This window comes from Ensifer sp. ENS11 (assembly GCF_014851895.1).
Lineage (GTDB): Bacteria > Pseudomonadota > Alphaproteobacteria > Rhizobiales > Rhizobiaceae > Ensifer > Ensifer canadensis.
The window spans coordinates 114,769-230,111 of sequence record NZ_JACVAN010000005.1 but is presented as its reverse complement, the minus strand read 5'-3'; the positions used below and the strand labels follow the sequence as shown (position 1 = coordinate 230,111).

General features: G+C 59.7%; 98 protein-coding genes, 1 tRNA gene and 2 pseudogenes (2 of these 101 only partly in view). 60 read left to right on the top strand and 41 right to left on the bottom strand.

Annotated elements, in window-relative coordinates; translation table 11 throughout:
- The 3 genes in view from IB264_RS12355 to IB264_RS12345 are tightly spaced (at most 46 nt apart) and all read left to right on the top strand, a layout consistent with a single transcriptional unit that may run on beyond the window.
- Window positions 1-1,069: the 3' portion of a hypothetical protein gene (locus IB264_RS12355; RefSeq protein ID WP_025430510.1), read on the top strand. It extends 116 nt beyond the left edge of the window; the window shows 1,069 of its 1,185 coding nt (coding positions 117-1,185); its start codon lies beyond the left edge, outside the window; the stop codon is at window positions 1,067-1,069.
- Between the two features lie 16 nt (window positions 1,070-1,085).
- Window positions 1,086-1,745 (top strand): hypothetical protein, encoded by a 660-nt coding sequence (locus IB264_RS12350; RefSeq protein WP_025430509.1) that lies wholly within the window; start codon window positions 1,086-1,088, stop codon window positions 1,743-1,745.
- A 46-nt stretch (window positions 1,746-1,791) separates the two neighbouring features.
- The gene (locus IB264_RS12345) at window positions 1,792-2,028 is read left to right on the top strand and encodes a hypothetical protein (protein WP_192433697.1); all 237 of its coding nucleotides are present in this window, start codon (window positions 1,792-1,794) and stop codon (window positions 2,026-2,028) included.
- A 27-nt stretch (window positions 2,029-2,055) separates the two neighbouring features.
- Here IB264_RS12345 and IB264_RS12340 read toward each other — a convergent pair whose 3' ends face one another.
- On the bottom strand, window positions 2,056-2,712 hold the full coding sequence (locus tag IB264_RS12340; RefSeq protein ID WP_192433676.1) for a TetR/AcrR family transcriptional regulator: 657 nt from the start codon (window positions 2,710-2,712) through the stop codon (window positions 2,056-2,058).
- A gap of 113 nt (window positions 2,713-2,825) precedes the next feature.
- On the opposite strand from IB264_RS12340, the gene IB264_RS12335 reads away from it, so the two are divergent.
- The 4 genes and pseudogenes from IB264_RS12335 to IB264_RS12320 all read left to right on the top strand — a co-directional run.
- The gene (locus IB264_RS12335; RefSeq protein WP_192433449.1) at window positions 2,826-4,025 is read left to right on the top strand and encodes an HlyD family secretion protein; all 1,200 of its coding nucleotides are present in this window, start codon (window positions 2,826-2,828) and stop codon (window positions 4,023-4,025) included.
- A gap of 25 nt (window positions 4,026-4,050) precedes the next feature.
- A complete protein-coding gene (locus IB264_RS12330; protein ID WP_192433447.1) occupies window positions 4,051-5,634 on the top strand; it encodes a DHA2 family efflux MFS transporter permease subunit in 1,584 nt (527 codons plus the stop codon).
- Between the two features lie 148 nt (window positions 5,635-5,782).
- Window positions 5,783-6,247 carry a hypothetical protein gene (locus IB264_RS12325; RefSeq protein ID WP_246811741.1) on the top strand — a complete coding sequence of 155 codons (465 nt, stop codon included), beginning with the start codon at window positions 5,783-5,785 and terminating at the stop codon, window positions 6,245-6,247.
- 82 nt (window positions 6,248-6,329) lie between these two features.
- Window positions 6,330-6,575 (top strand): annotated as a pseudogene (locus IB264_RS12320) (transposase domain-containing protein); the annotation flags it as partial.
- 25 nt (window positions 6,576-6,600) lie between these two features.
- Here the strand turns inward: IB264_RS12320 and IB264_RS12315 are convergent.
- The 4 genes from IB264_RS12315 to IB264_RS12300 all read right to left on the bottom strand — a co-directional run bounded on the left by IB264_RS12315 (window position 6,601) and on the right by IB264_RS12300 (window position 9,075).
- Window positions 6,601-7,026: a pyridoxamine 5'-phosphate oxidase family protein gene (locus tag IB264_RS12315; protein WP_192433445.1), complete on the bottom strand. Its 426-nt coding sequence runs from the start codon at window positions 7,024-7,026 to the stop codon at window positions 6,601-6,603.
- 92 nt (window positions 7,027-7,118) lie between these two features.
- On the bottom strand, window positions 7,119-7,268 hold the full coding sequence (locus tag IB264_RS12310; protein ID WP_158407878.1) for a hypothetical protein: 150 nt from the start codon (window positions 7,266-7,268) through the stop codon (window positions 7,119-7,121).
- A 39-nt stretch (window positions 7,269-7,307) separates the two neighbouring features.
- Window positions 7,308-8,627, bottom strand: a complete 1,320-nt coding sequence (locus IB264_RS12305) for an epoxide hydrolase family protein (RefSeq protein ID WP_192433443.1) — start codon at window positions 8,625-8,627, stop codon at window positions 7,308-7,310.
- A 46-nt stretch (window positions 8,628-8,673) separates the two neighbouring features.
- Entirely contained in the window at window positions 8,674-9,075 is a 402-nt protein-coding gene (locus tag IB264_RS12300; RefSeq protein ID WP_025430501.1) for a cupin domain-containing protein, read from the bottom strand.
- Between the two features lie 313 nt (window positions 9,076-9,388).
- Between IB264_RS12300 and IB264_RS12295 the strand changes: the two genes are divergently transcribed.
- Entirely contained in the window at window positions 9,389-9,814 is a 426-nt protein-coding gene (locus IB264_RS12295; RefSeq protein WP_057216629.1) for a VOC family protein, read from the top strand.
- A 345-nt stretch (window positions 9,815-10,159) separates the two neighbouring features.
- Here the strand turns inward: IB264_RS12295 and IB264_RS12290 are convergent, their stop codons facing one another.
- From IB264_RS12290 to IB264_RS12280, 3 genes are all read right to left on the bottom strand, one after another.
- The gene (locus IB264_RS12290; RefSeq protein WP_192433441.1) at window positions 10,160-10,351 is read right to left on the bottom strand and encodes a DUF6494 family protein; all 192 of its coding nucleotides are present in this window, start codon (window positions 10,349-10,351) and stop codon (window positions 10,160-10,162) included.
- Between the two features lie 87 nt (window positions 10,352-10,438).
- Window positions 10,439-11,998 carry a hypothetical protein gene (locus tag IB264_RS12285; protein ID WP_210335606.1) on the bottom strand — a complete coding sequence of 520 codons (1,560 nt, stop codon included), beginning with the start codon at window positions 11,996-11,998 and terminating at the stop codon, window positions 10,439-10,441.
- Window positions 11,999-12,248: 250 nt separating this feature from the next.
- Window positions 12,249-12,893: a TetR family transcriptional regulator C-terminal domain-containing protein gene (locus IB264_RS12280; RefSeq protein ID WP_025430497.1), complete on the bottom strand. Its 645-nt coding sequence runs from the start codon at window positions 12,891-12,893 to the stop codon at window positions 12,249-12,251.
- A gap of 260 nt (window positions 12,894-13,153) precedes the next feature.
- Here IB264_RS12280 and IB264_RS12275 point away from each other — a divergent pair, with 260 nt between their 5' ends.
- The 10 genes from IB264_RS12275 (at window position 13,154) to IB264_RS12230 (ending at window position 23,625) form a co-directional block, all read left to right on the top strand.
- Window positions 13,154-13,981 carry a uracil-DNA glycosylase gene (locus IB264_RS12275; protein WP_057216638.1) on the top strand — a complete coding sequence of 276 codons (828 nt, stop codon included), beginning with the start codon at window positions 13,154-13,156 and terminating at the stop codon, window positions 13,979-13,981.
- A 3-nt stretch (window positions 13,982-13,984) separates the two neighbouring features.
- Window positions 13,985-15,610 (top strand): GMC family oxidoreductase, encoded by a 1,626-nt coding sequence (locus IB264_RS12270; RefSeq protein ID WP_192433436.1) that lies wholly within the window; start codon window positions 13,985-13,987, stop codon window positions 15,608-15,610.
- Between the two features lie 12 nt (window positions 15,611-15,622).
- Window positions 15,623-15,943, top strand: coding sequence for an NIPSNAP family protein (locus tag IB264_RS12265; RefSeq protein WP_171519984.1), 321 nt, complete (start codon window positions 15,623-15,625; stop codon window positions 15,941-15,943).
- A gap of 108 nt (window positions 15,944-16,051) precedes the next feature.
- The gene (locus tag IB264_RS12260; protein ID WP_171520121.1) at window positions 16,052-17,077 is read left to right on the top strand and encodes a BMP family ABC transporter substrate-binding protein; all 1,026 of its coding nucleotides are present in this window, start codon (window positions 16,052-16,054) and stop codon (window positions 17,075-17,077) included.
- A gap of 150 nt (window positions 17,078-17,227) precedes the next feature.
- Window positions 17,228-18,808, top strand: a complete 1,581-nt coding sequence (locus IB264_RS12255; protein WP_192433434.1) for an ABC transporter ATP-binding protein — start codon at window positions 17,228-17,230, stop codon at window positions 18,806-18,808.
- On the top strand, window positions 18,805-19,842 hold the full coding sequence (locus tag IB264_RS12250; RefSeq protein ID WP_025430491.1) for an ABC transporter permease: 1,038 nt from the start codon (window positions 18,805-18,807) through the stop codon (window positions 19,840-19,842). Before IB264_RS12255 ends, IB264_RS12250 begins: the two co-directional genes overlap by 4 nt.
- Window positions 19,839-20,732, top strand: a complete 894-nt coding sequence (locus IB264_RS12245; RefSeq protein WP_025430490.1) for an ABC transporter permease — start codon at window positions 19,839-19,841, stop codon at window positions 20,730-20,732. The genes IB264_RS12250 and IB264_RS12245 overlap by 4 nt, the downstream gene beginning before the upstream one ends.
- Before the next feature lie 9 nt (window positions 20,733-20,741).
- Window positions 20,742-21,167: a VOC family protein gene (locus IB264_RS12240; RefSeq protein WP_192433432.1), complete on the top strand. Its 426-nt coding sequence runs from the start codon at window positions 20,742-20,744 to the stop codon at window positions 21,165-21,167.
- Window positions 21,164-22,102 (top strand): nucleoside hydrolase, encoded by a 939-nt coding sequence (locus IB264_RS12235; RefSeq protein ID WP_192433431.1) that lies wholly within the window; start codon window positions 21,164-21,166, stop codon window positions 22,100-22,102. The genes IB264_RS12240 and IB264_RS12235 overlap by 4 nt, the downstream gene beginning before the upstream one ends.
- Entirely contained in the window at window positions 22,099-23,625 is a 1,527-nt protein-coding gene (locus tag IB264_RS12230) for an amidohydrolase family protein (protein ID WP_192433429.1), read from the top strand. The genes IB264_RS12235 and IB264_RS12230 overlap by 4 nt, the downstream gene beginning before the upstream one ends.
- A gap of 176 nt (window positions 23,626-23,801) precedes the next feature.
- Here the strand turns inward: IB264_RS12230 and IB264_RS12225 are convergent, their stop codons facing one another.
- The 8 genes from IB264_RS12225 to IB264_RS12190 form a co-directional block, all read right to left on the bottom strand.
- Window positions 23,802-24,146: a RidA family protein gene (locus tag IB264_RS12225; protein WP_192433427.1), complete on the bottom strand. Its 345-nt coding sequence runs from the start codon at window positions 24,144-24,146 to the stop codon at window positions 23,802-23,804.
- Window positions 24,143-25,657 (bottom strand): NAD(P)/FAD-dependent oxidoreductase, encoded by a 1,515-nt coding sequence (locus IB264_RS12220; RefSeq protein WP_192433425.1) that lies wholly within the window; start codon window positions 25,655-25,657, stop codon window positions 24,143-24,145. The genes IB264_RS12225 and IB264_RS12220 overlap by 4 nt, the downstream gene beginning before the upstream one ends.
- On the bottom strand, window positions 25,654-25,959 hold the full coding sequence (locus IB264_RS12215; protein WP_192433423.1) for a (2Fe-2S)-binding protein: 306 nt from the start codon (window positions 25,957-25,959) through the stop codon (window positions 25,654-25,656). Before IB264_RS12215 ends, IB264_RS12220 begins: the two co-directional genes overlap by 4 nt.
- Entirely contained in the window at window positions 25,940-27,064 is a 1,125-nt protein-coding gene (locus IB264_RS12210; RefSeq protein WP_192433421.1) for an FAD-binding oxidoreductase, read from the bottom strand. The genes IB264_RS12215 and IB264_RS12210 overlap by 20 nt, the downstream gene beginning before the upstream one ends.
- Before the next feature lie 65 nt (window positions 27,065-27,129).
- Window positions 27,130-27,963: a lysine/arginine/ornithine ABC transporter substrate-binding protein gene (locus tag IB264_RS12205; protein ID WP_192433419.1), complete on the bottom strand. Its 834-nt coding sequence runs from the start codon at window positions 27,961-27,963 to the stop codon at window positions 27,130-27,132.
- 86 nt (window positions 27,964-28,049) lie between these two features.
- Entirely contained in the window at window positions 28,050-28,841 is a 792-nt protein-coding gene (locus IB264_RS12200; RefSeq protein ID WP_192433417.1) for an ABC transporter ATP-binding protein, read from the bottom strand.
- The gene (locus IB264_RS12195; protein ID WP_192433415.1) at window positions 28,834-29,571 is read right to left on the bottom strand and encodes an ABC transporter permease; all 738 of its coding nucleotides are present in this window, start codon (window positions 29,569-29,571) and stop codon (window positions 28,834-28,836) included. Before IB264_RS12195 ends, IB264_RS12200 begins: the two co-directional genes overlap by 8 nt.
- The gene (locus IB264_RS12190; RefSeq protein ID WP_192433672.1) at window positions 29,571-30,266 is read right to left on the bottom strand and encodes an ABC transporter permease; all 696 of its coding nucleotides are present in this window, start codon (window positions 30,264-30,266) and stop codon (window positions 29,571-29,573) included. Before IB264_RS12190 ends, IB264_RS12195 begins: the two co-directional genes overlap by 1 nt.
- A gap of 259 nt (window positions 30,267-30,525) precedes the next feature.
- Between IB264_RS12190 and IB264_RS12185 the strand changes: the two genes are divergently transcribed.
- The gene (locus IB264_RS12185; protein WP_025430477.1) at window positions 30,526-31,428 is read left to right on the top strand and encodes a LysR substrate-binding domain-containing protein; all 903 of its coding nucleotides are present in this window, start codon (window positions 30,526-30,528) and stop codon (window positions 31,426-31,428) included.
- A 74-nt stretch (window positions 31,429-31,502) separates the two neighbouring features.
- Here the strand turns inward: IB264_RS12185 and IB264_RS12180 are convergent, their stop codons facing one another.
- Entirely contained in the window at window positions 31,503-32,318 is an 816-nt protein-coding gene (locus IB264_RS12180; protein ID WP_057206949.1) for a nickel-binding protein, read from the bottom strand.
- Window positions 32,319-32,441: 123 nt separating this feature from the next.
- Between IB264_RS12180 and IB264_RS12175 the strand changes: the two genes are divergently transcribed.
- From IB264_RS12175 to IB264_RS12160, 4 genes are all read left to right on the top strand, one after another.
- Window positions 32,442-32,603: a hypothetical protein gene (locus IB264_RS12175; RefSeq protein ID WP_192433413.1), complete on the top strand. Its 162-nt coding sequence runs from the start codon at window positions 32,442-32,444 to the stop codon at window positions 32,601-32,603.
- A gap of 78 nt (window positions 32,604-32,681) precedes the next feature.
- Window positions 32,682-33,758, top strand: a complete 1,077-nt coding sequence (locus tag IB264_RS12170) for a LysR substrate-binding domain-containing protein (protein ID WP_210335605.1) — start codon at window positions 32,682-32,684, stop codon at window positions 33,756-33,758.
- Window positions 33,759-33,860: 102 nt separating this feature from the next.
- Window positions 33,861-34,331, top strand: coding sequence for a BA14K family protein (locus IB264_RS12165; RefSeq protein WP_082557384.1), 471 nt, complete (start codon window positions 33,861-33,863; stop codon window positions 34,329-34,331).
- 517 nt (window positions 34,332-34,848) lie between these two features.
- Window positions 34,849-34,922 (top strand) — tRNA-Met (locus tag IB264_RS12160).
- Between the two features lie 619 nt (window positions 34,923-35,541).
- On the opposite strand, the gene IB264_RS12155 is transcribed toward IB264_RS12160, so the two are convergent.
- The gene (locus IB264_RS12155; protein ID WP_210335604.1) at window positions 35,542-36,477 is read right to left on the bottom strand and encodes an AraC family transcriptional regulator; all 936 of its coding nucleotides are present in this window, start codon (window positions 36,475-36,477) and stop codon (window positions 35,542-35,544) included.
- A gap of 203 nt (window positions 36,478-36,680) precedes the next feature.
- On the opposite strand from IB264_RS12155, the gene IB264_RS12150 reads away from it, so the two are divergent.
- The 4 genes from IB264_RS12150 to IB264_RS12135 all read left to right on the top strand — a co-directional run bounded on the left by IB264_RS12150 (window position 36,681) and on the right by IB264_RS12135 (window position 40,768).
- Window positions 36,681-37,481: a DUF2092 domain-containing protein gene (locus tag IB264_RS12150; protein WP_082571888.1), complete on the top strand. Its 801-nt coding sequence runs from the start codon at window positions 36,681-36,683 to the stop codon at window positions 37,479-37,481.
- A gap of 11 nt (window positions 37,482-37,492) precedes the next feature.
- Window positions 37,493-37,804: a hypothetical protein gene (locus IB264_RS12145; protein WP_244496043.1), complete on the top strand. Its 312-nt coding sequence runs from the start codon at window positions 37,493-37,495 to the stop codon at window positions 37,802-37,804.
- Between the two features lie 365 nt (window positions 37,805-38,169).
- A complete protein-coding gene (locus IB264_RS35380) occupies window positions 38,170-40,203 on the top strand; it encodes a mechanosensitive ion channel family protein (RefSeq protein ID WP_192433409.1) in 2,034 nt (677 codons plus the stop codon).
- Between the two features lie 112 nt (window positions 40,204-40,315).
- Window positions 40,316-40,768: a DUF2721 domain-containing protein gene (locus IB264_RS12135; protein WP_025430469.1), complete on the top strand. Its 453-nt coding sequence runs from the start codon at window positions 40,316-40,318 to the stop codon at window positions 40,766-40,768.
- Between the two features lie 57 nt (window positions 40,769-40,825).
- Here IB264_RS12135 and IB264_RS12130 read toward each other — a convergent pair whose 3' ends face one another.
- Entirely contained in the window at window positions 40,826-41,836 is a 1,011-nt protein-coding gene (locus IB264_RS12130; protein ID WP_057226078.1) for an AraC family transcriptional regulator, read from the bottom strand.
- Window positions 41,837-41,976: 140 nt separating this feature from the next.
- Between IB264_RS12130 and IB264_RS12125 the strand changes: the two genes are divergently transcribed.
- From IB264_RS12125 to IB264_RS12110, 4 genes are all read left to right on the top strand, one after another.
- Complete coding sequence (locus tag IB264_RS12125; protein ID WP_063997102.1) at window positions 41,977-42,501, top strand: hypothetical protein; 525 nt, start codon at window positions 41,977-41,979, stop codon at window positions 42,499-42,501.
- Between the two features lie 165 nt (window positions 42,502-42,666).
- Window positions 42,667-44,100 carry a DUF1254 domain-containing protein gene (locus IB264_RS12120; protein WP_192433407.1) on the top strand — a complete coding sequence of 478 codons (1,434 nt, stop codon included), beginning with the start codon at window positions 42,667-42,669 and terminating at the stop codon, window positions 44,098-44,100.
- Window positions 44,101-44,411: 311 nt separating this feature from the next.
- A complete protein-coding gene (locus tag IB264_RS12115) occupies window positions 44,412-45,203 on the top strand; it encodes a hypothetical protein (protein WP_192433670.1) in 792 nt (263 codons plus the stop codon).
- A gap of 156 nt (window positions 45,204-45,359) precedes the next feature.
- Entirely contained in the window at window positions 45,360-46,163 is an 804-nt protein-coding gene (locus IB264_RS12110) for a transporter (RefSeq protein ID WP_192433405.1), read from the top strand.
- Between the two features lie 62 nt (window positions 46,164-46,225).
- On the opposite strand, the gene IB264_RS12105 is transcribed toward IB264_RS12110, so the two are convergent.
- Genes IB264_RS12105 through IB264_RS12095 form a run of 3 tightly spaced genes read right to left on the bottom strand, consistent with a single transcriptional unit; the run spans window position 46,226 to window position 49,153 of the window.
- Window positions 46,226-46,897, bottom strand: a complete 672-nt coding sequence (locus IB264_RS12105; RefSeq protein ID WP_025430463.1) for an ABC transporter ATP-binding protein — start codon at window positions 46,895-46,897, stop codon at window positions 46,226-46,228.
- Window positions 46,894-48,135 carry an ABC transporter permease gene (locus IB264_RS12100; RefSeq protein ID WP_025430462.1) on the bottom strand — a complete coding sequence of 414 codons (1,242 nt, stop codon included), beginning with the start codon at window positions 48,133-48,135 and terminating at the stop codon, window positions 46,894-46,896. The genes IB264_RS12105 and IB264_RS12100 overlap by 4 nt, the downstream gene beginning before the upstream one ends.
- Window positions 48,136-48,142: 7 nt before the next feature.
- Window positions 48,143-49,153, bottom strand: a complete 1,011-nt coding sequence (locus tag IB264_RS12095; RefSeq protein WP_192433403.1) for an efflux RND transporter periplasmic adaptor subunit — start codon at window positions 49,151-49,153, stop codon at window positions 48,143-48,145.
- 143 nt (window positions 49,154-49,296) lie between these two features.
- On the opposite strand from IB264_RS12095, the gene IB264_RS12090 reads away from it, so the two are divergent.
- Both IB264_RS12090 and IB264_RS12085 read left to right on the top strand, forming a co-directional pair.
- On the top strand, window positions 49,297-49,983 hold the full coding sequence (locus IB264_RS12090; RefSeq protein ID WP_057216709.1) for a TetR/AcrR family transcriptional regulator: 687 nt from the start codon (window positions 49,297-49,299) through the stop codon (window positions 49,981-49,983).
- A gap of 153 nt (window positions 49,984-50,136) precedes the next feature.
- Entirely contained in the window at window positions 50,137-50,775 is a 639-nt protein-coding gene (locus IB264_RS12085) for a dihydrofolate reductase family protein (protein ID WP_057216712.1), read from the top strand.
- A 53-nt stretch (window positions 50,776-50,828) separates the two neighbouring features.
- On the opposite strand, the gene IB264_RS12080 is transcribed toward IB264_RS12085, so the two are convergent.
- The 3 genes from IB264_RS12080 to IB264_RS12070 form a co-directional block, all read right to left on the bottom strand.
- Window positions 50,829-51,026 carry a hypothetical protein gene (locus tag IB264_RS12080; RefSeq protein WP_144239245.1) on the bottom strand — a complete coding sequence of 66 codons (198 nt, stop codon included), beginning with the start codon at window positions 51,024-51,026 and terminating at the stop codon, window positions 50,829-50,831.
- 6 nt (window positions 51,027-51,032) lie between these two features.
- Window positions 51,033-51,374, bottom strand: coding sequence for a helix-turn-helix domain-containing protein (locus tag IB264_RS12075; RefSeq protein WP_025430458.1), 342 nt, complete (start codon window positions 51,372-51,374; stop codon window positions 51,033-51,035).
- Window positions 51,375-51,693: 319 nt separating this feature from the next.
- The gene (locus tag IB264_RS12070; protein ID WP_025430457.1) at window positions 51,694-52,356 is read right to left on the bottom strand and encodes a response regulator transcription factor; all 663 of its coding nucleotides are present in this window, start codon (window positions 52,354-52,356) and stop codon (window positions 51,694-51,696) included.
- 425 nt (window positions 52,357-52,781) lie between these two features.
- Between IB264_RS12070 and IB264_RS12065 the strand changes: the two genes are divergently transcribed.
- The 5 genes from IB264_RS12065 (at window position 52,782) to ligD (ending at window position 68,861) form a co-directional block, all read left to right on the top strand.
- On the top strand, window positions 52,782-60,029 hold the full coding sequence (locus IB264_RS12065; protein WP_192433401.1) for a peroxidase family protein: 7,248 nt from the start codon (window positions 52,782-52,784) through the stop codon (window positions 60,027-60,029).
- Window positions 60,030-60,098: 69 nt separating this feature from the next.
- Window positions 60,099-61,853, top strand: coding sequence for a type I secretion system permease/ATPase (locus IB264_RS12060; protein ID WP_084814095.1), 1,755 nt, complete (start codon window positions 60,099-60,101; stop codon window positions 61,851-61,853).
- Window positions 61,850-64,348 (top strand): cadherin-like domain-containing protein, encoded by a 2,499-nt coding sequence (locus IB264_RS12055; protein WP_192433399.1) that lies wholly within the window; start codon window positions 61,850-61,852, stop codon window positions 64,346-64,348. The genes IB264_RS12060 and IB264_RS12055 overlap by 4 nt, the downstream gene beginning before the upstream one ends.
- Window positions 64,349-64,366: 18 nt before the next feature.
- On the top strand, window positions 64,367-65,698 hold the full coding sequence (locus IB264_RS12050) for an HlyD family type I secretion periplasmic adaptor subunit (RefSeq protein WP_025430453.1): 1,332 nt from the start codon (window positions 64,367-64,369) through the stop codon (window positions 65,696-65,698).
- 508 nt (window positions 65,699-66,206) lie between these two features.
- Window positions 66,207-68,861: a DNA ligase D gene (gene ligD, locus IB264_RS12045; RefSeq protein WP_192433397.1), complete on the top strand. Its 2,655-nt coding sequence runs from the start codon at window positions 66,207-66,209 to the stop codon at window positions 68,859-68,861.
- 91 nt (window positions 68,862-68,952) lie between these two features.
- On the opposite strand, the gene IB264_RS12040 is transcribed toward ligD, so the two are convergent.
- Window positions 68,953-69,759 (bottom strand): Ku protein, encoded by an 807-nt coding sequence (locus IB264_RS12040; RefSeq protein ID WP_057216722.1) that lies wholly within the window; start codon window positions 69,757-69,759, stop codon window positions 68,953-68,955.
- Between the two features lie 15 nt (window positions 69,760-69,774).
- Complete coding sequence (locus IB264_RS12035; RefSeq protein ID WP_192433669.1) at window positions 69,775-70,674, bottom strand: Ku protein; 900 nt, start codon at window positions 70,672-70,674, stop codon at window positions 69,775-69,777.
- Window positions 70,675-70,943: 269 nt separating this feature from the next.
- Between IB264_RS12035 and xth the strand changes: the two genes are divergently transcribed.
- Window positions 70,944-71,714 (top strand): exodeoxyribonuclease III, encoded by a 771-nt coding sequence (gene xth / locus IB264_RS12030; protein WP_057217201.1) that lies wholly within the window; start codon window positions 70,944-70,946, stop codon window positions 71,712-71,714.
- Between the two features lie 101 nt (window positions 71,715-71,815).
- Here xth and IB264_RS12025 read toward each other — a convergent pair whose 3' ends face one another.
- The gene (locus IB264_RS12025) at window positions 71,816-72,043 is read right to left on the bottom strand and encodes a hypothetical protein (protein WP_057217203.1); all 228 of its coding nucleotides are present in this window, start codon (window positions 72,041-72,043) and stop codon (window positions 71,816-71,818) included.
- Between the two features lie 422 nt (window positions 72,044-72,465).
- Here IB264_RS12025 and IB264_RS12020 point away from each other — a divergent pair, with 422 nt between their 5' ends.
- The 10 genes from IB264_RS12020 to fabI all read left to right on the top strand — a co-directional run bounded on the left by IB264_RS12020 (window position 72,466) and on the right by fabI (window position 86,915).
- On the top strand, window positions 72,466-72,966 hold the full coding sequence (locus IB264_RS12020) for a hypothetical protein (protein WP_025430447.1): 501 nt from the start codon (window positions 72,466-72,468) through the stop codon (window positions 72,964-72,966).
- 2 nt (window positions 72,967-72,968) lie between these two features.
- Window positions 72,969-73,562 (top strand): OmpA family protein, encoded by a 594-nt coding sequence (locus tag IB264_RS12015; protein WP_057216728.1) that lies wholly within the window; start codon window positions 72,969-72,971, stop codon window positions 73,560-73,562.
- A gap of 538 nt (window positions 73,563-74,100) precedes the next feature.
- Window positions 74,101-76,038, top strand: a complete 1,938-nt coding sequence (locus IB264_RS12010) for a translation factor GTPase family protein (protein ID WP_057216731.1) — start codon at window positions 74,101-74,103, stop codon at window positions 76,036-76,038.
- A 270-nt stretch (window positions 76,039-76,308) separates the two neighbouring features.
- Window positions 76,309-78,006, top strand: a complete 1,698-nt coding sequence (locus IB264_RS12005; protein WP_192433395.1) for a SulP family inorganic anion transporter — start codon at window positions 76,309-76,311, stop codon at window positions 78,004-78,006.
- Between the two features lie 965 nt (window positions 78,007-78,971).
- Window positions 78,972-80,357, top strand: coding sequence for a DUF3300 domain-containing protein (locus tag IB264_RS12000; protein WP_057216734.1), 1,386 nt, complete (start codon window positions 78,972-78,974; stop codon window positions 80,355-80,357).
- Between the two features lie 21 nt (window positions 80,358-80,378).
- A complete protein-coding gene (locus tag IB264_RS11995) occupies window positions 80,379-81,338 on the top strand; it encodes a DUF2950 domain-containing protein (RefSeq protein WP_025430439.1) in 960 nt (319 codons plus the stop codon).
- 255 nt (window positions 81,339-81,593) lie between these two features.
- On the top strand, window positions 81,594-83,837 hold the full coding sequence (locus IB264_RS11990) for a DUF3141 domain-containing protein (RefSeq protein ID WP_192433393.1): 2,244 nt from the start codon (window positions 81,594-81,596) through the stop codon (window positions 83,835-83,837).
- 16 nt (window positions 83,838-83,853) lie between these two features.
- Window positions 83,854-84,804: a phosphate acetyltransferase gene (locus tag IB264_RS11985; protein WP_309141649.1), complete on the top strand. Its 951-nt coding sequence runs from the start codon at window positions 83,854-83,856 to the stop codon at window positions 84,802-84,804.
- A gap of 3 nt (window positions 84,805-84,807) precedes the next feature.
- Window positions 84,808-85,986 (top strand): acetate/propionate family kinase, encoded by a 1,179-nt coding sequence (locus IB264_RS11980; RefSeq protein ID WP_057216742.1) that lies wholly within the window; start codon window positions 84,808-84,810, stop codon window positions 85,984-85,986.
- Between the two features lie 143 nt (window positions 85,987-86,129).
- On the top strand, window positions 86,130-86,915 hold the full coding sequence (fabI, locus tag IB264_RS11975; protein WP_057221141.1) for an enoyl-ACP reductase FabI: 786 nt from the start codon (window positions 86,130-86,132) through the stop codon (window positions 86,913-86,915).
- 153 nt (window positions 86,916-87,068) lie between these two features.
- On the opposite strand, the gene IB264_RS11970 is transcribed toward fabI, so the two are convergent.
- The 4 genes from IB264_RS11970 to IB264_RS11955 all read right to left on the bottom strand — a co-directional run bounded on the left by IB264_RS11970 (window position 87,069) and on the right by IB264_RS11955 (window position 91,776).
- Window positions 87,069-88,778: an arylsulfatase gene (locus tag IB264_RS11970; protein WP_225906215.1), complete on the bottom strand. Its 1,710-nt coding sequence runs from the start codon at window positions 88,776-88,778 to the stop codon at window positions 87,069-87,071.
- Window positions 88,779-89,183 carry a response regulator transcription factor gene (locus IB264_RS11965; protein WP_057216750.1) on the bottom strand — a complete coding sequence of 135 codons (405 nt, stop codon included), beginning with the start codon at window positions 89,181-89,183 and terminating at the stop codon, window positions 88,779-88,781.
- A 73-nt stretch (window positions 89,184-89,256) separates the two neighbouring features.
- The gene (locus IB264_RS11960) at window positions 89,257-89,889 is read right to left on the bottom strand and encodes a response regulator transcription factor (RefSeq protein ID WP_057216756.1); all 633 of its coding nucleotides are present in this window, start codon (window positions 89,887-89,889) and stop codon (window positions 89,257-89,259) included.
- Window positions 89,890-89,892: 3 nt separating this feature from the next.
- Window positions 89,893-91,776, bottom strand: coding sequence for a HAMP domain-containing sensor histidine kinase (locus IB264_RS11955; RefSeq protein ID WP_057216758.1), 1,884 nt, complete (start codon window positions 91,774-91,776; stop codon window positions 89,893-89,895).
- 336 nt (window positions 91,777-92,112) lie between these two features.
- On the opposite strand from IB264_RS11955, the gene IB264_RS11950 reads away from it, so the two are divergent.
- The 3 genes from IB264_RS11950 (at window position 92,113) to IB264_RS11940 (ending at window position 97,445) form a co-directional block, all read left to right on the top strand.
- Window positions 92,113-93,777 carry an arylsulfatase gene (locus IB264_RS11950; RefSeq protein ID WP_057207015.1) on the top strand — a complete coding sequence of 555 codons (1,665 nt, stop codon included), beginning with the start codon at window positions 92,113-92,115 and terminating at the stop codon, window positions 93,775-93,777.
- A gap of 85 nt (window positions 93,778-93,862) precedes the next feature.
- Window positions 93,863-94,876, top strand: coding sequence for an HAD family phosphatase (locus IB264_RS11945; protein ID WP_057216761.1), 1,014 nt, complete (start codon window positions 93,863-93,865; stop codon window positions 94,874-94,876).
- Window positions 94,877-95,243: 367 nt separating this feature from the next.
- Window positions 95,244-97,445 carry a tetratricopeptide repeat protein gene (locus tag IB264_RS11940; RefSeq protein WP_082557400.1) on the top strand — a complete coding sequence of 734 codons (2,202 nt, stop codon included), beginning with the start codon at window positions 95,244-95,246 and terminating at the stop codon, window positions 97,443-97,445.
- A gap of 104 nt (window positions 97,446-97,549) precedes the next feature.
- On the opposite strand, the gene IB264_RS11935 is transcribed toward IB264_RS11940, so the two are convergent.
- The gene (locus IB264_RS11935) at window positions 97,550-97,999 is read right to left on the bottom strand and encodes a group III truncated hemoglobin (RefSeq protein ID WP_225906216.1); all 450 of its coding nucleotides are present in this window, start codon (window positions 97,997-97,999) and stop codon (window positions 97,550-97,552) included.
- Window positions 98,000-98,295: 296 nt separating this feature from the next.
- On the opposite strand from IB264_RS11935, the gene IB264_RS11930 reads away from it, so the two are divergent.
- Together IB264_RS11930 and IB264_RS35590 are read left to right on the top strand one after the other, a co-directional pair.
- Entirely contained in the window at window positions 98,296-98,502 is a 207-nt protein-coding gene (locus tag IB264_RS11930; RefSeq protein ID WP_128090348.1) for a hypothetical protein, read from the top strand.
- Window positions 98,503-98,647: 145 nt separating this feature from the next.
- Complete coding sequence (locus IB264_RS35590; RefSeq protein WP_057207022.1) at window positions 98,648-98,977, top strand: DUF6522 family protein; 330 nt, start codon at window positions 98,648-98,650, stop codon at window positions 98,975-98,977.
- Window positions 98,978-99,018: 41 nt separating this feature from the next.
- Here IB264_RS35590 and IB264_RS11925 read toward each other — a convergent pair whose 3' ends face one another.
- Genes IB264_RS11925 through IB264_RS11895 form a run of 7 tightly spaced genes read right to left on the bottom strand, consistent with a single transcriptional unit; the run spans window position 99,019 to window position 107,825 of the window.
- Window positions 99,019-100,023, bottom strand: a complete 1,005-nt coding sequence (locus tag IB264_RS11925) for an FAD:protein FMN transferase (RefSeq protein WP_192433389.1) — start codon at window positions 100,021-100,023, stop codon at window positions 99,019-99,021.
- Complete coding sequence (locus IB264_RS11920) at window positions 100,016-100,570, bottom strand: nitrous oxide reductase accessory protein NosL (RefSeq protein WP_057216768.1); 555 nt, start codon at window positions 100,568-100,570, stop codon at window positions 100,016-100,018. The genes IB264_RS11925 and IB264_RS11920 overlap by 8 nt, the downstream gene beginning before the upstream one ends.
- Window positions 100,567-101,394 carry an ABC transporter permease gene (locus tag IB264_RS11915; RefSeq protein WP_057207023.1) on the bottom strand — a complete coding sequence of 276 codons (828 nt, stop codon included), beginning with the start codon at window positions 101,392-101,394 and terminating at the stop codon, window positions 100,567-100,569. The genes IB264_RS11920 and IB264_RS11915 overlap by 4 nt, the downstream gene beginning before the upstream one ends.
- A complete protein-coding gene (locus tag IB264_RS11910) occupies window positions 101,391-102,302 on the bottom strand; it encodes an ABC transporter ATP-binding protein (protein WP_192433387.1) in 912 nt (303 codons plus the stop codon). The genes IB264_RS11915 and IB264_RS11910 overlap by 4 nt, the downstream gene beginning before the upstream one ends.
- On the bottom strand, window positions 102,299-103,669 hold the full coding sequence (locus IB264_RS11905) for a nitrous oxide reductase family maturation protein NosD (RefSeq protein WP_025430421.1): 1,371 nt from the start codon (window positions 103,667-103,669) through the stop codon (window positions 102,299-102,301). The genes IB264_RS11910 and IB264_RS11905 overlap by 4 nt, the downstream gene beginning before the upstream one ends.
- Entirely contained in the window at window positions 103,669-105,588 is a 1,920-nt protein-coding gene (gene nosZ, locus IB264_RS11900) for a TAT-dependent nitrous-oxide reductase (protein WP_025430420.1), read from the bottom strand. Before nosZ ends, IB264_RS11905 begins: the two co-directional genes overlap by 1 nt.
- A gap of 23 nt (window positions 105,589-105,611) precedes the next feature.
- Window positions 105,612-107,825 (bottom strand): 4Fe-4S binding protein, encoded by a 2,214-nt coding sequence (locus IB264_RS11895; protein ID WP_375154965.1) that lies wholly within the window; start codon window positions 107,823-107,825, stop codon window positions 105,612-105,614.
- A gap of 215 nt (window positions 107,826-108,040) precedes the next feature.
- Between IB264_RS11895 and IB264_RS11890 the strand changes: the two genes are divergently transcribed.
- The 6 genes and pseudogenes from IB264_RS11890 (at window position 108,041) to IB264_RS11865 (ending at window position 114,620) form a co-directional block, all read left to right on the top strand.
- On the top strand, window positions 108,041-108,928 hold the full coding sequence (locus tag IB264_RS11890) for a ferritin family protein (RefSeq protein WP_025430418.1): 888 nt from the start codon (window positions 108,041-108,043) through the stop codon (window positions 108,926-108,928).
- A gap of 83 nt (window positions 108,929-109,011) precedes the next feature.
- The gene (locus tag IB264_RS11885) at window positions 109,012-109,698 is read left to right on the top strand and encodes a DUF542 domain-containing protein (protein WP_192433383.1); all 687 of its coding nucleotides are present in this window, start codon (window positions 109,012-109,014) and stop codon (window positions 109,696-109,698) included.
- Window positions 109,699-110,387: 689 nt separating this feature from the next.
- On the top strand, window positions 110,388-111,536 hold the full coding sequence (locus IB264_RS11880; RefSeq protein ID WP_057221126.1) for a mandelate racemase family protein: 1,149 nt from the start codon (window positions 110,388-110,390) through the stop codon (window positions 111,534-111,536).
- A gap of 18 nt (window positions 111,537-111,554) precedes the next feature.
- Window positions 111,555-112,184 (top strand): SGNH/GDSL hydrolase family protein, encoded by a 630-nt coding sequence (locus tag IB264_RS11875; protein ID WP_025430415.1) that lies wholly within the window; start codon window positions 111,555-111,557, stop codon window positions 112,182-112,184.
- Between the two features lie 88 nt (window positions 112,185-112,272).
- Entirely contained in the window at window positions 112,273-113,871 is a 1,599-nt protein-coding gene (locus tag IB264_RS11870) for an ABC transporter substrate-binding protein (protein WP_192433381.1), read from the top strand.
- A 383-nt stretch (window positions 113,872-114,254) separates the two neighbouring features.
- Window positions 114,255-114,620 (top strand): annotated as a pseudogene (locus tag IB264_RS11865) (VOC family protein).
- 306 nt (window positions 114,621-114,926) lie between these two features.
- Here IB264_RS11865 and IB264_RS11860 read toward each other — a convergent pair.
- Window positions 114,927-115,343, bottom strand: the 3' portion of a protein-coding gene (locus tag IB264_RS11860; RefSeq protein ID WP_057207032.1) for an ABC transporter ATP-binding protein. The gene runs 345 nt beyond the window's last position; 417 of the gene's 762 nt are visible here — the last part of the coding sequence; the start codon falls outside the window, past its right edge; it ends in the stop codon at window positions 114,927-114,929.

The following is a 115,343-nucleotide window of genomic DNA, read 5'->3' as shown; positions in this document are numbered from 1 at the left end:
GCTGTCGATACCGCGTGACGAAATCGGTGAGGGCCCCAGCGACCTTTCCATGTATGTCGCTGATCCGCTCTATGACAAGCGGCCCTACGGTCTAGCGGGTTTGCCGCCATTCGATGGGGCAAGGCGTGCGCCGGTGAGGCCAGGCCCGGATCGCCACTTCGACAACATCGATCCAACCTCCCGACCCTTTCTCGCCGTCCACGCCTACGCCTGCGTGCGTTTCGTTCTCGACATCTGGCAGAGTTATCTGGGGCGGCCGATCCATTGGTTCTTCGATCAAACTTTTCCGAGGCTTGAAATCATTCCTTTTGCCGATTGGGACAATGCGCAGGCGGGCTATGGCTATCTGGAACTCGGCTGGTCCGATGTCGACGGCATACTTCGACCCTATGCGTTGAATTTTGACACGATCGCGCACGAAGTCGGGCACCTCATATTGCTATCGGAGACAGACGTGCCAACCGCGATATCGCCCGACGGCGACTTCTTTTCGTTCTCCGAAGCCTTTTCCGACTGTGTTTCGCTGATCTCGTTCCTGCATTTCGATTCCGCGATTGACCGGCTTCTGCGGCGAACGAGAGGCAATCTGCTGCTCGACAACGAACTGAACCGCTTTGCGGAAACCAGCCCCGAGACGCAGATCCGCCTTGCCACCAATTTCCGCCAAATGTCCGCAGTGACACGCGAAGTGCACGACCGCGCGCTGCCGTTCGTCGGCGCCATCTTCGATAGCATCGTTGCGCTTTACCATCGGGATCTGGTTGCAAACGGCTGCGCCGACAGCCGGCTTCTGGATGTCGATATCCGGGAACTGGCGCGGGACGAATTCGATACGTTTCGTCAGGCGACGGCGGACGCGTTCAGCATCAAGCCGCTGTATTTCAAGCTGGCACTGACCGCTGCACGCGACGCGGTGGGCGCGGCGCTTGCTACCGCATTGAGAACGCTTGATCCGAACACACTGCGCCTTGACCAAGCGGCAAACGCCGTCATTGCCGCGGCGGGTGGAGCGGCGGCCGAACTGCTGGAAGAGAATTTTGCGTGGCGTGAAATCATCGGTTCAAGATGAGCCATAGGAGGGAAAGATGAGTGGTTGTTATGTTAATCCTGTTGTTGGAAATGCAAAAGATCTAGAAGGTCTAAAAGATGTAATTGAATACGAGGCTTATCGTCCAGGAGATATTAGACTGTATGGGCGGCCGGCGAAATTTTATGATAAACAAAATAAAGATGAAAATATTAATGAAATGATATCTGAGATTGATGGTAAGATCAGAAGTATTGGAGACGACAGCATAATTGATGATATTGGAAGGTTAATTGATTATATTTTGAAGAGTTCCGGAGTTGTCGGCAATGGAGTAACAATAGCGGTATTTGATGGAAAGTCTTATAGTTTCCTTCCTGTTAGTTTGGGTGGTAAAGTGGATTATATAAAAAGCATCGGTGTGATTTATGGTTATGCGTATGAGGGGCATTGCTACAAGTTGCCAAAACCGCAGATCATGTGCCTATCTAAAAGACCGTCGAAAATCGCCAAAGGCGATTGCGGCTGCGATTGTGGATTTGACTCGGCATTCGGTTACGCCGTTTGGTCGATCGATAAGCTCGATCGTGCCATATCTCTCGATGTTCGCGCCGGCGATCTCAAGACGCTGGTGCTGGACGAAAACATGCCGGGCAACCGCTCTCCGCTCGCCTATGCGCAGACGATGGCGTTGGCTCCACAACGGCAACGGGACTAATAATTGGCGACAGAGCCCCTACAAGGATGGAGATACGACTTTGTAGGTGAGCCGGATCGACGCCGCCGCAAGGCTCATTGGGTGCGACAAATTCAGCGTGATGGAATGCCTCGCGCAAAATAAGTTGCGCCCAATGGCAAGCCGTTGGTCAGGGAGCGTGTTATTGGCATGGGTGCGGTTGGCATTGGCTGCTCCCACGATGGATCAACTCGATGCTGGTTCGTGCACACTGGCCGACGCCATGTTGGAGTCCTGGGACAACGATTTCGGCTCGACCGAATAGTCAGGGCGCAACGCCGGTAACATACCGTCAAGATCGAGCAGTCGCAGTGCCCCTTAGAAACAAATCCGCGCACATCCGCGCGCGCGCGGCAATCTCTTCGATGCGGGGCGCCGGTTTCTGACGCAGCATGGCGGCCCGCTGGGGTTCCATGACCATCATCCCGCGAAGCATCCCGCAAGCGGCATGCGGATCTGCAAGCGCAAGGGCGCCGCGATCGGCCTGCTTACGCAACCAATCCTCCATCAAGTTGTTGGTCTTGACGATCGCCTGCTCATAAAAGGAGGCTGCGATCTCCGGGAAGCGGTCGGACTCGCCGATGACAAGGCGCGTGATGGTGATGGTATCGTCGGAGAGCGTCAGCATGCCATAGGCCGTCAGCATCCGCTCGAGACCCTGCCGCAGGTCCGTCGTCGCAAGCGTGCCCACATCCAGCGCCAACAGGAAGCGGGCGATACGATCGGAAATCAGGTCCGAAAAGACGTCGGCCTTCGTCGGGAAAAGCCTGTAGAGCGTTTTGGTCGAGACGCCCGCCTCTTGCGCGATCGCCGCAATGCTGGCTGCTGCGTATCCGTTCTCGTGGAACTGCCTGTTTGCGGCCTCGATGATGATATTCCTGGTGTCCTCGTCGCACCGCACCTGGGGCCGGCCTCGCGATCTCTTCTCGATTTTGTTATTTTGGACCATCATGAGTTTCCAAATTTCCGTTGACTTCGATTTTATAGCGCGTATTTTGGAAAATATCAAATTTCCAATTAACCAGAGGCCGTAGCCTTCGCGACCTGTTCCGGAGAATAACAATGCCTAGCAATAAGCTGCATGCCCTGAATAACAACGTCCCCTCCGCCGCTCATGCGGTTGCGGAAGCGGTGCCTGCAACGCTCGATGCCGGCAAGCCGCCACGCGTAGCAGAGCTGGCCGGGTCGGCCGAAGCAAGGACGGCCCGCAAACGCTCGGGCCGCTCTGTGCTCATCGGGGCAACTGCGCTCGCGTTGATTGCCGCCGCAGCCTATTTCGGCCATGACTATTGGACGGTTGGCCGCTTCCACGTGTCAACGGATGACGCCTATGTGAAGGCCGACTCCAGCACGATCGCTCCGAAGGTGTCCGGCCATATTATCGAAGTGCTTGTCAGCGACAACCAAACGGTCATCGCTGGTCAACCGCTTGCAAGAATCGACGATCGCGATTTCAGATCCGCGCTCGACCAGGCGAAGGCTGATGTCGCTGCCGCCGAGGCTACGCTTTCTGCCAAGGAAGCCGCCCTCGACATCCAGCAATCGACGATCGCCGCAGCACGCGCGACCGTCGACGTCGACAAGGCCAACGAGACCTTCGCGCAACAGAATGACAAGCGCTATTCGAATCTTGCGACCACAGGATATGGCCCGGTGCGGACCGCTGAACAGGCAGCCTCGCAGATCGGGGTAGCCAGGGCCGCCGTCGCGCGCGACAGCGCCGTTCTCGACGCCGCGATCAAACAGGTTGATCTTTTGAACGCCGAGGTTGCCCAGGCAAAGGCCGCTCTTGCCCGTGGCCTGGCCCTTCAACGCCAGGCCGAACTCGATCTTTCCTATGCGACCATCCTCGCGCCTGTTGACGGCTCGGTGGGCAACCGCACGCTAAGGGTCGGCCAATATGTTCAGGCCGGCACGCAGCTGATGTCGATCGTGCCAATCACGGCGGTCTATGTGATCGCCAATTACAAGGAAACACAGTTGACCGACGTGCATGCCGGTCAAACTGTCGATCTCGAAGTCGATATGTTCCCCGGCCGCACCTATCATGGCCGTGTCGACAGCATCGCGCAGGCAAGTGGCCAGGAGTTCGCCCTGCTTCCGCCTGATAACGCCACGGGCAACTTCACAAAGGTCGTCCAACGGATCCCGGTCAAAATCATTCTTGACGGTAAAAGCGCCGCTACCGGCGATCTTCGCCCCGGCATGTCGGTGCAGCCGAGTATCGATACCAAAGCTGCCGCTCAGGGCAACCGGGTCTGATGGCAAAGGTGAGGAGATTGCAGCCATGTCCTCCGAAATTTCAACCACCACAGTCGGCTCGCAGCCGCGGGCCAGCACCAGGGATTGGATCGCCGTACTCGCCGGCATGATCGGCGCGTTCATGGCCATTCTCAACATCCAGATTACCAATGCCTCATTGCTCGATATCGAGGGCGGCATTGGTACCGGCATCGACAATGGCGCCTGGATCTCCACCTCCTACCTGATCGGCGAAATCGTCGTCATTCCCTTGACGGCCTATTTCAGCAGCGTCTTCTCGTTCCGCCGATACATTCTGGTAAACTCCGTTCTCTTCCCGTTGTTTTCGATTGCCTGTGCCTTTGCTCACGACCTTGGAACGATGATCCTTCTGCGCGGGTTGCAGGGCTTTGCCGGTGGCGTTCTGATCCCCATGGCGTTTACCATGGTGCTGACCAAGCTTCCGAAGACGCAGCAGCCGCTCGGCCTGGCATTCTTTGCTCTGTCGGTCACGTTTGCCCCGGCGATCGGCCCGACGATCGGCGGCTATCTGACCGAAAACTACGGTTGGCAGTCTATCTTTTTCATCAACGCCGTACCGAGCGCCCTCATGGTCGTTGCCCTTGCCCTGACGCTCGACAAGCAGCCGATGCAGCTCCACCTCCTGAAGGAAGGTGACTGGGCAGGCATCATTGCGATGACCGTCGGGCTCGCCGCTTTTCAGACCGTGCTTGAGGAAGGCAACAAGGAGGATTGGTTCTCCTCTCCATTCATCGTCAAGCTCAGCATTGTTGCCTTCGTCTTTCTTGCCGCTTTCATCTGGATTGAACTCACCGTGAAGAAACCACTGGTGAAGCTGCGTCTGCTGGCACAGCGCAATTTCGGGATCGGCGTTGCCGTCAATATGCTCGTCGGTGTCGCGCTTTTCGGTAGCGTTTATATTCTGCCGCAATATTTGGGCCAGGTTCAGCGATACAACGCCGAGCAGATCGGCAACGTCCTGGCTTGGACGGGTTTGCCGCAGTTGCTGCTCATTCCGCTCGTCCCTGTCCTGATGAAACGGTTCGACGTCCGTTACATCGGTTTCCTCGGCATCTCGATCTTTGCGATCAGCTGCTTCATGAACATTACCCTTTCGGCGGACAGTGCCGGCGATCAGTTCTGGATCCCCAACATCGTGCGTGCGATCGGACAGGCGCTGGTGCTGACGCCGATCACCGCCATCACCACGGCTGGTATTGTGCCGTCCGACGCAGCTGCGGCCTCGGGGCTGTCCAACATGTTGCGCAACCTCGGCGGCGCCATCGGCACGGCAACGCTCGGCACGATCCTGACGAAGCGTGAGCAGTTTCATTCGAACATTATCGGCCAGTCGGTGACCCTTGCCCGGGAGGAGGTCCGCGACCGTCTCTCCCAGACTGCCAGTTACTTCATGGCGCACGGCGTTTCCGACCCGGTTCTTGCCAGTTACAAGGCGATCGCGGCTCTGGGCCAAGTCGTTCGACGCCAGGCGCTCATTCTGGGTTTCAGTGACACATTCGCTGTCATCGGAGTCGTACTGGCAATCGCTGCGGTTGCTTTGTTGCTGACCCAAAAGCCGGGCGCTGGAGGCGGCGCCGGTGCTCATTGAGCCCCCTCGCAAAAACCATCTTTCTGAAGATAGTGGTCATGTTGCCAGCGCCGAGCCCCAAGAGGCTTTGCGCTGCACACGGGGAAGGTACGCAACGGAGGGTTGATCGTGGTATGTTGCTCCAACGCGGAATTACACAGGGGAAATGATGCGTATTGCCACGACGATCGGGCTGTTGCTCGCCATGAGCACAGCGGCAAAGGCGGAGACGCTCTATTACGGCTCGCGTGCCGGCATGGAGGTGACGGTGGTGAAGAAGTCGAACATCGGGACGACTCACGCCAAAATATTCACGAAACACACGCGAGAGAATGCCACGGCCTTTTGCCGGGAGTACGTGCAGAAGGTAACGCCGAAGTGCATCGCGGACGAACTGAAGGTGGAACTGCTGACGGAAATCTCGGCCAACTGCAAAACCGGCACCTTCATCACGCTCAATGGACGAGGCTACCAGTTCAATGGGCCGAACCCGGACTATGATCCGACCGGGATGAGCACCGAATACCTACTGGTCGAGGCAGGCGGCGGGAAGCCGTTGGACGGCTCGAGCGCCTCCGGCTACGATGTAGCCTTGGACCAGTACAAGGCGTTATGCCCGAACTGGGTGCAATAATCCGGAAATCCGCCTGGCTGTGTGACAGCCAAAACCGGTGATCGCCGACATGGGCAGAATGAACGGACGATGGCGCTAGACCGCACTCTTCGCGGGGCACGACGCCGGGGCCGAAAGTTGAGCCACTATCGCCACGCTCATTGAGACCTGCAAGCTCAACATCGTCGATCCCTTGACCTACTTGACCAGCACGCTCACCGCTATCGTCAACGGCCACAAGCGGAGCAACATCAGCGAACTCCTGTGGTGGAATTATCCGATCAAGGTGCGATCGGGATACCGCGTACGCTACGTCTGGCACCGCGTACTGGATTTCTTCCGCAGATAGCTGATCAGCGCACGCTCGCGTGGCACTAAAAGCGGACCTCTAGACGTTCGACAGGGTCCTTGGTGAAATCGGAATATCGCATCCACCGAGGGACGACCTTGAACAAGACGGCACCATTCTCGACAAACTCTCTCTCAACTGGAACGCTTTCAAGATGCGCTTTCTGGTATTCCTGCATTTCGTAGGCGGAAACCTTCATGGCGTCGCCCTCATATTGAACCGTGATATTCTTGTCCCAGCCGACGACAAGTGCGACGCTTGTTCTATCTGACAGGTTCTCGAACTTGCGGGTCTGTTCGAAGGTATCGAACACGATTTCGAGGTTGTCACGCACCGAAAAGTCAATGGCCGCAGCTTCAGGCTTGCCGTCTGCATGAGATGTTGCGATCACCGCCAGGGTGTGCTGGCGCAAGAACTCCAAGATCATTTTCTTGGCTTGAGCGTTGTCCATGGCTGAAGTCCCCCGAGTAACGTAGAGGGTATCGAGAGGATGCGAATTCGAGGCATCCTCACATCTGAAGCCTGACATAGCGCCGGAGGGAGTCAAGGTGCGACATCGGCTCCCTCCTCAGCCTGGACAATCTCGATGGCCGTTTCCAAATCCTTCAGCGCGAGATCGAACTGACCGGGATCGGTCTCTGCGGATTTGCGCTCAAAGGCCGCCTGCGTGAAGGTGGCAGCGGAGTTCGCCAAATTCACCGGCTCGTGCGCTTCTTCGAAATCGATGCGTTACTAGAGCCGGCGCAATGGCCGGAATGCGGCGTGCAACTCGGCGCTGAAAAGCTCCGGTTCTTCCCAGGCTGCGAAGTGTCCACCCTTGTCCACTCGGTTGTAGTAGATCAGGTTGTGGTACGCTCGTGCCACCCAGTCCTTCGGCGGCCTGTAAACCTCTCCCGGGAATATCGTCACGGCCGCCGGGATCGCAATAGGAGCCAACTTGCTGTTGCCGGCGCTGCTTTCCCAGTAAATCCGGCCGCTCGAGGTCGCGGTGTTCGTCAGCCAATAAAGCGTGATGTTGTCAAGGATCTCGTCGCGGCCCAACGCGCGTTCCGGTTCACCGCGTGTGAACACCCAGTCGGCGAGCTTGTCATAGAACCATGCTGCCAGTCCAACCGGCGAGTCGGCAAGGCCATAGCCGACGGTTTGTGGACGCGTTCCCATGATTGCCGCATAGCCGAAGCCCTTGCTGAGGAACTCCCTGGCCTGGTCAAAAACTGCCCGTTCCTCGGCGGTCAAATTCGCCGGTGCAGGATCACCACTTCTCAACGCCCGTGCAACTTCCGGCGGGATGGTGGTCGAGCGCTCAATCCTGTTCACATGAATGCCGAGCAGACCCGCAGGAGCCTGGCGGCCCATCGCATCGGAAATGATGGCGCCCCAATCGCCGCCCTGTGACACGTAGTTTCCATATCCAAGGCGCTTCATCAGGATGTCCCAGGCGCGAGCGACGCGATCCGGGTTCCAGCCGGTACCTTTGGGCTTCTCCGAAAAGCCGAACCCTGGAATGGACGGAAGCACGACATGGAAGGCATCTTCCGCCGTCCCTCCATGCGCCGTCGGATCGGTCAGCGGGCCAATGACTTGCAACAATTCGAAAACGGAACCGGGCCAGCCGTGGGTCATGATGAGCGGCAATGCGTTCGCATGACGCGAGCGCACATGAATGAAGTGAATGTCGAGGCCGTCGATGTCAGTCAGAAACTGCGGCAAGGCATTAAGCTTCGCCTCTGCCTTGCGCCAATTGTAGTCCGTCTCCCAGTAGCGCACCAGCGCCTGCAGCTTCGCCAGTTGTACACCCTGGGAGCGGTCATCGACCGTTTCCGGGTCTGGCCAGCGTGTCGCGGCAAGGCGCTGTCTGAGATCGACGAGCTCTGCCGCCGGGACATCAACGCGGAAGGGGCGAACTTCGCCGGCCTCCAAAGGCGTCGTGGTGTTCGCTTGGGCGACGACGCTAGCAGGGCGAGACACCGCAAGGGCTGCCGCCACCGCTCCGTTTAAGAGCAGAGCCCGGCGCGACAGCGCAAAAGCGTTGGCGGTTTTCTCAGCGGTCATTTTCACACTTCCTTCTCTCTGCTTTCGAGGATCCATGTCGAAACGCTCACTTGACCGGGACGACAAGCGGGGTTCCTTTCTCGACGATGTAGGTCGCGAGCTCCGATGCCTTGCCGCTGCCGACATTCTTCGCGAGATGAGCCACCCCGGCCGGAATGAACAGGGCCTCTCCGGCATGAAGGGTGACCGGCGCTCTATCCTCGAGCTGGTATTCCAGCGAGCCTTCGAGGACATAGGCCACCTCTTCGCCCGGATGAGAGTGCTTGATGGAGATTGCGCCGGGCCCGAAGTCGACGCGTGCCTGAACGGTTTCGTGCGCGGGTATGCTGAGATCGTGCTGCACAAGGTCGGTGCGCTGAATTCCCGGTTGCTGTGCGTTGGCCGTGGGCAGCGCCAATCCACTTCCAACGATCAGCAGCGCACCCGCCATGACATGAGACATTTTCATCTGGTCTTCCTTTCCGCATTGTTCGAGCCTTCGTCATTGAGGCCAGCGGCACCATTTGAGTGCGTTCGTGTATTGACGATGTGTCCGCCCGACGGGCCGTTTGTAACGGCATGTATCGCCGCTCACGTCCCGGGTCCGTATCGCTCCAAAGGGCAGTTGTATGAGGATGTATCCGCCCGGCAGTTTGACACAGTTCGAAACACACCGGCTGCATTTGTGAAAAATGCGATACACAAGAAACGCGCAGATCTCCTCTGCGAGCTGAGGATGGTGTCACCACCCTGGCCGCGCGCAACATAAGAGGAAGATCGTAATGAACGATATCACAGCTCAGCCCGACAAGCCCCGCGGGCTGCCGGGTCACTCGACCGTAGGCACCAATGACCTGGATGCTGCAGCGGCTTTCTATGACAAGCTGCTCGGCGTATTCGGTATCGGCCGCGTTCTGGTGCAGCCCGGAAGGGCTGTCTATTACGGGCACCAGGCGCTCGAATTCGGCGTGATCAGCCCCTTCAACGGCGCACCGGCAAACGTCGGCAATGGCGGGATGGTCGCCTTCGAAGCTCGGTCCCGTGCTCAGGTTCACGAGGTCCATGCGGTTGCTTTGGCGGCTGGCGGCTTTGACGAAGGCGCTCCCGGACCGAGAGGGGAAAACTCCGACGGCCCGTACTGCGCATATTTTCGCGACCCTGAGGGCAACAAGTTCCTAGTGTACAGGAAGGGGCCTGACGAGGCTTGATCGTCGGGCATCACCGTTGACCGGCCACCGGATTTTCAGCGCGATGATCCAGTGGCCGCGGCCCGACACTTGAACCCAAACAGTGTCATGCCCGGCGTATCCGACGCCCGGCATCCGTTCAGGCGCCGCTCAATTGGGAGGCATCTTTTTGTTGCAAGGTCGGACATATCAACAAGACTGCCGGCCTGACCAGAAAAGGTCGCGCACACTCGCGCCCCCCCCCCCCCCCCCCCCCCCCCCCGCACATGCAAGGCCACTGCCATGCGGATGGGCAATGAGTGGAGACCATGATCCGAAATTGCATTAATGGGGTGCGACGTCGCACGGTAGAGAGCTTGATGCGTTTTACGGAAGCTCGATCTCGCCATTTACCACGTGGTTGAGGTCTGTGCCTTCCGCCGTCAGCGTCATGCGAACCTTCAGCGTCTTTTCGCCGGTCTGCCCTTCGCGCACCGTCTCCTCGATCTTGCGCTGCGAGGTGATGCCGACTTCCTTCAAGAACTTGCGGATCGATATGTTGAAGGCGTCTTCGCTCATTGCGGAACTCCTCTGTGTCCGGAAGGGATTGTAAGGGAAGGTGAACGGTCAAGGAAGCAGGATCGTGAGGCGCGCGGTGTGGACGACTCAGGCCAGTTCCAGGATGCCGCTATCGGCCGACAGATCGTCGAGCGCAATGACGGCGATGCATCCGTCGAACGTTCCGACAGCCAGCAAGGCGTCTGAAGCATCCATCGCATAGATGACCGTCGCAACCCCGTTGACGGCGGCACTCGCCTTCGCCACGACTGTGCCGGCTGCCGCGTCGAGCACGAGGATCGTGCCGTCGAGCAGCGCCGCAACAACAAGTCCTATTGGCGCAACATGAACCACGGCGCTGGCGGCGGCAGCGGTGGCGTGACGCCAGATCTCACGGCCCGGTCGCTCGATCGCCTTTCGGTAGATGAAGCCATGATGGCCGTGACGCGGATCTGGGTGATAGTGCCGGCCGGCCACGACGATACCACGACCGGCGTCGTCCTCGACGTAGCAGCCGATGCATTCCATGGCATGACTGGCGTGGCTGCCGTCGGCAGGCAGGAGCGGCCACAAGTCCTCGACGGTGCCGTCCGGTCGCACGCGGCAGAGACGTTTCTTCTTGTGTGAGGTCGGTGGCGTGCCTTGCAGCAAGTAGAGATCTGGCGCGCCATCGATGCCGATATGATGATTGAAACAGTCATAGTGGCCGAGGTCGGCAAACCGGGCCTGTCCGGTGCCGATATCGATCAGGACATCGGCTTGACCAACGCCCGCCGGATGCCTGTCGCGCCGCCCCAGAACCCGACCGTCGCGGGAGGAGACAAAGGAATAGACGCCCTCGAACGTACCAAATTCCGCAAGCCGCCCATCACGGAGCACCTGCAGTCGCGAGCGCGGTGCTTCGCCAAGCGCTGAGGCAGGCGGTCCGATCTGAACAATCGGCGGCGACGATCGCAGGATGCGCGCGCCATACCCCTCACCGGAGAAGCAGACGACGCTGCCGTTCTCCAGGTCATGAATTTCGAGCAGGCAGTGGTCATGGACGGCGGCGAGCCGGCCGCTGTCCAGCCAAGCGACGTCCCAGATTGCGCCTCGCTGCACCAGTCGATCGGTGCCGAACCAATCGGCCAGCTGCCGTTCCATCGCCGATTGCCGATCTTGATCGGACATCTGCCTGTCGATCATCTGACGCGCGATCCATGTCCCCGGATCGATCTCGACAGCGATACTGCCGATTGCCCCCTCGTAAGCAACGTTCACCGGGTAGAGCCGGTCGAACGGATCTTCCTCACTTTCTTCGCTGCCCCACTCCTCGTCCCAGGGCCTGACCAGCAGATCGAGCCGATCGCCAGCGACATTGAAGCTGCAGCGCTCAATCTCGGGGAGACTCCCGGCCAGCGGCCAAGACCGATCAGATGACCAGTTCCAAGCGACCAGCTCGCCTTCAAAAAACCAGCCGCCATCGTAGCTGCCTGCCGCAATCGCGATGACCGGTTCGTGCGGATGAAAGCTGATGTCGTTGATGGGGAGCCGCAGCATATCGAAGGCCGCAAAGGGCCGCCGCTCGCCGCGATGGTAGAGGGCCAGCCGATGGCGCAACCTTTGCCCGGTATAGGCGGCACGCCCTGGCGGATTTGTAAGCAGCGGAAACAAGCTCGCGACGGCCAAGATATGGCTATCCGGGCTAACGAACGCACCCGTTATTTTGCCGTTTCCGGGGAGCGTTGGAGAAAAAACAATCAAGCAATCGGCCCTCGTCGCTTTCAAAGCCTTGCCGGATAATTTGATATCTACGCCGCATGATCAACCGGCAAGAAGCTCGCAAACTACTAATGTCCGTAGCGTGACATGGCGGGTGTCGACGGTTTGAATTCTTTCGAGAGCAATCAAGTTTGAGGCCCGCTCATGTTATATTCATTCATGAACGTTGCGCCGGGTCCGGAAGAATGCCCTTGAGGATCGTCTCGGTAATCGTCGTCGCCGCCGTGTCATAATCCTCTGCCTTCAAACGCGCCTTCTTCAGTCCGTCGGCTGCGATGGGCTCGAAATCCGCGTAGAATTGGGTTGATGCCCAAAGCATGATGAACAGGTGGCGCGGATCGACCGGAAGCATCTTTCCTGCCGCAATCCATCCCTCGACGACTGCCACGTGCGCATCCGTGACCTGGCGCATGTGGTCGCGATCCTTCTTCTTCAGAAACCGGGCGCCCTGGATGATCTCGCTGGCAAAGAGCCGGGATTCCGCAGTGTTCTTACGCGTGTAATCGAGCTTGGCCTTGATGTAGAGGCGGAAGGCGTCAGCTGGCTCGCGCTCGGGCGAGATGTATTTCAGCGCGTCGTCCCAGCTGGCGATTAGGTGTGTAACGATGGCCTTGTAGATCTCCTCCTTGGAGGAGAAGTAGTAATAGACGTTGGCCTTGGGCAGGCCCGAGGCCTCGGCGATCTCGGCGATGCGTGTGCCGTCGAAGCCCTTACGCGCGAATATCTCGATCCCGGCCTTGATGATGAGGCGCATATTGCGTGCGCGTATACGCTCCTCCGGATCTCGTGCTGCCCTTGCCATGCGATCTCGCCTCCATCTCGCCGCCGCTCCCTACCAGACAATCATGCGTGGCGGCGAGACCGTTTCCGCAATTTCCGAGTTTTCCGGCAAAATGCAAGCGCATCGCCCTTTGCAAAAAAAGTTGACGATCTGGTCAAAAAAACCTGACGACATAGTCATTTTTTGCGTTCATGAAAGTTGACACTTTGGTCAGCTTTTGTCTAGTCTCTCGTTCAGCAGGTTGGAGGGGCGGTGTGATGTCGGGACGACTGAGGGAGGCGATGGCGGAAACGCTGGCCGGCTGGGAGGCCGATCTGCCTGATGTCTGGCAGGATGCGCTCGGACCCATCGGCGATGATTTCGATCGGGTCGATGCCGGTCTCGATTTCGAATCCTGGGAGCCGATTTTTCCCGCGCGTCGCGGCAAGACCTTTCCCGGGCAGCCGAAGGGTGCGCATGCTCTTGCGGCCTTCGATGGGATCGCTCCCGACGGCGTGCGCTGCATGATCCTCGGTCAGGATCCCTATCCGGAGCCAGGTTTCGCAACGGGCCGAGCCTTCGAGGCCGGCAATCTTGCCGCGTGGGTCGAGCTGGACAAGATGTTCTCGAAGAGCATCCGCGCCTATATGCAGCTCATCGCGGCCGCGCGGCTCGGTGACGAGAGCCTTAGCGAAGACTTCGGTCGCTGGCCCGATGTGCGGCGCCTGTTGTGCGACCCTGCCGGCGCGTTCGAGGCGCCAGACGCAATCGCCGACCGCTGGGTGGGCGAGGGCGTGCTGCTGCTCAACGCATCCCTGACGCTATCCCGATTTCGCGTCGATATCGATCCGCATCAGTCGCGCGGACATCTTCCGTTCTGGCGGCCCTTGATGCTGCGTGTGGTCGAAATGCTTCTAGCGCGGGGCGAGCCGATCGTCTTTCTCGGTTTCGGTGCGGCTGCGGCCGATATCTTCGCCCAAACCGGCATTCGCGAGGGCCGCACCGGCAATGTCGCCTGCATCGAGCGAGAGCATCCCGCTTTCGCCGACAAGGTGCTTGGCCGGGAGAATCCCTTCCTTCTCTGCAATCTCTATCTGGAGGCGATGGGCGGCCGTCCCATCGCATGGTGAACCATGGCGTCTACCCCGGAATATGACTTTATCATCGTTGGCGCGGGTTCGGCCGGTTGCGTTCTTGCGAACCGCCTGTCGAAGAACCCGGCCAACCGCGTGCTTTTGATCGAGGCTGGTGGCAAGGACCGCAATCCGCTTTTTCGGTTACCGATGCTGATGGGCAAGCTCTTCCATTCGGGCATCTACAACTGGCACTATCACACGGAACCGGAGCCCTATCTCAACGGCCGCTCCCTCTATTGGCCGCGCGGCAAGGTTCTCGGCGGGACCTCGACCATCAACGGCATGATCTACGTGCGCGGCAATCGCCACGACTATGATCGCTGGGCGCAGCTCGGCTCACCCGGCTGGTCCTATGAAGACGTGCTGCCGGCTTTCCGGCGCTCTGAGACGCACATCGAGCGCGATGACGCGTTTCACAGCACGGACGGCGAACTCACCGTCTGCCGTGCCCGTGGCCATAATCCGCTGATGGACGTGTTCTGCGAGGCGGGCCTGCAGGCCGGCTATCCAGAGAATGACGACTTCAACGGCGCCACCCAGGAAGGGTTCGGCCGCTACGATTTCACCATCCGCAAGGGCAAGCGCTGGTCCACATCCTGGGCATTCCTGCGCCCGGCGCTCGGACGAAAGAACCTGACCGTGCTGACGGGCGCCGAAACGACGCGTGTCCTCATCGAGGGGGGCCGGGCATGCGGCGTCGGATATTTGAAGGATGGCAGGCCCGGCCTCGCACGCGCCGGGCGCGAAGTCATCCTGTCTGCGGGCGTCGTCAATTCGCCCAAGGCGCTGCTGCTTTCCGGCATCGGACCGGCCGACGAGCTGCGCGCGCTCGGCATCAACCCGGTGCTCGATCTTCCCGGTGTCGGCAAGAACCTGCAGGACCACGTCGACTGCGTCATGAGCTGGGAATGCCGTGAGCCGGTGACGCTGTTCGGCGACCTGCGCGCCGACAAGCTCATTCCTGCCGTCGCGCAAGGGATGCTGTTCGGCGAGGGTATCACGACGACGTTTCCTTACGAGGCCGGTGCCTTCATTCGCTCGAACGACGGTCTGGTCTCGCCCGACATCCAGCTGCATTTCATGCCGGCGCTGGAAAAGACCGCCAATCTGCATTTCCCCAACCCCTTCGCCAAGAAGCGGGCGGTGGAGGCCGATCACGGCTTCACAATCCGCGTCGGGCCTGTCAATCCGGCGAGCCGCGGCGAAATTACGCTGCGGTCGGCGAACCCAACCGACAAGCCGAGGATCCAGGCGAACTACCTCCAGTCCGATTTCGACATCCGCACGATGATCGACGGCATCCGGCTGACGCGCGACATCGTCGGCCAGAAGGCATTCGACCGCTTTCGCGGCAAGGAACTGGCGCCCGGGCCGGAAGCGCTCGACGATGCCGGGCTGACCCGCTGGCTGCGCGCAACGGCCATGACGACGTTCCATCCTGTTGGCACCGCCAAGATGGGCAACGATCCGATGGCGGTGGTGGATGCGCAGCTCAAGGTCCATGGCATCGAGGGTCTGCGTGTCGCCGACGCCTCGATCATGCCGATCATCTCGAGCGGCAACACCAACGCGCCCGCCATCATGATCGGCGAGAAATGCGCCGAATTGATCCTGAACACCTAAGGGAGTGATCCGATGATCCTCGAACACCGCACCTACACCTTCAAACCAGGCACGGTCGACAAGTGGATGAAGAAATATGAGGCCGATGGCCTCCCTGTGCAGAAACGCCATCTCAACAAATTCGTCGGCCTCTACGTTTCGGAACTCGGTACGCTTCACACCACCGTTCTGATGTGGGCCTACGACAGCCTTGCGGATCGCGAGGCGCGCCGCTCGGCCATGTACGCCGATCCGGATTGGCAAAGATTCATCTCCGAGGTCTGGGCGCTCGATGCGATCCAGAAGCAGGAGGTGATGATCATGAACCCTGCATCCTATTCGCCGCCGCTTTGAGACGACCAGGCACGCGTCGGCATTGCCCGCGCGTGTCGGAATGCGCATGACACAAGACAATCAACAAAAGAGGGAACAATCATGACTGACAAGGCTTCACAACACATAATGCACCGTCGCACATTCCTGCAGGCGAGCGCGGGCGCCGCAGCGCTCGGTCTTGCCGCCAGCATCGTGCCCGAATTTGCCATGGCGTCCGGCGGGCTGGTCGCACTGGTCCACACGCAGGCCGCCGGCGACAACGGCCCGGTCGATCAGATGATCGCCAAGCTCAAGCAGCTGTCGGAAGAGAAGGGTTTTGAATACCGCGCCGTCTACGCGCAGGACCCCGCGACCTACGAGACCATCTACCGCACGCTCGGCGACGCAGGTGCTGCGATCATCATCTCCACCTTCAACGAAGTGGCCGAGCCCTTCAAGGCGCTGGCGCCGTCCTATCCCGGTACCAAATGGATCCAGCTGTTCGCCGACCCCTTCGAGCCGGCGATCCCGAACGTAGTCACGGTGTCCTACGACTACTATCTCGGCTGCTATCTCTCTGGCGTCTTTGCGGCCAAGATGACAACGACGGGCAAGACAGGCTTCATCGGAGGTGTTTCGATCCCGCCGCTCAACGCCGATTTCAACGCGTTCAAAGCCGGCGTCCACTCGATCAAGCCGGACGCCAGCGTCATCGCCGCTTTTGCCGGCTCGTTCCAGGATCCTGCAAAGGGCCAGGAAATCGCTACCCAGATGTACAATGACGGCATCGACTACATTCAGACGGACGCGGCGGCCACCGACGGCGGCATTATCGCCGCAGCCAACGAAAAGGAAGGCCGCATGGTGAGCTGCCTTGCTCCGGGACAGTACGCACTCGGTCCGAAGTCGCTTATCTCCATCGTCGGCCTCGATTTCGGCGTCTCGCTCTACAACGAGGCAACGAAGGCCGTCGGTCCTGAATGGAAGGGCGGCACGCACGAGCATACGGGCCTTGGCACCGGCGTCATCGACTTCATTCCCTCGCCGGTCTTCGCGGAACAGGGGCCGGCTGAGCTGAATGCCAGGGCGAAGGAAGCGCTTGTCGAGGTCGAAAAGGCGCGTGCCGGTATTCTTGATGGCTCCATCAAGGTTCCATTCAATACCACACTCTGAGCCTCCGGCGCCGGCCGCAGGGTCGGCACCGGAGCCTTGACGAAAAACCGGCATCGGCCTTTGCCTTCGGGGAGGGCCGCCGGACGCTCGCGGATCGTCTTCCTTCCTGTTGACGGTCCGTGAGCCTTCGCTCTCGATGGGAACCTTTTGATGTCCAACCTTCCGAAGCCTGCGCTGGAGTGCCGGGATGTCACCGTGAAATTCGGAGACGTGACTGCACTGTCGGACGTTGCCGTTTCGTTTGTTCCCGGCCAGATCCACGCGGTCGTGGGCCAGAACGGCGCCGGCAAGACAACTTTCGCCCGCGTCGCTGCGGGACTTGTTCAGCCGACCGCCGGCGCGGTCGACGTGATGGGCCAGGAAATCCGCACCGGCCAGGTCAGCCAGAGCCGGGCTGCGGGCGTTGAGCTGGTTCATCAGAGCTTTGCCCTGCCGCCGTCCTTTACCGTTGCCGAGACCATGGAGTTCGGCGCCACTGGCAAAGGTGGCATCTACAGCCGCAAGGGGCTTGCGGAAAAATGGCGGACCCATCTCGCCGGTCTCGACGTCCACGTTGATTTGAACAGGCGGATCCGCGACCTGCCGATCGAGACCCAGCAGGGCATCGAGATCGCAAGGGCGCTTGTCATGGATGCGCGCGTGCTCATCCTCGATGAGCCGACCGCAGTGCTCTCTCCCTCAGGCATAGACATGCTGTTTGCTCGTGTCCGTCGTCTCAAGGAGCGCGGCGTTACCGTCATCCTCATCCTGCACAAGATTCGCGAGGTGCTCGGCATCGCCGATACGGTCACGGTGTTGCGCGGCGGCCGAAAGGTCGAGGGGCCGCTTCCGATTGCCGAGGTTTCGGCCGAGAGGCTCGCCAACCTGATCGTCGGCGATGCGATTGCTAAGACGCTCGACCGGCATGAGCGTGACGCGCTGGTCGGGTCGAAATCGCCCGCAGGCGAGGGCGCAGGTCATCCGGAGAACGCGAGAGGTCCGAGCGTGCTGTCCATGAAGGCCGTCTCGACACGGCCGGACAGTGAGGGCATCGCGCTCGATGGCATCGATCTGGACATTCGCCCAGGCGAAATCGTCGGCATAGCCGGCGTGGAGGGGAACGGACAAAAGACACTGGTGCGCGCGATTTCCGCCCTTGCCGATCTTGCCGGCGGTTCGATCGTGCTTGCAGGCCGTGATGTGACCGGCAAACCGCTCGCCGCCCGTCGCGCGATTGGTCTCAGGATCATTCCCTTCGAGCGCAATGTCGAAGGTCTCAGCCTCACGAGTTCGCTCTGGCAGAACTGGAGCGCAAGGGAGTTGCTGCAGGGAAGCCTGCTCAAGGTGATCCGCCCCTCTGCGGTGCGCGAAACCTGCGACCGGTCGCTTAGGGAATGGAGTGTCCACTACCACAATTCAGCGCAGAAGGCGGGGTCGTTGTCGGGTGGCAATGCCCAGAAGGTGATCCTTGCGCGCGAGGTCGATCGCGATGCCAGGCTGATCATCGCGGCTCAGCCGACGCGTGGTCTCGACATCGGTGCCACTGCCTTCGTGTGGCAGGCGCTCCGGCAGGCGCGCGATCGCGGCGCCGCCATCCTCTTGATTTCATCTGATCTCGACGAGCTGTTCGACATCTCCGACCGTGTGGTGGTGATGCTGTCGGGGCGTGTGAACGGCGAATTCCGCGCGCCCTTCGACATCGCGTCGGTGGGCGCAGCCATGACCGATGCGGCTGCGAGGGTAAGCGCATGAAAGACAGTTTCATCACGGTTGCCCGCAGCCTGATCTTCGTGGCCTTCGCGCTCATCCTGTGCTCTCTGGTGTTCCAGTTTGCCGGCTACAACGCGGGGGCCATGCTCTGGGCGGTAGTCGATGGCGCCTTCCTGCGCAGCGGTGCGATCGAACAGAGCCTCAGATGGGCGCTGCCACTGTTCGTCACGGCCGTAGGCGTCGGGATTTCCTTCCGGGCGGGTTTCTTCAACATCGGCGCCCAGGGCCAGTTCTATGTCGGCGCGATCTGCGCCGCGTTCGCCGCCGAGGCGTTCAAGGGCGGGCCGGCTTTCCTCGTTATCCCGGCGCTCATCATCGCCGGCATGCTGGGAGGCGCCCTCTGGGCGCTCTGGCCGGGGCTCCTGAGATTACGGTCTGGTACTGACGAGGTGATCACCACGCTGATGGGAAACTTCATGGCCGGCCTGCTTCTGGTCTATGTCACCTCGGGACCGCTCAAGGATCCTTCGGGATCCGGTCAGCAGGCATCAAGTCGCCCGCTCGACGCGGCCTACCGCATCTCGGACTCGCTCGGCCTGTCCCCAACCATCATCGCCATCGCGGCCGCCGTCGGCATTTTGATGTGGCTCCTGGTCAACCGCACGGCCTTCGGGGTTCTTGCGAGCCTTGCCGGCCGCAACGGCACGATGGTGGAGTGGCAGGGCGCGCGGCTGTGGAAACTGGGTCTTTCGAGCTTCATCATCTCGGGCGCACTGGCGGGTCTCGCCGGAACCATCGAGTTCATGGGGCCGAACGGCCGCATCGCATCCGGGTTCCTGCCTGCCCACGGCTTCACGGCGATCCTGATCGCGCTTGTCGCCAATCTCTCCGTGGTCGGCACTGCGGCGGCGGCGGTGTTCTTCGGCGGCCTTGCCTCGGCGGCGCTTTATCTGCCGATCATGGCCGGGCTGCCGGCCGCCGCGATCGACATCATCAATGCGGCGATCGCGCTGTTCATCACGGCAAGGTCGAAGTTCGTCGACAAGGTGCTGCGTCTCGGAGGGCGCCCATCATGAACGAGATCATCATCGCCATCCTGCGTTCCGGTACGCCGCTGATCTATGTCACCCTCGCCGGCGTCATTGCGCAGCGGGCAGGGGTGTGGAACCTCGGTCTCGAGGGCCTGATGATCATCGGTGCCTGCGCCACGATCGTCGGCATCATCCTGACCAATTCCATCCTCGCTGCCATGCTCATCGCCATCCTCATCTGCGTGCTCGCCTCCGTCCTCCTCTGGTTCGTCATCGACAGGCTCAAGGCCAATCCGATCATCGCCGGCCTCGGCCTGACGGGCCTTGGCGTCGGTGGCACGGCGCTCGCCGTTCAGTCGATCTTCGGAAGCCAGGCGAGCGTGACCGCACCGTTCGGCATTCCGAAGCTCGGGCCCACCTTCGGAGCCTATGGCGTGCTGTCGATCGCGGTCGCCGCCATGCCGTTCGTGGTCTTCGGCATGTGGGTGCTGCTGCGTCGCACGCGCTTCGGTCTCCGGCTCGCCGCCTGTGGCGAGCATCCCTTCGCTGCCCGCAGCGTCGGGGCCAATCCCTCGCGCATGCGCCTCGTGGCGCTGGCGATTGGCGGGGCGCTGTGCGCAATCGGTGGGGCGGAACTTGCCGCCGGCAGCCTGCAATTCTTCGCCCAGGGCATGACGGCGGGTCGCGGATTTATGGCGTTCGCCGCGGTCATCTTCGGCGCTTCCCATCCGGTGGGGGCCACCTTCGCTGCGCTCTTCTTCGCCGTCGTCGGCGCGCTCGGTATCCGGGCGCAGCTCATGTTCGGCGACAAGATCCCGCACGATCTCCTGCAGGCGTTGCCCTATCTCGCGACCGTCTTCGGCGTCTGGCTCTCCGGCAAGCTGCGGGGCGGTGCGAAGGCCGCCAGTTCCTTCGCCGAGCTTAGGGATCAATAGGGAGGCACCATGACGTTCGCGCAACGCCATCCGATCCAGGATGTCTGCATCCTGGTCACCGACCTCGAGGCGTCGATCCGCTTCTATACGCAGAAGCTCGGCTTCGAACTCAGGCACCGCGCACCCGGCTTTGCCGATTTCACCGGTGCGGGGCTGACGCTCGCGCTGTGGGAGCGGTCGCATATCGAGAAACATGCCGATGTACACGTGCCCAAGGGATCGGCATCGGCGGTGCTCGTGGCGGTACGGCTCGACAGTCCCGCGGATATCGATGTCCTTTATGCGGATCTCGCAAAAGACGGCGTGACCTTCATAAATCCCCCGGCCGACTACCCGTGGAACGCCCGGTGCCTCTATCTCTACGGGCCTGATGGCGAGACCTGGGAGCTTTACGCGTGGCTCGATGGCGGCGCTCCCGGCAAGGTGACGGCATGACACGCAAGCTTATCATCCTCACCGATCCTGGTCAGGACCAGGCGGCTGCCATTCTGATGATCCTCGGCCAGCGACGGGCCTTCGACGTTCTCGGGCTGGTAGCCACGGCCGGCAACATCAACCTCGATCACACGATCGCCAACTGCCTGAAGCTGATGGAACTGGCCGGCCGGCCGGATATTCCCGTCTTCGCGGGTTGCCCGCATCCGATCATCCGCCCGCTTGTCATGGCCGAGCACGTGCATGGACCGACCGGCCTTGACGGCCCGGACCTGCCGCAGCCGAAGATCGGGCCGCAGGAAAAGCACGGCGTCGATTTCATTATCGATACCGTGCGCGCCAACCCCGGCAAGATCACGATATGCTCGCTGTCGCCGGTGACCAATCTCGCCATGGCCTTGCGCAAGGCGCCCGACATAGCCGGCAAGATCCACGAGGTCGTCGCCATGCTCGGCGCCTATTTCGAAGTCGGCAACATCACGCCGACGGCGGAATTCAACTGCTATGTCGATCCCGAGGCCGCTGACATCGTGCTGAGGGCCGGCATCAGGACCACGCTCCTGCCGCTCGACGTGACGCACAGGATGCGCTCGACACAGGAGCGTCTCGGCGCCATGCGGGCACTTGGAAACCGCTGCGGCGTGGCGACGGCCGAAATGCTGGAGTTCTCCGAAGCCTTCGACCTCAGGAAATACGGCTGGGAAGGTGCGCCGCTGCATGGGCCGTGCGTGCCGGCCTTCATGCTGGCGCCGGAGATGTTTTCAGGACGGCAGATCAACGTCTCCGTCGAACTCAACGGCACGCTGACATCTGGCATGACGGTCGCCGACTGGTGGCAGATCACCGACCGGCCGAGGAATGTCTTCTATGTCACGGACGGCGACCCAGTCGCCTATTATGATCTTCTCCTGAATTCACTGGAAAACCTGCCATGAGTGAAATCCTGATCCGCAACGCGACGATCGTGGCGATGGATGGCAGCCATGGCGCAGCGCCATTTGCCGGCGACGTGCTGATTGAGGGCGAGACCATCAAGGCCATCGGTGACGGCCTCTCGGCCGGCCCTGGCGCACATATCATTGAGGGACGGGGCAAGCTGGTGATGCCCGGGCTTGTGAATGCCCACACCCATTCCAGCGAGACCTTCCTTCGGGGCCGCTACGAGCGCATGCCGCTCGAAATCTGGCTGCTCTATGCCTATCCGCTGCTGATGAACGACCCGATCGGCGAACGGCTGCTTTATCTGCGCAGCCTGCTCTTGGCCATGGAATCGCTGCGCAACGGCGTCACCACCTTCTGCGACGATTTCTTTGATCCGCCTCGGCATGATCTCGATCGCCTTTCAACCGTCTTTCGCGCCTATGACGATGCCGGCATTCGCGCCAATGTCTCGAGTGCCGTGATGAACGTCCACACACTCGATGCGCTGCCCTTTGCCCGCGAGGTGATGCCGCCCGAGTTGCAGGCCCTTCTCGATTTTGGCCCGCCGATAACTGCCGATGGCTACATGGATTATTGCAGGTCGGCTTTCTCCAGCCTGCACGGCAGATCGGGCCGGCTGCATTTCATGATCGCCCCCTCCGCGCCGCAGCGCTGTTCGCCGGATCTCATGGCGGCGTGCATGGATCTTGCGGTCGAAAAGCACGTTCCGTTCCACACGCATATTCTCGAAACCAAGACCCAAGCCGTGACCGGCCACATGCTGCATGGCAAATCCCTGATCGCCTACATGTATGATCTCGGTCTTTTAAAACGCAACACGACGATCGCGCATTCGGTCTGGGTGAGCGACGAGGACATGCGGCTGATGGGGGAGGCAGGGGTCTCGGTCGCCCACAATGCCGTCTCGAACCTGAAGCTTGGCGCCGGCATTGCGCCGATCCGCCGCCTGCTCGATGCCGGGGTGTCGATCGGCCTTGGTACCGACGGCGTCTCTTCGAACGATACAGCGCGCATTTTCGATGTCATGCGCGTCGCCGGCCTCGTCCACAGCGCCGCCGGGCCCGACTATGAGAGGTGGGTGGCAGCGGACGAGATTCTCGCCATGGCGACCATCGGCGGCGCGAGGACGGCCTTGCTGGAACAGGTGACTGGCTCGATCGAGGTCGGCAAGGCGGCAGATCTCCTGATCCTTGATCTCAGCAGCTATCCCTTCATGCCGCTCAACGACGTCGCAAAGCATCTGGTCTATTCGGAAAACGGCTCCTCGATCGAGATCGTGATGGTCGCCGGCCGGATCGTGGTGCAGGATGGGCGTCTGACCACGATCGACGAACAATCCGTCTTCAATGAGATTGCCGAACTGGTGCCGGCTTACCTTGCCGAACATGCCGACCTCGAGCGCCGCAACAAGATTTTCGAGCCGGTTATGTCGGAAATCCATCGCAGGGCGACCCACATGGAAATCGGTCTCAATCGTTATCAGGGAGACACTGCTGACGTGCGCCTCAAGTCGTGACCGTTTGGTCTTCCGGATGATCTCGGGGTAGGCATCGCCGTTGACGAGAAGTCGCGTGTCCCGGCGGATTTTGTTCTTGTTGAAAGCGGTTCTCTTCACCGGGCACATTGCGATCATTGCGTCGGGTCCGTCTTATCGGTTTGACGGACCCCGGAGTGTGAAGATGGTCGGATGAGTTACCGATGTGCCGTGACCACGATCTCGATCTTGGCGTCGCCGCCGAGATCAGCAACGCCGACGGTTGCGCGTACCGGAAAGGTCTCCGGTGCCAGCCAGTTCTTCCAGACTGCGTCCATCTCAGGCTTGAGGTTCATGTCGGTGATGAAGATCGTTGCCGACAGCAGCTTTGTCTTGTCCGACCCGGCTTGCGCCAGATAGCTCTCGATCTTCGCCAGGATCTCCTCGGTCTGTCCTGACATGTCGAGGCTTTCGTCGTCGCAGGTCGTGCCACCGACGAACACAAGGCCATTGTGCTCGACGACGCGATGCATGATCGGGGTGGGGAGGTGGCGTTTGGTCATGGGGCATTGCCTTTCTTTGTTTGTAACGTGCTCGGTTCGTCGGGGACGCGGCCGGTCACGGCGATCACCGCATCTCGGGTTTGGGGAAGGGCCGCGAGTTCGCTAAGGCGAAGCGGCTTGACCGGCGCGCGCAGGCGATAAGTGCCGATCTCGCTTGGGCTGACGCCTCGTTCCGCCGCCATCATCTCCGTGACGGTGGAGGCGCAGAGGCGCCCCTGACAGGGCCCCATGCCGCAACGCGTGAACGTCTTGAGCTGGTTTGGGCCCGGTGGGCCAAGGGCGATCGCCTGGCGCAGCACTGCGGCGCTCACCTCTTCACAGCGGCAGACGATGGTGGCTTCATCCTGCGGTGCTCGAAATTGCTGCGCCGGTCGATAAAACACATCGAGAAAGTCTCTGCCGCGAAGATATGTTTGACGCTCCGCTTCCAGCTGAATGGCCCTGTCGTCTGCCCCGCTTTGTATGCGCAGGCCAAGGTCGGACAGGGCGGCATGCGCTGCGATCCGTCCGCTGACCGCGGCATGCTGGGCGCCACCGATGAAGGCACCATCGCCGGCGACAAAAATTCCCGTGGCGGTCGTGCGCCCCTGACGATCCGTCTGCGGCTGGAAGGCACGCTGCCGATCGTTCCATTCGATTGCGCAACCGGCAGCGCTCGCAAGGTTGATGTTCGGAATGACGCCCTGGTGCAAGAGCACGCAGTCGGCGGCGATCGTCTGCTGGCGTTCGCCGGCGCGAAAGGCCACGCATTGCAATTTGTCCGTGCCGATGATCGACAGCTGCGAGACGTTCGCTATGATCCGAATTCGCCTGCGGACCTTGATGAGAAGAGCCAGTCCCTTTGCGACATAGGGTGAGCGCAGGAAGTCAGGCAGATGGCGCAGCGCCGGTAGCCGCTGTCGTTTGTCGGTGGTGTCGACGAGAGCGGTTATATCTGCGCCGGCATCCAGTAGCTGCGCTGCGAGCAGATAGAGAAGCGGGCCGCAACCGGCCAGAACGATCCTGCCCTTCGGGATGCCCGCGATGGATTTGAGGGCAATCTGCGCCGCACCCGCGGTCATCACGCCGGGCAGCGTCCAGCCCAACACCGGCATCGGCCGCTCCATGGCGCCGGTTGCAAGGATGACGGCTCGCGCCTCAATCCTGCGGGTCGTCCCGCCGATCGTCAGACCCACCACTGCGTTATCGCAGGCCCTGGCTCCAACGGCAGGCACAAGATCCCAGACCGTGGTCGATGGTGCATAATCCACCGCCATGTCCAGGAAGACTGCGGCGATCGAACTGCCCTTCCAGTAATCCTCGCCGAGGAACGGTTGCCGCTCTGGCGTGTTGCGGGTGATTGCGCGATAGATCTGCCCGCCGAGGCCGGGATTTTCGTCAACGACGAGCACACGAGCCCCGGCGGTCGAGGCTTCCATTGCGGCCGAGAGACCCCCGGGGCCGGCACCGACGACCACGAGATCGTAACGTGCCGCCAACTGCTCGGCATGGGTGACGGTATGTGCGCTCATTTGCACTCGCTTTCCGTCAAAGTGCGTGCACCCTGTTGGCTCGCAACGACCATGCCTTCATGCACTTCAATCAGGCAGCTTTGCCGGTTCTGCACACCGTCGACCGTCACCAGGCACTCGAAGCAGACACCCATCAGGCAATAGGGCGCGCGCGGGACGCCGCCGACGGCGCTCTTGCGGAAGACGTCGACGCCGGCTGCCAGAAGCGCGAGTGCCAGCGTATCGCCGCGCTCGGCCCAGTGCGTCTCGCCGTCGAAGGTGAAGGATAGTTTGTCGGTGATTTCACACGTTCTTAGGAGCATCGAACCTCCGCGAATGAAAGGGAGACAGGGCGCTTGAGAGCGCGCCGTCCGCGATTTGCGGGGCCACGGCGAGCGCATGATTGGCGGCAAGCGTCACGCCGGAATGGCAGATGGCGATGAAGGCACCCGGATGGGTCAAAGACTGTTCGTAGATCGGCAAGCCGTCTTGGGTCTTGACGCGAAATCCGGTCCAGCTTCTGACGACGTTGGCGTCGGCTAGCGTCGGGAAAACACGGATCGCGCGGCTTGCCAGCACGGCGGTGATATCCTGATTGGTGGTTAAGGCAGAACTAGTGCACTCTTCGCTGTCACCGATCATCACGCCACCTTCGTCGGCCTGGCGGATGGTCGTCGATGCAAAGCTGAAAAACGGCGCGCATTTCTCGGTCACCAGAATCTGGCCTTTGCTGCGCTTGAGCGGCGCGCGAAGGCCGACCATGGGTGCGAGGCGCTCATTGTCCACACCAGCGGCAAGGATGATGCGGCGCGCGCGCACGGCACCCCATTCGCCCGTCAGGCGAAAACCTCCCTCTATCGGTTCGATGTGGTCCACACGATGATAGGCGCGATAGTCGACGCCACGATGTTTCATGGCCGCATGAAGGGCGCGAAAGAGCCGAAGCGAGTTCACATGGCCATCGCTCGGCGAATAGATCGCACCGACGACATCCCGGCCGATCAGGGGAAGGCGTGCACGAAGGGCTTGCGGCTCGAGTATTTCATAGGGGGCGGGTTCTCCGATGGATTGCGCGGCGATGGTTTCGAGCTCACTTCGCCAGTCTCTGAGTTCTTCAGCCGACAGCGCGAAGGAAAAGCCACCGCGCTGGCTCAAGGCCACGTCGATGCCGGTATCGGCGGCAAGCGTCTGCGCGAATTCGGGCCAGAGCTCGGCCGAAGCCTTCGACCAATGCGCATAATCCGGCGCGCCCAAACCTTTGCCCTGCACCCAGATCAGCGCAAAGTTGGCGCGCGATGCTCTAAGATCCAGGTCCTCACCGTCCAGTACCATGGTTTGGGTGCCGGACCGCGCAAGGCCCCAGGCCAATGCTGCGCCGACGAGGCCGCCGCCCACGACGGCCATCTCGCATTCGTCCAGAAGTGCCATGAAGTATTCTCGATATTGTCAGCGAGTTGGGTGCGGCTAAGGCCGCCGCACCCGGTTCGGGTCCGTCAGAGCCGGGGGGTGATGTCGATCTTGAACCACTTCATCGACAGCTCCTTCACGGTCCCGTCAGCAAGCGCGCCCTCGATCGCTTCGTCGAATTGCATCTTCAGTGCGGTGTCTTCCTTGCGCAACCCGACGGCGATGAAGCCGAAGATGCCACCGGAAAAGAGGGGGCCGGATATCTTCGCACCTTGCATGTCCGGCTTTGCCAGCGACTCCGTAAGAACCGTCGCGTTGGCGAGCACGGCATCGACCCGGCCGTTCACCAGGTCGAAGTTGTGCTCTTCCGTCGACTTGTATTCCTTGATGTCGGCCGCATCCTTGAAATAGCTCTCCATGAATGCCGATGCCGTCGTCGACCCCTGTACGCCCACGGCCTTGCCGTCGAGCAGTTTGGCGATTTCGTCGATATGAGCCTTGGCCTCGTCCGCCTGGCTATCCAGCGAGTAGCTCTCGCCCGTGCCCGGCATTTCGGCAAGCCGGCTGTCGGCGGCGACGGCGAACGCGTTGATGCCCGCGGCATAGGGGGTTGAAAAGGCGATCACTTCCTCACGCTTGGGCGTGATGCTCATGCCGGCCATGATCGCGTCGTATTTCCTCGCCGTCAGCGACGGGATGATGCCGTCCCAGTTCTGGGCGACGATCTCGCACTTCACCTTCATGCGCTCGCAAAGCACCTTGGCGAGATCAATCTCGAAGCCGTCGAGCGTGCCGTTGGGCCCGGAAAAGTTCCACGGTGCATAGGCGCCCTCGGTTGCGATCGTCAGCACCTTGTCCTGGGCCGCGGCGGTTCCGCCAAACGCAACAAGGAGAGTTGTCAGGATCGTATGCACTTTCATCAGTTCACCTCTTATGTGTTTTCTGGTTGGTATTTCTGTCGACGGTAGATCCGCTCAGGCATTGCCGCCGCCTTTCCTTAAATGCTCTAGGGGGCGGCACTTTCCTCCCGTGAAATGAACTGCCGGAACCGGTCGGAACGCGGGTTGGAAAAGACTTCGGCTGGCGGGCCGTCTTCTTCGATGACGCCCTGATGGATAAAGACCGTGCGGGTCGACACGTCGCGGGCAAACGCCATCTCATGGGTGACGATCAGCATGGTGCGCCCCTCCGCCGCCAGGTCGCGCATGACCTTCAGCACTTCGCCGACCAGTTCGGGGTCGAGCGCCGATGTCGGTTCGTCGAACAGCATTACGCTCGGTCGCATCGCCAATGCGCGGGCAATGGCCGCACGCTGCTGCTGGCCGCCGGAGAGATGGACGGGATAGTGATGGCGTTTGTCGGCAATGCCGACACGCTCCAGCAGGGCTTCCGCCTCCGCCAGACATTGCTTGCGGTCCCGCTTTTGCACGTGCACCGGGGCCTCGATCAGGTTTTCGAGAATGGTCAGATGGGACCAGAGGTTGAATGACTGGAACACCATCGCGGCCTTGGCCCGCAAACGGTTGACCTGCTGGCTGTCTTCCGGGCGCGGCGTCACATCTTGGCGTTGATGGATCCGGATGGTTTCACCATGGATCGCGACCGAGCCGGCGTTGGGAACTTCGAGCATGTTTATGCAACGAAGCAGGGTCGACTTCCCGGATCCCGATGAGCCCAGAATGGAGATCACGTCACCCTCGTTGGCAGTGAGCGAGATGCCGTGCAGAACTTCCAGCGGGCCGTAGCTTTTGCGGATTCCCGACAGTTCAACGGCCGGTACACTTCCATGATCAGACATGACATTCCTTCCGTGTTTCCGGGACGCCAGGTGTCGCAAGCGGGGTTCGCCGCTCGGGCGTCGAGACGTATTCCAGGCCAGCGAACAGCCGTGCGACGATGAAGTTGATGGCGAGATAGATGGCGCCGGCGCAGATGAAGATTTCGACGGGGCGATAGCTTGCCGAGATGAGCTTGGCGGCGATGCCGGTGATCTCCATCAGCGTGATCGTCGAGGCGAGTGCCGTCGACTTCGTCATCAGGATGATTTCGTTGCTATAGGCGGGCAGCATCTGCCGCAGGGCGAGCGGAAGCACGATGCGCCGGAACAGCGTCGTGTTCGACATCCCGCAGGCGCGCGCCGCCTCCACCTGGCCGGCAGGAACCGAGATCAGGCCACCGCGGATGATTTCCGCGCTATAGGCTGCGGTGTTGAGCGCAAGCGCGATGACGGCGCACCAATAGGCCTCCCGCAAGAACGGCCACGCGAAGCTGTGGCGTAGGGCCTCGAACTGGCTGAGGCCGTAATAGATGATGTAGATCTGCACGAGGAGTGGGGTTCCGCGGAAGATGAAGATGTAGATCTGCGCCGGTCCATCGAGCCACCATCTCCCGGATACCCGCATCAGTGCGAGGCCGAAGGCAAGGATGCCGCCGGCGATGATGGACGTTGCTGCGAGCTGAAGCGCCAATGGGATGCCTGTCAGAAGCGCCAGGAAAGTGTCCGCGAGGAAAGAAAGGTCGAGCGCCATCACACAGCTCTCCTCACACCGCGCATTGCACGCTGTTCCGCGATACGGAACCCGCGGCCGGAGACAAAGGTGATCGTCAGATAGAGCGCTGCCGCCGTCAGGTAGAAGCTGAACGGCTGGCGGGTGGATCCGGCGCCGATCTGGGCCTGGCGCATCAGTTCCACCAGCCCGATCACCGAAATCAGTGCGGATTCTTTCAGCACCAGCTGCCAGACATTGCCGATACCGGGTATCGCGAAACGGGCGGCCTGTGGCAGGACGATGCGACGAAAAAGCAGGAATGGCGGCATGCCATAGGCCCGGCCTGCCTCGATCTCGCCCTTGGAAAGGGCCAGAACCGCTCCTCGCAGCACTTGCGTCTGGTAGGCGCCGGAAACGACACCGATCGCAAGTGTTCCGGTCAGAAAGGCCGGTGCGCCCACGAAACCCTGGGTGCCGAACATCGCCGCTACCGTTGAGATGACCGAGCTCGAACCGAAATAGAAGAGGTAGATGACGAGCAGGTCGGGAATGCCGCGAAGCACGGTCGTATAGGACGCAGCGACGAAACGCAGCGCGGCGAACCGCGAGAACGTCGCCGCCGCGCCGAGGCATCCCAGGATGCCGCCGGCAAGAAACCCGCTGATTGCGACCGAGACCGTCATGCCGGTCGCCGCCAGCATATCGTATCCCCACCCTTCGGGGCTAAAGCCCATGAGCTGCAAGTAACCCACCAATTCAGCCTTTCGGTTCCCTGCGCATGTTTGCATGCGTCATCGTTTCGGCGCCCGATGGAGCGCCGGTTCTTAAGGTTTTCGATTGTGATGAGAAGGTGCCGCCGCCAGCCGGACCCTGTCTAAAGTCCTCAGCCAGCCAATGGAGTGCCCTCGCTTGACAACGAAATTTGCATGGGGGATCCATGACGTCAAATTCGAAAATTCGGCATGAGAATAAGCAAATGTTATGGAGGCCGATGTGAATCTCAGACAGGTCGAGGCTTTCAGGGCTGTCATGCTGACCGGCCAGATGACGACGGCGGCAGAACTCATGTCGATCACTCAACCGGCGGTCAGCCGGTTGATCCGCGATCTGGAATACACAACGAAGCTTCGGCTCTTTGATCGCCGCGGCAATCAGATCAATCCCACTCAGGAAGCCGTCACGCTGTGGAAGGAAGTCGAACGGGCCTTCGTCGGGCTGAACCGGATCGCGGCCGTCGCCGAAGAAATAGCAAGGCAGTCGGCTGGGACCCTGCGCATTGCGGCGATGCCGGCGCTTGGCAATGGTTTCCTGCCGCGGTTCCTCGCGCGCTTCCTGCGTGACAAGCCGAGCCTTCACGCCTCGCTAAGCGGCCTTCCATCGTCGATGGTCATCGAAGCGGTTGCTGCGGGCCAGGCCGACATAGGCTATGCCGATGGCCCGCTCGATCGACCCGGCTTTACCATCGAGACCCGCCCCTTGCCCGGGGTCGTCGCCATTCCCGATGGTCATGCACTGTGTGCAAGGCAAGTGATCTGTCCGGACGATCTCAAGGGACAGCGAATGATCAGCCTTGAGCCCGGTACGATTTTCGCCATGCGTGTGGAAGTGGCGCTTGCCGGAATTCCCAAGCTGTCGACGCTGGAAACGAAGCTGTCCCACACCGCCCTTGCGCTGGTGGCCGAGGGTGCCGGCATCGCGATCATCGATCCGACGTCGGCCAGCGAATTCGTCGGAAGAGGCGTGACCGTTCGCCCCTTTTCGATCTTTATCGATGCCGGCTTTCTGGCCATTCGTGCTTCAGGGCAGAGTAGATCGGGCATCGTCGATCGGTTCGAAAAGGAGTTTTGGGATTATCACGATCAGCAAGTAAGCCCGCTGCTTATCCGTCAGGGATGAGGCCCGGCGCAGGTCGGCGCCTCAGCTGCTTTGCGGGCCAGAAGACGCCGTTCCAGGGCCTCAAGCTATCCGCTTCACGCATTCAGCCATTCGCACTGATACGCCAGGACAGGCTTTGCAAATCCCTTCAGGTGATGGCGCATGCCATGGGTGAAGACGGCCGCGTTGTCATATTCTCGGAATATGTTTTCAGATATCAGGATCTGGTCGCTTCGCGCGGCCGCGCAAAGCCTCGCTGCCAGCTGGACCGTGGTGCCGAAAAGGTCATTGCTGTCCTCGACAGGTTCGCCGCAGTCCAGCCCGATGCGAATGTGAATGGGCTCGCCATTGCCCGCGTTGTAGCGCTGAAACTCGCGTTGGATCTCCCTCGCACAATCGACTGCAAATGCCGTCGAGGGGAACGCAGCCATGATTCCGTCCCCGGTGTGCTTGACCTCGCGGCCGTCCGTTTGGCTCAGGCAACCACGAACGAGGGCGTCATGAGCTCGCACGAGTTCAGTTGCCATGCGATCGCCAAGCCGTGATGTCATTTCGGTTGATCCAACGATGTCGGTGAAAAGGATCGCCCGGTGACCGGCATCCATTTCCTTCGCGGACAGCCCCGCAGCCTCCGGGTCCTGTATTCGGCCCAGAAAAGCCTCGACAGCCGATAGCGCTACCTCCACGACTTCGCCGGCCACGAACCCGTGAGCCTCGCGGTGGACGCACTGCGCGGTTTCGGCGTCCGGTGCATCTATAAGACAGAAGGTCGTTCCTCGCCGGTGGTCGAACCAGTAGGTCAGGAACTTGACGCCATACTGATCCTGTATGCTGAGATCTTTAAGGTGCGCTTCGGCGACATCCGCAGCGGAGGCGCCCGCAAGATCGTGCCGGTCCATGAAGATAGGCATTCGCTCGCTCCCGAAGGGACCGTTGCCGTCATCAATCAGTTTACGACAGCCACGGACAATCGTCTATCTCGGCCAACGCGGGCTGTCCTGCCGCCAGCCGCGGCGCAGAAAAGGGAGCCAGTCGTGGCGCAAAACATCAAGACCATCTCCGCCGATGATTTCGAGGCTGTCGCCGCCACGGTTCAACGCTACGTCGGCGGTAGACGCACGCAGCACGTCGATCGCGTTGGAGGTGAAATCTATGCCGTTGGCGAATTGCCGGGACAATGGCATTACGCCTCGTAGTTCGGTATCCTCATTCCCGCTATGGAGCGTCACCTAACCGTCATCCTCGCTGCCGATGTTGTCGGCTACAGCCGCCTAATGGAGGTTGATGAGGAACGTACTCACGCCGCGTTCGGCATCTGCCAGGCTGTTATCGCTGAGCTAGTCTCCAAACATCGCGGTCGGATATTCGCAGGGGCAGGCGACAGCGTGCTGGCGGAATTCGCCAGTGCGGTCGAGGCAGTGCGGGCTGCGGTCGATATTCAGAACGATCTGGCTGAGCGCTCTCTCGATCTTCCAGAGAACAACCAAATGAAGTTTCGCATCGGCATCAATCTCGGTGACGTCCTGGTTGATGGCGACAATCTCTTCGGAGACGGTGTCAACATCGCCGTGCGTCTGGAGGGAGTGGCAGAACCAGGCGGAGTCTGCCTGTCCAGCAGTGTCTATGAACATGTCGAACGAAAGCTGCCTCTGCCATACGTGGATATTGGACCTCAAAGGCTAAAGAACATAGCCAGGCCCATACATGCTTTTCGCGTGTCCATACCACGGACATCCGAGAACTTGCTCTCGATTACCGCGATCCACACCTTCGCGACCAATTGGCTGGCACCGCGCCTCGGGGCGTTCCAGACCGCCCATCGCGATCTTGAATTGAGACTGGAAGTTATGAGCCGCGTGGTCGATTTTGCGCGCGAGCCGTTCGATGTCGGTATTCGCGCGGGTAACGGTCGCTGGCCAGGTCTGGTATCCCATGAGCTAATGGCCGAGGAGTTCGCTCCATTCTGCAGCCCAGATTTCTTGGCAGGGGCTGGCAACATATCGGCACCTTCTGATCTCCTTGCGCTGCCGTTGCTAAGAGATGATGACTGGTGGCGAGCTTGGTTCAAGGCGGCAGGATTTGCGGATTCCGAGCCAAAAATCTCCTCGGCGGTCTTTTTCAACACGCAGATAGTGGTCAGCCAGGCCGCGCTCGCCGGACAAGGTGTTGCACTGCTTACGCCAGCCTTCTTCGCGCCGGACATCAAGGCCGGACGTTTGGTGCAGCTTTTCAATGTCATCGCCCGCAACGGAACCAGCCTTTGGCTTGTCTATCCGGAGGAACGGGAGAATTCCCGCAAGATTCGCGCGTTCAGGGAATGGCTCCTGGATGAAATCCAGCGAGCCCGGTGACTGGAGCTTTAACGCTCGATGCTGTGCCAAACCACCCGCGTTCATCCTGCGTTCATGGCAGGTGCCGGAAAATGATCCGGTAAAGAACGATCGGATGATGTCATGAAAAGAATAGGTGCGGTGTTCGTCGCAGTTGCCACGGCCCTAACGACGGTACCGGCACAGGCTCTGCCTGTATCTCCTGTGTCAGTAGCGCAGCCGAACTCCCAAGCTGTGGAACTGATCCACCACAAGCCAGGTCACTATGGTGGCCCGCCGCATTCGCGCGGGTACAACGGGTACCGTTACAATTCGGGGCCTCGATACGGCTACTATAACGGCTATAACGGCTACCGTTACCGGCGGGACGGGTATCGTCGGCACAGTGACGGCTGGTGGTATCCTCTTGCTGCATTTGGAGCAGGCGTCGTTATCGGTGGTGCGATCGCGTCGCCGCCCCGCCGAGCCTATTCGAACGCGCCCTCAGCCCATGTCGAATGGTGCTATGACCGCTATCGTTCATACAGCGCCTACGACAATACCTTCCAGCCGTATTATGGGCCGCGCCAGGAGTGCGTGTCGCCATACTATTGATCAGGCTGCCATTGGGCGGCGGTCATCGGTTCCAAACCTCAATGACCGCCGGCTATGCGGTAGGGTGATCGCCTTTCACTATTTGTTCCTACTGCAAGCAGGTTAATCTCGGGGTAGGTGGACACTCTTCGTCCTGTGGATGTTCGCGGCTCGTTCGCGCGCTTTAGTTGTCGCTTGAAAGTGGCCCACCTATCTCTGATCCCGCATTGGTAATGGCGACCTTTGCCTTCCGCCGGAGAGGTGGATGGATCCGACAACAATTCGAGGCAATGCCTCACTCATATCAGGAAGGCGAAAGCCGATGCGGATTGATCGCTGAGCCGTCGCCCAGCACAAGCGCGTTACGGCGAAAGACTGGGCTTCCCGAGTAGTGCACCAGCTCGGCATACTCCCCGGCTAGCGACAGCGCGTTTCCGGCTAATCGGGGCTGTTTGCAAACAGAAAAGCCGACAGGCAAGGCGCTCCAATAGGGGGCACATGCCTGATAGCGAGGCGCGGAACGGCCATCTGACCGATCTACGGCGTGGAGCCCGGTAGCTCGCCAGCCTCATAAATTGGAGGTCGCAGGTTCGAATCCTGTCGCCGCAACCAATCTTCAGCGCCAGAAAGCCCCGACCGTAGTCAGCAGTCGGGAGACCTGAAAGTGATGCGAGAGATTCTAGAGGGCGGGCAGTTGCGCCAGAAGGCGGGTCCCAGAGCGCTGCGGTATTGGGCTTGGGGGCCTTCGCTCTGGGACCACTCGCGCTCACGGCGGCGGGGCGGGCCGTTGTTCCGTGGGCGCTTTGCCTGCCCGAGTATGCATGGGGAGTGAGATTCGGCAACGCACCTACGACCTTTGCCGGTCCGTCTCGGACTAAGGTCCTACAACGCCTCGCGTCTTATTAGACGCGCACAGGTCGCTGTAGCACTTTGAATTACTGCATGTTTTATCCTTAAATCGAATACGATTTAAGGAAACATTCAGTAGCTCGTGCAAGCTCCTGCAGCGCATCGAGGCCAGCCAGTGCGACGGCACGGCGCTGGATCTCACCTGAAGACGCGTCGAGCCGAACTGGGCCGATCTTGCTGTCGAGCTCAAGAAGCGAGGTGTCGCCCTGCTCGTCCTCTGGGAGGAGTGTCGTGGCTCGCATCCCGAGGGATCACGCCTAAGTCCATAAAACAATCATGCAAGGAGGGAAGCCAGTATTTGCACGACTTCCATTTATCTATCTCATTGATGGTCTGGAGGAAATCGAGATGGCGCCATCCCTGTCCAACGTCTAAACGCGCGCGTGAAATGAGCGGGATCGCTGTAACCTACCCTATAGGCGATCTCGGTCATGCTGTAGCCTCCTTCGCGGATCAGCCGGATAGCCTCGCTTCGCCGAGTCTCATCAAGCAGCTCCTCGAACTCGACGCCGCAGTATTTCAGGCGCCTCTGCAGGGTGCGGGCGGACATCCGAACTCTTGCTGCCACGGCCTTCAAGCTAAGTTCACGCTCGTAGGAGAGTCTGTCGCTGAGCAGTCGCGCCACCTCCACCGTCGAGATCAGGGCGGCCGTCGCCTTTGAGGGTCCGGTTTCCTGCGTTTTGAGAGGCAGATCGAGCAACTCCCGATCAATTTCGATCATGTCGTGCTCGCACCCCAATTCGATGTTGGGACCCCAGCACTCTTCGAGTGCCTCGGCCCCTCGTGTTTTTGTCGCGGTCAGTCGAACCCTTATTCCGGACGCTTCGCCCGCCAAAAGCGGCACTTTTCGCAGAACCGCGAGACTGCCGAAGATGAACTGCCTGGGATCGAATTCGCAACGGTCCGTGAAGCGAAAGACGATTCGCGCGGTTTTGCCCTCCACCAGGAAGCGTACATCCGAACCGCGGTGGATCGAAGACACATTGTCGGACGCGAGCGCGCAAGCGTGGGCCACATCCCTCGCTGCCAGAACGGATTGTCCCCACCCGCCGAACTCACGCAGGTCGGTCGACGAGCCGATATGCGCGCCAGCGAACGGGTCCCCCGCGACGGCCGCCAGCTCATTGCCCAAGCGAAAGCACTGCGCGCGCGCAAGCCAGCCATCGGCATTCTGGAACACGTTTGGCGAAATGCCGAGGCGTTTGCAGAACTCAATCGCCGAGACATCGTGCTTCGCCAGATAGGGCGAGATGGCCAAGAACGTCCTGATCCTGATCGAAGGTGCAGTATTCAACACTCACAACGCTAAATTGGCGTGAAAAGGCAAGACGTAAGAAGCGTTACTATAGCAGTATATTATTGATTTGGAATGCTTTCGGTCGGAAGGCGTTTTGGAAGCGAGACCCGAAACGGCCGTTGGTGGACGTGCCAAGTCGGAGGAGCGAGGTCTGAGGATAGCGGATGAGAAAATTGAAAATGAAATGGCCGGGTGCAACCTGGCGCCCATACACGTTGGTCATAGCGGCCACCGCCTGTGCGGCGGCGTGGTCCGCTTCGGCCCAGGACGCGATAGAACCAGAAGCGGCCAAGATTCTCGCTGCGATGAGCGACCATCTCAAATCGATGCCGTCTCTTAGCGTCACCTATGACGCAGACCAGGAAATCGTCGACCTTGAGGGGCAGAAGATCCAGTACAGCGCATCGGGTACCATTGCGCTCGATCGCACCAAGGGTTTCCTGTTGACGCGGCAAGGGCCATTCGCCGATGCGGAGGTAGTGTTCGACGGCAGCACGATCTCGCTCCACAGCAAAGGCATGAACGTCTACGCGCAGCTGCAAAGTCCGGGACCAAGTGTTGAGGAGGCAGCAGACGAACTTCGCGCCGCTACCGGTCTCGATGCACCGGGAGCCGATCTGCTCGCAAGCGACCCCTATACCGTCCTTACAGACGGGGTTACCAAGGGTACTCACGTGGGGTCGGCATTCATTGGTGGGGTCGAGTGCGATCACCTCGCCTTCAGAACAGATATCGTCGACTGGCAGATCTGGGTCAGCAAGGGCAACAAGCCGTTGCCGCTCAAATATGTCATCACGACCAAATGGGTAACCGGAGCGCCGGAATACTCGCTCAGGCTCAGCGACTGGAAGGCAGGCGCCATCGGCGGCGCTCAGTTTAAATTCACGCCGCCAGCGAACGCCAGGAAACTCGAACAGATACATGCAGACGTCACCGGCGACATATCGCTGGAGGTGGGAGAATGAAGATGCGCAAGATGTACGGAAAGATCCTTTGCGCCACAGTCGTCGGCCTCGCCCTGCTCGTCGGCGACCATCTTGTACCGATGCCGTTCGGCTCGTTCGTATCGGAGGCCCAGGCGGTCGTTGGGCATCCCGCGACCCCGGGCAGCGTTGCCGGTGTTGCGCGTCGCACCACCCGCCGCGTAATCCGCCGCTCCACTGTCTACGTCGCCGCGCTGCCCACCGGCTGTGTCAGGACCAGTGTCAACGGCGTTGTGATCTGGCGCTGCGGCGGGGTCTATTACCAGCCCTATGGTGGGCGCTACGTCGTCGTCTACATCGACTGATGCCAGAGCTTATTTGCACCAGTTCGATTTAAATCTTCACCCTTTTTCCCACTTCGTGCGTCGCCTGCGATGTTCCGAGCGACAGTAGCGCCGACTGGGCACGGCCAGTTGCCTGCAAAGGGTGGAATTTCCTTCTGCGCCTGCAGGCCGCTCGAGCCGTGGTTCGATAAGTCCTGGAAGCCAGGTGAAGTCGGGCTGGCCGAGTGAATACAGAATATTTTCGATGGACTGATCGCAACAAAGGTGTTTTCCGGTTGGTTCCGCCTGCCAAGCTGATCCGACTGATTCTGTCGGATCAGCATCAGTTCGGGGTTATTTACCGCCGTATTTGAGAACGGTCAGCGCGGTGGCTGCGACGGGGTTACATGTTCATCATTCGCTTCCTGTTACTGAGCCTGCTCATCTGCCTGTCGGTTGTTTCCCTGTCGCACGCGCAGGCGCAGGCGCCGGCAACGAGCACAGCAGAACCGCCAAAGGTGGCCGAGCTGCTGCGTCTTCTCGAAGACGCGGACGTGAAGACATGGCTGGCGCAAAGGCAAGCAGCAGTTCCCGAAAAAGGGGCGGCCGAGGTAGCGCGGGTCATCGACGACTTAGAGGCCCGCTCGCGTACCCGCCTCAACGTCCTTTTGTCTGCCGTGCCACGTGTAGGCAGCGAACTCTACCGCGCAGCCTCGTCGGTCCGGCAAGAGGCGCACGATAGTGGATTTGCCCCCGGGATCCTGATGATTGGCATCATCGCGGGCATTGGCTTTTGCACGGAATGGTTCCTTCGTCGTTCAGTGCCAGCCGTGACCTTGCCCAATCAACTCTTGTCGCAGATGCAGACGGAGTTTGCGCCACTCTTGATTTTCACGGCGACGGTTGCCTTCGTCTTTCTCATCTTTCCTTGGCCGCCACTCATGCGTGTGGTCGTGCTTTATTCGCTCGTCGCGACGGTCGCCTACCGAAGCGTGCTGGCGCTTTGCCGGCTGGCGATGACCGTTTCCGTGCCGATGGCTAAGGCATACCCCCGTGTCCGGCTGTTCGTCGCGGTGTTAACAGCGGCGATGGCATTCTCGGCCATATGCGAGCGGCTCGCCGTTGCCGAGGACGTCTGTTCCTTGATTACCATTGGATTTTCGGGCCTGCTTCTTCTGATCGCGATCGAAGCTATCGGCCGCAACCGCTCCAGCGATGATGCACAGCTTTTGGGCCAACGCGTGCCTCGGACAACCGGCATTGCCGGCGCCGTAACGCTCTGGCTGCTCTGGTGCGGTGGTTTCCTGGCGCTATTTTGGCTCGGCATTATGTTTGTCGTTGTGCCCCGTGTCCTGTCAATCGCTGACAAGTTGACCCACGCGTTTGCGGCTTCACGCTGGAATGACGGTGATGCGGCAGATCCGAAGACAGTGCTGCTTGTACGAGGCGCGCGAGCGATCATCATCATCATCGCAGTGGATTGGATCGCATTCGTTTGGCGTCACAATTTCCAGCCCATTACCGGTCAGCTGGCGCTCGCCAAGACAATCATAACCGGCGCCTTCAACAGCGTCGTCATCTTGCTGGTCATCGACCTCGTTTGGCAGTTGGGGAATGCTTACATTGCCCGTCAGCTCGGCCGCGTTGGCGATGGAAGAGCACTCACACCGAATGAGATCGCCCGCCAAGGCCGGCTTCGCACCTTGCTGCCTGTATTCCGCAACGCGTTGGCCGCGGGGCTTCTTAGTGTGGCCGCGCTTACGGTTCTCTCGCAGATGGGGGTTCAGATAGGCCCGCTCATCGCCGGTGCGGGCGTGGTCGGCGTGGCCATCGGGTTCGGCTCACAGACGCTCGTCAAGGACATCGTCAGCGGTGTTTTTTATCTTTTAGACGATGCGTTCCGCGTCGGGGAGTATATTGAGGCGGGAAGTTACACAGGCACAGTCGAGTCCTTCAGTTTGCGATCGGTCCGGCTGCGGCACCATCGCGGACCGATATTCACGGTGCCCTTCGGTTCGCTTGGCGCCATCAAGAACTTGAGCCGTGACTGGTCGGTTGATAAGTTCCGCATCCGTGTCCCCTTCAAAACCGATCTTGACAAGGTCCGCAAGCTCATCAAGGCAATCGGCGGGGAATTGCAGGCCGATCCGGAGCTCGGCTCGTCATTCATCGAGCCACTCAAGCTCAAGGGCGTCGAGCAAATTGGCGAGTACGGCATCGAACTCGGCGTTGGCTTCACCTGTAAGCCTGGCGATCAAACCGCGATCCGCCGCAAGGCATATACGATGCTCATGCAGGTGTTTGGCGACAACGGGATCGATTTCGCTCAGCCTGTCGTCCAGGTGAGCGGAGATGACAAAGGTTCAGCTGCTGCGGCTCACGCCACGCGGCAACTTCAAGGCACCACTGCTCCACCGGGACCGAATGGGCCAGCTTCTTAAGAGCGTTTCCGGTTTAAACGGAGCGCCGGGAAACGCTCTATCTCTTTGTTTTTGCGCATTTACCGACGGAAAACCGCTTCGCGCTTTTCCTGGAAATGCACTAAGAGGAATTATGGACACACCGCCGATCGTCAACGACCTTGCCTCTGTCATACAAACATCCCTTGCGCCGGTGTTTTTGTTGGCTGGTACCGCAGGCTTTGTCAGTATCTACACCACTCGCCTCGGGAGAGTATCGGACCGGCTGAACGAGGTCGCGGAAAGGGGTAAGCAGGGCAAATTGTTTCGCATGCAGCTCGCGTATCTGCGGCGAAGGGCACTTGCTCTGGAAGTTGCGGTCGTGCTTGGGGTAATGGCCGGCATTTGCACGGGCGGCGCAATCCTAAATCTACTTGCTGGTGCACTTGCCATCGGACTGCGCCAAGAAAATCTCTTCTGGTTTTTTGGTGGTGCCATAGTCTCGCTCATCGGATCGCTTGTCGCATTCTTGTCTGAATTGCTGATCGCCGGACGGAACTTGTTGCGGCAAATACGAATGGACCAATTTCCCATGGAGCAAGACTGACCAGGTACTTCTCATCTTGGTCGCCGTTCGCGCTGCTGAACGGCAAACGGCCGTACTTCAACGCGAGATATTCGAGCGAAACTCCCGTGGTCCATTGCCGGTTGCCTTTCGGAAGGCCCGGGCGAAATTGGCTGGAGACGAATACCCCAACTCCGCCGACACGCGCGTGATCGAGCCGTTCGTGTGCCACAGCAGTTCAATGGCTCGTTGAACCCTTGCGGCGCCCGCCAGCCCGCGAAAATCGGTGCCGGCCCTGTTCAGCTCCCGTTGCAGGGTCCGGACGCTGGTGTCCAACGATTGAGCGGCACCATCGATCGACACGCTGCCGGTGAGAACTTGGACCCGGACCTGCTCCATGATGACTTCGAGCAGATCCCGTGGAGCGCCGCCTCGCCGGTCTCGCGCCACATCCTCGATGGTGACCATTGGCCAGGAAGCGGGCCTCGGAGCAGCGGAAAGATGATGGCGATCCGTGACGATGCTCGTCGCGGGTGCGTTGAAAAGAACCGGACACTGGAAGACGTCTTCAATAAGGCCTGTCTGGCGCGGTCTGTCGGTGTCAAGCTCGACGCGCAGCGGTCGCCAGTCAGGGGGCAGATAAGCCTTGAAGAGGCTGAGCAGGACACCCGCGGCGGCACAGACAATACTGGCATATCCTGAGTGGCCGGCCAAAGCGAACACATAGCTGTACCGTACCTCGTCGCCAACCACTGCGACTGACATCCTATCGACCGTACTATGATAACGAAGGCCAGCAATGCTGCGCTCGATGGCCTGCCCCAGGGTGTCGGCGCCAAACACATAGTGTCCGAAGCTGCCATAGTTGGCGACGTTCATCATCGGCGTGATCAGAATTCCGAAGTTGGCCTCACCGGCGACGCGTGCAGCCGCTTCGACGAAGCCGATTACCGCCGCGTGCGGGATGAAGCAGTTCTCTCCCTCGGTCAGTTCGAGATCGAAGCCGATGGCACGATTGGCCTGCAGCAGCGCCTTTTGCCCCATTTCACGCCGTATGAAGGCCGGCATGCCAGACAGGATGCGGTTGGAAATGACCGGGATTTCAGCCATGTATGCAACACTCCAGAAATAAGACAACCGTGGCGCGAAATGAGTGGTTTCGTATTGCGAATACTGTTTAGTGCCGTAAAACATGTGGGTCGCACAAGTAGTGACCCACATGTCTTGCGACCTTTAGGAGGGGTATGACTATGACAACCAGAAGGAACCTACTGCTGGCAGCCACAGCTGTCGCGGCGACGACAGTGCCGTTCATGCCGCGACTGGCGCAGGCAACCGACGAAGTCGCCGACTTCCTGTTCGTTCAAACCGCAAGTGCTATGAAATTCGACAAGGCGTCGAGCAAGCTGACGCTCGAAGGTGTTGGCGGCGCCACGTTGTTTTTCTCTGACCGCCCCGAGCGCATTGCTGGGAACATGGAGACGGCCGCTTTCGTGCCGTTCTGGAGCAAGGGCAAGGACAGCTTCCTTTCCGATCCGCCGAATGCCGACCTGTCGATCCTCGAAGGGGACAAGCTCAAGCAGGTCGTCGTCGTCCTGGAGAATCCGGAGCTGAACGACAATAACTTGACCTATACGGTCAAGGTTGTTGGCGGCGAAATGCCGGAGAAGGGCTCCGAGGTCTCTGTGTTCATCGACATCATCGGCATGCCGTTGACGCCGCTCTCCTATGCGGGCGTGGCCAGGCGCGGCTACCGGCGGGCATTTCTGTACTAGCACCTGCCGGTTGCGGCTGGGTGTGATCCCGACTGCAGCCCGCTTCAGCTCTCGCGAATACCTCACCAACAGCCAATGCAACCGGACGATTGCGTCCAAGGTTCCTGAGCTGCTCCACAGCCCGCGCCGTTTCGATAACTCATCGATAATCAAGGAGTACGGTAAATGTTGACGAAGAGAGATCTACTTCGATCCACCGCGGTGATTGCCGCTAGCGCCGCGATTGCGAGGCCAAGCCTCCTGATGGCGCAAAGCTACCCGGGCATTATCGAGGCAAAAGACATCGCCGAGGAAGGCTTCATCTACGGCCTGCCGCTGGTGATGATTTATGCGGTTATGCAAGAGTTCGCCGTTGACAAGAACTCGGGGCAGTTCAAGGCGCCCTTCAACGAAATCAACAACATGCACCATGTCGCCAGCCCGGCTGACACGGCAGTCATTACGCCGAACAGCGACACGCCTTACTCGTTCATCTGGCTGGATTTGCGCGCTGAGCCGATGGTCATCTCGGTGCCGGTGATCGAAAAGGACCGCTACTACTCGGTCCAATTGATCGATTGCAACACCTACAATTACGGCTACATCGGCACGCGCGCCACGGGGACCGAGCCGGGCGATTATCTGGTCGTTGGCCCAGACTGGAAGGGTGAAACGCCCTCGGGGATCAAGAAGGTCTTCCAATCGACGACGCCGTTCACGCTCGCGCTTATCCGCACGCAGCTCTTCAACCCCGACGACATGCCGAACGTCGAGAAGATTCAGGCCGGCTACAAGGCCCAGCCGCTATCTGGTTTTCTTAAAACTCCGGCCCCGCCAGCCGCGGCCACGATCGAGTTCCTTCCTGCCACCACCGCCGGGATCAAGGACAACTTCTTCCAATATCTCGACGCAGCCCTGCAGTTCGTCCCTGAGACGGCAAGGGACAAGGAGATTCGCGCGAAACTTGCGAGGATTGGCATCGGTCCCGGCAAGACCTTCGACTTCAAGGAACTATCGCTCGAACATAAAGCCGAAGTCCTGGTGGCCATGAAGCAGGGAAATGACAAAGTCGACAAATGGCTGGCCAGCGGAAATAAGGACATCAACGGCTGGAACGTTGGCTCGTTCTTTGGCGACCAGGCCTTTTACAATGGCGATTGGGTGATGCGGGCAGGCGCCGCCAAGGGCGGTCTCTTGGGCAATGATGCCGTCGAAGCCATGTACCCCTATACCCGAACGGACGCGGCCGGTGCGCCGCTCGACGGCAGCAAGCACAACTACACGCTGACCTTCCCGGCCGGCCAGTTGCCACCAGTAAATGCGTTCTGGTCCGTTACCATGTACGACGGCAAGAGCCAGCTCCTGGTCAAGAATCCGATCAATCGCTACCTGATCAACTCTCCGATGTTGCCGGAGATGAAAAAGGACGCGGACGGCTCGCTGACGCTGTACCTCCAAAAGGACAGCCCCGGTGCGGACAAGGAATCCAATTGGCTTCCGGCGCCGGATGACAAAATCTACCTCGTGATGCGCCTGTACTGGCCGAAGACGGAAGCGCCTTCGATCTTGCCGGCGGGCGAAGGGACATGGCAGCCGCCCGGCATCACTGTGGCCGAATAGTTCTCCCCCCATTGTGCTGATGCTCGGCTGGCGCCTCTGTTTCTTGTGGTCATCATGACCGAGGACAGTTGGCGGCAGCCGGCATTTGCACGGGCGGTGCGTTCTTGAATCTACTCGCCGGGCGTTTGCCATTGGGCTGCGCCAAGTATCTCTTCTACAGCGCCGCGTGTCTTTTTAGACGCCCGCGCGTCGGGTCGAACGAGACCGACCTTCACGAAAACAGCAACGGGTTAAACAGCGATCTCCGTCTGGGTCTGAATCGCGGACGCAATTCGAGTTGGCCGCATCGGCGGCCGCAATTAGGGGCTAGCATGAAATTATACCTATTTCGCGCTCTGGCGGCGATCGGAACATGTCTCGTTAGTAATGGCGCAATGGCTGCGGACATCTATTCGCCGATGACGCCGGAGGTTCAGCAGACGACCACGGAGAGTGGCTGGACCTTTACTTTTGCGCCTTATTTCTGGGCAGCTGGTTTGTCGGGGGAACTCGGGCAATTCGGCTTGCCTGCAGTGGAAGTCGACGCCAGTTTCAGCGACATCTTCGATCACCTCGATTTCGGCGCCATGGCGATGGGCGAGGCCCGTAATGGACCTTACAGCATCTTCGGCGATGTCATGTATACCAAGATTTCGGGGCAGGCCGGCACGCCAAGAGGCATCCTTGCCACAGACGCCGAGCTCAAATCCGAGACTTTCGCGGGGATGCTCGGTGCGGGGTATGCGGTTTTTGAGGACAGCGCCGCGCGGCTCGAAATCGTCGGCGGTCTGCGCGTCTGGTCCGTCGAAAGCGAGCTTTCCTTCAGCGGCGGCATTCTCGATGGGCGTTCCAAAAGCGATGGTGCAACGTGGGTGGACGGTTTAGCCGGTCTTCGCGGCACCTATTCGCTCACTCCCGAAATCTATCTGACAGGGTGGGGGTTCATTGGAGCAGGTGGTGCCGATCTCGACTGGGACGTCGCTGCGACGATTGGCTACCGGTTTAGCGACACGATTTCGGCAGTGGCCGGTTACCGCGCTTTGGGCGTCGACTACAGCGATGATGGGTTCGTGTTCGACACCGTTCAGCAGGGCCCCATCCTCGGCTTGGTCGTACGGTTTTAGGATGCTCATGTGACGTTCGCCACGTTCAGCGGACGTTTATAGACAACGAGCGGACCGATCGTGTCCGCTGACTGTGCCGTTACACGAGCTGCGCCGCTGCCGTCTTGAGGCAAAGCAGCTCAGAAAACCTTCGAATCCAGGGGCCGAGGTCACAATATGAAGCCGCACTACAGAGTTATTTGTTTGACTGTCTCTTTGACGGCCACCGCCGGGTCAGCCGTTGCTCAAGAGTCCGGTGCTGAGCTCGCCAAGAAGCTCAGCAATCCGATTGCTTCGCTCATCAGCGTGCCCTTTCAGTTCAACTATGATCGCGGTTACGGCCCGGAGAATGGCAATCGTGAAGTCCTCAACATACAACCAGTCATCCCAATCTCGCTAAACGAAGACTGGAACATCATCTCGCGAACAATCCTGCCGGTGATCTCGCAAAATGACATAGCCGGGCAATCCGGCCACCAGTTCGGTCTCGGCGATATCACTCAGAGCCTTTTCGTTTCCCCCAAGCAACCTGGCCCAGGCGGGATCATCTGGGGCGCTGGGCCGGTCTTCCTGATCCCAACAGCGACCGATGAGCTACTTGGGAGTGGAAAGTGGGGAGCTGGTCCTACGGCTGTCGCTTTGAAACAGGAAGGACCTTGGACATACGGGATACTGGCCAACCACATCTGGTCTTTCGCCGGCCAGAGTGACCGGGAGGATGTCAGTTCGACGTATCTGCAGCCTTTCGTTTCCTATACTACGCCCGATGCATGGACTTATTCGCTGAATACTGAAAGCACGTACGACTGGATCCAGGACGAGTGGTCGGTTCCGGTCAATTTTCAGGTGTCAAAGCTGGTGAAATTCGGTGAGCAGCCCGTGAGCTTCACAGCGGGTGCGCGGTACTGGGCACAGGCACCTGAAAATGGGCCGCAAGGATGGGGTTTCAGAGCGGCAGTAACGTTCTTGTTCCCAAAGTGACGATGAACGGCCGTTTTGGCTATGAACCTGTCCGGCGCCGGGAATACCAAAGCGATGTTCACTCAATGCAGTCGTCCATCTACAAGCTGGACGCGCCGGTCCATACGCGCAGCCATGTCTAGATCGTGCGTCACGGCGACCACCGTCTTGCCCTGCTTGCGCACCAGCGTCTCCAGGATGGTGAAGACTTGTTCGGAACTGTTGCTGTCGAGGCTGCCGGTCGGCTCGTCGGCGAGGATCAGTGGTGGATCGTTGGCGAGTGCCCTTGCCACCGCCACGCGCTGACGCTGGCCGCCCGAAAGCTGATCGGGACGCTTGTCGAGATGATCGGAAAGGCCCAGTGCCTCGAGCAGACCGCTTGCTCTTTGGCGCATCTCATCTCGGGCGAGGCGGCCAAGCTTGCGCATCGGGATCTCGACATTCTCGCGCGCAGTGAACTCCGGCAGCAGGAAGTGAAACTGGAAGACGAAGCCGATATTCTCAAGGCGCGTGGCGGCCCGCTCCTGTTCATCCATGAGATCGGTGTCCCGGCCGCGGATCATGAGCGTGCCGCTGGTCGGCCGATCGAGCAGGCCAAGCAGATAGAGAAGCGACGACTTGCCAGAGCCGGACGGGCCGGTGACCGCGACGAATTCCCGTTCGGCGATCGTCACTGACACCTCCTTGACCAGCGTGACCGGCACCGTTTCCTGGAGGATGCGCGTGAGATCCTTGGCCTCGATGAGTGAACTCATGTCGCCCCCCTGATGATGTCGACCGGATTTGCGCGGGCCGCGCGCCTTGCGGGCAGGTAGCCGGCTACGGCTGCCGAGCCGAGTGCGAAGGCGGCGGCGATGAGATAGTGAAGCATGCTCCAGGCGATCGGCAGCCGGGTCATTTCTTGCCCGGTTGCGGATATCTCGAAGCGCACCAGGGAAAGCGCATAAACCATCGCAAAGCCGAGCGCCCAGCCGAGCAGCGTGCCGGCCGTGGCGATGGCCACACCTTCGAGCACAAAGAGAATGCGCATGTCGGACTCGGTGAAACCCAACGACTTCATGATGGCGATGTCTCGCGCCTTTTCGTGCGTGATCGTAGAGATGATGTTGAAGATGCCGAAACCTGCAACCAACATGATCGCGGCGACGACGGTGTACATGATGACATTGCGAACGACGAGCGCTTCCAGGATCGACTCGTTCGCCTCCTGCCAGGCAATCGCCTTGTAGCCAAGCTCCGCTTCGACGCGGCGCGCCACCGCGGGCGCGGCGTTCGGGTCGTCGAGTTTGATATTGATCTGGTTGATCGCATTCGGCCGCGCGGAGAGGATTTGTGCGTTCTTCTGCAGCACGTAGGCTTCTCCTTCGTCACGCGCGGTGGTGCCCGTATGGAACAGCCCGACGATTTTGAAGCGGCGGCTAAGCCCTTCCGACGAGACCGCGGTAATCGTATCGCCGAGGCCGGCGCCCAGCCGTGAGGCCATGGTATCGCCGATGACCACGTTGTTGCCGCCGGCGGCGAGGGTCGCGAAGCTTCCCGCCTTGAAATCCTCGATGATCGGTGAGACGCGGGGCTCGGCTTGCGGGTCGATACCGAGGACTGCGGCGCCGACCTCCTGGCCGGAATAGCGAATGACCCCTTGCGCATTCAGCGTCGCTGCAATGCGCCCCGGGATCCAGGCGTTGAGCCAGGCGAGGGCTGCGGTTGGGTTGATGATGCCGCGGCGGTCGTCTCGCGGCCTGAGCCCGAAAATGGCGGCGGCATCGAACTGGTCCTCTGCCGGTTGCCGCCGGGCCGTGCGCTGCTCGTCGGTCACCTGCACATGCGGCATGGTGTCGACGAGCTGACGGACGAAATCATCCTGGCCGCCCTGCATCAGGGCCGCCATGGCAATGGAAAAGCCGACGCCAACGGCAACTCCCAGCATCGCGACGACCGTCTGCCGTCCCCGGCCGGAAATGTGGGTCAGCGCGATGTCGAGGATGAGGCGCATGGCGAACTCATTTCTCCGGCTCGGCCGCGGCCTTGACGCGAGCACCGTCGGCAAGGTCGGTCGGGAACGGCGAGACGATACGGGCGTCGTCTTCGAGACCCGACAGGATCTCGACGCCTTCGGCGCCACGTATGCCTGTCTTCAGGGCTTGTATCTTGATACGCCCGCCGTCGAGCAGGGCGACCTTTGTCCCTTCAAGAGCTACGGTTGGAATGATCAAAGCGTGATGCGATACCCGCACGATGACGTTGACGTCCGTCGACATGCCGATGCGCAGCGGCGTATCGTCGGGCAGGCGGAAGCGGACACGATAGGTCTTTGTCACCGGGTCGCCTTTTGGCGTGATGCTGTCGACGGTCGCCTCGAGCTTGCGATCCGGAAAAGCATCCGATCTCAATAGCGCCCGCTGCCCGACGTCGACGCGCGAAATGTCCTCTTCGTTGACGTCGGCCGTGATGATCAGCGGTTTCGGTTCCCCGACCCAAAAGAGCACCGTGCCGAGTCCGGCGACTTCGCCGATCTCGCCATCCTGCCGCAGCACCTGGCCGTCGCTCGGTGCTCGCAACACGTAGGTCGCAAGCCGCGCCTGCCGACCCGCCACCAAGGCTTCGAGCTGGCCCAGTTCGCTGCGCGCTTGGTCGACCTCCTGTTCGCTGATCGTGCGCTTTCCGGCCAGCGTGAGCTTACGCCGATATTCTTCCTGCGCCAGCGTCAGACGCGCCTGGAGTTCGCTGAGCGCTGCGCGCGCCTCCGTGTCGTCGAGGCGGGCGAGCACCTGTCCCTTGGCGACGCGTTCGCCTTCACAGTCGCATTGTTCGACGATCCGCTCGGCCACGGTCGGCGTGACCTTCGCCCAGGTGCGCGGCTCCACGACACCGTCCGCGTATACGATCTCTGCCGCATCGCCACGCTTGGGGGCAACAACGGATACGGGAACTGCACGAAACAAATACCAGGTGGCCACCGCGCCGATGCCGGCGATGGTGGCAGCTGCGATGGCATAACGAGCTAGCCGCAAGAAACGCTCCTTGAAACCTTCCAATCGATGCAGTAAAAATAGACCGACGGTCGGTTTGTTTCAAGGGTGAACACCACCTTGCCTATCGTGGGCATCGTGGAACACATTGCAAACCGTGCTAAGGCGCAGTTCTCGGAGCACTTATGGCTAGAATAAAGAAATCGCCAGAGGTCCGATCGAAGGAGCTGATCGATTGCGCCGAACGGCTGTTCTTTCAGCATGGATACGAGAATACGACGGTCAACGACGTCATCCGTGAGGCCGATGTCTCGAAGGGTGCTTTCTATCACTACTTCGTTTCGAAGGAGGCGCTCCTCGAGGCGGTCGCGACCCGACTGGCGAAGAGGAATCTCGAGGAACTGCAGCCCCTCGCCGAAGACCCTTCGCTTGATGCCGTTGGACAGTTGAATGCGCTTTTCGCCGGCTCGCGGCGACTAAAGCTTGAAATGGCGCCGCAGCTGAAGAATACCTTCAACGCCCTGTTCAAGCCGGAAAACGTCGTGCTGTATCACCGCATCGACGAGGCTCTCCAGGCAGCCAGCCTGCCAATTATCACGGAGATACTGCGGCGCGGTCATGCGCAGGGAGCGCTGGACGCACCTGATCCGGAAACTGCCGCGATGATGCTTCTGCAATTGCGATTGAGCGTCGCCAAGATGATGCACAAGGCGTTGCAACTTTCGGAGGCCGGTGATCTCGACGGGGCAGCGGCGATGCTGGACAGCTGGATGCGAACCTATGGCACCGCGATCGAGCGTTTTTTGAAGCTTCCGGAAGGGGCGATCGAGGTAACGGAACCCGGCTTTGCGCGCACCTTCCTGCAAGCCTGATCCGTTGGCCCGGCGGTATGCCGGCAAGATTGACGGCGGCCGAAAAGATTTCTTGAATTGTTTGTCGAATTCCGGATCAGCCGTTCGTCTATGCAGCGAAGGCGCGTGTAACTGGCCCGATCAAACGGTGACCAACCGGAAGGAACGACGATCATGAACTTGATTACCATGACGAATGTCTCCCTCGATGGAGTCATGCAAGGGCTCGGCTCGGCCGACGAGGACCGTCGCGGCGGCTTCGAGCGCGGCGGATGGATTGCGCCGCTCTTCGACGAAGAGGCGGGGGCCGCATTGGGCCAGATCTACGCGCGCGCCGACGCGTTTCTGTTCGGCCGGTGGACGTACGAGGTCTTTGCCGGCTCCTGGGGGGCGGTCAAAGAGATCCCGCGTGACAACCCCGTCGCACTCGCCTTGAACACGCGGCCCAAATACGTGGCATCGAATACGCTCAGGGTCCCGAAATGGACGAATACCACTGTCCTTTCGGGCGACGTCGCGACCGCGATCCGCGACCTGAAGGCCAAGCCGGGCGGCGAGTTGCAAGTGCATGGCGGCACCACGTTCATCCGCTGGCTGCTCGACAACGACCTGGTCGATGAGATCAACCTTTTCACCTACCCGCTGATCCTCGGCCAGGGTATGCGGCTCTTTCCCGAGACCGGCCCGGACAGGGCACTCGAACTGGTCGCATCGCGGTCCACCGCCGGCGGGGTGATCATCCAAGCCTACCGTCCCACCGGGCGTCCGCAGTATCGAACGGCCACGATGGATTCGACGGAAGCAAGGAAGTAGACATCTTCACCTTGCTGGGGTGCTGTCACGACGTCGTAGTCGAGGGTCGGCAGTTAGATGAGATCGACGCTCAGCGCCTCGAACATGTAGAACTCTTCGCCAAGGTCCGAGAGATCGCCGGCCAGGTTTCTCGCCGAGATGCCAATGCTGAACGCACCATGTTCAAGGATCGTTCCCAATGGTGTCTGATCGGCAGTCTTGCCAGTATTTCGATCTTCGAGCCGTCGCGGCGGTGGGCAGGCCGACGACATGACCAATCACCTCCCTGCGGCGATCTCCCTGCAGATCTCCTCGAGTTTCAGCTGGGCCATGACTAGACGCTCGTGCGCGATATCCTGTGTCTTGCAAACGGGCACGCGAGCCTCAACCATCGTGCCGATCAACTCCATTGGATGAGCGCCGAGCGCCTCGCACATGAGAATAAGCATCGGCACGGAGATATTGCTCCTGCCATTCTCATATTTCTGGACTTGGTGGAGCGTGACGCCAAGCGCGGCGGCAAGCCTATCCCGCGAGAACCGGTGATCAAGCCGCACGGCCCGTAGGCGTTCGCCAAGTTCTTCCGCAAGCGCAGCTGTTGTGTTGACGCGTGTTGGCATGACACTGCACCTCCAGCGACTAATGTCTGGATTGAGCGTGCTGTTGCGCACAATTCTCTGCAATCCGTCCGTTTGCGGTACAATCCTCAAACGATCGGCTGCTGTGTGCGACTTGCGGTGAGTTGCTCTAACTGGGCATTCGTCAATAGTGGTAGGGCGGAATGAGACCCGACGCTTCCAGTGCGTACAATCGGTGAGCGTAGTGCCTTTCCGGATCGGGTGAATCCGTCGGAGAGTAGCGCCTCAGAAACGTTTCGAAATACAGCTAGTAATTGAGGCAATCGGGTATCAGATCAGGCAAGGCTTTGTGATATCACCATCAGTGGCGTGGAGCGGGCAGCTCGTCCCGATCAAGTTTCTGTGTCGCAATCAGCACTTCGAGGCGATTGCGGACATTTAACTTTTGCATGAGCGCAGTCATATGATTCTTAACGGTTTTTTCGCCAATCTTCAATTCCACGGCGATCTGGCGGTTGGTGCATCCCCGCGTCAGCATTGCGATGATTTGGCCTTCCCTGAGGCTGAACTTGACGGGTGGCCCGGCTGCGGCACGGAGCGAAGCCATTCTGTGGTGTTCAATCAACTTGCAGGCGAGATCCCGGCTTATGAAAATCTCACCTCGCTGAACGGCCTTAACCGCATCGATGAGCTCCTGTGGACTGGTCCCCTTGACGACGTAGCCGCTGGCGCCGGCCTTGAGCGCATTGATTGCGATGTCAGATTTCGACATGGCGCTGAACGCCAGGAACCTCGTCCTGCAACCGCGTTTCATCAGGTCCAGGATAGTATTGAAGATGTTGCCAGGCATCATAATGTCGACGATGAAAACTTCCGGCGCTGTTTGTAGCCCGATCTCAAGTACTTCTTCGGCGGAAGACCCAGTCGCGACGACTACAAACTCCTCTTTGGATCTAAATAGATCTACAAGACCCGCGAGCATCAATGGATGATCATCGGCCAGAGCCAGTGCAATTGATCTCATATTTGATCTCCCACCCTCTGGCGGGAGATATACGCCTGCGCCCATTTCCTGTCCATGAGCTTATGTAGGTAAGTCTAAATCTGTAGTGCCTCAACGGTCTGGAACCGCCTGTCGGGCAAAGCCATCGCCTGAACCGTTTGACCTCCAGAGCAGCGGTGATGCTGCGCCCTGTGATTAAGACCTTGGTCCCGGGGTTAGGCGACCAACGTCATGCGCGCTTTAGGCACCAAAGTCTGAAAAATGACTGGACTTAGGCAACTGGCCAAGAGGCATCGGACCAGTTGATTATTAGCAAATTAGATAAAGCGAATGTTTCTGTCGACGATGTGCGGGCAACAACCCGCGCAGCAGGACGATCGACGTCATCAATAATATTTCACCGGTCACGCCAAGCCGCATTTGCCGGCTTCAAGGGGAGAGTAGAAATGGTTGCCTATATTCGTTCTGACCTCGATTTCATCTTGAAGCAGATCAAAATCGCAGAGGATCACGCGCTCTTCGAGCAGTCGGGTGGTACTCAGGGCAAGTCGCTGTTCGGCCCGAACGGTTCGGTTCCAAGCTACAATGTTTCTTGGGGCCTGCGAACGGTTGACGGCACCTATAACAACCCGCTTCACCCGGAATGGGGTGCGGCCGACAATGAATTCCCAGAGCCTTTGGGCACCGATTTCCGCACGATCATGGTCGACCCCGACGGTCCCGGTCCGGCACCGATGGTCCCCGTCACCTACCAGCCAGGCATCGACAATGACGGCCCCGGAACAGCCGGCCCCGGTGACGTGTTCGACCCCTATGTGCGTACCATTTCCAACCTGCTCGTCGACCAGACCCTTGGCAATCCGTCGGCCATTTTGACCGGCCTGCAAAGGGCTGGCATCGTTCCCCCGGACCAGCAGATGGCCGTCACAGCAGCGATTTCGGCGGCCTATGCACCGCTGATCCCGCAGTTCAGAGCTGTCGCGACCGAAGAGCGCGAATATGCGGAAGCGGCGGCGGCGGCATCGGCCAGTCCCGGCAACGCAGCCTTGCAACAGGCGGCAGCCGATGCGCTTGCGGAACTGGACGCGGCACGCGCAGCACTTGATGCTGTCGACGATGGTCTGATGACTCTTCTCACAGACAACGGCATCGAACTTGAAGGCGCGAACGTCAAAATCACCAACCTGGCGCCGGACGAAGGCTTGTCTGCCTCATTCAATTCCTGGTTCACGCTCTTTGGCCAGTTCTTCGATCACGGGCTCGATCTTGTCGCCAAGGGCGGCAACGGCACCGTGTTCATACCGCTGATGCCCGACGACCCGCTTTATGTGCCAGGTGGCACGACCAACTTCATGGTGCTGACCCGCGCGACTTTGGCCGGGCCGGGCGCCGATGGTGTGATGGGGACCGCAGACGATACGGACCGTCCGGTCAACAACACGACCTCATTCGTCGACCAGAACCAGACCTATACCTCGCATCCCTCCCATCAGGTATTCCTGCGCCAATATGTGCTCAATGCGGACGGCGTTCCGGTTGCAACCGGACGGCTGATTGAAGGCGTCAATGGCGGGATGGCCACCTGGGCCGACGTCAAGGCCCAGGCAAGAACGATCCTCGGCATCGAATTGACCGACTTTCATGTCGGCAACCTGCCGCTGCTGGCGACCGACGCCTATGGCAACTTCATCCCCAACCCGACAACGGGCTTCCCGCAGGTTGTCATGGCCGGGCCACCGCAGTCACTGCAATCGGGCACGCCAACCGCTCCACTCAGCCTGTTTAATCTCGTCGCAGACGGTCCCGACGCCGATACGCTTCCCGATGTACAGCATCTGGCCGTGCGGACCGGTCACGCTTTCCTGGCCGACATCGCCCACAATGCGGTCCCCACGGGTCTTGCCGACGGCGATCTAGAAATCGGGCTCGGCAATCCGGACCAAACGCCGACCGATGGTCAGTATGACAACGAGTTGCTTGACGCCCACTTTATCGCCGGTGACGGCCGTGCAAACGAGAATATCGGCCTGACGGCCGTCCACCACGTCTTCCACTCCGAACACAATCGCCTGGTGCAGCACACCAAGGACGTGGTGTTGGCCGACGCCGCTGCCATGCTCACAAACGGTGCTTCGCAAGCGGAGGCCGTTGCATTTCTGAACGAATGGCTGGCTGTCGACGTCACGGAAGTACCGGCAAGCGCAACCGGGCTCATCTGGGACGGCGAACGCCTATTCCAGGCTGCCAAGTTCGGCACCGAAATGCAGTATCAGCATCTTGTTTTTGAAGAATTTGCACGCAAGATCCAGCCCAATATCAACGTGTTCCTGGTGCCGGACGGTTTCGACGTCACCATCGACCCGTCGATCGTGGCGGAGTTCGCTCACGTGGTCTATCGCTTCGGTCACTCGATGCTGACTGAGTCCATCGACCGCTTCGACGAAAGCTTCAATGCCGACCATATCGGCTTGATCGAGGGCTTTCTCAATCCGATCCAGTTCAAGAACAACGGTACGGCCGGCGTGGTTGATGCCGATGTCGCCGCCGGCGCCATTATCCGTGGCATGACCCGGCAGGTGGGCAACGAGATCGACGAGTTCGTCACCAGCGCACTTCGCAACAATCTCTTGGGGCTGCCGCTCGATCTGGCGACCATCAACCTGGCTCGCGGTCGTGACACGGGTGTGCCGACCTTGAATGAAGCGCGCGCTCAGTTCTATGCGGCGACCAACCAGGATGCCCTGCTCAAGCCCTATGAGAGCTGGGTCGACTTCGCTAGCCATCTCAAACACGAAGCCTCGATCATCAACTTCATCGCCGCCTACGGCACGCATCCGCTGATCACCGGCCAGACGACGATCGAAGGCAAGCGCGACGCCGCGATGACCCTGATCTTCAACCAGTCCTTCGGCGGACTGGCGGTACAGGCGAACGCCGAGGACTTTCTCAATGCCACCGGCGCCTTTGCCGGGGGATCGCTTGGTGGTCTCAACGATGTCGATCTATGGATCGGCGGCCTTGCCGAACAGATCATGCCCTTCGGCGGCATGCTCGGCTCGACCTTCAACTTCGTCTTCGAAACCCAGATGGAAAAACTGCAGAGCGGCGACCGCTTCTATTACCTGCAGCGTCTCGACGGCCTGCACCTCTTTGGCGAGATGGAGAACAACTCCTTCGCAGCCATGATCATGCGCAATACCGACGCGACGCATCTTCCTTCCGACGTTTTCTCGACACCCGGCCTCATTCTCGAGATCGATCGGACCAAGCAGTATAATCCCGGTCTCGGCGAGACGGCCGGTGCAGACGGCATCATGGATGACAATCCCGGGACCGGCGTCGACGAAAGTGCCGACAATCTGGGCAATGACCCTCTCGGCGGTGGTATTCTCACACCACTCGTCCAACGCAACAACCCGGCGACACCGGGCGCGGATACCAACTATCTCAAATATACCGGCGGCGACCACGTGGTCCTTGGCGGCACCGAGCAGAACGATATCCTGATCGCCGGGATCGGTGACGACACACTTTATGGCGACGGCGGCAACGACCGGCTGGAAGGTGGGTTCGGCAACGATATCATCAATGCCGGCGCAGGCGACGATATCATCGTCGACTCCGGCGGTGACGACAACATCAAGGCGGGTGCCGGCAATGACGTCGTCCATGCAGGACCCGGCCTCGACCTGGTCATGGGCAATGACGGCCAGGACTTCATCTTCCTCGGCACCGACATGGGATCGGAGGTCTTCGCCGGAACCGGCAACGACTTCATCTACGGCAACAAGAACGCCGAACGCATCCTCGGCAACGAGGGCAACGACTGGATCGAAACCGGTACATTTGACGGTGCGCCTGGCGATAACTTCGATGAAGTCTTTGCCCATGACGGCGTTGACGGACATGACGTGTTCCTCGGCGATGGCGGCTTTGACGAGTTCATCGGCGAAGGTGGCGACGACATCATGGTCGGCAGCGCCGGCCGCGGAAAAATGGTGGGCATGTCCGGCTTCGACTGGGCGACCTACAAGGACAACGCCCGTGGGGTAAATGCCGACCTGTCGATCCCGATCGTGTTCGACGAAGCTCCGGTGCTGCCGGAGAACGCTGCACTCGACGAATACGAATCCATGGAAGGTCTCTCCGGGACGAGGTTCAACGACGTGTTGGCCGGAACCGAAGACGTGGCGGCCGATAGGGCGCCTCTGACCCAAGGCGGGACCACAGGGTATCTCGGCAGCGTGCTCGACGCTGAAGGCATTGCGCTTGTCAATGGCCTGCAGGCGCTGCTTGGCGCCGGCGTCACCTCCTTCGACGGCGGAGACATCATCCTCGGCGGCGACGGCAGCGACCGTATCATCGGCAACGCCGGTGACGACATCATCGACGGCGACAAGTGGCTGGACGTGCAGATCGGCGTCTATGCCGCCAACGATCCTGAGCATACAGGCACGCCTGTACTGCACAACAGCATGACGACGCTCGCCGCCGCCATGTTCAACGGCACCATCAATCCGGGTCAGCTGGCAATCGTGCGGACAATCCGCGACAGCAACGACCAGGTGGATAGCGACGGGATTGCCGACATCGACACGGCCGTGTTCTCGGGTGCCCGTGCCGAATATGACATTACGTTCAACACAAACGGCACGGTTACAGTCGCCCATGTTGGCGGGTTGGCGACCGACGGCACCGACACGATCCGAAACGTCGAGCTTCTGGATTTCACCGACCAGGATATCTCGCTGCAGGCGCCGACGCTGGATCTGCACGGCCCCTCGACCACCACGACGACAGCGACGGTCGCGCAGGCCTATCGCGATACGTTCACCGCAGCCGCCTACACGAATAACAACGGCGCTTCGAACTGGGGAGGCCCATGGGTTGAAGGCAACGATACCGGCGGCGCCACAGGGGGTGATATCAGTGTCAGTCTCGCCGCTGGCAGACTGCAATTCATCGAAGGCATCGATGGCAATGAGACCCTTGCGCGTGCTGTCAATCTGACAGGCATTACCAGGGCGACCCTAAGCTTCAACTACGTCGCAGACGAACTGGATGGCGGCGAGAATGTCGTGGTCGAAGTTCGTAACACAACCAACGGCGCATGGACGGAGCTTGGCACCGTCGGCGGCAATCAAACGAACGTCTTTACGGCCCCAATCCCCCAAGGCTTGATCGGCACGAATACTCAAATCCGCTTCAGAGCCGCAGGGACTTTCGACGGCGGTGAAAACCTCTACATCGACAACGTCAACATCCAGACCGAGGTCGATACGATCACGCCCGTGGCTGGCGCGCCTGGCAACAACTACCAGACGAGCTATACCGAAAATGCCCCTGCCGTTGCCATTGCGCTTGGCCCTGTCATTACCGACGATGGCACGACCCTGGCTTCTGCCCGGGTGGTTCTGACCAATGCCAGCGCCGGTGATGCCTTGACGGTGCAGGGCGGCCTGCCGGGAGGAATTTCCGCGGCGGTGGACACTTCGGTTGCGGGGCAGATTACCCTGACCCTCACCGGCCCCTCGTCGATTGCCAACTTCCGCACTGCAATCCAGCAGGTGCGTTACGCCAACACCTCGGAGAACCCGAGCACGGCCGCCCGTAGCATCCAGGTCACCGTCAATGACGGGCTTTTGACCAGCGCGGTCGCCACCACGACCGTCACCGTGAATGCCATCAACGATGCACCGTCCGTCAATACCGACACGGTCATCACCAACGTCGCGCAAGGGGTGAACTTCACGATCTCGCATGCAGCCCTTCTTGCCAACGATACCGACCCGGAAGGCAGCGCCCTTACGATCACCGCCGTCAGCAGCCCGGATGGCGTCACTACTCCGGTGATCGGGGCGGGCATCCTCACCCTGAATGACACAGGCGGAGCAGGCGGCTCGTTCGTCTACACCGCTACCGATGGCGGCCTGACGGATACGGCCCAGGTCAACATCAACCGCGTGACCGGAAACATCACCGGCGGCGGTGCTGCCGAAATCATCATCGGCAATACCGCGGGAACGACGATCACCGGCGGCGGCGGCAATGACAACATAGATGCCGGCGACGGTGGAGACACGATCAACGGCGGCACCGGCAATGACATGATCGACGCCGGTACCGGCAACGACACCATCAACATGAGTTCCACCGAAGGGTTTGATCGTGTTGATGGCGACGCCGGCACCGACACCTTCCAGCTCACTGGCAATGGTGAGGCAGAAACGTTCCGTATCTATGCAAAGGCAGCTGCCATTGCCGCAGGGGTTCCTGTCACCGGTGCGGATGCCGAGATCATCATCACCCGTACAGTCGGGCTGAACACCACTGTTATCGCCGAACTGGACAACATCGAAGAAATCACGGTCAGCGCTTTCAATACGACCGCGAACAACGGCAACAACCCGAACCAGCCTGACGGCGGCGGCCCCATCGTTGGTGACACGATCCAGGTGTTCGGCGATTTCAATGCGCCGTTCACAAGCCTCAACTTCAGCACGATCACCATCGACGGCAATACCGGCGACGACACGGTCGACATAACCGGGCTCAGCTCCGAGCATCGGATCGTCTTCCGGTCTAATGGCGGTAACGACACGCTTGTCGGCCAACTGCGTCCGCAGGACGTGATCGAGCTCGGGGGCACGCTGACGGACTTCGTGACCACCGAGGCCAACGGCAACGTCACGGTCAGCAACGGCACGAACTCCGTCACGTTCAAGAAATACGACGGCGGCGGACCGCAGATCACCGGGACGGACGACGATACCGCTGAAACGCCGAACACTCCTGCTCCGTCCGCAGGATCGCCGATCGCCGGCACAGCCAGTGCAGACGTCCTGCTTGGTACGGCAAATGCCGAAACGATCGTTGCCCTTGGTGGCAATGACACCGTCATCGGTGGTGAGGGTGCAGACGTCATCAGAGGTGATGAGGGCAACGACTTCATCACGTCCGGTGGCGGCAACGACCTGGTCTTCGGCGGCGACGGCAACGACGACATTCTCGGCGGTGAGGGCAACGACATGCTCTACGGCGATGCCGGATCGGACCGTATCTTTGCCGATGCCGGCAATGACATGATCCAGACCGGTGCCGGCAGCGACTTCGTATCCGGGGGATCCGGCGACGATATCATTGTCGCCGCCAAGGATGATGGTGACGACATCTACTACGGCGATGCCGGCAACGACACTTTGGACATGTCGGCCATAACCGCCAGTCTGACCGTCGATATCGGCTCCGGGTTCATGAACCAGGGGAGCGTGTCCAGCAGTCAGACCGGGCAGGATACCCTGTGGGGGATCGAAAATGTCGTGACCGGCTCGGGCAATGACACGATTGTCGCCAATGCCTTCGTCAACGTCATCGAAGGCGGAGCCGGCAACGATACCTTCCGGTTCCAGTCCGAAGCCAATGCCGATGGCGATACGATCACCAGCTTCCAGGCCGGTGACAAGATCGACCTCAGCGGTACCGATGCCAACAACGGGGTCGCGGGAAATCAATCCTTCACCCTGGTCTCGGGATCGAGCCTAAGTGGCCCGGCACAACTCGCCGTGACCCATGAAACCAGGGCCGATGGCGATTACACCGTCGTCTCGGGTAGCGTCGACAGTGACGGAGCCGCAGAGTTCCGCCTGAACATCAAGGGGAACCACAACCTCACCGGTTCTGACTTCAACTTGTAACCAGCGTTTTCCGGCGCGCCGACCAAGGGCGCGCCGGCTTACTCCATCAAACGCGGATTGGTGAGTATCATGCGCACGAAGACCCCACTGACTGGCACGAAACGTAAGAACGCTGAGAAGCTTACGCAGAGATTTAAAGGAATATTCCTCTTCCTTTTCATCACCTCCGGAATAATCAACATTCTGGCGCTGACCGGCTCCTTCTACATGCTGCAGATCTACGACCGGGCTTTGACCAGCGGCAGCATCCCGACCCTGCTCGGGCTCTCGATCCTGGCGATCGGGCTCTATTTGTTCCAGGGGCTCTTCGACATCATCCGCTCACAGATACTGGTGCGCGTCGGCGCAAGGCTGGATGCAAAGATCGCCCCGCTGGCGCATGAAGTTGCGATCGACATGCCCCGTTTCGGCTTCTCCACGGCAGAGGCCCTCGAGCGCGGCCGCGACGTCGATACGGTCAGGGGATTTCTCGGCAGCCAGGGGCCGATCGCCTTTTTCGACCTTCCCTGGATGCCGCTCTACCTGATCTTCGTCTACATGCTGCATCCCTATCTCGGCGCCCTGACATTTGGCGGCGCTTTTGTCCTCACGATTCTCGCGATCCTGACCGAGGTGATGACGCGCAGATGGGCCGCCGCCACCCACAAGGCCGGTATTGAGCGAAATGCCATTGCCGATTCAAACACCCGCAATGCCGAGGTGTTGAAGGCCATGGGCTTTGCGCCGCGTGCGGTCAGCCGGTTCAATGTTGCCAACAAGGAGCATCTGGCGCTTCAAACCCGGACAAACGACATCAGCGGCACCTTTGGGGCGATCTCCCGGGTGCTTCGGATGGTGTTGCAGTCTGCGGTTCTGGGCCTGGGGGCGTGGCTGACGATCCAGGGGGAAATGTCTGCCGGCGCCATCATCGCTGCATCCGTTGCCTCGGCGCGCGCCCTTGCCCCGGTCGATCTTGCCGTCGGCAACTGGAAGAGTTTCGTCACGGCACGAACCGCCTTCGGTCGCCTCAAGGAAACGGTGGTCGCATTGACGAGTACCGTTGCACCGATGGACCTTCCTGCGCCCGCCAAGACCTTGAAGGTCGAAAAGCTCACGGTCGCAGCGCCCGGTTCCGGCCGTGTTCTTCTGAGCGACGTCAGTTTCGACATCGAAGCCGGCCAGGTGTTGGGCATTATCGGTCCAAGCGGCGGCGGCAAGACAACGCTGGCGCGCGCGCTGACCGGGATCTGGCCGCCCCTTCGCGGTGGCGTTCGGTTGGATGATGCGGAACTGACGCAATGGTCAGACAGCTGTCTCGGGCAGCACATCGGTTATCTCCCGCAGGACGTGGCGCTCCTGGACGCCACGGTTGAGGAGAACATTTCCCGGCTTGACCCTGACGTCGACCCAAGGGCAATCGTGGACGCGGCACAAACCACGGGTATTCACGAGATGATCGTGCGGTTGCCGGATGGTTATCGCACGGCACTCGGGCCCCAGGGCGCATCCCTGTCCGCGGGTCAGAGGCAGCGGATCGCGCTTGCACGGGCGTTGTACCGCAATCCGTTCATCGTCGTCATGGACGAGCCCAACTCCAATCTCGACGGAGAGGGCGAGTCCGCACTGACGCAGGCCATACAAGCCGTTCGCGCCCGCAATGGCATTGCCATTGTCATTGCCCATCGTCCGAGCGCGCTTACCGCCTGCGACCTGATCGCCGTGGTTCAAGGCGGCAAGCTGGTCGCGTTTGGGCCCAAGAACGAAATCCTGAAACCAGCCGCGATCGGGGACGCCGTTGGCCGACCCGCACTGCCCGCGCGCATGACGTCAAAGGTGTCGGAATGATCGAGGCGAAGGGAACAAAAACGGTCAAAGAGGAAGACCCGCACCAGCGCTACAGCCTGAAGAACGAGGAAGCGCCGTCAAGAGCGCCGGCTGTTATCGCGATGTTGTTGACGGGCTTTGCGCTTTATCTGAAGAGCGCCTTCAGCACGGCGTCGGAGCCGGCGGAGGAGCCTCCGCAAGCCAGGGAGCCGCAGGAGGATATCGCGCCCTTGCAGTTGGTGGCGGAGAACAAGCCGGAAGAAGTCAAGGAAGAGGAAGCGCCGGCCAAAAAGAAGGCTGGCGGCGCCATGCGAAACTACAATAGCCAGAACGAAGAAATGGATGCCGTCGACATTCGTTCGCCCTCATTCCGGCCGGATGATTTCTCGACCTCGATGTCTGAACGGTGGGAGCTGGAAAGCCCGTCGCCTGTCTTGAGGGCGTCGAACGACAATGTCGCGCCAGGCCCCTCTACTGCCGGCCCTCCCGTCAAAACTTTCCCGACGAAGGACGAGGAAGACGACAAGTCGGGTGGTGGTGATGACGATGACGATGATGACGACAACGAAGATAATGACCCCGTTAACCGCGCACCACGCGTGAACGGCTCAGTCACACTGAAAGATGTTTCCGGTTGTGCTGCGGTCGTCATCGGCCTTTCGGATCTATTGCGCGGTGCATCCGATCCGGACGGCAATGTGCTTTCCGTCAGGGATATCACGGTGACATCCGGCACCATTACGAGGACCGCAGAAGGTTGGCTTTACGATTGGACAGAGCTTGGTCCGGTAACGATTACCTACCAGATCACAGATGGCCAGCTTTCGATTACCCAGACTGCGTCTTTTTCCGTGGTCAACGCCCCGCCGATCGTCGGGACTGTGGGTGACGATCTGTTGCTCGGCACCAATTGCGGCGATGCCATCGACGGCAGGGCGGGTGATGACAGCATTGATGCCCGAGGTGGTGCCGACACGGTGAATGGTGGCGAAGGCAACGACAACATCGTCGCGGGCGGGGGCAACGACATCATTTTCGCAGGGATCGGAAACGATGTCGTCTTCGGCGGCACCGGCGACGATCAGATCCACGGCGGCAGCGGCAACGACCGTCTGTTTGGCGAGGAGGGGCGCGATATTCTGTCTGGGGATGAGGGAGACGACGCCCTGCATGGAGGCGCTGACGACGACCTGGCCTTCGGCGGCGACGGAAACGATTTGGTTGCCGGTGATGAAGGCAACGACGCCATCGACGGCGGCAGCGGTGACGATCGCCTGTCCGGCGGTAGCGGAAACGATACCCTGCTCGGGCAAGCGGGCAAGGACCATCTCTTCGGGGACGAAGGCGCGGACGTTCTGGTCGGGGGCGGCGACGAGGATATCGTCATGGGAGGTGCTGGTAACGACACGATTGCGGGCGAGGGGGATCTCGTATCGGACCAATATGACGGCGGCGACGGCTCCGACACACTCGACTATTCCAGCGTGTCACAATCGATCACCATCGACCTCAGCGAAGGCAAAGCCTCAGGTGAAGAGATTGGCGACGATACCATCTCGAATTTTGAGGTGGTCATGACCGGTCAGGGGGATGACAGCGTGACCCCCAGCCTTGAGGCCGAGACAATCGCCACCGGAGCCGGCGACGATACGGTTAAAGATGCAGGAGGGGATCTTCTCCCCGATCTTTACGATGGCGGAGATGGCACCGACACGCTCGATTATTCCAGCTTGTCACGGTCGATCGAGATCGACCTCAGCGAAGGCCAAGCCTCGGGCGCAGAAATCGGCGAGGACACCGTCGCGAATTTCGAGGTGGTCCTGACCGGTCAAGGCGATGACAGCGTCATCGGCAGCGATCACGCCGAGACGATCGTCACCGGAGCCGGCGACGACACGATTGAGGATGGGGCTGGTGCAGATATCGTTTCGGCTGGGGCGGGCAACGATACCGTCGTGGCTGCGGCCGACAATGCCGACGACAATTATAACGGCCAATCGGGTCTGGACACTCTCGATTATTCTGCAGCAGCGCATGGGGTTGTCATCGACCTTGCGACCGGCGTTGCGACCGGTGTCGATATCGGCACCGACATTGTCACAAGCTTTGAACAGATCGTGGGCAGCGCCCAGGCGGATGTCTTCCACGTCGGTCAAACGGCCCTAACCCTTGAGGGAGGCAGCGGCGATGACGTCTTCCGTTTCAATATGCCGGCCGGCTCATCGACCAGCGATGCCATCCATCACATCCTCGATTTCATGGTGGGGGACCGCATCGAGATGTCGAGGTATCAGATCTTCGAGGAGATCGTCGATAATCTCGAGGATCATTTCGAGGCCATCTATGGGGAGGATGTAGATGAAGATGCTCTCCCGATCAGGATGCGGCATGAGGGGACAGAGGAACACGGCATTACGCGGATCGAATTCGATACCGACAATGACCAGGAATATGAGGTGGCTGTCACTTTGAGCGGTCATCACATGTTGGTGGTCGTCGAGACCGCTCAAATATAATCTGGGGAGGGAAACAAAATGCTCAAATCACAACGAAATCCTCCAGCCATCGGCGACGATGAGGCAGACGCCGCGTTCCCGGTAACCTTCCGGGTTATCGTCGGTGCCATGCTTGGGGTTCTGCTTTTCGCCGGTGCCGGCGGATGGGCCGCCACGGCCCAGCTTACGGGCGCGATCGTTGCGGCGGGAATGGTCAAGGTCGATCAGAACCTGAAGGCGATCCAGCATCGTGACGGCGGCATCGTCAGCGAGATCCTGGTCAAGGAAGGCGACGCCGTTAGAAAAGGCGACATCATGCTACGGCTTGACGACGTGCAAACCCGAGCGGAACTGTCCATTGTCAAGAACCAGCTCGTTGAACTGGCTGCGCGAAAGACGAGGCTTGTCGCCGAGCGGGACAACCTGGCCGAATTGCAGTTTGGAGCAGAACTCAGTGAGGCAATGAGTGTGGTCCCGACGGTCTTCATGGGCGAGGCGCGGCTTTTCGACGGGAACCGCCAGAACCGGGAAAGCCAGAAGCAACAGCTGCAGTTGGGAATTTCCCAACTGGAAGAGGAGGTCAATGGCTTGAAGGTTCAGCTCTCGGCAAAGCAGGACGAACTGGCGCTGATCAAAACCGAGCACAAGAAGATCAAACGCCTCACCGACAAGAACCTGCTCGAGACCTCCCGCAAGTACATCATCGATCGCGAAATGGCGAAGATCACCGGCGAGTACGGCGAGATACAAGCCAACATCGCGCGGTCCAAGGCCAGAACCAGCGAAATCGAGCTTCAGATCATTGCCATCGACGAGGCGGCTCGAACCGAAGCACAGCGTGATCTAACGACCGTCGAACAGAAGATCTCGGAGTTGAGTGAACGAAAGGTGGCTGTCGAAGATCGGTTGCAACGCACTGATATACGCGCCCCTTTGTCGGGAACCGTGAACGAGCTTTTCGTCCACACGATCGGTGGGGTCATTACGCCGGCGGAAAAACTGGTCACCCTTGTCCCGACCGACGCTGCACTTAAGATCCAGGCCCGGCTTTCTCCCACCGATATCGATCAGGTGTTCTCCGGTCAGGTGGCGAAGCTTCGCTTTTCGGCATTCAATCAACGCACCACTCCCGAGCTCTCCGGACACGTCACCTATGTGTCGGCCGCTACGAGCAACGACCCAAGTTCCGGTGAGACATACTACTTGGCGGATATTGGGGTTGCCCAAGTGGAGTTGGCCAAGCTCGGTGACAATAAACTCTTGCCCGGTATGCCGGTGGAGGTCTTCGTTTCAACGGAGCAAAGAACAGCACTGTCGTTCTTATCGAAGCCGCTCACCGACCAATTCAGCCGGGCCTTTCGAGAACAGTGAACAATTTCCGATCTTTCGTACCGAGGCGTGACGTGCCTCGTGCGCGAACGGGTCATCCCAGGGCTGTTTCCGCGACATCCTTGGGATGACCGTCTGTCGCCGGACGGGACGCTTAAGAAACTCCAAAGTGGCCACCACAAGCAGGCAGGGCGAAGCACGTCAGTGCCACTGGTAAAGCTGCTCTGCATCTTGATCGTCATCCAGACCTGCTGTCTGACGTCCGGGCAGTGTGCAAAGTCCGGCTGACAGGGTAGAGGCTTGCTGAAGATCGAAACTCCGCAGCTTCCCCCCACCCGCCGACATCGATCAACCGCGAGAGGAACCAAACGCACCCGAAAATTGTTTTGTCTCGCGAGGATGCGAGCCGTTCCAGCACGTGACAGCACGGTGAACACGGGCGCGTTATCCTTGTGTTGCCATGAGCAACGAATTGGCAGGCGAGCCTGCACGCACCTGATCTACACTCAAGGAAGTCGGTGCGGATGGCGGACGAGTACCGGGGACAGCGATGGCCAGCGACAAGCTTTCGACCTACAAACAGAAGCGCGATTTCAAGGTCACCAAGGAACCAAGCGGAGCGGGCAAGCTCAGCCCTTCCAATCGACGTCGCTTCGTCATTCAGAAACATGACGCCACCCAGCTGCACTACGATCTTCGTTTGGAGCTCGACGGTGTCTTCAAATCCTGGGCCGTGACCAAGGGGCCATCGCTCGATCCCCAAGACAAGCGCCTTGCGGTGGAGGTCGAGGATCACCCGCTCGACTATGGCGATTTCGAAGGCACCATTCCGAAAGGCCAGTATGGCGGGGGCACTGTCATGCTGTGGGATCGCGGTTATTGGGAGCCGGAAGGAAATCGGACGCCGGAAGAGGCGCTGGCCAAAGGTGATTTCAAGTTCACACTTGAGGGCAAACGGCTCCACGGCAGTTTCGTGCTCGTGCGCATGCGTCATGATCGCGATGGTGGAAAACGAACGAATTGGCTCCTGATCAAACATCGTGACGATTTTTCGGTCGATGAGAACGGAGCGGCTGTCCTTGAGGAAAACGACACCTCAGTCGCCTCCGGACGCTCGATGGACGCGATCGCGTCGGGCAAAGGCAGAAAGCCAAAGCCCTTCATGGTGGAGGGCGGCGCTATTGGGGCCGACGCGGTGTGGGACAGCAACCACGGTCTTGCCGCCGAGGAACGCCAGGCGGGAGCGGGGAGCCGAAAAAAGTCTGTGTCCGCCAGACGCCCGAAATCCAGAATGCCTGATTTCATCCCACCGCAGTTATGCGAAACACTGGACCGCCCTCCGAACGGCGGTGGCTGGATCCATGAGATCAAATTTGATGGCTATCGCATTCAGATGCGGGTCGAGAATGGGAAGGCGACTTTGAAAACCCGCAAAGGTCTCGACTGGGCAGCCAAATTTGCCGCCATCGCCAAGTCGGCAGCAGCTCTGCCTGATGCCATCATCGATGGTGAGATCTGTGCTCTTGACGAAAAAGGAGCACCTGATTTTGCCGCCCTTCAGGCAGCACTTTCCGAAGGCGAGACTGATGCCTTGGTCTACTTTGCATTCGATCTCCTGTTTACCGGCGATGAGGACCTGCGAGAGCTTGCGCTGACACAGCGGAAAGAACGGCTCGCAGCGATGCTGGAGGATGCGGGCGACGATCCGCATCTGCGCTTCACCGAGCATTTTGAAACCGACGGTGACGCCGTGCTGCGATCGGCCCGCCGTCTTTCGCTTGAGGGCATCGTTTCCAAAAAAGCGGATGCGCCGTACCAGTCCGGCCGCTCCGACACGTGGGCGAAATCCAAATGCCGCGCAGGTCATGAAGTCGTCATCGGCGCCTATGCAACGACCAACGGCAAATTCCGATCTCTCCTTGTTGGCGTCAATCGTGGCGAGCATTTCGTCTATGTCGGCCGGGTCGGGACAGGCTATGGCGCAAAGACCGTCGAAACGCTGTTGCCGAAGCTGCAAAAGCTCGAGGCCTCCCGGTCACCCTTTACGGGGATCGGGGCGCCAAAGAAGGATCGGAATATCGTTTGGCTCAAGCCGGATCTCGTTGCCGAGATCGAATTCGCCGGCTGGACGACTGATGGCCAGGTGCGGCAGGCGGCATTCAAGGGCTTGAGGGAAGACAAACCGGCGGGCGAGGTGAAAGCGGAAAAACCGGCGTCACCTTCAAAGGCTGCCGTGTCCGATCCTTCGACGGTAAAGCCAGTACCAAATCGTATTCGCAAGGGCGGGAAGGCCGAGGTCATGGGCGTGCTGATTTCCAGCCCGGAAAAACCTCTATGGCCGGATGGTGGCGATGGGAAGCCGGTGACCAAGGTTGAGCTTGCCCAATATTATGAGGCGGTCGGGTCCTGGCTGATCGATCATATCAAAGGGCGGCCCTGTTCGATCATTCGCACTCCCGACGGGATTGGCGGCGAGCAATTCTTCCAGCGACATGCCATGCCGGGAACATCGAACCTGCTCGAGCTGGTCACCGTATTCGGGGACAAGAAGCCCTACCTGCAGATCGACCGCGTCGAGGGGCTTGCGGCGATCGCCCAGATCGGTGGTGTCGAACTGCATCCCTGGAATTGCGAGCCCGGGAAACCGGAGGTGCCCGGCCGCCTGGTGTTCGATCTGGACCCGGGCCCCGAAGTCGAGTTTTCCACCGTCATTGACGCGGCGCGGGAAATTCGCGACCGGTTGGCAGAACTCGGGCTGGTAAGCTTCTGCAAGACGACGGGTGGCAAGGGACTGCACGTCGTAACGCCGCTTGCCGTGTCGCGACGGAAGAAATTGAGTTGGGAAGAGGCGAAGGCTTTTGCCCATGATATCTGTCAGCGGATGGCCCGCGACAATCCAGATCTTTACCTGATCAGGATGGCGAAGAACCAGCGCGAGGGCCGCATCTTCCTCGACTACTTGCGCAACGACAGGATGTCGACCGCTGTTGCGCCCCTGTCGCCGCGGGCGCGCCCCGGCGCCACGGTGTCGATGCCGCTCAACTGGACGCAGGTCAAAAAGGGTCTCGATCCCACACGCTTCACGATCCGGACCGTGCCGGAGCTTCTGAGAGCGGGGACCGCTTGGCAGGATTATTGTGAAAGCCAGCGCTCGCTGGAGCAGGCGATCAAGCGCCTGAGCAAAACGAACAGGGCTGCGGCGTAGTCATCCGCCGAAAATGCGGATGCTTTTCACCTCGACATGGATCGTGGGCGATGGCTGTAGCGGACCGGAAGCCTCGGCAATGGTGCGCGGCTCATTTGCGGGGTCGGGTTTCGGCGGCCACAGATTTGCGCAGCGCATCCATGATGTTGATGACATTGCTCGGTTCCGACGCTGGCGATTTCGCTTTGCCTTTCTGGGGGTTTTTCAGCTGTTTCTTTCTCGTGTTGATGATGTCGAGCAGCCGATCCTGGACCGGGTCGACGACCATCTTCGGATTCCAGTCCTGGGTCTTCTTTTCGATCAATTGCTGGACGAGCGGCATCATGTCGGAATCCGCTTTCTCGTTGCCGATATCCTCAAAATAGGCTTTCTCGTCCCTGACCTCGTCCCCGTAGCGCAAAGTCCACAGGATGATGCCTTTACCACGCGGCTCCAGCAAGACGGCGCGTTCGCGACGCGAGATGACCAGTCGCGAAATGCCAACCACCCGCTTGGCCTCCATCGCTTCACGAATGACGGAAAAGGCTTCCTGACCGACAGGGTCGTTCGGGGAGAGATAGTACGGGGTATCGAACCAGATCCATTCGACGCTGTCGCGGGGTGCGAAGGTGGATATGTCGATGGTTTTGGTGCTGTCCAGCGCAACATTTTCGAGTTCGCCGTCCTCGAGCATAACGTACTCGTCTTCTGCGCGCTGATAGCCCTTGACCTGGTCGTCCTCCTTGACTTCCTGCCCGGTGACCGCATCGATGTAGTGGCTGATAACGCGGTTCTGTGTCGCGCGGTTGAGCGTATGAAAACGAACCTTTTCTTCGTCGGACGTTGCCGGCATCATCTGCACGGGGCAGGTGACCAGCGACAGCTTGAGATAACCTTTCCAGTAGGGCCGAACGGCCATGAAAGCGTCCTCCGACTAGCTGGCGCGCCGTTTTTGCGCGGTAGCGGGCTTGGATTTGGCAGTTGCAGATTTTGCAGCTGGCTTGCGAGCGGCGCCCTTGTTGACATTCGCTGCGGTGCGCTTTGCTTTTGTTTTCTTCGCACCCATGCCCGCACTTTCGCGCAGTGCCTGCAGCAGATCTCCAGGCTTCGAGGCAGTGGGCGCCTTCCTTTTGGGAAGCGAGCGTCCTTCGATTTTGGCTTTGACCAGTTCGGCCACCGCAGCCTCATATCGATCGTCGAAGCTGCTGGCGTCGAAGCTACCCTTCTTGGTTTCGATGATATGTTCGGCAAGATCGAGCATCTCGCCTTCGATCTTGAGGTCGGGGAGATCCTCGAAAGCCTTGTCGGCCGAACGGACCTCGTAATCAAAGTTGAGCGTGGAGGCGATCAGCCCCTTGCCATGCACTCGGATAAGGACGGTGCGCACCCGTCGGAACAGCACCGTTCGCGCAATCGCGGCGACCTTTTCCTGTTTCATCCCGTCGCGCAGCAGCACGAAGGCATCGGTGCCCAGCTTGTCGGGAGCGAGATAATAGGGCTTGTCGAAGTAGATTGTGTCGATCTGGGAGCAGGGGATGAAGGCCTCTATCTTCAGGGTCTTGTCGCTGTCGGGAACGGCTTCGGCCATTTCCTCGGGTTCCAGGGCGACGTACTGGCCATTCTCCATCTCATAGCCTTTGACCTGGTCGTCACGCTCAACCGTATCTCCCGTCTCGCCATCGACGAATTCGCGTTTGACTCGGTTTCCCGTCTTGCGATTGAGAGTGTTGAAGGCGATGCGGTCAGAAGTTGATGCCGCCGTATAGAGCGCCACGGGACAGGTCACCTCGCCGAACTTGATGTAGCCTTTCCAATTCGCTCTTGGGGCAACCATGATACAAGTTCTCCTGACGCGGCCAAAGGAACTCAACCGCTCAGCCGGCGTTTCGTTCCCCACCGTTCTCAATCGAATGCATCTTTTGCGCCGCAGCCGCGTTTGTGGAGGGGAAAATCACAAGGGAGGTCTGCCATGAGAATGCGCGAGCCAATCGATACCGGCAGCGGTGAACGCCGTCGGCGGCGCGAGGAGGATCGCGAGTCCAAGATGGGCAACGAAGCTTCGTCGTCGCTGCCCATCGCATGCCGGCGGCGCAGATCATTCTGGTGAAACTCGCCACCTACAATGTCAACGGCATCAACGGTCGCCTCGACGTGCTGCTGCGGTGGCTCGAGGAGAGGCAGCCGGATGTCGTGTGCCTGCAGGAACTGAAAGCGCCCGACAGCAGGTTTCCTCATCGGGAAATCGAGAAAGCCGGCTATGGCGCGATCTGGCACGGACAGAAATCATGGAACGGGGTGGCCATCCTGGCTCGAGGACGCACCCCAATGGAGACGCGTCGCGGTTTGCCGGGCGATCCTGATGACAGTCACAGCCGCTACATCGAGGCGGCAATCGAGGGGATAATCGTCGGATGCCTTTATCTGCCGAATGGCAACCCCGCCCTTGGACCCAGGTTTGACTACAAGCTGCGTTGGTTTGACCGGCTGCAGCACTATGCGGCGCAACTGATAGAACTGGAGATCCCGGTTGTCTTGGCTGGCGACTTCAATGTCATGCCAACCGATCTGGATGTTTACAAACCGGAGCGGTGGCGCGACGACGCGCTCTTCAGGCCGGAGGTGAAAGCGGCTTATGCCGCACTTCTTGATCAGGGCTGGACGGATGCGGTGAGGCATCTCCATCCGAATGAGCGGATTTATACATTCTGGAAGTATTTCCGAAACGCATTTGCCCGAGACGCTGGGCTTCGCATCGATCATTTCCTGTTAAGCCCGGCGCTTGCTGGCGATCTCAAGCGGGCCAAGGTGGACAAGTCAGTGCGAGGTTGGGATCACACGAGTGACCACGCGCCGGTTTGGATCGAGCTACTTTAACCCGCAACGATCTGCTCTGCCGTAAACCTCTATTCTTTTATCGATCCGTCCTTCTATGGGCCGTCTCATTTCGGAGGAAACTCTCCGTTGCAGGTTAAATCCTATGCGTAGGCGATCAATATTGCCATGCCGATCGCGATCATGCTTATACCGAGCCAGTTCCTCACCAAACCAAGAAATCTAAGCCCTTGTCCTCTGGGCTCCAGGGTCGGCTTGGCATCTGAAATGGATCGGTGAGGATCGCTGAGAGGTCGACGCCTGAGCGCACCCCAAAACAAATCGAGTACACCGGCGATCACGAGGGCAGCACCGATCAGGATCGCGGTTATGGACATGGTTTTCTCCATTGTGCGCCAGGGTCGCGTGCGCAGCTGTGAGAACAGCCAATACGATCACCTGGTGCCTGTGAGCCTGACACCGGGACAGAGTAGCGCTGCACTTCAACGAACGAACTCTGCGCAACTCCCTTGGTTGATTGACCAACCGCAGGGAAAAGTAATGGTTCCGATCACAATTCCGTAAGCGGTTTGACAGACCAGCGATGACATCACCGAATTGCAGGGAAACTGTGTGGGATCGCAACAGTTCATCAGTGAAAGAGAACAGGCCCTCGGTCCTGCAGCGAATGAAAGCGGGGCGAAAATGTGGGAATTTCAAGACTTCGCCACATTTCTCCCATGCGAGAAAGTTACTGGAGGTTGTTTTGTGATTCGTATGCACTGCCTGCAATTTTGAAAAATCGAGGATTGATATGGTAAAAGTGACCAGAATTGCCACGACTGTCTGTGCTCTTGGTGCCCTCCTAGCAACAACTGGATTGGCTCAAACGGCCTTCGCCCAAACTCAGGCTGAAACCACTTCTGTCGCACCCTTAGCCACAGGCTTGACCGATGGCGGGGCCGCGGAAGCGCAGGTCGTCGAAGCTGTCCGCGCCGGGGACGTTTTAACAATCAAACTCCGCTTCAAGCCGCTCGCGACGAACCAGCTGGAACGAATATATGATTCGATTAGCCAGGACGCATATGAAAACAGCTTCTACGTTCTTGCCGGCAATAAGAAATACCTGCTGCTTACGGACAGCAGTGATAAGCCGCTGACAAATCCAAACCTCGTTATCAAAGCTAACAAGGATTCTCCGATCGCGGGTTCCTGGCATGGTAGGTTCCCTGCTCCGCCAAAGGACGTCACCGAGGTGTCACTGACGATCCCGGGCGTCGAGACACTCGACGCGATCAAACTTACCGACCGATAGCCATGGCTGGTGCAGCGAAATGTTCCCTCGCGATGGTCGTGATCATGATAGCGGCCAGCGGTTCTTATGCGCAGGTGTCACCTTACCATCGCGAAATACGTGATCTTAAGGCCACGGTTCTTGATTTGAAGGGGCTACCCTCCGATCTGAACAGCGCCGTGTTTGATCTGTCTGCGAAAGCCGATGGGCTTACCGCTCAGCACGGTGGTCTTTCCGTACGACAAGACGCAACGACCGTCAGGGTGTCCATGACGGGCGATGTGCTGTTCGATTTCGACAAGGCCGACATCCAATCGGCGGCCGAACCGACACTCATGGACATCGCGCGTCTCATCACATCCGTCCCCGCCGGCACGATCATCATCGAGGGTCATACCGATTCCAAAGGGTCGGCTCAGTACAATAACGAACTGTCCCTTCAGCGAGCTAGTGCCGTCATGCAATGGCTTGTGAAACATGGAGCAGATAAAGCGCGGCTATCGGTCGAAGGGCTAGGTGATAGCCGTCCGATCGAACCCAATACGAAAAACGGAGCGGACAATCCCCAAGGGCGCGCTCTCAACCGGCGCGTCGAGTTCGTTTTTCCAAAGCGGTAGAAAATGGGTCCTGCGGGCCGATGAATTGACGCACGCCGGCTACTTAGGGCCGACGTGCGACCGCTATGGCGTTTGGCGTTGGCCCGACCGGCCGACGCTATCCGTACGGTGACGTATGCGCCTGACTGAGCCCGAGGTCGCCCTTGTGGAGTGTTTGGCCCACAAGTAACCAGTGCACCATCAGGCGGTGTCTTCAACGACGAACAGATCGACGGACCGCCGAGGCACTACTACGCAAAGCCGCCGGCGGCAAACACAGCAAGCGCGCATCCATCCGGCATTCGGATAATCAACCGTTGTCTGTGAATTGCCGACACAACGGGAGGTATGGCGGTTCTTGACATGTATTCAGATACGGCTTTTAAGTTTGCTGGCGGCTCTGCAAAGCAGCAGAGTTGTGCGGAAACCCTACTGCATGGTTCCTTAAATCCTATCCGATTCAAGGATCAAAACATGCGGCATCAGCTCTTAGAGGTCCCAATGCGCCGAGTCCCTTCTCACGAAAATCACGTTGGAATTTCTGAGAAGTTGAGGATTCATGCGCACCTTAAATCTGGGCGTCCTGGCCCATGTGGATGCAGGCAAAACTAGCCTTACCGAACGACTGCTTTTTGACGCCAGTGTCATCGACAAGCTAGGCAGCGTCGACGCAGGCAATACACAGACAGATAGCCTCGCTCTGGAGCGGCAGCGTGGCATCACCATCCGAGCTGCCGTCGTTTCATTCACGATCGGCGACACGGTGGTGAACCTCATTGATACGCCCGGTCACCCCGACTTCATCGCCGAGATTGAGCGCGTGCTTGGGTTGCTGGACGCTGCAGTCGTCGTTGTTTCCGCAGTCGAAGGCGTGCAAGCGCAGACGCGAGTGCTGGTGCGGGCGTTGCAGCGTGTTGGGGTTCCCTTCCTATTCTTCATCAACAAGGTCGATCGTCTCGGTGCGCGCTACGACGAAGTGCTGCAAGCCATTGCCGGCCAACTACCGGTTCGACCCATCGCCATGTCGGCCGTCATTGATGCCGGTAGTAAACTCGCTCAGGTAAAGGCGTTCGATCCGGGAAGCGAGCCGCTTTTCACCGCGCTGTGCGAGACCCTGGCGGAAAACGATGACGAGCTGCTGCGCGATTATCTGCAAGCGCCGGATCGTCTTACCGACGAAAGACTTGACCGCTCGCTGCGGGATCAGGTTTCTCGCGGTCTGTTGCAGCCGGCATTTGCTGGCGCGGCGGTAACCGGCGTGGGCCTGCCAGCTCTGACATCAGCAATTGCGACCCTACTGCCCAGCCGCGACCTCGATCCTGATGCTGCTGTCACCGGCAGGATCTTCAAGATCGAGCGTGGATGGGGCGGTGAGAAGCTCTCCTATCTCTATCTCTCATCTGGCACGGTCCGCGTGCGGGAATATCTCGACCTGCCTCAGGGGTCGGCAAGGGTGACCGGAATCCAACTTTTCGACGCCGGCAAAATTCACAGCGCAACCAGCTTCAGGGCAGGCCAGATTGCTCGGGTCAGCGGCCTTGGCATCGCCCGCATCGGCGACGTGGTAGGCACCACCCGCCTCGCAGACGTCCCGCACCATTTTGCGCCTCCAACGTTGGAATCCCGGGCTAAAGCGCAGCGTCCCTCCGAGAGTGCGGCGCTTTGGCTGGCGCTAAACCAGTTGGCCGAACAGGACCCGCTGATTGACCTGCGCAAGAACGAGGACACGAACGACATCTTTGTGTCTCTCTATGGCGAAGTGCAGAAGGAGGTGATCCAATCGACTCTGCTGACGGATTTCGGTCTCGAAGTTGCGTTTGAGGATAGTACAGTCATCTGCGCCGAGAGGCTCGCCAGAACCGGCACGGGCCTTCAGATCATCTTCAAGGAGCCGAACCCATTCCTCGCGACCGTTGGCTTGCGCGTCGAACCTCGGCCGGAAGGGGCGGGCAACAGCTTCGCGCTGGAAGTGGATGTTGGCCAGATGCCGGCAAGCTACTACCGGGCAGTCGAGGAAACCGTGTTCGAGACGCTTAAACAGGGCATCTTCGGCTGGCAAGTCATTGATTGCCACGTTGCCATGACCGCTGCTCGGCACAGTTCCCCGTCGAGCACCGCTGCAGACTTTCGGCAGTTGACGCCGTGGGTCCTCGCAACTGCGTTATCAACGGCAAAAACCGTTGTCTGTGAGCCGATCGACCAATTTTACCTTGAAGCTCCCTCGGAAACTTTGGGTGGCTTGCTGACCCTGCTTGCCAAGTCGGGCGCTGTCACCAAGGAATCGATTGTGGCCGATGGCGTAGCGCGGCTGGAAGGGCATGTCGCCTCCGAGAGGGTTCAAGGCATTCAGCAGCAACTGCCGGGACTGACAAGCGGCATGGGGACCATGGAAACCTCCTTCCACCACTATGCCCCGGCAGCCGACCCGCAACGTTCGCGCAAGCGTTCCGGTGTCGATCCATTCAACGGCCGCGAATATCTACTCCGATTGTCGTGACCCGCAGCGAGCATCACGCCCGCCCCGACGATAAGACACTGCATTGCTATGCCTGCATAGGAGCTCAGATTGTCATCTGACGATATCCCTCACGATGAGATGAGGCTGACGATAGGAAGCTGCCGCACGGGCACGAGTCCTTCGGAGGTGTTTGCCGTGCGGTATGGCACCAGTCGACGATGGAAGGAGACTGGGCGAAATGGGTTGGGCGATGCAGCGGGTCCGATGGTTGCTGCAGGCCCTGCCATGAGCGATGGCGAAGATCCGATCATGAGGTATAATTGGGCCATGCCGACCTTGCCGTTAATCGCGAGTTTGAAAGAGTACCGCGCCGAGTGGCTTCGCTATGATCTGACGTCGGGTCTAGCGATTGCAGCGGTCGGGTTGCCGAGCGCCATCGCCTATCCGGCCATTGCCGGGTTGCCGCCGGAGGTGGGCCTTTATTCCAGCATATTGCCGCTTCTGGGCTACGCTCTCCTCGGATCTTCGCGACAACTCATCGTCGGCCCAGACGCCGGAACGGTTACGGTGCTGGCCGCCGTGCTATTGTCGCTCAATCTTCCGACCGCAGAAGATCGGCTCGTCGCGACCGCAGCAATCGCCGTCATCGTCGGTGGTCTGTGCTTTGCCGCCAATGCTTTACGGCTAGGCTTCATCGCAAACTTTCTATCGCGACCGATCCTCACGGGCTTCATGACCGGTATCTCCCTATCGATCCTGATAGGCCAGATCGGGCGCCTGACGGGCGTGAAGATCGAAAGCGAAGGCGTGCTTCGACCGATCATGGAACTGTTGGACAAGGCCGACCAGATTCATTGGCCGTCGCTCACCCTCGGCGTTGGCCTTTTCATCCTCCTGCGTTTGCTCAACGCCTGGCGACCCGGCATTCCTGGACCTCTGGTGGCCGTGGCGATTGCAACGGCCATGTCGGCCGCCTTCAATTTTTCCGCCGCGGGCATTCGTGTGGTCGGCGAGATCCCGTCGCGCCTGCCGACGCCGATGCTACCTATCACCACCGGGGTCTCGCTCGGCGATCTCTTCTTGGGCGCTGTTGCCGTGTTGATCGTCAGTTTCGGAGCGGGCATCGTGACGGCTCGCAGTTTCGGTGCGAAGAACAAATATCCGGTCGACGCCAACCGAGAACTGCTGGGCTTCGGCGCAGCAAACATCGCCTCCGGGTTGTTCGGGGGCTTTGCCGTCACGGCATCGGATTCGCGCACGGCTATAAATGATTCCATGGGCGGCAAGACTCAACTGGCCGGTATTATCTCGGCTATCGCCCTGGCGTTGACGGTGCTGTTTCTCACCGGCGCTCTGTCCTTGCTGCCGACCCCCGCGCTCGGCGCCATCCTGGCGTCTGCAGCCATCGGCCTTATCGATCTGCGCGCTCTACGAGAATTGTGGCGCATCAGCCCGATCGAATTCGTCTTCGCGCTCATCAGCATCGCCGGCGTGTTGACACTTGGGGTGCTGCATGGCGTGATTTTCGCTATCGGAGCGACGTTGCTCTACATCCTGATGAAGGGGCTGAAGCCGCGCGATGCGCTTCTTGGCCGCATTCCCGGACGCGAAGGCTTCTACAAGCTGCATCGCTACAAGGACGTAAGACCGATCCCTGGCGTTGCCATCTATCTTCTGCAAGGCAGTCTGCTGTTTTTCAATGCCGACCATGTGCGCGGCCGCGTGGAAGAGATCGTCAAGAACCTGCCTGCCGATACGCGATGGTTCATTTTTGATGCTGGCGCGGCAGCGCAGATCGACAGCACCGCAGCGGCGATGCTCGATGATCTGCGGGATTTCGTCGAGGGGCGCGGCTTGAAGTTCGGCATTGTCGAGCTCCATAGCGAACCTCGAGAAACCTTGCTGCGCTCGGGCGTCATCGACAAGATCGGCAACGGCATGATCTTCGACGACCTGGAGGACGCGATCGCCGCTTTCGAAGCTGGCAACGCCAAGACCGCAGCCTAGAAGGCTACGGCTCCTCGCCATTCAACGACATCGTTAATACCCCGGATTGACGCCGCCTGACCGGATCGCGGCGAAGCTTGGATCGGGGTAAGAACCCTGCCATTGAGCGTAGGTGGTATTGCCTCCTCCACTCGTTGCACAGCCCGAGATCGCCATAAGCGCCAGCATTGCGATAACCAGGGAGATATTAGGCAAAGTCGTCCTCCTCCACACTGAGGTTTCGAACAATACGTTAAGACTTATTTGTATGATGCGCAAATCAACATTTTCAGGGTGCATTCGTACCGTATTTGCAAATCTACACAACAGTTTTCAGGGAAGTTAACTGCGCTACGCAAATAATAGGCCAAATTTCATCGGAGAAGCCGCGAAATGTATTGCGGCGTTGCTCGAACGCCAAGAAGAAGTCGATCAATCGGGTGAGGTCGATTGTTGTGTCGCTCGCCCAGCAAGGCTCGCCATCACAAAACGACGCCGGAGCAAAAACAATCGGGGCGACCCGCCGCCCTGACAGATGGCGTGGCGGTGTCTTTGCGGTCCTTACTTCGGACGGACCAGCGAACGCTAGGCGGCAATCAAAAGCCAGTGAGTGGAAAAAACTGAACGCAATGAATTGAAAATGGACTATTCTGATCTCTGTGCTAGTTTATTCTACCGCAAGGCTCACATACCTGTCCTTTATCTTTGGCAGACAACTGTTCTGGTAATGACGGCGAAGGACGCCGACAGAAATCGCAGCTATATAAATGGGCACACGAGCTCATTGGCGTGTGTCTACTCTAGTGTTGAAACGCTCTATCAAGTTCGGATTCTGGGGTGCGCGCAACATTGCCTCGCCACAGCATCCGTTATGGGGACGACAGCTTCAAGTGCTCGATCGGGACCCGGTTCAGAAACGGGGGCGTTGATCCTGCGCCCGCAAGTGTTTTGAGCAAGAGGCCTTCCAGCCTCTTTTGGAGGAAGAAATGGCGATTGAGCGGGTGTTTACGTTTTTCCGCGCGACGGCGATCGTTTTGTCGATGCTTGTGCCCTCTGGAGTTGTGCTGGCCCAGCAGACCGCCACAGCGCCTTCCACGCCGGCGGAGGCGGCTCCAGAACCGCTGAGCGACGATGAGCTCGAGATCCTCGTTGCCCGGATCGCGCTTTATCCCGACGAGTTGGTCGCGCTCATCTCCGCTGCATCGCTCTATCCTTTGCAGGTGGTCGAGGCCGAACGTTTTCTTCAGGAGAGTTCAAAAAATCGCGATCTGAAGCCGAAGGAAAGCTGGGACGGCAGCATCGTTTCGCTGCTCAACTATCCCGAGATCGTCAAGATGATGAGCACCGACCTCGAGTGGACGCAAAGCTTCGGCGAGGCGATCGCCAACCAACAGAAAGATGTTCTCATAGCGATACAGCAGCTGCGTGACGAAGCCGTTGCTAAGGATATAATCAAGACCGACGACAAGATTAAAGTCGTCGAGGAGGGTGACAACGTCATCATCCAGTCGGCAAATCCCGAAACGATCTATGTGCCGCAGTATGCGCCGGAAATGCTCTACCAGCCCGATTATGCGCCGGTACCGATCGGCTATTATGACGACCCCTATCCTGCCTATTGGTACCCGGGCGCCGCCTTTTTCGCCGGAGCAGTCACCGGCGCGGCCTTCGCGGCCATCGTCGACTGGGATGACTGGGGCGTCTGGGGTGGCAATTGGGGCGGCGACATCGATGTCGATTGCAATAACTGTTTCAACAACATCGACTTCGACGGCAAGATGAAATGGAACGACGTCGACTGGAAGAATGTCGATCGCAGCAAGATCAACTTCGACCGCAATCAGTTGCAGAAGTTTGATCGCACCAACATCAAGAACAACATCAAGGCCAACGGCAACAACAACATTCGTAACCGCGCCGCCGAGATCAATCGCGACCGGCCGCAGGCGCGACCGGGCGGTGCAGGTGGCGGTCAGCTCAACGACGTGCGCAAGAGCACGCTCGATGGGCTGAAGGCGCAGCAGCGACCAGCGGCACGCCCAGGCGGCGGTCAGGCGGTAGCGAAGGCCAGGCCAGGCGGCTCGAAGCCCAGCGTGAACAGGCCCAAAGGCAACAAGCCCTCGCAGGTAAACCGACCCGCCGGCAAGAAGAAGATGGCCGCAAAGGCACAGAACCGGCCCAAGAAGCCGTCCGGCCTCGGCAACGTCAACTCGGGTCGTCGCGAGGTCGCCTCTTCGAAGCGTGGCGGACAGAGTATGGGCGGCGGTCATCGCGGCGGCGGGCGGCCTCAGATGAGAAGTGGCGGTGGAAGGCCATCGGGTGGCGGGGGCCGTGGCGGTGGCGGTGGCGGCCGTGGCGGTGGCAGGCGTTAACGGAGCGACAGGAGCACGATCATGAGCAAGCTTTCTCAGACTCTTCTTCTGGCATCGGCCATTTCCTTCTCCGTTGCTGCATTTCCGCTCGCTGTCGACGGGGCCCGTGCTCAGGCGGTACCAGACGCCGGCGACATCGAGAACTATGCCGCGGCGGAGGATCCGCCGCTGTTCGACGACCCGGCCAAGGCGGTGGAAATGTTCAAGTCGGCGCTCGCCGCCAACGACCTCGATGGTCTTGCAAAGCTTCTGGGCCTTGACGCCGCAAAGCTGAAAACGGGCGAAGGGACGATGGAAACCTTCGCGCTTATTCGCGAAGGTGTGGCACGCAATGTCGTGGTGCGCGACCTCGGCGAAAGCAAGATTCTCGAAATCGGTGATCGGCTCTGGCCGCTGCCGTTTCCGATCACAAAGGGTCGGGACGGCAAGTGGGCTTTCGACACCTATGTCGGGCTTGAGGAGATCGTGAACCGCCGCGTCGGGGAGAACGAACTTGAGGCGATAGAGACCGTGCGCGCCTATGTCGAAGCACAGAAGGATTATGCCTCGCAGGACCGCGACGCCGACGGCGTGCTCGAATATGCCCAGAAGCTGATCAGCAGCCCAGGCCAGACCGATGGATTGTACTGGCCGGCCGAGCAGGGCGATGGTGAGAGCCCGGTCGGCGACGAGATCAGCGAAGCAGCTCTGGAGAAGGCGAAGGCTGGAGAGGGTTATTTCGGCTATCGCTTCCGCATTCTGACGTCACAAGGCGATAATATTGCCGGCGGGAAATACGACTTCATCATCAATGACAATATGATAGGAGGCTTCGGGTTGATCGCCTGGCCGGTGAAATATGCTGAAACCGGTGTGAAGACTTTCGTCGTCAACCAACAGGGCATTGTCTATGAAGCGGATTTGGGTACGAGCACCGAAGCGATCGTGCCGTTTATCGACCGCTTCAATCCGGATGACAAGTGGAGTGTCGTCCTGGATTAGTTACCAGAAACGCGAGGATATTCTCCCGGTCTGTCGCATAGGCGGCCGTTTGATCGAAATCAACGTTGCTAACGGATGGTGGCCCTATAAGGTTACACCAGTGACACGATCGAGCGGTATGCTGCAATTTCTTCTAACTGCACGAAAACCTCGCCCTAGCGCGTGAGCCTCGCTGGGCATCGGTCACGACAGCAGGCAGTCGTTATTGGCAGCATCAAGAACTAGTCCCTTGAACCGTCTAACGGAGTGGGCGCGATGTCCAAGCTTTCCAGTCTTCCGGCCTCACCCATGTCTGGCAATGCATTGACGGAGTACTCCGTGGATGCATGGCAACGGTGGGTCCTGTTCCTTGATGTAATGCGCAGGCGCGGCGAGCAATATGAGGAACACGCTGCACGCAGCGCGCCCCATGTGCTGGACTATGAAGCCGAGCTCATCCTGGACGGCAGGACCCTGAAAGAGCCGGTCAACTACGCTCTCGTGCGCATCATACCTCCCGCCGACTGCGCGATCGATCCCGTCAAGAGGCCATTCATCGTTGTGGACCCACGGGCAGGACATGGACCAGGCATCGGTGGCTTCAAGGCCGACAGCGAAATCGGCGTGGCCATGAAGGCCGGTCATGCCTGTTATTTTGTCGGTTTCCTGCCGGAACCAATGCCCGGACAGACAATCGAGAAGGTCCTGCACGCGGAAGCGCAGTTCCTGGAGATCGTCATGTCCCGCCACCCGGAAGCGGATGGCAAACCCTGCGTCATCGGCAACTGTCAGGCGGGATGGGCTGTGATGATGCTGGCCGCGCTCAGGCCCGAGCTTTTCGGGCCTATCATTATCGCCGGCTCACCACTTGCCTATTGGGCAGGTGTCCGCGGGCAAAACCCGATGCGTTACTCGGGAGGACTTCTCGGTGGGAGTTGGCTGACAGCATTGGTCAGCGATCTTGGCGCGGGAAAATTCGACGGCGCCTGGCTTGTCCAGAATTTCGAGAACCAGAACCCAGCCAATACTCTGTGGACCAAGCAGTATAATCTCTACGCAAAGGTGGATACGGAAGCCGAACGCTATCTCGGCTTTGAGCGTTGGTGGGGCGGGCACGTCACTTTGACGGCGGATGAGATGCAGTTCATCGTCGATGACCTGTTCGTCGGCAACAAGCTTGCAGCAGGGGAGATCCGCACATCTGATGGCATGGCCATCGACCTTCGCACGATCCGTTCGCCGATCGTGGTCTTCTGCTCCAAGGGGGACAACATAACACCACCTCAGCAGGCCCTCGACTGGATTCTCGACATTTACGACAGCGTCGATGAAATTCGCGCGCTTGGCCAGACGATTGTCTATGTCGTCCACGAAAGCGTCGGCCATCTGGGGATTTTTGTCTCCGCCGGGGTTGCTCGTAAGGAGCATGATGAATTCGCGTCAAACATCGATCTGATCGATGTGCTGCCACCTGGCCTTTATGAAGCGGTTCTCGAGCCGAAAGCAGATGCGCTCGATCATCCGGAACTGGTCACCGGGGAGTGGATCATGCGTTGCGAGGCACGGACCCTCGACGATATTCGTGCTCTCGGCGGTAACGATCTTGACGATGAGAAGCGATTTGCGGCGGCGGCTCAGCTTTCGGAGGTCAATCTTGCACTTTACCGTGCGTTTGCCCAACCTTGGGTGCGCGCTGCCGTGACCCCTTCATCGGCAGAGACAATGCGACGACTTCACCCCCTCCGCCTGGGTTACGAGATTTTCGGCCCCTCCAATCCTTTTCTCGACTGGGTTCCCCAGGCAGCAGAGCGCGTTCGCGCCGACCGTCGCCCCACATGGACGGACAATCCCTTCAGCGCCCTCCAAGAGCAGGTTTCCGGCCAAATCGTCGAAGGGCTGGAGTCCTGGCGTAAAATGACGGAACGGCTGGCCGAGCAAACCTTCGGTGCGATCTATGGCTCGTCTGCGCTTCAGGCCGCCCTTGGCGTCGATCCAAAGTCAAATCTGCCACCACGTAAGGCGCCGAAGAGCAAGCTGATCAACGCGCTTGTCGAAGCTCGCACTGCGGCGTTGAAGGAAAGAATATCCGTTGGCGGTCTCCTGGAGGCTCTCGTTCGATCGCTGCTGTTCGTGGGGATGGCCCGTGGCGGGGCCGACGAACGCGGGTTTCAGGCCATTCGCGTGCTTCGGCGTGGCCATCGAGATGCTCGGCAACTGAACCTTTCGGAGTTCAAGGCGCTGGTTCGGGATCAATACTACATCCTGCTTGTCGATGAGGCGGCAGCGCTCGCAGCCATTCCAGCGATGCTGCCGAACGAGCTTGAACAGCGTCAGGCCGCCTTGCAGAGCCTGCGGGGCGTGCTCGAGGCCTCCGGCGCGTTGACGGAAGCTGCGGCGGAGCGCTTTGCCTACGTGACCGAGCTTTTCAGCCTGGATAAGGGGCGCGTGGGCGTCAAGCCGACGCCGATGGCTGTTAGACCTGCCGCGCGCAGCCGCGGCGCCGTGCGATCAAGATTGTAGGAGATTACCAGTGGCTATTTCTAGCGCGACAACTCTGGAGCCATCAAAATACGACCGCCTGATTGCGGCTGCACAAGAGGTTCCTCCTGCAATCACCATCGTAGCGCATCCCTGTGACGAGACCTCGCTACGTGGTGCGTTGGAAGCAGCCCAGCACAGGCTGATTGTTCCGATCCTGATCGGACCCGAGGCGAAGCTCCGCAAAGTCGCAGCCGAAGCCGACCTTGATCTCAAGGGATACGAGATTATCGATGCGCCACACAGCCACGCCGCAGCGGCGAAAGCCGTGGCACTCATTCGGGAGGGGAAAGGCGAGCTCTTGATGAAGGGTAGCCTGCACACCGACGAATTGATGCGGGAAGTAACCGCTTCTGCCACCGGTCTTAGAACGGAACGCCGCATCAGCCATGTGTTCGTGATGGACGTTCCTGGTCACGCGGACACGCTGTTCATCACCGATGCGGCGATCAACATTTTTCCCGACCTCGATGTCAAACGCGACATCGTGCAGAACGCGATCGACCTCTGGGTCACCATTGGCCTCGGCGAACCCCGCGTCGCGATCGTGTCAGCAGTCGAGACAGTGACGACCAAGATCCCTTCGACCCTTGATGCCGCGGCATTGTGCAAGATGGCAGATCGCGGTCAGATCACCGGCGGCCTGCTCGACGGCCCGCTTGCGTTCGACAACGCGATAAGCCCGGAGGCCGCGCGTATCAAAGGGCTCAACTCGCCCGTGGCCGGCAGGGCGCAGATCATCGTCGTGCCAGATCTTGAAGCCGGCAACATGCTTGCCAAGAATCTGACGTTTCTCGCCCATGCGGACGCCGCGGGGATCGTGCTTGGTGCGCGCGTGCCCATTATTCTTACCTCGCGGGCAGACACAGTGCGCAGTCGCCTGGCATCATGCGCAGTTGCGACCCTTTACGCGACGGCCCGCCGTCGCTCTACACAAGTGGCGGCTTGAAGCGTGGACGCGATCCTTGTCGTCAACGCCGGCTCATCCAGCCTCAAGTTCCAGATTTTCGAGATCGTGGGCAAAGAGTTGGAGCGGCGCATCCGTGGTCAGATCGACGGGATCGGGGCGCGGCCCCGCTTGCGTGCGGCGACCGCTTCGGGCGAGGTCCTCGTCGATCGCAGTTACGAGCAGGCCGCGATGGGCGATCTGCCCGCTGCCATCGCTGAAGCAGGTGACTGGCTGCGATCGCTCGATGGCTTCGTTCTGCGGGCTATTGGCCATCGCGTCGTCCATGGCGGACCCAACTATGCGCAACCGATCCTGCTCGATCACGACATCCTCGATAAGCTCGCCACGTTCCAAGAACTTGCACCTTTGCATCAGCCGAACAACCTCGCGCCGATCCGGCTTGCCATGGAGATTAATCCGCTGGTTCCGCAGGTCGCCTGTTTCGACACGGCTTTCCACCGCGGCCATGCTCCTCATACGGACTGCTACGCCTTGCCGATGGCTTTCTACGAGGAAGGTGTACGAAGATATGGCTTCCACGGGTTGTCCTACGAGTACATCGCAGACCGGATCGGCAACCTAGCGCCCGATGTCGGCCAGGGAAGGGTCGTGGTTGCTCATCTCGGCAGCGGCGCTTCCATGTGCGCAATGAAGGCAGGGCGCAGCGTCGAGACGACGATGGGCTTTACAGCACTTGATGGTGTGCCGATGGGCACCAGGCCAGGGCAGATGGATCCGGGCGTCGTGCTCTACTTGATCGATCAGAAAGGAATGACAACGGGAGAGGTTACAGATCTTCTTTACCGTGCGTCTGGTCTCAAAGGTCTTTCAGGCATCTCCGGCGATATGCGTGATCTTCTGGCTAGCGATGATCCGCGCGCCGCGTTCGCGATCGATCATTTCGTCCATCGTTGCGCGCTCAGCGTGGGCATGCTTGCCGCCGCCCTCGAAGGTCTCGACGCGTTCGTCTTCACGGGCGGGGTTGGTGAGAATTCGGCGCCAATTCGCGCGCGTATCAGTGAGCGCCTTTCTTGGCTCGGGGTTGAGCTTGATGACGCAGCAAACAACGCGGGTAAAACCCGTATATCGACGCAGACGAGCCGCGTAGCGCTCTATGTCTTGCCGACGGATGAGGAGTTGATGATCGCGCGCCACGTTCATGCGCTTATCACCAGGCCCTGACCACTACAGCGCCGCGCGTCTTATTAGACGCGCCAAGGTCGCTGTAGCACTTTGAGTGGCTGCATGTTTTATCCTTAGATCGAATACGATTTAAGGAAACATGCAGTACGCCCTGAAACCAGATCTCACAGGAGCAGCAATCAATGTCCAGCCCGGTCGTCAAAGCGGAGCTTCTCAAAGGGAAAAAGGGGCTGATTGTCGGTATCGCGAACGATCGTTCCATTGCATGGGGTTGCGCGCGGGCCTTTCGCGCCTTTGGTGCCGAGCTGGCCGTCACCTATCTGAACGATAAGGCCAAGCCCTATGTGGAGCCTCTCGCGCGTGAGGTCGGGGCGTCGATCTTGATGCCGGTGGATCTGGCCATTCCCGGGCAAATCGAAGCTGTGTTCGATCGGATTGAAAGGACCTGGGGTGAGCTCGATTTCGTCGTCCACTCAATTGCCTTTTCGCCAAAGGACACGCTCGGTGGTCGGGTCGTCGACGTGCCGCGCGATGGTTTTCTCACGACCATGGATATCTCTTGCTGGTCTTTTATCCACATGGCTCGCCTCGCCGAACCGTTGATGAAAAACGGAGGCACACTGTTCACGATGACCTATTACGGTTCGCAGATGGTCGTCGAGAACTACAACATCATGGGTGTGGCGAAGGCGGCACTCGAAAGTGCTGTTCGATACCTTGCCGCAGAACTCGGGCCGAAGGGAATTCGCGTCCACGCGATTTCGCCGGGAGCGGTAGCGACGCGTGCTGCGTCGGGCATTCCGGAATTCGACGAACTACTGGAAAAGACCATCCGGAAGTCTCCAGCCCGCGAACTCGTCAGTATTGACGACGTAGGTGTCGCCACCGCCTTTCTTGCCCACGATGCCGCGCGCCTGATGACAGGGCAGGTGCTCTATGTCGATGGCGGCTATCACATCATTGATTGATCGAGCCGAGAGCAGGTGGGGTATGTACCGCGTGTTTGCTTCGGGTGCGCCTCCTTAACAAAGCGGTGCGGGTTGCCGGGGGATAGTTATTCCGGTTCCGGTCGTTATTGGCAGCTCAAGCTGAGCTTTCTTCGGCTCTGACGGCCAGCGCTTTCAGAACTTCGTCATGTTCGCACCGGGCGGGTTGGGTGACCGCACCAGAGTTGTCTTGTATTCCTCCACTGCCTTCAGCAATGGCCCAAGAACCCAGTTGTACATTTCGCCGATATTGTGCTCTTCCTGCGGGTCCGACTCGACGTTGAACACCTTTGGGTAACCATTCATCGGCGCGGCGCTGGATCCCACTCCCCCCATTGGCATCATGCCGCCAGGGCCGCTGCGGCCAGGCCCTACGTCGACGAAATACGCCCGGAATTGCTTCCAGCGGACGGAGACGAGATCAGACCCGACGAAGGTCAGCAGATGCTCTCGCCGTCCGGTGTCATTCTTGCCGAGCAGCAGGTCGCTTTGGTCGATTCCGTCGATTGGCCGATCGCTGGGGACCTTGCCGCCGGCAAGACGTGCGAAGGTCGGGAAGAAATCCATGATTGAGAACATCGCATAGGAGGAGCGCGGCTTGATCATTTGCGGCCAGCGGATCACGGCGGCGGTGCGGATCGCGCCCTCGCTGACATCGCCCAGCGCGCCACGATAGGGGCCCGTCGTTCCCATGTCGGGCATGTCAGCGCCGAACCGGCTCGCTCCAGGGCCGTCTGGCCCATTGTCGGATGCGAAAACGACAATCGTGTTTTCCTCAAGGCCAAGCGCTTTCAATGCATCGAGTACTGTGCCGACGATTGCATCGCCCTCCATCAGCGAGTCCCCGAACTGGCCGATGCGTGAAGCTCCCTCGAAACGCTTCGAAGGCAGATTGGGAAAGTGCGTGCGAGAGATCGGCAAATACAGGAAGAACGCCTTTCCTGCTGCCTTTTGGCGCGTCATGAAATCGATGCCGTGGTCCACCAGTTCCCAGTCGATCCCGCGACGCACTTCCTCCGTGTAGGGTTTGACCAGCGTTAGCGGCTCTCCACGTTTAGCTTCAACGATGTGCGGTCCATTTTCGAGCGAGATGTCGACGGACTTGGTCTGGAGACCTTGGCGGATCATGCCGAACGCGTCCCAGGTGTCGCTGGGCGGGATTCCATAAAATTCGTCGAAGCCCTGGTTCTGCGGCTGACTGTAGATTTGTCCGCCAAGGTGCCACTTGCCGAAGATCGCCGTGGCGTAGCCGGCGTCGCGTAGCATCTCTGCCATGGTAATCTCGTCGGCTGGCAGCGAGATAGATGTGCCAGCCACCGCCACCAACGAAAGCCCGGACCGTATGGAGTAGCGTCCTGTCATCAACGCGGCGCGCGATGGCGTACAAGACGGCTCGACTAGGAACTGCGTCAGCCGCAGCCCTTCCGCAGCAAGTTGGTCGATGCGCGGCGTCGGTGAGCCGCGCAGCTCCCCGCCGCCATAGGCGCCAATGTCGCCATAGCCGATGTTATCAGCCAGAATGAACAGGATGTTTGGCGTCGATTGCTGCGCAAATGCCGCTCCGACAAACAACGATTGAGCAATGAGAGACGCTCCGATCGCAAGTGCGTCGCGCGTCCACGGCCACAGTTTGAGCCAAGTCATGCTGCGTCTCTCCACTGTTTCCAAATCCGGGCAGGCGGACGCCGGGTGCTCCTGCTGCGGACGGGAACATCTTTCAATACCGCTGCGTCTGCTCGCCGCTCCAAAATGATCGCCCGCTGGCCTCCCGATCCGCTGTTTCGTTTGTGCGCCAAAAACAGAACCCTGCCTATTGTCCTTCGGGGAAGCGGGATCGCAATGCATTCAAAGCCCCAATGCCCTGTCGACAGCATTGATCAACAAGGCGGCGGGGAACGGCTTGCGTAGATACGCGATGCAGCCCGCCTTGACCGCCTCCACGTGAAGCGCCTCATCCTCAACGGCGGTGATGAAGATAACCGGGAGTTCGCTGCCCGATGCCTTTAAGCGGTGCCATAGTTCGATGCCTGAAATGCCACCCAAATGAATATCGAGGACGATACAGCCAAACTGACTTGCGTCGGCATGGCTTAAAAAGGCCTCGGCAGATGCAAATGCTTCGGTTGCAAAACCATTTGCGTTCAACAGTCGCACGACGCTCCGGCGCACGCTTGCGTCGTTCTCGACAACGGCCACTGTGCGTTGTGGGCTTTCCACTTGAGGCCTTTCTGGAGCCAAGAACAGGAGCAGCCCCGATCACGACGAACGTAGGACCAACATTGGAGGCTGGCTATTGACCTTTGGTGAAGCGCCGCGTTCCAAGTTATCGTGGGAGCGCATCCGAGGCTGGATCGAAAAGGCGCAATCTCTCGGCGATCGACACGGTCTCGGCCAGGGACCGGGCTTCAAGCTTTTCCATGACGTTGTGGCGGTGCGCCTTGACCGTCCGTTCGGATGTGCCGAGAGCATGAGCGATCTGCTTGTTGAGCTTGCCGCGGACGATGAAGCCGAAAACCTCGAACTCACGTGGTGTCAGGTGCGCAATGCGCGCCCTAAGGGCTTGGATACGATCCTGCTCGACACGCTGCGTCTCGCACCGGCGCAACGCCCGCTCGACGGCCTCCAGCAGTGCCCCCCTGGGCGCCGGCTTTTCCAAGAAATCCTCGGCGCCCGCTTTCATCGCCTGAACGCTGGCTTTGACGTTGCCACGTCCCGTGAGAAACACGACAGGCAGAAGCGGCGCTCGCTCAGTGACCCTGTTCTGTAGCTCCAGACCGCTCAGCCCAGGTAAATCAAGGTCAAGGAGGACACAGCCAGGTTCGTCATGCGGAAACTGCGCCAGAAACTGATCGCCTGATTCATAGAGAGACACGCGGTACCCGGATGCCGAAAGCAGCCGCCCGACTGCGGTGCGGAAGGATCGATCATCATCGACGATGTGAACGATTGGTTCCATGGTTCATCCAGTTTGCGCGAGAGGCAGTAAAACTCGGAAAACTGCTCCGCCTTCTGGGCGGTTGGCGGCCCAGATCGTGCCGCCGTAGGTTTCGACTATTGCGCGCACGATGGAAAGGCCAAGCCCCGTTCCGGAGGGCTTTGTAGTATAGAACGGCTCGAAAATGCTGGCGAGCTGTTCGTTTGGTATTCCACGACCGGTGTCCGAAATCGACAGCTCGACCTTGGAATCCTTCGTCAGTGTTGTCTCAAGCATAAGCCTCCGCTCGGTCGCGACCACGTCGAGCATTGCATCCATTGCATTGGTTGCCAGATTGAGAATGATCTGCTGGACGTGGACCCGGTCGGCTCGGACCGGCAGTTCCCGCCGGGCCCAATTGGAACTCACGACGACGCCCCTCTGCTCGGCTTCGCCGCGGAGAATCCTGATCGCACTTGTGATGACCTCATTGAGGTCGAACTCCTGCCAGTCGATCTCTCCTCGCTTCTTAAGTAGGCCTCGCATCCGCGAAATGACGTCATGGGCACGCTGATCGTCGTCTTGAATGTCTATGAGGATCTGCTTGATCAGCTCGAGATCGGGCCTCTCGGACATCAGAATTGCCTCCGCCGCCTCGGCGTTGCTGCGGATTGCACCCAGCGGCTGGTTAAGCTCGTGCGCGATTGAGGCTGAAAGCGCGCCGGCTGTTGCGGATTGATTGAGGTGAACCACTTCGAGCAGACGGAGGCGCGATTCGACCTCCGCCGCCTGGCGGCGACGGCGTTCGACAAGAAGTCCGGCAATGACTGTGCCTTGCAGAGCAACAATGGCAAGGGCGACGACGGTCGCGAACCAGTATTGTTCCCAGAAAGTGGGCTCTTTGAACATCTGGACCGTGCCTGCAGGAAGATCCTTTTCCGACAACCCCCAGCGTCGGAGCTGCCTCACGTCGGCGACATATGTTTGGGGCGACCGGAGACTGGAGATTGGCTTGCCAGCGATGGCATCGAGCGCAAGGTCGGCCGCCGTTTTGCCCAGTGACCCAAACGTGACCACGTTGCCTCCAACAATGCCATAGTCGATGTAGGTCGGGTACGGGCCGTAGATCGGCGCACTGGCAGTCTTCGATATTTGCTTGATCGCTTCGCGCGGAACGAAATTGCGCCCGGTAACGTCCTTGAAAATCGTCAGCGCCAGTACAATGCTGTCGGGAGGTAGCTCGGCGGCTCGCTTGGTGAACTCTTCGATCGTCAGGTCTTCCAAGTATGTCGTTTCAAACGTTCTTGAGAAAACCGCAAGATCGGCTCGCGCGGTAGCAAGCCATGAACGGTCGAATTCGGATGATCCTCCAACTATGAAGAGATGCCGCGCATCAGGCTGGAGACCGCGGGCCATCTCAGCGGTCTTTACGATGTCAAATTCGCTGAAAGCTCCGATCACGTCGCTGGGCAAGTCCATTGCTTCGGCAGCGGAACTGCTGAAGCCCGCGACGATTATCCTTGCATCGCCCGAGATTTCCTTGCGGTTGGCAGAGATGAACCGAGCCGACTCCTCGCCGAGCGCAATCACCACGTCAGGGCGGCGATCGCCGTACTTGGCCGTAAGATATTCAGCCATACGGCGCATGTGCTTCGGCTCAGGAAATCGCGAAAGGTCGAGAAATTCGGAGAAAAGATCGATCCGGCCTTTGGTTGCGTCGAGAAGCCGCGACCTGACGGCCTCCCCGGCTGCGGTGGTCGCCGCGATCCGCTCGTCATAAGGATAGAGCACCAGCACACGCGGCACACTGTCAACAACTGCCTGACCGGCCGTCGCCGCTGACGCAGTCGCCAGGAATGCACACAGGCCCGGAACCACACCCCTGATCAGCCAGTGCGATTGCCTGGTCCGGTTACCCAGAACGCCCATGACTTTCCCCCGACAGATAGGCGCAATCTACCAAGGCGAACTTGCTAATACAACCAGAGCTTTAGAATTCAAGCGCAAGCTAACGAAGTGCGGTTTTGCCCGATGGTACAATATCCCCGCCGCAAGACGTCCGATAGTTTCACCGTCGTGGGTGGCCTCGCGCTGGCCACAGGCATCCAGACGAGAGGCCCTCGATCGAGGGCGTTCAGGCTACAGCATTGCTTCAATTTGCTTCGTTTCGATACAGCAAGGACAGGCGGCGGATCCCCTTAAACGCATCAGAACTCGTGCGTTTGGTGAACCCGATCCGCCCAAGCCTTCGGAGGAGTAGTCAATATGAATTTTCGCTTCATGTGCTCTGTCGGAGCCTTGGCGGCTTCGACATTTCTCGTTGGGGCCGCATCCCAAGTGCAAGCCCAGTCGCCGTCAAAACCCAACATTCTCTTTATCGTTTCCGACGACACGGGCTATGGCGATCTGGGCCCCTATGGCGGCGGCCAAGGACGCGGCATGCCGACGCCGAACATCGACAAGCTGGCCGATGAAGGCATGACCTTCTTCTCCTTCTATGCCCAGCCGAGCTGCACGCCAGGCCGGGCTGCAATGCAGACCGGGCGCATTCCGAACCGGAGCGGCATGACGACCGTGGCTTTCCAGGGGCAGGGTGGTGGTCTGCCGGCAGCGGAGTGGACGCTGGCGTCAGTGCTGAAGCGCGGCGGCTATCATACGTACTTCACCGGAAAGTGGCATCTCGGCGAGGCGGACTATGCGCTTCCGATCGCCCAGGGCTATGACGAGATGAAATATGTCGGCCTTTACCATCTCAACGCCTATACCTATGCGGATCCGACCTGGTTCCCTGACATGGACCCGGCACTGCGGGCTATGTTCCAGAAGGTGACGAAAGGCGCGCTTTCGGGCAAGGCCGGCGGCGAGGCGAAGGAAGACTTCAAGATCAACGGCCAGTATGTCGATACTCCGGTGATCGACGGCAAGGAAGGCGTTGTCGGCATTCCGTTCTTCGACGGCTATGTCGAGAAAGCGGCCATCGAATTCCTCGATGAGGCTGCAAAGAAGCCGGATGAGCCGTTCTTCATCAATGTCAACTTCATGAAGGTGCATCAGCCGAACATGCCGGCACCGGAGTTCGAGCACAAATCGATGTCCAAGTCGAAATATGCCGACTCGGTCGTGGAGCTCGACACCCGTATCGGCCGGATCATGGACAAGCTGCGCGAAACCGGAATGGACCGGAACACGCTGGTGTTCTACACAACCGACAACGGCGCTTGGCAAGACGTCTATCCGGACGCGGGATACACTCCGTTTCGCGGCACCAAGGGCACATTGCGCGAGGGTGGAAATCGTGTTCCCGCAATCGCAGTTTGGCCGGGCAAGATCAAGCCCGATACCAGGAACCACGAACTCATCGGCGGTCTCGATCTCATGGCGACGTTCGCTTCGGTCGGCGGTGTCCCACTGCCCGAAAATGATCGTGAAGACAAGCCAATCATTTTCGACAGCTACGATATGACACCGGTCCTGACGGGTAGCGGCCCATCGCCACGCAAATCCTGGTTCTACTTCACGGAGAACGAACTTTCACCCGGCGCAATCCGCGTAAACAACTACAAGTTCGCGTTCAATCTTCGCGGCGACGATGGAGCCCAGACCGGCGGACTGGCCGTTGACTCAAACCTTGGATGGAAGGGCGCGGAGAAATACGTGGCCACCGTACCTCAGGTGTTTGACCTTTGGCAGGACCCTCAGGAACGCTACGATATCTTCATGAACAACTTCACTGAGCGGACTTGGATGGGCGTTGTCATGGGGGAAGAACTGAAGAAGATCATGGCGACATACGTGAAATATCCTCCACGCAAGCTGCAGAGCATGGGATATACGGGCCCGATTACGCTTTCAAACTATGAGCGTTTCCAATGGGTGCGGGACTCCTTGGCGAAGGAGGGTGTTAGTATTCCGATGCCAACCGGCAACTGACCTTGGCGCGGCGGCTCCGTTCGTTCGGGGGCCGCCGTTTCTTTAACGGTCTGAGATTGCACACAGTTAGTCGACGGAGGCTCTGATGATTGCAACATGTATTTTCTTTAAATTCACCCGCACCGTGCTGCTCGGCATGGCAGCCTGCCTGTTTGTCACGACATCCGTGCTCGCCCAGACAGATCCATTGCCCTCGTGGAACAACACCGGGGCCAAGGCGGCCATCGTTGCCTTTGTGGACAGGGTAACCGCGGAAGATACGCCTGGTTATGTGCCCGAGGTCGAACGCATCGCGGTCTTTGACAATGACGGCACACTGTGGACCGAGCAGCCGATGTACGTGCAACTCGCCTTCGCACTTGATCGTGTCAAGACGGAAGCTGCCACCCACCCGGAATGGAAGGACACGCAGCCGTTCAAGGCCGTGCTCGACAACGACATGAAAGCCCTTGCCGCAACGGGAGAAAAGGGACTTGTGGAGTTGGTCCTGGCGACCCATAGCGGGATGACAACGGAGGAATTCCAGAAGATCGCCTCCGACTGGATCGCCACGGCGCGCCAACCGAGGTTCAATAAACCCTATACCGAGCTGGTCTATCAGCCAATGCTCGAACTGCTCGCCTATCTGCGTGAAAACGGCTTCAAGACGTTCATCGTCTCCGGTGGAGGCGTGGAGTTCATTCGCCCCTGGGCCGAGCAGGTCTACGGGGTCCCACCTGAGCAAGTCATCGGGTCGACCATCAAAACGCAGTTCGAGATGCGTGAGGGCGTGTCGACCTTGTTTCGCCTGCCACAGATCGACTTTATCGATGACAAGGCCGGCAAGCCTGTTGCGATCAACCAGTTTATTGGCCGCCGGCCGATCGCCGCCTTCGGAAATTCTGACGGCGACCTCGAAATGCTCCAATGGACCACGTTGGGCGGCACGACCACTCGCTTCGGCCTGATCGTCCATCATACCGATGCGGAGCGCGAATACGCATATGACCGCGACAGCCCGTTCGGCCGCCTCGACAAGGCACTGGATGCCGCGGCCGACAACAATTGGACGGTGGTCGACATGAAGGCAGACTGGAAGCAGATCTTTCCCGCGAAATGAAGCCGAGCGTTTCGCACGCGGCATCGCCGATATTTCCAATGGGGAGGAGAAATCACAATGAGGATCAATCGCATCGCGGGTTTGATAGGCTGTGTCGTCTCCCCCTTCCTCCCTTCTACTAGCCGGAAGCCTATTCCAGTAAACAGAAGAGCAATTGGTCCCGAGAAACGTGCCAAGCATCGCTGACCAAGGCTACCTCGGTTCGTTCCTTTGCCGATGCTTCGGCTGCGCCGCTCCGTGCGTCCTGATCATTTTTGGAGTAGTGGGAGGCGTGAGATTGAAGATTGCATTCTGTCTAGCGGCTGTTTCTCGGACGGCACTGCTGACTTGCGGATTATCGGTGTTCGCCGCCGCCGCTACGGCGGAAATGGCTGTGCCGCCTGCCGCGGACCCGCAGATCGAAATTCACGATAGCTTCGTAGATGAGAAGGCGTGTGCTTCCTGCCACGCTGGTCAAGCCGCCGCATTCGCGAAATCCCACCATGCAAAGGCGATGGCTCTTGCCAACGAGAAGACGGTGCTCGCCGATTTCAACAATACCCAGTTCGAATGGAACAGCGTCAAGGCAGTTTTTTCCCGCCGGGATGGCCGCTTCTTCGTTAGCACCGAAGGGCCTGACGGCAAACCGGCGGACTTCGAGGTGAAGTACACGTTTGCCTACGAGCCTCTGCAGCAGTACCTGGTCGATATTGGGGGTGGCAAGCTGCAGGCTCTCGACATCGCCTGGGACACGCAAAAGCAAAAATGGTTCTGGCTCGGCGAAGGCTCCTCGGCGAAACCTGGCTCGACGTTTCACTGGACAGGCCCGTTCTATCGATGGAACCGCACCTGCATCGACTGTCATTCCACCGATCCCCAGACCAACTTCCAGCCGCAGACGGACGAGTATCAATCATCCTATGTCGCGACCAGCATCGGCTGCCAGTCCTGCCACGGCGGCGGTGCAAAACATGTCGAATGGGCGAGAGCCAAGGTCGGGAATGCTCAAACGGCAGCAATTGCGGGCCTCGGCCTGTCGAAGGTCGATGCGAACACTTGCTTCGCCTGCCACGCGCGGCGCGCCCGGCTTGTCGATGGCTATCAGCCGGGAGGCTCCTTTCTCGACAATTTTTCCCCGGCGTTGCTGCGTAGCGATCTCTACTTTCCGGACGGACAGATTCTGGATGAGGTCTTCGAATACGGATCGTTCCAGCAGAGCAAGATGGCAAGAGCAGGTGTGACGTGTTTCGACTGCCACCGTCCGCATGAGGGCAGCGTCAAGGCCGTTGGAAACGCGCTATGCACCCAATGCCACACCCAGGATGCGCCAAAGCGCTTTGCCAGCACCGATCCGGGCGGCGCTTTCGACACTCCAGCCCATACGCATCATCCGGAAGGCTCCGCTGGCGCGCTCTGCGCCAACTGCCATATGCCCGAGCGGACATACATGAAGGTCGATCGTCGGCGTGACCATTCTTTCGTGATTCCGCGCCCAGACCTTTCCGACATGTACGGAACGCCGAACGCCTGTACGTCGTGCCACGACGGTAGGTCGAACAAGTGGGCATCGGAGACCCTGGATACTTGGTTTGGTGCAGGCTGGCGCAAGCGCCCGACGATCGCACATGCGTTCGCCGCCGCGGCGAAAAACGACGCTGCCTCGATCGAGGCCTTGCGGGCATTCGTCGGGGACGAAAAACAAGCTGGAATAGTCACAGGAAGCGCCATTGCCGAGATGAGCAGGCTCGCTGGAGCTGACGTCGCCGCAGACGTGAAGGCGGCGGCGGAGAGCCCCGATCCGCTGGTGCGTCTGGGGGCAGCCGAGGCTGCTGCCAACCTGCCGCGGGAGTATCGGCTTGATGCCATCGGCGGACTTGTCAGCGACGACGTACGCGCAGTGCGGGTGGCTGCTGCCAGGGCACTAGGAAGCACGCAGTCGCTGGACTTGCTCGGTGATCGACGTCGTGATTTCGACCGTGCGGTGGCCGATTTGAAAACGTATGTTCAAGCGAACGCGCACGTTGCCGAGACACAAAGCAGTTATGGAACGTTTCTGCTTGAACAAGGACGTCCAGAGGAAGCGGAGAAGGCGCTCCGTCAGGCGATCCATCTCGATCCAACCCTTGCGGGCGCGCGCATCAACCTCGCCGAACTCTACCGCGCAACAGGGGAGGGCGAGAAATCCGAACAGACCTACGCTGAAGCCGTGGCAACCGATCCGGATCGAGCCGACCTTCGCTACGGGCATGGCTTGTCGCTTGTGCGTCAGAAGGCAATGGAGGAGGCGACAGAAGAACTGAACGCGGCCGTTCGCCTGGATCCCGTCAATTCCAGATACAGGACGACAGCGGCGATTGCCCTGGATTCAGTCGGGCGAACGGAGCAGGCGTTTGCGCTCTTCGATGCTGCTGCCTTAAGCGGAGCAACGGACGCCAGTCTGCTCGGCACGGCAATTCAGATCGGTCTCAAACTCCGCCGTTATGCCGATACGCTCCAATTTGCACAGGCCTTGGCCCGTCTGCAGCCGGACAATTTACAGATTGCAGAACTCATCAGGCAATTAAAGGATGCAGTTGAGCATGGTCGATAAACTCTGAGTTTGCATTCGTGGCGGTCGGATCGTGCGCTAGCCTTCTTACGACGTGACGGGATGCCGGCCAGGCTTGGATTGGTCGCGGATTGGCAGCTTGCTCTCTAAACCTGCCCGGTGGTGTGGGCTAGCGGCAGCTTGATGGCATGCGGTCCGATGTTCAGGCCAATCTGCAGGCTGTCGGCGATGCGCCTCGCTCGGTCGAGAAAGAAGGCAGCGGCCTCGCCCTTGCAATGTTTGCCGACAGTCCCTTCGAAAATTTCCAGCCAGTGATTGAAATGCTCGGGAACAAGATCGAGACCCTGGTGGGCGACATGGGGCTTCCCGCCATAGTGTCCCGTTTTCAGGGCTATCGACGACCAGAAGTCGACCAGCGTTGAAAGGTGCAGATCCCAATGTTCGCCAATGCGGGCGTTGAAGATCGGCCCGAGCATGGGATCGTGGCGGATGCGGCCGTAGAAGTCGTGAACGACCGCCCTTATCAGTTCTTCGGACATGCTGGCTGGAAGCAGTGTCGCACACATGGTCTTCACCGATGCTTTGTGGTTCACCATTCCCTACAGCGCCGCGCGTCTTATTAGGCGCGCAAAGGTCGTTGTAGCACTTTGAATGGCTGCATGTTTTATCCTTAAATCGAATAGGATTTAAGGAAACATGCAGTAGGCCACGAGGTCGGCGCTGTAAATCCGCGGCCATGCGGCATGGTGTCGTCCTGACATAGGCCGTTCGGGTGGTCGAACGATGATCGCTTGCGTCAGCGCAAAGAGGCTCCACCGCTTTGCGCCTACCAAGGACGTGGACGAGCTCGCGTGGAGAAACCGTCTTCACGGACTAGGCGGAGATGCAGGACATGATCGAGTTTGGGATGAGGGATGAGACATTGTGCGATTGCACGATCGAGGTCGCCGAGTGGTTCGCCTGCATGCCGGGGTATAATGCTGAGGCCGGGCAGTTACTCGATCTTCTGGCGCACCGCCTCGAGAGAATACGCGACCGCTCGGAACGGGCGAGAACCATGCCGGACGCGCGCCTGTCGACCTCGACGACACTCGTTTGAGGGTGGCCATTGAGATCATCGCTAGATGCTGTTTGCATATCAGAACGTCTCGACACGCCGTCAATGTCGGGCCCCGGCTTGAGATATTTGCGAATGGCGCTCTATCCTTCATGACGAAAACCTGGTCCTCAGAGAGATCCGTTCAATGCTGACATTGACCAATAGGCGGGTTATCCGCGTCGAACGCGACCCCGAGGGCGATTTTTCCGTGCCGGCGCCAACGATGTCATCGGCACTCCGCCTGCCCCCGGCGGAGTTGAAAAACCGCCTGAGCCGAGGCGAGGTCAAGAGCCAGGTCGAGGTCGGTCAGGGCGAGCACGTTGGAACGTTCAGGCTAACGCTGCGATGTGGCGGTCGCTGCTGGACTGCGACGGTGTCTGCGGACGGAACGGTCATCGACGAAGTCTTTTCGTTTGATCGCGAGCGCTTGGCGAACTGGCGCCGGCGTCACCTGGACGCAAGCCAGCGTCGCTGACAGGCGCCAGGTTTGTCTTGGCATCGGGTGCGTCGGCCTCGTTACGCGCCGAGACCAAAGCGCCTCCGAGTGCCTGCCCGGCTCAAAAGATCCGCGCCAAGATCGGTCCGGGTATCGATCAGGGCCTTTATCTCTTGCGGCTCCATGAGGCTGAAGGCTGTCGACAGCGCATCCGCTGTGACCGCGTCATCGGCGACAACGCTCACGCGCCGATAAGACTGCATCGTCAAGCCGGTGCGGGGATCGAGAATATGCGACAGCCGTCCCGCCTCATCAAAACTGAAGCCTGCAATGCCAGACGTCGCGACCGCCCTGTCGACGAGCGGTAAAACGATGTCTGAGGCAGCGTCCACGTCGCTTGCCGCCAGCCCAACCTGCCATGGGCTGCCATCTGCGCGGGCCCCGATCGTCCGGCTTTCCCCCATATGGACCAGGCTGCTCGCCACGCCGTTTTGACGAAGCAGATCGACGATGCGATCGGTAATGTAGCCCTGTGCTATGCCGTTCAGAGTCAGAGCCATGTCAGGCATTGCAAACGCGATCCGGTCGCCATTGAACCGGACACGGGTGAGGTCGACGTAAGCCAGTGCCTGTCGGATTGCGCGTGCCGACGGACCGCGCTGATCGGAGGACGGTTTGGCGAAATGATCGGCATAGAGCGTCCAGAGCGGTTGAACCGTCGGATCGAATGTGCCGCCGGTCATTTTGTGAAAGGACGCGCAGATTTCAAGAAGATGTACCAGTTCCGCCGGCGGGGCGACGAGCGCGCCCATCCTGTTCAAGACCGAAAGGGCTGAATCACTGCGGTAGAGGCTGAATATCGCCTCCAGACGGTCAATTTCGACCACGACTCTGTCCAGCAGTCGGCGTGCCACTGCTTCGTCTTCATGATTAAGGATCAGTGTTGCCGATGCCCCAAGCGCCTGGCCACTCCACGTGACCGGACGCAGGGCCGCTCTGGCTGCGCCGGGTAATGGCAGCAGAGGCAGGCCTATGGTCGCCCCGATGATAGCGATTGCACGCCGCCGCCCGATAATCCTAGTCATGACTAGCCTCCGTCGGTTCGGAAAATGATGTCAACGCAGGCGATGCCCCATCTGCTCCCAGCACATAGTCTTGCGGTATGTTGCCAAAGCCGACGATTTGGCCGCCATGCCTTTCGGTGAAGCTGAGCGCATCTTGCCTTGAGGAGAAGGGAACGGCCTCGGCTGCCCCCATGCCGCCACGCAATCTGCTGCCGACGACATAAAAGGCGCTTTTGGCGTCGATCCAGTTGTCCGCTCCGGGCTTCTCCCAGGTCGGCGCCTTGCCCATGTCAGACACGTAGATAGCGGCGATCTCCTTTGGTTCTTCTGGCAGCAAGGTGAAGGCGACTGTGTCGCGGGCCGACGAAAACCAGATCGGTTCGGGTATCTGCTTGAGGATGACCTGACCCTTGGGGCCGGGATGTTCGAGCACGTTCATGCCGCAATAGCGCCCCATGGCGTCGTCGGTCAGTGAATATGGAAGAGGCGGGCTGTCTGCTTCTTCGGCGGCACATCCAACCAGCACGAAGGCACTCATCGCCACGGCGACGAGGTTGCGCGTTTTCATAGCTCTCTCCTTGAGAATATCGCAGTGGCTACCGCAAGCGGCGCAAATGTCCATGACACCAGCGCCAGGATGAGCCCGGTCTTGCCGAGTGCCGATTGCTCGGCCACGCCACCCATCCCCGACAGCGACGCTGCGTCGCCCGAGCCCAGATTGAGCAGTCGATAGGCGTCGGTCGGATTGAGCAGCAGCAAGGTATCGAGCAGGCCCGCCGGCAGTGCCTGGCCTTGCCCTGCCACAAGCGCCCCGAGCAGGGCCATGTCATAGATCAGAACGAAAAACAGCCACACCGCGATTGCGATGCCGCCAGCAGTGCTGCGTTCGCTGGCAACGGTGCTTGCGAGGTAGCCGATCGCGATGAAGACCGCGCCCAACAGGACGGACGAGCCGATCATGGAGGCGAAAGCAAGCCAGCTTGAGCGCGCTATGTTGCCATCGACGACTGCAAGTGCAACGGCGGCAGCGCCATAGCCGCAAAGCGTTGCAAACAGCAGGATCGTCAGGTGACCTGTAAACTTCCCAATGAGAATCTGCCTGCGGCCGATGGGATAACTGAGCAACAACAACATCGTGCCACGCTCGGTTTCGCCGACGATCGCATCGTGCGAGAGCAGGAGCGCGATGAGCGGAACAAGAAAAATGGTCAGGCTCGAGAGGCTGACGACGACAATATCAAGCCGGCTGGCACCGACATTGCCTGTCGGCACACTACCGAGGAACGACAAGGTGAGCGCCAGAGCCGCCAGCAGAAGGGTCGTCGCCACGACCCAGCGGTTGCGCATGCCCTCCTGGATCTCCTTGCGCGCAATGATCATGATGTTGTTCATCGGCTATCCTTTTGACCCTGAAGGAAGTGTGCGTAGAGTTCGTCGAGGGTCGGCTCCAGGACGACGAGGTTTGCAATCCCCAATGCGGCGGCGCTCAAACGGTGCAGGACGGCGAGCTTGTCCTCCTGCCTGACCTCTATTTCGAGATCGCCGTCGTGGTGTTTGACGACCTGGCCCGCGATTTCCTCCTCAAGCGACTTTCCAGCCTTGGTGGTCACGCGAATGCGGGTTGGCAGCCTTGAAAGCTTGCGAAGATCATCGAGGGTGCCGTCTGCGATCTTGTTGCCACCGTTGACGATGATGACGCGATCGGCACGTCCCTCGAGTTCCGTCAGCGCGTGCGACGAAAGCAGGATCGTCGTTCCCTTGGCGCGCAAGGCCTCGATGAGTTCGTAAAAATTGTGCCTCAGCGCCGGGTCAAGCCCGCTCGTGGGTTCGTCGAGAAGCAGGACATGTGGGTCGCCAAGCAGAGCCTGGGCCAAGCCGAGACGCTGGCGCATCCCCTTCGAATAGGTTCGCACCGGCCGGTCAACTGCCGCCCTGGAAAGGCCGACGCGATCGAAAAGTTCGGTCGCAGTGGTCGTGTCAGCGCGCTTCAGGCGGGCATAAAAGGCAAGCGTTTCCCGACCGGTCAGGGCGAGGTGAAAGGACACGCTCTCAGGCAGATAGCCAAGTCTTGCGCGAACGCCGAAATCGCCTGAGGCCGGGTCTTCGCCAAGGACGCTGACCCGGCCCGTCGTCGGTCGGATAAGGCCGAGCATCAGTTTGATCAAGGTCGTCTTGCCGGCGCCGTTATGGCCGACAAGGGCGATCGTTTCACCGGCACCCAGCTCAAACGAGACGTCTCGAAGAGCCTCCGTCTTGCCATAGTTCTTGCCTGCATTGGTGACGCTCACCGTAGGTGTCATGGTTGCTGGTCCTCGTCGTCCGGGCGCATCATCAGGGGATGGCTGTCGATTACGCCGCCCGGCAACAGCGCCGGAAAGCGCGACTGGGCAAAGCGAATGACTTGAACGGCCGGGCTTGTGATCAGAACCTTGGCCTGCGGTGCGGTCCAAAGTACCCGGTCGATCAAGTCGTTCGGCCGGTAGGGATTGTCGCCGACCCCGTCACCATTGAGATCGAAGGCCGGATTGTCGCTCCAGTAATTGCCGCGGCCATTTTCGGACCAGTCGAGATACCGGGCGCCGACATATTTGACCTGGTTTCGATTGTTGATGAAGGCATTGTCGGACAGTGCATTGCCCTCCGAGCCCGCCGTGAAGTGAATGCCGATCGAGCAGCCCTCAAAGACATTGCCGCGGAAGCGGTTCTTGTTGGCGTTGTAGATGAAGACGCATTTTTCCGGCCCCAATCGGACGGCCGTCCCCTCGGCAAACGTGTCTTGCGCGGCCGGCAGCCCGTGTTCGGGTTTTTCCTTGGCGCCACCGTTCGCCATCCAACGGTCGGAATTCTGAAGCCGCCCGCGTACGACGTTTCCGGTGATCTTGGAGCTGTTGGCGTAGTTGAGGAGCAGGCCGTGATCGCGATCGCCGTCCGAGACATTTCCGATGATCTTCAGGCGGCTTGAAAACATGATGGCGTAGCCGACAGAATTGCCGGTGGAGATGTTGCCGCTGATCTCGCTGTCGTTGGTGTACATGTAGTGGATGGCAAAGCGCAGGTTCTCAAACCTGTTCCCGTTGAACACGTTGCGTTTGCTGGCGTTGGTCGCGATCCCATCGCGTCCGAAGCTGATAGTGTTGTCGATGACACGTGCCCCGGGAGCGTTCCAGACCGTGACGCCGTTGCCGGTTTCGCTGAAGCGCCTGTCCTTCGTCCCGACAATGCGATTGCCGCGCGCCAGGGATCGGGCGGCGCCATGCAGGTAGATGCCATAGAGATTGCCGATGATCTCGTTGTCTTCAACGGATGCACCTTTTGCCGTCGCGGCAACGAAAACACCGGAGTCCATGGTTTCAAGGTTGCTGCCCGAACCCTCGATCCGAAGCCCGCGCAGGATCGTGTCAGCGGCGTTGATGGTGACGACGCTGCCCTTGCCACTACCGAGAATGGTCGCGCCAGGCTCGCCGATCAGCGAGATCGCGCTGTCGATCGTAACTGGCCCCAGAAAGCGCGCCGGTGGCAATATGAGCGTGTCGCCGGGCGTTGCGGCTTCGATGACATCTTGCAGCCTGGCATCAGCGTCGACACGGATCGTCGCAGCGCAAGCGGTGCCGATGGCGGCGCAGAGCGCCGCCATCGAAACACCGAGCATGAGAGTGCGCGCGTGCATCAGGCCTTCTTCGGCTCGACGAGCATGCGGCCCTTCATTTCCATGTGCATCGCATGGCAGAACCAGGAGCAGTAATACCACCACACGCCGGGCTTATCGGCGCGGAATGTGACGGAGGCTGTCGCCTGGGGCGCCACTTCCATGTTGATGCCATAGTTGATGATCGAGAAGCCGTGCGTCAGATCCTCCACCTCATCGATGTTGGTGATGTAGACGGTCACTTCGTCGCCCTGCTTGACCGTGAAGCTTTCGAGGCCAAAGGCCGGTGCGGCCGAAGTCATGTAGACACGCACTTTGTCGCCATCCCGAATGACTTCGGAATCAATCAAAAGATCGATACCGTCCTTCTTTGCCTGAGCCACGGCATCGGCAAAGAAGACATCGTCCCGGCTCCAGACGCTCACCGGATTGATCTTGGAATTGTGGACGATCGTCGCGTCATGCGGCTCGGCGAAGGTCGGATTATCGTGCACCAGAACCATCTGGTCGCCCGAAATGTCGATCAGCTGATCGTTTTCCGGCTTCAACGGACCGACGTTCAAATAGCGGTCCTTGGAGAACTTGTTCAGCGAGATCAGCCATTTGCCATCGGCGTCTTTTGTCTGTCCCATGGACGTGTGGTTGTGTCCGGGCTGGTAGTGGACATCAAGCTTCTGGCGGATCGGGTCTACCTTTTCGCCGGCAAAGGCTCGTTTGGCGTCGTCGATGTTCCACTTGCAGATCTGGCTGTCGATGAACAGCGTGGTATAGGCATTGCCCTTGCCGTCATAGGCCGTGTGCAGCGGCCCGAGACCAAGCTCCGGCTCGGCAACAACGGTGTCCCTCGGCTTGATCTTGTCGGCGAAAAGGTCGTCGAATTTGCGCACATCCATGACCGTAACAGTGGGCGAGAGCTTGCCGTTGGCGACGATGTGAATACCGTCAGGCGCAGTGTTCATTCCATGCGGTCCGTTCGATACGGGGATGTAGCGCGTATAGGGTGAGCCGTGGCGACCATCGAGGACGGGGACGCCGCCCATCTCCTTGAATTCGCCCTTTGCGACGGCCTCCTCGATCCGCTTGAGGTCAAAGACAACCACCCAATCCTGGTCCTTGGCCATCATCTCCGCAAGATTGACGCCCTCTTCGGAATTGTAGCAGGTGGCGAAGGCATATTTGCCCTGGTAGTCGGCATCGACATTGTCGAGGTTGCCGTCGATCATGACCTGCCAGGCGACCTTCATGGTCTCGCCGTCCACGGCGGTGAATATGGCGTGATACTGCTTGTGATCGTCGAGAACCGAGCCGTCGTTCGGCACTGGTACACGGTCCTCACCGTTGCAGAAGACATAGCCCGTCTTGGGATATTTCTGTACGCGCAGACCGTGAACCGTATGCTGGTTCGGCAATTGGATGATCTTGTCGCAGCGCATCACGTCGAGGCGAATGCGGCAGACGCGGGTATTTGCCTTGTCGTTGGCAAACAGGTAGCGCCCGTCATAGGTTCCCTCCGTGAATGAGGGGTGCGGATGATGCAGGTCGCCATTGAGATAGATGCCGCCCTTGTCTTCCAGATATGCTTTCGTTTCGGGCAAAAGTCCTTCGGTGAGCACCTTGCGGCTTTCATTGGTCTGGCCCCAGCCGGTGGCGCTGTCGCGATTGAAGACCGGGATACGCATCAGCTCGCGCATGGATGGCAATCCGAGAATGCGCAGTTCGCCGCTGTGTCCGCCGGAGAAGAAGACATAGTATTCATCGAGCTCGCCTGGCTTTACCTCGAAGGGCAAGCCGCCTGTGCCTTGAGCGAATGCCGGTGATGCGGTTGTGCCGGACAGGGCAAGCGCCCCACCAACACCTGCCGCCCCGGCGACGGCCGCCGCGGCTGTCGTGCCGAGAAGCTGACGTCGATTGAGGCGCACTGCTTTGTCTTCTGTTGCCATTTCGATTTCTCCTTGTGTGGATTTCAGATGGGTGTGGCTGGCGGCGGCTCGTCGCGCACGATCGGTTTTCCCTTGTGCGTAACCGCCGTCCTGCTTGGCGCTTCGCCTCGCGATGTGGGGGTCGAAAGGGCCTGAAACTTTTCTCTCTTGAGCCGGACCTGGATCATGTGCGGACAGCGCGTATCGTCCTGGTAGAGTTCCTGGCAGTGCATGCAGTAGATGCACTCGTTGACATTGATCTGCCCTTCAGGGTGGATCGACTGAACCGGACATTCCTTGGCACAGCGCTGGCAGGGCGAGCCGCATTCGGGCCAACGCTTTAGCCATTCGAACATGCGGATGCGTCCTGGAATGGCGAGGGCTGCCCCCAGCGGGCAAAGGTAACGGCAGTAGAAGCGCTCGATAAAAAGACCGGCCGCCAACAGCGTCAGTGCAAAGACGACGAAGGGCCATTCACGGGCGAACTTAAGGACGATCGCGGTCTTGAAGGGCTCGACTTCGGCAAAGACTTCGGCGAGCGCCAGTGAATAGAAGGACAGACCGAAAAGGCCGAGAAAAACGATGTACTTGATCGGCCAGAGACGCTCGTGAAGGCCCCAAGGAACCTTGATCTGCGGTACCTTGAGCCACTTCGCGATGTCGTTGGTCAGTTCCTGAAGGGCGCCGAAGGGGCACAGCCAGCCGCAAAACGGACCACGCCCCCAAAATAGAAGTCCTGCCGCCACGGCGGCCCACAGCAAAAAGATGAGGGGTGCCGACAGGAAGAACTCCCAGCGGAAACCGGTGATCAAGGCGTTTGTGAACGTCAGGACATTGACCACTGAAAGCTGCGCATTGGCGTACCAGCCGAGCCAGACAAGTGCATAGACAAGGAAACCGCGGCGGATCCAGGCAAACAGAATGGGGCGTCGGACGAGCCAGTCCTGGAAGAAGAAGATCGCAGTCAGAAACACAAGTGCCGTTGCGGTGAGGGCGACCGAGACACGGTTCATCTGCCAGATGCTGACCCACAGTGGTTGGCCGTCTGCTTCCTCGCCAACAATTGGCGCCGTGCCGTCAGAAGGGCTGACCTCGAGCGGGTGCGTGTCGGCAACCAGATACTTCTGTGGCAGGGCATAGCCGAGGTTGAAAGGCAATGTCGCCTTGTCTCGCCCACCGGCGCTTCGCTGCACCAGAAGTTGTACCTCCCATGGTGCCGTGACATCGAAGGCGAAGTCAGGCGACACGACAAAAAGGGCGATCTCGCGAAGATGAGGCGCACCTTGCGCTGCAAGCGATGTCAGGCGCGTGTGGTCGCGGTCGCGAAACCGCATGCCCTGGCCGTCCTGGAGCAATTCAATCCGATCGAAGATGCCGCCGCGCACATAGCCCGAACCCTTGAAGGAATAGGCTCCATCGCCCGCGACGAGCAATGCGCTCTGACCGGGTTTAAGGCGTTTGACAAGGCGACCGTAGCCTTCCTCACCGAGCAGGCTTTTGCCGATGGCCGGAACGCTCACGGGCGCTGTGTAAAGGTCGATGAAGCGGTCGTTGGGCGTTACCGTTTCCGGCCGTTCTGCCGCTGTCGCTTGATTGGCCTGGCGAAATGCATCCGACACTTCGCCGACCGTCATTCTAAGGCTGCGGATCGAGCCGTCGCCGAGCAGGCTCTGCCAGTCGGCCGTCTCGTTCATTGCCGGATCGAGCTTGCGGACGGGAGGCGCAGGCTCTTGGGCGACGCTCGCCTTGGTACCAAGGCGATTGCTGCGGATCAGGCGAACGGCCGAACGAACAACACTGTCGCCCATGACCAGAACGGTGACGGTCGCGCCGCTGACGATATCGACCTGTGGCGGTCGCTCCTGTCCCCTCGCAACGCGACCCAGGTCGCGGCCGATGATGGCGTTCAAGGCGGCGACGACCTTGCGTTCCGGAATGCCGATCAGGACGATCGGTTCCTTGTGATCGACAAGTTTGATCCCCTTGACGATGCCGTTTGGATCGATGCCGACGGCGATGTGAATGGGCTTGCCGGAGTAGCCTATAGCGCTGGTGAAATCCGAGTTGAGATAGGCATATCCGAGCAGATCGGTACCCCGAAACACCGGCGCGATCGGTGGTTCGCCGACAGTGGCGCCGAAGCGATCTGCACCCGCAAAGAGCTCGGCGGGCACTATCTTTGAAAGATAGTCATCGAGCCCGCCGGCGGCATAGGAGCCGTGTGCTCCAAGCAAAACAAGGAGCGTCGCGAGCATCATGCAGAGCAAGCGGAGACGGTGGCGGTTTTTGTTGTTGTTGCGCATTTCTTGTCGCTCCGTCCCGACAGACTGGCTGCTCGGTTTGGCGGGCATCCTTGTTTCCGGCGAATTGACCGGCAACCTACGCAAAGTCCGATCACCTTCTTTGCGCTGCAACAAACGGAGGTGCGTTTGTTCCTGTAAAACAGTCGCATAGCGCAAGCGAAGGAGCCGTCATGCCGACACTCAGGATCGATCCGCCGTTGGTCGCAACGCTTGGGGAACTTCTTGAACTTGCCGTCAGGCTTGAGCGCGAAGCCATCGACGGCTACGTCATGCTCGCAAAACGCATGCGCCGCGAAAATCGAGCCGATCTAGCGGATCTGTTCGAAGGGCTTGCAGCTGATGAGCGCGGACATCTCGATATGGTTTCCGCTTGGATTGAAGAGGCGAACCCACCTGTAGGTCCGGCACGGATTTTCGCCGCGACCGACAATGCAGGTATGTTTGACGATGGGGATGCGCTTATCGTGGCCCCGGAACTGCTCAACGCCTACAGGGCTTTTTCAGTCGCCGTGCGCAACGAGGAGCAGGCGTTCATGCTTTGGAGCTATGTGGCGGCGGATGCGGCTTCAACCGAAATCAGACAGGCAGCAGAACGCATGGCGCTGGAGGAACTCGGCCATGTCCGCATCCTGCGCAAAGCCAGGCGAACAGCGTTTCACGACCTGCGGAGCCATCGATTAATCGTTGCTGACGACCTGGCGGCGGTTGAAACGCAGCTTGCCGATTGGCTGGAAATGAACGCAGGCGATGCAAGGGCAGAGGGCACCGCGTCATGGTCGTCCCTTTCAACTGATGCCCGGCAAAGAGCCCGCCAGATGATCGATGTTCCCTTCGCCGCCCCCTTGGGTTTAGCGCCACTGCCTGAGGGGGGCACGATTTCGGCGATGGTGCTCTGCGAGTTCCTGCTTGAGCGTTATCTCGACCTGTCCGAGCGTGAGGGCGACGATGGTCTGCGGCAACGCGCGCAGACCTTTGCAGCAGCCACGATCGATTGTTTGCAGGCCCTCCGTGGCAGAGCGAAGAAGAATGCGGCAACGCTTGCGACCTCGCCACAATGAACTTGCGTTTCGACAAAGAACGATCGGCCGAACTACCGCAACGTCTCTCCTGACATAACCTTCCGGGCATTGAGGAGAGCACATTGACGGAATTGAACTTGAACTTGGACGCCACCGTCGGGACGATTGCATGCGAACTTCCGGGTGCAGCCGAACTCTTCAGACAGCATGGAATCGGTTTTTGCTGCGATGGCGATGTTTCGCTTGGTGATGCGGCGGCCGATGCCGGAGTTGTGGCGAGCGACCTGCTTGACCGCCTTTGGGCACTCGAGCAAGCCGCAAGGCGCGATGCGCCGGACGGCACCAACGAGCTTATCGCTCATATTCTGGAGCGATATCACCAGACACACCGAAACGACCTCGAATGGCTGATCCCGCTTGCGCAGAAAGTGGAACACGTTCACGCCGCCCATAGCAGCGCGCCGATGGGCCTTGCGAAGGCGCTTGTCGACCTTCAAGACCAACTGATCCCCCACATGGCCCGCGAGGAACTCGCCCTCTTTCCGATGATGCGCCACGAGCCGGACCCCGATATCGAGCACTTGATAGGCAGAATGCGAGACGATCATGCGTGCGAAGGCCAAAGCCTAGCCACCATCGAGCATCTCACCCACGGGTTTGCACTTCCAGACGGCGCCTGCCGATCCTGGACGGCTCTTTACGTCGGTCTTCAAAAGTTTTCCGAGGACTTGGTCACGCATATGCATCTGGAAAACAAGGTTTTGTTTCCGCGCTTTTCCAGCGTTGAGGACGTAGCGTCTCCGTCATGACATCTTCCATCGGTGGACAGATGGTCGCGACCGATATCGGCGTGGCGCTGTTATCGTTGCGAATTCGTTGTCGCTCTGCCTCGCTCTACCGGGCGGGGCGGCAGTTCTGGTTGAGGTGTCGGGTGGACCGGTCCTAACGAACCGGAGACTTTGGTTTCCTCTGGCTCCCGTTGCATTAAATTCCAGGCAACTGGCAGGGCTCGGTGTATTGTTTCACAAGCTCGCCAAGTGCAATTCTCCGCGGTCGGGATGACTGTATCAAACGCGCAAAATGGATCTGCTGGAAACGGCAGCATGAGCGATCTTTGAAGCAGGGGTTGCCGGCAATGAGCGGCGTAAATTGCGAAAACAGCTGGTGATCGCAAAACCTTTGGGTCGCTCGACCGATTACGTCTCGGTCTTCTTCCGCTTTCTTTGAGATATCTCTTCTACCACGGCTACCGGGCGAACACGCTCGCAACTGCATCTGAACTCGGATCATTTGAGCCCCGTCGCAAATGGCCAACGTTCGTTGCGAACTTGCCGCCGGGGGCCAGTATTCTCGCCGCTGGCCGTACGGCATCGGGCGAACCTGTCCGTCAGTTTTAATAAGCTGTCATACAGATTTGACAAAGCTGTGATGATCTGTCTAAGTATGTGTCATACAGAATGGTGCGGGGAGCCGGCCATTTTCGCATACCGGAGGAACAATGATCATCACCGACGTCGATGTGCGAGTCTTCCGCACGACCACGCGCCGCCATTCGGACAGTGCTGGCCACGCGCATCCAGGCCCGCCGCATCAGGTGGAGCAGGCAATTCTGACCATTCGCACTGAAGACGGCCATGAAGGGCACTCCTTCACCGCGCCGGAAATTGTTCGTCCGCACCTGATCGATAAGTTCGTGAAGAAGGTTCTTATCGGTAAGGACCATCGTGACCGAGAAAAGCTGTGGCAGGACCTCGCCCACTGGCAGCGGGGGTCAGCCGCGCAACTCACCGATCGCACGCTTGCGGCTGTCGATTGTGCGCTGTGGGATCTTGCGGGCAGGACGCTCAATCAACCTGTATACAAGTTGATTGGCGCTTATCGCGACAAGGTACTGGCCTATGGCTCCATCATGTGCGGCGATGAACTGGACGGCGGCCTGGCGACGCCGGACGATTACGGCCGTTTTGGCGAAACGCTGGTTAAGCGCGGCTACAAGGGCATCAAGCTACACACCTGGATGCCGCCGGTCAGTTGGGCGCCGGATGTTAAGATGGATATCAAGGCCTGTGCTGCGGTGCGCGAAGCGGTTGGTCCGGATATCCGTCTGATGATCGACGCCTTCCACTGGTATTCCCGTACGGACGCGCTCGAACTTGGGCGGGGCTTGGAAAAGCTCGGCTTCGACTGGATCGAGGAGCCGATGGACGAGCAGTCGCTGTCTTCCTACAAGTGGCTTGCCGACAATCTCGACATTCCTGTGGTCGGGCCGGAAAGTGCCGCGGGCAAGCATTGGCATCGCGCCGAGTGGATCAAGGCCGGTGCCTGCGACATACTTCGCACCGGCGTCAACGACGTCGGCGGCATAACCCCTGCGCTCAAGACCATGCATCTCGCAGAAGCTTTCGGCATGGAATGCGAGGTGCACGGCAACACTGCCATGAACCTGCATGTGGTCGCTGCCAGCAAGAACTGCCGCTGGTACGAGCGCGGCCTGCTGCACCCGTTCCTCGAATATGACGATGGCCACGATTATTTGAAGTCACTTTCCGACCCGATGGACCGGGACGGCTACGTCCACGTGCCTGATCGCCCCGGGCTCGGCGAGGATATCGATTTCGACTTCATCGACAACAACCGCGCGCGATGACAGTGAGGTGATTGGGCAATGAAGACAGTTCTCGCCTTCGGCGACAGCCTGACCTGGGGGGCGGACCCCGCAACTGGTCTGCGTCATCCGCCCGAGGGCCGCTGGCCCGAGGTTCTCGACCGGGAGCTTGGTGACGCGGCGGCGATCATATCGGAAGGGCTCGGTGGCCGCACCACCTGCTATGACGATCATGCCGGGCCCGCTTGCCGCAATGGCGCCAAGGCGTTGGAAGTGGCGCTTGCCAGCCATATGCCGCTCGATCTCGTGATCATCATGCTTGGGACCAATGATATCAAGCCGGTGCACGGAGGTCGTGCGGAGGGTGCGGTTTCCGGCATGCGCCGCCTGGCGCAGATCGTGGACACATTTCCGTACAAGCCGAGTGGCGCGAAACCGAAGCTTCTGATCGTTGCGCCACCACCCTGTTCGCCCGGTCCAGATGGACACCCGGCGGCTGGCAGAAGCGTAGCAGAATCCGAGCGGCTTGCCCCGCTTTACCACAAACTCGCCTGCGAACTCGGGCACGCGTTCTTCGATGCCGGCGCGGTTGCCCGTGGATCACAGGTCGATGGTGTGCATCTGGAAGCCGCGGCGACCGCAGCCGTTGGCCGGGCGCTCGCCGCGCCCGTCGGCGCAATTCTTGGCTGATCCGTCCCAACACCTGCGGAGGAGCAGGCAGGCGGATCATGAAACTGGTAGGCCGAAATCCGCATGGACGGCCGCAAAAGGAGGAAGCATGAGACACTTTTTTGCAACGGCCGCCCTCGGCGTGCTGCTCACCACAGCCTCGCCGATTGGCGTGTTCGCCGAGACACCGGCCGACCAATTGGTCGTCGCCACGACCATGAGCAACATCCTGACGCTGGATCCCGCTGCCATTACCGGCCGCGAGACCGTACAGGTGCTCAACAACATCTATGACACTTTGGTCGTCCTTTCGCCGCAAGACCGTAGCGTTCAGCCTCGCCTCGCCGAACGCTGGGAGATCGCCGAGGATCGCAAGTCGATCCGCTTCCACCTGCGCGGCGATGCAAAATTTGCTTCGGGCAATCCTGTCACGGCCGGCGACGTCGCCTGGAGCCTGAAGCGGCTGCTTGCCCGCAACCTGGCGCAGTCATCTTTCCTCAAGTCGCGTGGCTTCACGCTTGAGAATGCCGACAAGGCGTTGGTCGCTGAAGACGACCACACCTTCGTGATTCATCTGCAGAAGCCCGACGACCCGAACCTGTTGCTGATGATCCTTGCGCAGAATGGCCCTGGCTCCATTCTGGACAGCAAGGTCGCGCTCGAGAACGAGAAGGACGGCGACCTCGGTGCTGGTTGGCTGACGCTGAATTCCGCTGGTTCCGGTCCCTTTACACTGACGCAGTGGAAGTCGAACGAATACATCATCCTCACACGCAACGATGACTATTGGGGTGAAAAGGCCGCGATGAAGCGCGTGTTGATGCGCCACTTGCCGGAATCCCAGTCGCAGCGGCTGCTGTTGGAAAAAGGCGACATAGACGTCGCCTATTCTCTGCAGGCACCGGACCTCAAATCGCTGGAGGCCGACAAGGCGATTGTCATCGAATCGACGCCGGGTTCAGGTTTCTACTACCTCAGCGTTTCGATGAAGGATGAGCGTTTTGCCAACAAGAAGGTCCGCGAGGCGCTGCGCTACCTCATCGACTATGATGGCCTCGACAAGGCGGTCATGCCCTATTACGGCAAGCTGCATCAGCGTCCGTTGTCGTCCGGCGTGCTCGGCGCCCTTCCGGACGAGGGCTACAAGTTGGACGTGGAAAAGGCAAAGGCGTTGCTCGCCGAAGCCGGCTATCCGAACGGTTTCAGCACCACGCTGCGGGTCCTGTCCGAAGATCCGTTCATGAAGGCGGCGACGGCGATCCAGAACACGCTCGGCCAGGCCGGCATCCAGGCGGAGCTCATCAGCGGTTCGGGTGACCAGATTTACGGCGCAATGCGGGAGAGAAACTTCGAATTGCTGGTCGGCCGCGGCGGCGGTGGTCAGCAGCCGCATCCGGACAACAACCTGCGCTCCATCGCCTACAATCCCGACAATTCCGACGAGGCGAAGCTGACCAACTACCAGAGCTGGCGCACCAGCTTCTACGACGAGAAGCTGAACAAGCTGATCGAGGAAGCACTTGTCGAGCGCGATCCCGCCAAGCAGGCCAAGCTCTATGAAGGCGTGCAGGCCTACATGGATGAGGCGGTGATGTCGATCCAGCCCTTCTCCGAAGTTGTCGACACTGCCGCCTATCGCAGCGACGTCAAGGGTATGATCGTCAGTCCGTGGCTTTCACGTTTCGAGGGCGTGACCAAGGAGCGCTGATAACACCACCCGTCTCATTCTCCAAAACCAAAAGGCGCGTGCTGGCACGCGCCTTTCTCGCGTTTCAATGAGGTTTGGCCCCATAATGGCTCCAGAGGTGTGGCGTTGCTCGACGGACAAGCATCTCCCCCATGCAAGTGGTTTTCCCACGGGCCGGAGTGGCCCGATGGGGCGGCCTTTTTACCTGTCGGGAGCCGCCCGACATCCATCGGCAAGCAATGACGCCAGGACACGCTTTTCCATCCGAGGCGATGTTCCAGACTCAGCAGTACTAAAAGGTAACCGATGTTCTGCAACCTTGCGGACGTCACGTCGAGCTTGACCTTTAGGTTGCATGTGAGCCCCTTCGCCGGCATTGTCCTCCCTCAAGCCAAGGGGGGCTCATGCCAAAGGTCGTTGGAATAGGCGGTGTGTTCTTCAGGGCAGCGGACCCGGCTGGGCTGGCCGAATGGTATGAGAGGCATCTTGGTGTTGATGACCTGCACAAGTCCGTGTGGTAGCAAGAGGCAGGAATGACAATTTTTGGGCCCTTCTCTGAGAACGAGAACACCGACTATTTGGGACGAAGAGAACAACAATGGATGATCAATTTCAAGGTAGATGATCTGGAAGGGCTCATTTCAAACCTCACGGCGAGCGGGATCGCGGTGGAAACGCGAGCCGAGTGGAACTCGGAAGTCGGTCGCTTTGCCCGGATCCACGATCCCGAGGGCAATCCGATCGAGCTCTGGGAACCAACGAAGGAGTGATGGCGAACAACCCGCCATTCCATGCTCGGTGAGTGTCCTGACGTTTGATTTTGACCAGGGCCTGCTGCCGTGACTGCTTGTGGCGCGTGGATGCCACGGAGCTTCACGCGCTGGCATCTCATCCCGTCGGCCTGTATTGCCCACGGCTTGCGCTAAGCCACGGGCCGTTGTGGGTTGTCATGTGAAGAATTGGGCTGCTGCCGATCGGCAGCGCTCTGGGCTTGCTTATGCCGCTTTCGCGTGACCGGGGAGCTGGCACGTCGAGGGCAATTTCAGACGGAGTGCCCGAGCTTCAATTAGTCGAGCTCAGTGCGCGCTTTCGTATTCGAGTGAGGCGCCGATGAGTTCTCGGGCATAGGGGTGGGTCGCTCCGTTTCCGGGGATCGCATCGCGTGGAAGCACCTCGGTGATCTCTCCGTGGAGCATGACAGCAAAACGATCGCACATGTGGTCGACCACCGCGAGATCGTGCGTGACCATGATGTAGGTGAAACCGCGCTCCTCGCGCAGGCGCTGCAGCAGGTTCAGGATTTCCGCCTGGACGGAGACATCGAGCGCCGACGTGGGTTCGTCCAGTAGCAACAAAGAGGGCTCCAGGATGAGCGCGCGGGCAATCGCCACCCGCTGCCGCTGGCCACCGGAGAGCTGGTGTGGAAAGCGGTCGAGGAAGGAAACGGGCAGGCCGACATCGGCAATGGCCTTGCGCATGCGATCCTCGCGATC

What these genes read in the sequence shown, in the direction of transcription:
- IB264_RS12065 (WP_192433401.1), top strand. Translation starts at nt 52,782, where the DNA reads ATGGTTGCCTATATTCGTTCTGACCTCGATTTCATCTTGAAGCAGATC.
- IB264_RS12215 (WP_192433423.1), bottom strand. Translation starts at nt 25,959, where the DNA reads ATGCTCCTAAGAACGTGTGAAATCACCGACAAACTATCCTTCACCTTC.
- IB264_RS12220 (WP_192433425.1), bottom strand. Translation starts at nt 25,657, where the DNA reads ATGAGCGCACATACCGTCACCCATGCCGAGCAGTTGGCGGCACGTTAC.
- IB264_RS11910 (WP_192433387.1), bottom strand. Translation starts at nt 102,302, where the DNA reads ATGACACCTACGGTGAGCGTCACCAATGCAGGCAAGAACTATGGCAAG.
- IB264_RS12100 (WP_025430462.1), bottom strand. Translation starts at nt 48,135, where the DNA reads ATGCGCCTCATCCTCGACATCGCGCTGACCCACATTTCCGGCCGGGGA.
- IB264_RS12125 (WP_063997102.1), top strand. Translation starts at nt 41,977, where the DNA reads ATGACAACCAGAAGGAACCTACTGCTGGCAGCCACAGCTGTCGCGGCG.
- IB264_RS12075 (WP_025430458.1), bottom strand. Translation starts at nt 51,374, where the DNA reads ATGCCAACACGCGTCAACACAACAGCTGCGCTTGCGGAAGAACTTGGC.
- IB264_RS12070 (WP_025430457.1), bottom strand. Translation starts at nt 52,356, where the DNA reads ATGAGATCAATTGCACTGGCTCTGGCCGATGATCATCCATTGATGCTC.
- IB264_RS11935 (WP_225906216.1), bottom strand. Translation starts at nt 97,999, where the DNA reads ATGGTGAACCACAAAGCATCGGTGAAGACCATGTGTGCGACACTGCTT.
- IB264_RS12180 (WP_057206949.1), bottom strand. Translation starts at nt 32,318, where the DNA reads ATGCCTATCTTCATGGACCGGCACGATCTTGCGGGCGCCTCCGCTGCG.
- IB264_RS12350 (WP_025430509.1), top strand. Translation starts at nt 1,086, where the DNA reads ATGAGTGGTTGTTATGTTAATCCTGTTGTTGGAAATGCAAAAGATCTA.
- IB264_RS12225 (WP_192433427.1), bottom strand. Translation starts at nt 24,146, where the DNA reads ATGACCAAACGCCACCTCCCCACCCCGATCATGCATCGCGTCGTCGAG.
- IB264_RS35380 (WP_192433409.1), top strand. Translation starts at nt 38,170, where the DNA reads ATGTTCATCATTCGCTTCCTGTTACTGAGCCTGCTCATCTGCCTGTCG.
- IB264_RS12280 (WP_025430497.1), bottom strand. Translation starts at nt 12,893, where the DNA reads ATGGCAAGGGCAGCACGAGATCCGGAGGAGCGTATACGCGCACGCAAT.
- IB264_RS12135 (WP_025430469.1), top strand. Translation starts at nt 40,316, where the DNA reads ATGGACACACCGCCGATCGTCAACGACCTTGCCTCTGTCATACAAACA.
- IB264_RS12315 (WP_192433445.1), bottom strand. Translation starts at nt 7,026, where the DNA reads ATGGACAACGCTCAAGCCAAGAAAATGATCTTGGAGTTCTTGCGCCAG.
- IB264_RS11895 (WP_375154965.1), bottom strand. Translation starts at nt 107,825, where the DNA reads ATGATGCTCGCGACGCTCCTTGTTTTGCTTGGAGCACACGGCTCCTAT.
- IB264_RS12165 (WP_082557384.1), top strand. Translation starts at nt 33,861, where the DNA reads ATGAAAAGAATAGGTGCGGTGTTCGTCGCAGTTGCCACGGCCCTAACG.
- IB264_RS12055 (WP_192433399.1), top strand. Translation starts at nt 61,850, where the DNA reads ATGATCGAGGCGAAGGGAACAAAAACGGTCAAAGAGGAAGACCCGCAC.
- IB264_RS12255 (WP_192433434.1), top strand. Translation starts at nt 17,228, where the DNA reads ATGTCCAACCTTCCGAAGCCTGCGCTGGAGTGCCGGGATGTCACCGTG.
- ligD (WP_192433397.1), top strand. Translation starts at nt 66,207, where the DNA reads ATGGCCAGCGACAAGCTTTCGACCTACAAACAGAAGCGCGATTTCAAG.
- IB264_RS12170 (WP_210335605.1), top strand. Translation starts at nt 32,682, where the DNA reads ATGGAGGTTGATGAGGAACGTACTCACGCCGCGTTCGGCATCTGCCAG.
- IB264_RS12335 (WP_192433449.1), top strand. Translation starts at nt 2,826, where the DNA reads ATGCCTAGCAATAAGCTGCATGCCCTGAATAACAACGTCCCCTCCGCC.
- IB264_RS12205 (WP_192433419.1), bottom strand. Translation starts at nt 27,963, where the DNA reads ATGAAAGTGCATACGATCCTGACAACTCTCCTTGTTGCGTTTGGCGGA.
- IB264_RS12035 (WP_192433669.1), bottom strand. Translation starts at nt 70,674, where the DNA reads ATGGTTGCCCCAAGAGCGAATTGGAAAGGCTACATCAAGTTCGGCGAG.
- IB264_RS12305 (WP_192433443.1), bottom strand. Translation starts at nt 8,627, where the DNA reads ATGACCGCTGAGAAAACCGCCAACGCTTTTGCGCTGTCGCGCCGGGCT.
- IB264_RS12020 (WP_025430447.1), top strand. Translation starts at nt 72,466, where the DNA reads ATGGTAAAAGTGACCAGAATTGCCACGACTGTCTGTGCTCTTGGTGCC.
- IB264_RS12050 (WP_025430453.1), top strand. Translation starts at nt 64,367, where the DNA reads ATGCTCAAATCACAACGAAATCCTCCAGCCATCGGCGACGATGAGGCA.
- IB264_RS12090 (WP_057216709.1), top strand. Translation starts at nt 49,297, where the DNA reads ATGGCTAGAATAAAGAAATCGCCAGAGGTCCGATCGAAGGAGCTGATC.
- IB264_RS12330 (WP_192433447.1), top strand. Translation starts at nt 4,051, where the DNA reads ATGTCCTCCGAAATTTCAACCACCACAGTCGGCTCGCAGCCGCGGGCC.
- IB264_RS11930 (WP_128090348.1), top strand. Translation starts at nt 98,296, where the DNA reads ATGATCGAGTTTGGGATGAGGGATGAGACATTGTGCGATTGCACGATC.
- IB264_RS12260 (WP_171520121.1), top strand. Translation starts at nt 16,052, where the DNA reads ATGCACCGTCGCACATTCCTGCAGGCGAGCGCGGGCGCCGCAGCGCTC.
- IB264_RS12265 (WP_171519984.1), top strand. Translation starts at nt 15,623, where the DNA reads ATGATCCTCGAACACCGCACCTACACCTTCAAACCAGGCACGGTCGAC.
- IB264_RS11880 (WP_057221126.1), top strand. Translation starts at nt 110,388, where the DNA reads ATGATCATCACCGACGTCGATGTGCGAGTCTTCCGCACGACCACGCGC.
- IB264_RS12200 (WP_192433417.1), bottom strand. Translation starts at nt 28,841, where the DNA reads ATGTCTGATCATGGAAGTGTACCGGCCGTTGAACTGTCGGGAATCCGC.
- fabI (WP_057221141.1), top strand. Translation starts at nt 86,130, where the DNA reads ATGTCCAGCCCGGTCGTCAAAGCGGAGCTTCTCAAAGGGAAAAAGGGG.
- IB264_RS12085 (WP_057216712.1), top strand. Translation starts at nt 50,137, where the DNA reads ATGAACTTGATTACCATGACGAATGTCTCCCTCGATGGAGTCATGCAA.
- IB264_RS12015 (WP_057216728.1), top strand. Translation starts at nt 72,969, where the DNA reads ATGGCTGGTGCAGCGAAATGTTCCCTCGCGATGGTCGTGATCATGATA.
- IB264_RS11905 (WP_025430421.1), bottom strand. Translation starts at nt 103,669, where the DNA reads ATGCACGCGCGCACTCTCATGCTCGGTGTTTCGATGGCGGCGCTCTGC.
- IB264_RS11995 (WP_025430439.1), top strand. Translation starts at nt 80,379, where the DNA reads ATGAGCAAGCTTTCTCAGACTCTTCTTCTGGCATCGGCCATTTCCTTC.
- IB264_RS12080 (WP_144239245.1), bottom strand. Translation starts at nt 51,026, where the DNA reads ATGTCGTCGGCCTGCCCACCGCCGCGACGGCTCGAAGATCGAAATACT.
- IB264_RS11970 (WP_225906215.1), bottom strand. Translation starts at nt 88,778, where the DNA reads ATGCATTGCGATCCCGCTTCCCCGAAGGACAATAGGCAGGGTTCTGTT.
- IB264_RS11945 (WP_057216761.1), top strand. Translation starts at nt 93,863, where the DNA reads ATGATTGCAACATGTATTTTCTTTAAATTCACCCGCACCGTGCTGCTC.
- IB264_RS12250 (WP_025430491.1), top strand. Translation starts at nt 18,805, where the DNA reads ATGAAAGACAGTTTCATCACGGTTGCCCGCAGCCTGATCTTCGTGGCC.
- IB264_RS11890 (WP_025430418.1), top strand. Translation starts at nt 108,041, where the DNA reads ATGCCGACACTCAGGATCGATCCGCCGTTGGTCGCAACGCTTGGGGAA.
- IB264_RS12230 (WP_192433429.1), top strand. Translation starts at nt 22,099, where the DNA reads ATGAGTGAAATCCTGATCCGCAACGCGACGATCGTGGCGATGGATGGC.
- IB264_RS12300 (WP_025430501.1), bottom strand. Translation starts at nt 9,075, where the DNA reads ATGAAAATGTCTCATGTCATGGCGGGTGCGCTGCTGATCGTTGGAAGT.
- IB264_RS12245 (WP_025430490.1), top strand. Translation starts at nt 19,839, where the DNA reads ATGAACGAGATCATCATCGCCATCCTGCGTTCCGGTACGCCGCTGATC.
- IB264_RS12340 (WP_192433676.1), bottom strand. Translation starts at nt 2,712, where the DNA reads ATGGTCCAAAATAACAAAATCGAGAAGAGATCGCGAGGCCGGCCCCAG.
- IB264_RS12195 (WP_192433415.1), bottom strand. Translation starts at nt 29,571, where the DNA reads ATGGCGCTCGACCTTTCTTTCCTCGCGGACACTTTCCTGGCGCTTCTG.
- IB264_RS12005 (WP_192433395.1), top strand. Translation starts at nt 76,309, where the DNA reads ATGAGGTATAATTGGGCCATGCCGACCTTGCCGTTAATCGCGAGTTTG.
- IB264_RS12150 (WP_082571888.1), top strand. Translation starts at nt 36,681, where the DNA reads ATGAGAAAATTGAAAATGAAATGGCCGGGTGCAACCTGGCGCCCATAC.
- IB264_RS12105 (WP_025430463.1), bottom strand. Translation starts at nt 46,897, where the DNA reads ATGAGTTCACTCATCGAGGCCAAGGATCTCACGCGCATCCTCCAGGAA.
- IB264_RS11940 (WP_082557400.1), top strand. Translation starts at nt 95,244, where the DNA reads ATGGCTGTGCCGCCTGCCGCGGACCCGCAGATCGAAATTCACGATAGC.
- IB264_RS12010 (WP_057216731.1), top strand. Translation starts at nt 74,101, where the DNA reads ATGCGCACCTTAAATCTGGGCGTCCTGGCCCATGTGGATGCAGGCAAA.
- IB264_RS11925 (WP_192433389.1), bottom strand. Translation starts at nt 100,023, where the DNA reads ATGACTAGGATTATCGGGCGGCGGCGTGCAATCGCTATCATCGGGGCG.
- IB264_RS12235 (WP_192433431.1), top strand. Translation starts at nt 21,164, where the DNA reads ATGACACGCAAGCTTATCATCCTCACCGATCCTGGTCAGGACCAGGCG.
- IB264_RS11955 (WP_057216758.1), bottom strand. Translation starts at nt 91,776, where the DNA reads ATGGGCGTTCTGGGTAACCGGACCAGGCAATCGCACTGGCTGATCAGG.
- IB264_RS11990 (WP_192433393.1), top strand. Translation starts at nt 81,594, where the DNA reads ATGTCCAAGCTTTCCAGTCTTCCGGCCTCACCCATGTCTGGCAATGCA.
- IB264_RS12295 (WP_057216629.1), top strand. Translation starts at nt 9,389, where the DNA reads ATGAACGATATCACAGCTCAGCCCGACAAGCCCCGCGGGCTGCCGGGT.
- IB264_RS11875 (WP_025430415.1), top strand. Translation starts at nt 111,555, where the DNA reads ATGAAGACAGTTCTCGCCTTCGGCGACAGCCTGACCTGGGGGGCGGAC.
- IB264_RS11870 (WP_192433381.1), top strand. Translation starts at nt 112,273, where the DNA reads ATGAGACACTTTTTTGCAACGGCCGCCCTCGGCGTGCTGCTCACCACA.
- IB264_RS12325 (WP_246811741.1), top strand. Translation starts at nt 5,783, where the DNA reads ATGCGTATTGCCACGACGATCGGGCTGTTGCTCGCCATGAGCACAGCG.
- IB264_RS12130 (WP_057226078.1), bottom strand. Translation starts at nt 41,836, where the DNA reads ATGGCTGAAATCCCGGTCATTTCCAACCGCATCCTGTCTGGCATGCCG.
- IB264_RS12115 (WP_192433670.1), top strand. Translation starts at nt 44,412, where the DNA reads ATGAAATTATACCTATTTCGCGCTCTGGCGGCGATCGGAACATGTCTC.
- IB264_RS12145 (WP_244496043.1), top strand. Translation starts at nt 37,493, where the DNA reads ATGTACGGAAAGATCCTTTGCGCCACAGTCGTCGGCCTCGCCCTGCTC.
- IB264_RS12060 (WP_084814095.1), top strand. Translation starts at nt 60,099, where the DNA reads ATGCGCACGAAGACCCCACTGACTGGCACGAAACGTAAGAACGCTGAG.
- IB264_RS12190 (WP_192433672.1), bottom strand. Translation starts at nt 30,266, where the DNA reads ATGGGCTTTAGCCCCGAAGGGTGGGGATACGATATGCTGGCGGCGACC.
- IB264_RS12040 (WP_057216722.1), bottom strand. Translation starts at nt 69,759, where the DNA reads ATGGCCGTTCGGCCCTACTGGAAAGGTTATCTCAAGCTGTCGCTGGTC.
- IB264_RS12120 (WP_192433407.1), top strand. Translation starts at nt 42,667, where the DNA reads ATGTTGACGAAGAGAGATCTACTTCGATCCACCGCGGTGATTGCCGCT.
- IB264_RS12240 (WP_192433432.1), top strand. Translation starts at nt 20,742, where the DNA reads ATGACGTTCGCGCAACGCCATCCGATCCAGGATGTCTGCATCCTGGTC.
- IB264_RS11920 (WP_057216768.1), bottom strand. Translation starts at nt 100,570, where the DNA reads ATGAAAACGCGCAACCTCGTCGCCGTGGCGATGAGTGCCTTCGTGCTG.
- IB264_RS12210 (WP_192433421.1), bottom strand. Translation starts at nt 27,064, where the DNA reads ATGGCACTTCTGGACGAATGCGAGATGGCCGTCGTGGGCGGCGGCCTC.
- IB264_RS12270 (WP_192433436.1), top strand. Translation starts at nt 13,985, where the DNA reads ATGGCGTCTACCCCGGAATATGACTTTATCATCGTTGGCGCGGGTTCG.
- IB264_RS12000 (WP_057216734.1), top strand. Translation starts at nt 78,972, where the DNA reads ATGGCGATTGAGCGGGTGTTTACGTTTTTCCGCGCGACGGCGATCGTT.
- nosZ (WP_025430420.1), bottom strand. Translation starts at nt 105,588, where the DNA reads ATGGCAACAGAAGACAAAGCAGTGCGCCTCAATCGACGTCAGCTTCTC.
- IB264_RS11950 (WP_057207015.1), top strand. Translation starts at nt 92,113, where the DNA reads ATGAATTTTCGCTTCATGTGCTCTGTCGGAGCCTTGGCGGCTTCGACA.
- IB264_RS11960 (WP_057216756.1), bottom strand. Translation starts at nt 89,889, where the DNA reads ATGGAACCAATCGTTCACATCGTCGATGATGATCGATCCTTCCGCACC.
- IB264_RS12275 (WP_057216638.1), top strand. Translation starts at nt 13,154, where the DNA reads ATGGCGGAAACGCTGGCCGGCTGGGAGGCCGATCTGCCTGATGTCTGG.
- IB264_RS35590 (WP_057207022.1), top strand. Translation starts at nt 98,648, where the DNA reads ATGCTGACATTGACCAATAGGCGGGTTATCCGCGTCGAACGCGACCCC.
- IB264_RS12110 (WP_192433405.1), top strand. Translation starts at nt 45,360, where the DNA reads ATGAAGCCGCACTACAGAGTTATTTGTTTGACTGTCTCTTTGACGGCC.
- IB264_RS12290 (WP_192433441.1), bottom strand. Translation starts at nt 10,351, where the DNA reads ATGAGCGAAGACGCCTTCAACATATCGATCCGCAAGTTCTTGAAGGAA.
- IB264_RS11915 (WP_057207023.1), bottom strand. Translation starts at nt 101,394, where the DNA reads ATGAACAACATCATGATCATTGCGCGCAAGGAGATCCAGGAGGGCATG.